The organism is Lysobacter sp. M15 (genome assembly GCF_022662515.1).
GTDB lineage: Bacteria > Pseudomonadota > Gammaproteobacteria > Xanthomonadales > Xanthomonadaceae > JAKPBU01.
Genome location: NZ_JAKPBV010000014.1, coordinates 110,811 through 226,153 on the forward strand (window position 1 = coordinate 110,811; position 115,343 = coordinate 226,153).

Genomic DNA, 115,343 nt, shown 5'->3' on the forward strand with positions numbered 1-115,343 from the left:
CGCATCCAGCGCGGCGCGGGAATCGGCGACAACCTTGCAGTACAGGTCTTCCGGACACATGCGCCAGTAGCGGCCGCTCTGGTCCTTGATCATCAGGTTGCCGAAATCGTTCTCCCCGACGATCTCCTCCGGCTCCAGCCCGGTCCAGCCCCACGCCTCTGCAATGATCGCGATCAGCTCCATGCGCACCTGCCCGACTTGTGGAGAGTTGGAGCGGCTGCGGTTCGATGGATCGTTGGCGGGCGGCCCCAACCGGAGAATACCGGTGACCACGGCTTGCAGCATTGATGGCGCGATGGCGGGTCGAGACGCGCCCTACGTTCGCTTCGCCGATCCAACGGCGGCACTTCATGCCCCAACGGCGGGTCTTGACCCGCCTTACGCGGCTTGCGGGATTCGACCGGGAACCCGCCGCAGCCCGGGCCCGACCCTTGCGCGCAAGCCTGATTGGCCGGAACGCCGCGCTCCGTGGCTTGCGCGCAACCGGATTTCGCTTGCGCGCGAGGCACCGGCATACCAATCGCAAGCCAAATTGGCTTGCGCGCAACCGGAATTGGCTTGCGCGCAAGGCACCGGCATATCAACCGCAAGCCGATTTGGCTTGCGCGCAACCGGATTTCGCTTGCGCGCGAGCGAATTTGGTCCAACCGCAAGTCGTTTTGGCTTGCGCGCGAGCGGATTTAGCTTGCGCGCAAGGCAATTTGGGCGGAAGGCCGGGCTCCGGGGCTTGCGCCTGGTTGCTTAGGGTGGCCGCTGGAGTCCCGTCGGCCGCGTGCGGGGGCTTGTCGTTGGCGGCCGGAGCCCGACCGGCCGCAGGCGGCACGCATTGGGCGGCGCCCGGCACCGGGGCGGCCGCTCTGCAGGCCCACCCGGGGAACAGGGGTAGCCAAAGGCTGTGGCGGCATGGGATCACCGCCGATGGCGGGCCAAGACCCGCCGCATGCGGCTTGAAAGTCATTGCGAAGATCGGCGGCAGGCCACGACCACGCACGGCACCGGTCGAATCGTCTGGCCGCCCCGCGCTCAGCGCAGGATCTTCTCCATCGCCTTGCCCTTGGCAAGCTCGTCGATGAGCTTGTCCATGATCCGGATCTTGCGCATCAGCGGATCCTCCACCTCCTCCACGCGCACGCCGCAGACCACGCCCTTCACCAGCGCGGTATTCGGGTGCATGGCGGGCGCCTGCGCGAAGAAGGTCTCGATGTCGGTGCCCTGCGCGATCTGCTGCTCCAGCCCAGCCTGGGTGTACCCAGTCAGCCAGCGGATGACCTGGTCGACCTCGACCCGGGTGCGGCCCTTGCCTTCCGCCTTCTGCACGTACATCGGATAGACCTTGGCGAACGCGGTGCTGAAGATGCGGTGCTTGGCCATGTTCCCGACTCCCGCGATACCCGTGCCTCGATGCACACGAATACTGCAACAAGAACGAAAGCGCTCGCAATTGACGCATGCCCGTGGTCCGCGAAGCGCGTCCGGCTCGAATCAAGTGATGACCACTGATAGGGACCTAGGCGTTCCCGTGCTCCCACGGAAGCACCCCCCACGACGCGGGTCCGGCGTGAACCGGACGTCAAGTCAGGACTGCGTCGCTCACTCCTGCCCGCCCGCGCGCTTCACGAACAGCACGTCGAACGCCGGCGTCCAGGTCTTGCCGCCGTCTTTAGACTGCATCGCCGACTCGCGCACGCCTTCATCCTGGGCCTTCCAGCTAATGCGTTGCATGATCGACCTGCCGCCCTTGAGATGCGACTCGCCTTCGAGCACCAGCGCGCCGTCCTTGAAGCCGCCCCAGAGCACCATGATCGCGCCGCGATTGGTGACCCAGGTCTGCTGCCACTGTTTGCGCACCGGGTCGTAGCTCAGGATGCTGTCACCAATCAGTCCATCGTTCTGCTCATAGAGCTCATGAATGGCGCAGCCCTGGGCGATGGGCTCGACGCGGGCGCGCGCGATGGATGGCCCCTCGGGGGCATCGGCCTCGAGCGTGTTCCAATCGCCGATCCAGAAATCCAGTTGGCGGTATTCCGCGGCGATGCATTCCGGCGAGGTGGGCGCCGTGGCCCCGGAAGCCGCCACGGCCGGGGCGATGCAAGCCAAACCAAGCGCCGCCAACGCTTTCCGCAGCGGCTTGCGTCGAAGCGTCTCGTTCATGGTCCTGCATTCCGGTGAGCCTGTCGGCGGCGCCCGAGTGATACACGCCGCACGCCACGACTACTCGCCGGATTCGGACACCATCCACCTCACGGCGCGTTTGGCACGAGGACTGATGCATGGCCGGTTCGACCGCGGGACAGGCCTAAGTCAAGCTGCGCGCAGACGGCGCTTCGGCTCAAATGATTGGCAGGCTTTACACCGACGGCCCGCGCGACTCGACTGCGGCGAGCAGTTGCTGTACCCGGTGGGTCGCCTGATCCAAAGGTCCCCCCGTATAGCCAAGCTGCTCGGCGCGTACCAGGAGGCTTGTCGCTTGCTCGGCGCTCCCATCTGCCGCAGCCAGTGCAGCCAGGTTGGCATAAGGCACTGGGTAGAGCGGATCAATGGCGAGCGCGCACTCCCATGCTTGCCTTGCGGATGACGCATTACCCAGGTCTGCGTGAGCCACCCCGAGATTGTTGTAGCCCATCGCTTTCGCGCTTGGCGTATACAGCGTCCACCCCAGCCAAAGTGCCCACCTGCGCCAGGCCTGGCGCTCCAGTAGCGCGATCAAAGCCTCGAACTGGCGCACACTGTCGGCCGCCCTGCCCTGAGCGAGCTCGCGTTGGCCGCGAAACAACGGCCGCAACAACAGGCCCTGAATCCGGCCGGGAATGAGCAGGAGAACGATCGCCGCAGCAAGCGCAATGCGGGCGTTGCCGGCTGCACGAATAGCGAAGTACGTCCCGCCCGCAAGGAGCGCAAGCAGAATGAAATAGCTGATCCTGTAGCGGGCGACTCGCGTCATTGCGTGGCCCAATCGCTCAATCGCGTCGCGAAGTGGCGGCGGCTTGAATGAATCGTCAGGCGCGCGCCCTCGCCCATAGCCATCCAAGCGCCGGGCGCACGAGATAGTGGGCGATTGCAGACACGATGGCAACGAATGCCGCGGCCGCCGTGGGCAGGATGGCGCCGAAGGTAAACGTCATGCCCAGGACGAAGCCGAGCACGTACTCGCCGCGGTACACCGGCAGGAAGAGCCCTGCGAGCAGCATGCCGAGAAAGATCCAGGACGAGACATCTTCCATGCCATGCGTGAAAGCGACCGACAACGCAACGCCGACAAGCAGCGACCCCAAGAATGCGGCAGCGATCCCTTTGGCTGCGCGCCGTGTTTTCGCCCGCCTGAGCACCGGGCCGGACAGGAACCACGCCAGCGCAGGCAGGAAGACCGCACCCCATGCGTTCGAGATCGCGGGCAGGTCCGCCCGGTTCAGCAGGTGGTGGCTGACCACGCCGCCATGGAAGTGCTCCCACGCGAGGTGGCCGAGTTCGGCCAATGCGACCAGCACGGTGATGGTCCAGCGCACGCGGGTTCGTGTCGGGCCTGTCATGGGCTCCCCAAGGTCCCGGGCGTTGGGCCGTGGACTCGCCGCATCCTATGGCGCCCCACGCGATCGCCACGCGTGCCGTTTGTCACCGTGAAACCGGGCACGCGCCCGGCGCGCTGACTGCGCCGGGCGCAGCGTCGTCTTGCCGGGGAAATCGCGCGCTCCCCTCGCCTCGGTGTCAGGCAGGTGCCTGACGAGGCGACGCGATCGGCCTCGCACCGCGGATGCCGGTCGCCGCCAGCAGGACAAGCACGGCGGCGAAGCTGCCCGAAAACGCAAGCAGCGGATTCATCGAACCGACGAATTCTGTCAACGGCTGGATCAGCTCGCGTGCTTCCAGGAAGGACCGGATCAGTTCATTGACGGAAAAGAACGAGCTCGCCAGCAGCAGCGGCCATCCGTTCCTCGGATCCCTGACCAGGAAAAGAAAGCCCACCACCAGGCAGACGTATCGCCCGGTGGTTGCGGCGGTTTCGAACCTGTAGAAGGTCTCCGGGCCTTCGATCCGGAAGGCGGGCACGAACCCGATCAGCGCGAAGAACAGGGCGATGCCCATGAACAGCATGGCGGTGCTCAGGAGAAATGCGCCGTGCAGCTTGCGCCACTTCTTCAGCACGAATGCCAGCAGGATGAGCAAGCCCAGTTCCAGGGTCACCATCACGTTCTGCACGATCAGGAAATCGCCGCGCCCGGACACCAGTCCCTTGTGCGCGGAGTGCACGGACAGCAATGCCGCGCTCGCGACCAGCAGCGGGCCGAAGAACAGGACCGACAGGCCCACCTTCCTGTGCGTGGCGTGCTGGTTGGTCCCGATGAGGCTCAGCTGCCACAGCAGCAACGACAGCCAGATGAAGTTGGTAACCACATGGAGATGGTGGAAACCGTTGGGAGCGGCATCCTCGCCGGCATAGATGTTCCAGAACCCTGCAACGCTCAGCACGAACACCGCTGCCAGGAACACGTATTCGAACAGGTACCTGTTGAAGTTCATCACTTCTGGCTGCTCCCGGAGTTCCGTGGCGGGATGGCTTCGGCTTCCGGGGCGCGTGCTGCCCGGGAAGGTTTCGACAGGGCGCGCAAGGCGGACCTGTTCCATCAGGCAACGAGGTTCCGGCGTTCAAGCGGCCATAAGGCGCATCGGGGGAGACGGCAGGTCGCGGGTGCGTCGGCGGATGAAGCGAGGCGCGCTTGCGGAAAGCGTGCGCCTGCAACCGGAGATCGTGACTGGCGTCAGTCAGCGGCGTGGGTCTGTTCCTGGTGGCGCTTCATCGTTTCCAGGCCCTGCTCGATGATGCCGCCGATGCCGGGCGCGGCCGCATCGGGCAGCAGGTCGGCGATCCAGATCACGCGGCAAGCCTCGCCGCCGGCATCGATCACCTGGGCCGAGGCGTTGTAATGCTCCAGGCCTTCGGCTTCCGCTAGCCAGGCGACGCGCATCCGCGCGACATCGACGTCGAGAATCGTCTCGCGCGCAGTCATCCCCGTAGTGGCGTAGGGCGGGCTCAAGCCCGCCTTCGGGTCAAGCAGTCGCCCGCCATCCCCGCCACGAGAGGCCGGCGTAGAAAAGTTCGATATCCGAATAGCCGGCCGCTGCAATCAATTCTTCCTCGCGGCTGGCGCTGACCATCTTCAGTACCGTGGTCAGGCGCACGCAAGTCGAGTCGACCTGCTCGGGCTCCGCGCCGGATTCGAGCGCGAAGTTCCGGTACCGGGCGAGCTCGCGCGCAGCGTCAGGTGCGGCCAGGTCGATGCAGCAGTCGACAAGCACGAATGGCGAACCCGGCTTCAAACGTTGCCGAATTTCAGCAAGGGTGCGTTCCTTCTCGCCATCGTCCGGAACGAAATGCAGTGTCAGCAGGCACGTCGCCGCATCGAACGGGCCACGTGGGGCATCGAATATGTATCCCTGATGCCACTGCACCCGATTGCTTGCGCCCACCGAAGCGACCCGCTCCCGGGCCGCCTTCAGCATTTCGCCAGCAGGATCGACCCCCATGAAATTCCAGCCCGGGGAGCGCGTGGCAAAGGCTTCGAGCTCCAGGCCACCGCCGGCACCAAGCACCAGGACTTCACCTGTCGCTCCGATGCCCTCGTGCAGTAGCTGGCCGGCCATACGCTGCATGTACTGGTAGGCCGGCACGAAAGCGGACGGGCCTTGCGCGTAACGACGGACGACGTCCGGATCTTCGTAGTGTGTCGATGTCATCCTGGATATCCGACTCGATGTGGGCGGGACTGCAGCCGGTAGTTCTCCAACCCCGATTGCAGTCAGCCAGCGGCGTGGGTCTGTTCCTGGTGGCGCTTCATCGTTTCCAGGCCCTGCTCGATGATGCCGGCGATGCCGGGCGCGGCGGCGTCGGGCAACAGGTCGGCGATCCAGACCACGCGACAGGCGTCGCCGCCGGCATCGATCACCTGGGCCGAGGCGTTGTAATGCTCCAGGCCTTCGGCTTCGGCCAGCCAGGCGATGCGCATCCACGCAGCATCGACGTCGAGAATCGTCTCGCGCGCAGTCATCCCCGTGCCGAAGGATACCGTTCGCACGCGGCCATCGAGCACGCAATCGACGACAAAGCCGGGCACCAGCCGGGTGTGCAGCGCACCGACGTCTGCCAGCGCGGCCCATACCTGCTGGGCCGGCGCCTGGATGATGGTTTCGCGATGGACCGATGCCATGGTGCGTTCCTCGAACCGGATGCAGGTGTTTGCCGGAGGTGGACTGTCCTGCCTGGGATCAGTTGCCGCCGTCCGCATCACGTTCGGCCTCGGGCGCCGGAGGCGTGATCGCGGGGGCGGGTGGCACCGGGTCGGGTGGCGTTTCCGGCTCCGGCGGGAGCACCGGCTGGCCGACGTCTTCCGTGCTGGGCAGGTAGAACTTCACCCGCTGGAAAAAGCGGCTGTAGAAGTCCTTGTTCTGCACGGTGTTGCTGGCCACGCGCACCAGGTTGGCGCCGCTGGTGCCGATCGGGAGCGAGACCGAGCCGAGCACGCTCAGGCCGACGCTGGCCGACTTGGTGGTGGTCTTAAGCGAATAGAGATCCTGCACCGCGTTGACGAACACGATCGACCCACCGCCCGACTTTGGCACGCAGGTGGCGCGCACGTTGAGCTGGGTGTGAACGTCGGACTCGGGCTGGAAGCTCTTGATGGCCTCCAGCGTGTCCACGGTGGCCTTGCCGATCACATAGCCCTGCCCCAGCAGCGCACGCCGCACCGCCTCGCAGGCGGCCGCCGGCGCAACCGGGTAGCTACGCGAGTACGTGTCCTCGGCACCGAACGTCTCGCCCAGGGGCGGCGGCGGCTCCTTGCCACGGTTGAAGCCACAGGCGACCAGCGACGAGGCCAGGACCGCTGCAAGCGCCATGGAGCGGCACGGCAGGTGTACGGAAAACATGCAGGGACAGCCGGTTTGGACTGGCCGGCAAGTGTATCGGCGGCGATGTTCAGTGGCGCTGAACGCCGTATGCCGGGCGTGCGGTGTCCGGCGCCAGGTCGGCGGGGCTGGATCTGGGCGTGTGGGAAGCCGACCGGAGAACAGTGTCAGAGGCGATTCTCGTCAAGGCGGTCGCCCCGTGCGCGGAAAATGTTTCTTACACCATTTGCATCAAGTAAGGCGACCCGCGAAGCGGGCCACAAGATTAGTTCTCTGACCCCGTTTTTTGCCCCGTTTTTGCCCATGTTTCATCCGACTTGCCATGAGCTGCCTGCCGCATCCGCGAATCCTGCGCATGCAACTTGTGCTTGCGTCTGCACTCGCGGCATCGGGTAGCTCTAGTGTACGGATTGCCACGGGCGTTCTCGTACCACCACTTTTGCTGAGTGGCCGTCCAAACCTGGGGTTCGCCACAGTCTCTACATACAAATGGATAGTCGACGTAGAAGCCAAGCGGCGCAAACTCTGGGAATGAGCCGTCTTGGCCCAGGAGAGCAATCCCAACTTTCACGGGCTGTCCTGCCTCTCCTCGGATAGCAAGGTTGGTTCGGCGCTGAGTTCGCTTGCCTTTGATCTCTGCCCGACGCTGACGATTACTCTTGACCATGAAACATAACGCCTGAGTTAAGCCGGGCCGCGAAGCGGCCTCGGCTTGAACGAATTGTTATGCCCCGCCACGGTACACCGAACGTCTAGGCCAGCCGTAACCTGAGCAATATCTTGCTCTGTGTGTGCGATCTGCAAGAACGCGGCAATGGACTGCTGGCGGACGATCGCGACCCTAAGGCCATCGCGCCTCGCAATGAGGAGCCCGGCGTCGTAGCTCACAGACTCTTCCGAGCCCGTCTCAGCTGCACACAGCACATCGATTTTCTCGACGCTTGCAGTTGGGCCCAAATGAAGGCTGAGATGATCAGACTTGTAGTTGGTGCCGCCCGGGCCTGGATTGGGGTTGTAGAAGATGTCTTTCGGCGTGTTAGCAACGCGGGCAGACAAGAAAAAGTAGTTGATCCACTCTTCGGGGGTATCTGCCCAATCATTGTCTAGCACGACGAAGCGCTCCAACCCAATCGGGATTGAGACCGACGGAACGGTGATCAACGTGCTACCGGCATCAACGTCGCAGTCGGGACTAAAGAGTGACTGGATCTTGCTCCCGAGCAGCACGTTGAGCGCATCAAACGATGCTTTGTCTAGGTGCTGACGGAACTCTCTCATAGGGGCATAACGCCTGAATTAATCCGAGCCTCGAAGCGGCTTCGGCTTGAATGAATTGTTAGGCCGCGAGCGCAGAGCAGATGCCTGCCCACTTGCTTGCCAGCCTACGAGTGAGCAATACGGTAACAGCGAGCTGCGCTGGTGGGAGCAGGACCCACCAATAATTGGCCACGAACCGCGTGGCCCGGACTAGGGATTTGCCGTAAGGCTGGCCCATACTCTCGAGCGAGGGTGCGATATAGACCGCATATGCCTCAGCGGGAATTAGCAGCACAAACAAGGCAAGGAAGAGCGCGCCGTACGTGAGCGCAGCTACGGTGCTAACAAACAGCCAGGGGCGAGGCAGAGCAGTTTTTTTGCGGAACGCCCGAACGGCCGGCCAGATGACAGGTGCCAGTGTCAGTGCGAACCAGGCGGCCGCAGCCAGGGTAAGGAGGACGACGAGCTTGGGACCAAACGCTTCGATTAGTTCCATCGCGGCCTAACGCCTGAATTAAGCCGCGCCGCGAAGCGGCGTCGGCTTGAATGAATTGTTAGGCCTCACGCTCGACTCGCAGGCTGCTGAGGATCGTCTCGGCGGCCGTAAGCTCATGCTGCGCGACCTGCGGAATGCCGTTGTAAGTCACGAAGACGATGGTAGATCCATTGCTGAGGAACCAGCGACGCCAGATGAATCCACCTTGCTCGTACGCACAGACCAAGCCCTGGAAGTCGCCGTATGTGACAGGCACGGGAGTCCCCCAATCCTCCTCTTGACCGTCAGCAAACTCGTACAGCTCTTCAGCAGAGACAGCGCCGGAGCTTTTTGTGGCCGAGCTAGCTTGTAGGGCGCCATGCTCGGTGAGCTCTAGAGTCAAGCACTCAGGATCATCGGTGACGGTCCAGATCTCTGGCACGTCCATTGACCAGCCTGACCATCCAAGTCTCATGAAATGTTCCCTGTGAGGCCTAACGCCTGAGTTAAGCCGCGCAGCGTAGTGCAGGCTGCAGGCATGGCAAGCTTTTCCTGCCATGCCTGGTGCCGGAATGAAGCGGCGTCGGCTTGAACGAATTGTTAGGCGCCAACTTGCGCGCCTGCAAGTACAGCAATTGGCAACGACAGTGCTGTTAGAGTCGCAGCAGTGATTAGACACCACAACTTTAGTCCGCGGGCAGCAAAGAATGACAACACGCCCCACGCTATTAGAGAGCTAACGTAGACCCGGGCCCAGGCGACGCTGTATGACACGCGACGTGGGTCTGGGACAAGCAGCCCCTCACGCGGAAAGGTAGCTGCGTCGATGGCGCCAAGCTGGTACCAAACAAACGCAAATGCAGCACCGGCCTGGCTGACACCAAGAAGAATTGCGAGCATAACGGTCGTACGGCGATGGAGATGTGGCATTGGCGCCTAACGCCTAAGTTAAGCCGAACCGCGTAGTGGAGCGCCCCGCATGGCAAGCTCTATCTGCCATGCGGGGCGCGTAACGAAGCGGTTTCGGCTTGAACGCATTGTTAGGCGCCACCAGCCGATGGCCCAAGTATAAAGAGTGTAAATGCAGCAGCGCCCCTGACGGCTATTTGAAGGTAGAACGATACTGAAATGTCCGCAAGCGCGGATAGTCCACGCAGCGCGACTGTGTCTGAGAAGGCGATCAATAGAGAGACGACCAAGGCCAAACACGCATAGACGAACGCACTTGGCTCAAGCAATAAAGCGGCGGAACCACAGATGGCTAGCAGCGAAATATCGGCTAGCAGCAGCATAGTTTTGATACCCCACTGTGCCCGTGGAAGCTCAATACCGGAGCCCTCTTTCAAGGCATTGGTCAGCACCCCGAAGAGCAGCCAACCGTAGATCAAATGCGACGCGCCAAGTACTCGGAAGGCTGTTTCCATGGTGGCGCCTAACTACCTATTCGACCCCTGAAATGTCGGCGTAACGGATTACACCAGCAATGTTGGGGCGTAACGGCTTAAGCCGCAGCGCGCAACGCCTCGCCGATCATGGTTTCCAGGCGGGCCAGGTCGGGGAGCCAGGCGAGGTCTTCGTTGAGGGTGACGCTGGCCTGGACGGCTTCGGGCAGGCCGGATTGTTCCTCGGCGTCGAAGGCGAGGCGGTCGCGGGAAACGGTGACCAGGCGCGGGAAGCCCTGGGTCAATAGCGCGAAGTACGGGAACTTGGGATTGCCGCCCAGGGCCTTGAGGATGATGACCTTGCTGCCCAGGCCGCCGTGCTCTTCGGCGGTGCCGGACAGACGCGAGAACGAGACCAGCGGCACCTGCCAGCCGCGCCAGCGCAGGCGGCCGAGCAGCCAGTCCGGTGCGTTGTCGACCGGCTCGGGCGTGGAATAGGACAGCACTTCCGAGATCGTGGCGTTGGGCAGCAGCAGGTGCGCGCCCTCGACCTGGATCAGGACGCCGCGGATTTCCTGGGTGGTGGTGTCCGTGGTCATGGGGTGCTGCTCCTGGTGGCTCTTGTCCTTCGACTTCGGCGCTCTGCGCCTGCGCTCAGGGCGAACGGGTCTTGTTGCTGCGGGTCATTGCTCGTGGCTGTATTCGGGGCCGGTGCCGAGCAGTTCGAAGACGTTGCGCATGAGTTCGGGCTCCTGGTAGGGCTTGCCCAGGTAGCGCTGCACGCCGATCTCCAGCGCGCGCTGGCGGTGTTTTTCGCCGGTGCGCGAGGTGATCATGATGATCGGCACGCCGCGCAGGCGCGGATCCGAGCGCATCTGGGTGGCCAGTTCGTAGCCGTCCATGCGCGGCATTTCGATGTCGAGCAGCATCAGGTCGGGCACGCGTTCGTCCATGCGTTCGAGCGCGTCGATGCCGTCCTTTGCCGTCATCACCTCGTAGTTGTGGCGCTCGAGCACGCGGCCGGTGACCTTGCGCATGGTGATGGAGTCGTCGACCACCATCACCAGCGGCACGCGGCGCAGCTCGGGTTGCGATGCGGGTTCGGCCTCGCGCGGCAGCGCGGCGCTGCGGCGCACCAGCGGCGCGACGTCCAGGATCACCACCACGCGGCCATCGCCCATGATGGTGGCGCCGAAGATGCCCGGGATCGAGGCGACCTGCGGGCCGACCGGCTTGACCACGATTTCGCGGTTGCCGATCACGTGGTCGATGCTGACTGCGGCGCGCAGGTCGCCCGAGCGGATCAGCAGCAGCGGCATCTGCACCTGGCCTTCGGCGCGGGCCGGGGCCTGGCCGAGCAGCGTGCCCAGGTCGTGCAGTGCGTAGTCCTCGCCGCCGTAGCGGTAACTGGCGTCGGGCTTGGCGAGGTCCTCGCGCGAGATCCGGCCCACGCCGCGCACCGAGGCAATCGGCACGGCGAAGCTGGTTTCGCCGATGCGCACGAACACCGCCTGGGTGACCGCGAGGGTCTGCGGCAGGCGCAGGGTGAAGGTGGTGCCCTCGCCCGCCTTGCTGTGGATGTCGAGCGTGCCGCCGAGCTGGCGCACTTCGCTGGCGACCACGTCCATGCCCACGCCGCGGCCGGCCAGGCGGCTGACCTCGCCGGCGGTGGAGAAGCCGGGTTCCATGATCAGCATGTCCAGGTCGCTGTCGGCCAGCACCGCGTCCGCGCGCACCAGGCCGCGCTCCTCGGCGCGGCGCCGGATCGCGGTGCGGTCCAGGCCGGCGCCGTCGTCGCCGACTTCCAGCACCACTTCCGAGCCTTCGCGGCGCACGGCGATGCGCACCGTGCCTTCTTCGTCCTTCTTCGCCTGCTTGCGCGCGGCCGGGGATTCCAGGCCATGCGCGACGGCGTTGCGCAGCATGTGTTCCAGCGGCGCGGTCATGCGCTCGAGCACGTTGCGGTCGAGTTCGCCCTGGGCGTTGTCGAGCCTGAGCTGCACGGCCTTGCCGGTGTCGGTGGCGGCCTGGCGCAGCACCCGGCGCAGGCGCGGCACCAGCGCGTCGAACGGCACCATGCGCGTGCGCATCAGGCCTTCCTGCAGGTCCGAGCTCACCCGCGACTGCTGCAGCAGCAGGGTTTCGTACTGGCGGGTCAGGTCGTCGAGCGTGCCCTGCAGGCTGGCCATGTCGGCGGCCGATTCGGCCAGGCCGCGCGAGAGCTGCTGCAGGGTGGAGAAGCGGTCGAGCTCGAGCGGGTCGAACGTGGGATCGGCCACGTCCTGTTCGCGCTGGAAGCGGGCGATGATCTGGGCTTCGGTTTCAGCGTCGAGGCGGCGCAGCTGGTCGCGCAGGCGCGCGTTGGTCTGCTCCATTTCGAACATGGCCGCGCGGAACGCGCCCAGCTGCTGTTCCAGGCGCGCGCGGTAGATCGCCACTTCGCCCGCGTAGTTGACCAGGCGGTCGAGCAGGTCGGCGCGGATGCGCACCTGTTCCTGCGGGGCGCGTACCCCGACTTCCTCGTCTTCCAGGTCCATGCCGGTGCCGATCGGTGCCGACAGCGGCTTGAGTTCGAACTTGGGCTTGTCCGCGCCCGCATCCGCGCCGACGGTTTCGCCGCGCACGCGGGCGGCGAACTCGGCGATCAGCCCTTCCGGCATGCCGATCGCGCGGCGCGCGCCGACCCGGGTGACCATGCCGTGCAGGCGGTCGAAGCCGCGTTCGAGCAGCGGGATGTCGCCGCGACCCAGCTCCAGCTTCTGCTCGGCGACCAGCTCGAGCAGCGATTCCATCGCATGGCCCAGCTCGCCCACGGCCATGACCCCGGCCATGCGCGCACCGCCCTTGATGGTGTGCAGGTCGCGCTGCAGACCGATGACGGTGTCGCGCCCTTCGGGCGCGTCGCGCAGCTTGGCCAGCAGGCCGTCGGAATGGTCGAGCAGGTCGCGCGCTTCCTCCACGAACAGGTCGACCAGTTCGGGGTCGAGGTCGGTGAGGTCGAGCGCTTCGTCGGGATCCTCGGCCGATGCCGACGCGGCGGCGCTGGCCAGCAGTTCGGCGACGCGCGCGGCTTCGGCCTGCTCCCTGCGCGCCTGGCGCTCGGCTTCGGCCTGCTCGGCGGCGATGCGCCGGGCCTCGGCCTGCTCGGCCGCAATGCGCTCGGCTTCGATCCTGCGGGCTTCGGCCTGCTCGGCCGCGATGCGCTCGGCTTCGAGACGCTCGGCTTCGAGACGTTCTGCTTCAACGCGTTCGGCTTCGAGACGTTCTGCTTCAACGCGCTCGGCTTCGAGGCGCTCGGCTTCAACGCGCTCTGCTTCAAGACGTTCGGCTTCGAGGCGCTCCGCTTCAAGGCGTTCTGCTTCAAGGCGTTCGGCTTCGATGCGCTCGGCTTCAACACGTTCGGCTTCGAGGCGTTCGGCTTCGAGACGCTCGGCTTCGACGCGCTCGGCCTCGAGACGTTCGGCTTCGAGGCGCTCGGCTCCAAGACGTGCCGCTTCGGCGCGCTCGGCTTCGAGACGTTCGGCTTCCACGCGCTCTGCTTCGATGCGTTCGGCGGTGAGCCGCTCCGCTTCCGCGCGCTCGGCTTCGTTCCTGGCCGCGGCCAGACGCTCGGCTTCGAGGCGTTCCATCTCGGCCCGCTCCGCCGCGAGGCGTTCGGCTTCCAGGCGTGCAGCTTCGAGACGTTCGGCTTCGAGACGTTCGGCTTCGAGACGCTCGGCTTCGACGCGCTCAGCCTCGAGACGTTCGGCTTCGAGACGTTCGGCTTCGAGACGTTCGGCTTCGAGACGTTCGGCTTCGAGACGTTCGGCTTCGAGACGTTCGGCTTCGAGGCGTTCGGCTTCGAGGCGTTCGGCTTCGAGGCGTTCGGCTTCGAGGCGTTCGGCTTCGAGGCGTGCAGCTTCCGCCTGTTCCGCGGCCTGGCGCTTGGCTTCGGCCTGCTCGAAGGCGATGCGTTCGGCTTCCAGCAGCGCGGCCTCGGCTGCCTGCGTGGCGCGCAGTTCCGCTTCGGCACGTTCGCTCGCCAGTCGCTCGGCTTCGGCATGATCCGAGGCCAGGCCGGCGTGGCCCTGCAGCAGCGCGTCCAGCGGACCGGGTTCGAACGGCTCGACCAGGTCCGGCATGGCCAGGTCCTGCGCGCCGAGCGCGTCGAGCGCACGGGTGTCGAACGCGGTGGGATCGGGCAGTGCGTCGCGCAGCGCGGTCAGCCGCGCGGCCAGTTCCGGCGTGCCGGACACGCGCGGGTCGGCCGAGCGCAGCGCGACCAGGGTTTCGCGCACGGTGGCGGCGACCTCGCCGAGCGCGGCCACGCCTTCGGGCAGGGCGGGCCGGTCGCTCAGGAGCAGGCGCTTCACGTACGCCTCGGCCTGGCCGAGGGTGTCGGTGATAGCCGGCACTTCGGTCATCGCGAAGGCGCCGTTGCTGGTGTGCAGGGCGCGCAACAGGGTTTCGTCAGGGCGCGGTGCGGACTTGCTCAGCCAGTGCTCGATCGTCTGCAGGTGGCCGGTGACTTCGGCTTCGAGGATCTCCAGCAGCACCGGATCGACCGTGGCCCGGAAACCTTGGGGTTGTTCTGGTTCTAGTTCTGGCTCTGGTGTTGGCTCTGGCTCGGCCGCCGGCGCCGGTGTGGCGGCCGCCGCAGTGGCGAAACGGACTTCCTCGCCGCTGGCAACGCGATCTGCCACCTGCTGCAGGCCATCCAGATCGGCGCTGACCGCGCCTGCACCGCGCAGGGCCGCGTGCAACTGCGGCAGGCTGGCGTGCGCCTGCTCGACCAGGGCGATGACCGCCGGCGAAGCCGGCCGGCTGCCGTCGAGCACGCGGTTGAGCATGTTCTCGATCTTCCAGCTGAACTCGCCCAGCAGCTTGGCGCCGACCAGACGGCCGCTGCCCTTCAGCGTGTGGAAGACCCGACGGATCGGGCGCAGCAGTTCGGTGTTGTCCGGTTCGCTGCGCCATGCCGGCAGCAGCTGGCCCAGGTTGCCGATCTCTTCCTCGAATTCCTCGAGGAAGACTTCGCGGATCTCGTCGTCGATCTCATCGCCGGTCTGTTCGAAACCGGAGGCGGCGGCGCTGGCCGGCGTGACGGCGGCGACCACTTCCTCGACCACGGCAGCGGCTTCGGACGCGGGCGCGGCAGCGGTGTCGGCGGGCTGGTCTTGCGCGGCGACGGTCTGCGCGGTGGCGACCTGCGCCACTTCGACCTCGGGACGTTCCCCGAACGTGGCCTCGGCCGCGGACTTCGGCAGCGGCCAGTAGCCCAGCGTCGCCAGGCTGGCGCGGGTGATGTCGAGCAGGTCCTCGCGCCGGCCGCCGTCTTCCAGGCCTTCGAGATACATCTCCAGGCTGCTGACCGCGTCGGCGACGCGCTCGAGCGTGTTCGCGTCGGGCGAGGTTTCGCGGCCCAGCAGTTCGGACTGCACATAGCCCTGGATGCCGGTCGCCAGATCCGCCGGATGCGCCTGGTCGAGCATGCGCAGGGCGCCGCCGACCTCGTGCAGCAGGCGCGGCACTTCGGCGAGTTCGGCTGGATGCCAGCCGTCCAGCATCGCGGTGAGCGTGCTTTCACGCACGCGGGCGATGTTGTTGGCGGCCTCCTGCAGCAGTACCGCCGTGACCCGACGCGTTTCACTGGCGAGCGCTTCGTTGCCGGCGCCGTCGTTGTGGCTGCCCATGCGCTCGACCTGTTCGTCGAGCGAGGCGTCCACCTGCAGCAGGGTGCCGGCGATTTCGAGCAGCGCGTCCGCGCTGGCCGGACGCTGGCCGTCGGCGATGGCGGCAAGCGCATCGCGCTGCGCACCGATGCGCGCGCTGGCGCCATCCAGACCGATCATCGCCAGGGTGCCGGCGATACGGCCGAGCGCTTCGGCATGCGGCTTCAAGGTATCGACGCTGCGCTGGCTGCCACGCAGATGCAGGTCGAGCGCATCCTTGACCTGCATCAGGTCTTCTTTCACCGCCGCGGACACGGTGCCCATCAACGCGCGATTGCGTCCGCCCAGGGCGGCGCGCGCGTGCGCCAGTTCGAATTCGGTGGCGGGCTCGGGACCGGCCATGGCGACCAGCTGCGCTTCGTCGAAGCCGGCGGCGCCGCGCGCGGCGCGCAGCTCGTCGAGCAGCGGCAGCAGCACCACGGGCACGTCCCGATGACCGCCCTGCAGGCGTTCGAGGTAATCGGGCAGCTGCACCAGGGCGCGCATCAGCGCGGCATTGGCGGCTTCGGCGTCGGCCACGCCACCCTGTTGTAGGGCCTGCGCCAGCTGGTGCATTTCGTCGGTCAGCAGGATGCCGGCCTGCAGGTCGAGCATCTGCAGGCTGCCGCGCACCTGCTGCAGCAGCTGCACGCAGGTGGCCATGGCGGCCGCATCGCGCGGGGAATCGGCGAAGGCTTCGACCTCGCGCCGCGCCTGCGCGAGCAGCGCGTCGAGCTCGGGCTTGACCCAGCCGAGCGCGGTGCGATCGATCGCGTCGCTCAGCGCGGTCATCGGAACGTTCTCCGGACCGTGCACGCGACGCACCCTACTGCGATGACAGCCATTCCCGACATCCCGTCAAAGTTCCGGTCAGGCCGGCAGCTTGAAGTCGGCGACCGAGCGACGCAGGTCGGCGGCGAGCTGCGCCAGCGTGCCGATCGACTCGGCCGTCTGGTTGGCGCCCTGCGAGGTCTGCGCGGTGATCGACTGGATCGTGTGCATCGCCGAGGTGATGTTCGACGCGGCGGTGGACTGCTGCTGGGCGGCGCTGGAAATGCCCTGAATCAGGTCGGCGAGGTTGGTCGACACGTTTTCGATCTCGCCCAGCGCGGTGCCGGCGTCCTCGGCCAGGCGCGCACCGGCGACCACTTCCGAGGTCGTCTGCTCCATCGAGGTGACCGCCTCGTTGGTGTCGGACTGAATCGTCTGCACCAGCGTCTCGATGCGCTTGGTGGCGTTGGAGGCGCGTTCGGCGAGGCGCTGCACTTCGTCCGCCACCACCGCGAAGCCGCGGCCCGCCTCGCCCGCCGAGGCGGCCTGGATGGCTGCGTTCAACGCGAGGATGTTGGTCTGCTCGGAGATGTCGTTGATCAGTTCCACGATCGAGCCGATTTCCTGCGAGCTTTCGCCCAGTCGCTTGATGCGCTTTGAGGTTTCCTGGATCTGGTCGCGGATCGAGTCCATGCCGGCGATCGTCTCGCGCACCACGCCCGCGCCCTTGGTCGCGATCTGCACCGAGCGCTGGGCCACGCCGGCGGACTCGGCGGAGTTCTTCGACACCTGGTCGATGCTCGCCGCGATTTCGCTGATACGGTCGGAAGCCGAATTGATTTCCTGCGCCTGGTGTTCGGCGGCTTCGGCCAGGTGCATGGCGGTGGCCTGCGTCTCCTGCGCGCTGGATGCGACCTGCACCGAGGTGTCGGTGATCGTCTGCACCAGGCTGCGCAGCTGCTCGACCGCGAAGTTGATCGAGTCGGCGATGGCGCCGGTCATGTCCTCGGTCACCGTGGCCTTCACCGTGAGGTCGCCTTCGGCGAGCGAGCCCATCTCATCCAGCAGGCGCATGATCGCCTCCTGGTTGCGGTTGTTGAGTTCCATGGTGGACTGGAACCGCGCGCGCTCTGCGCGGCGGGTGCTGAAGTACAAGCCGACCAGCGAGACCAGCACCAGCAGGCCCGACAGGATGCTGACCCAGACGCCGCCGACGATGCTGGTGTCGCGCAGCGAACCGAACGCGGTCAGCGAGCGGAACAGGTTTTCGCTGTCGGCGAGCAGCTGGTTGGAGCCGCTGGCCAGCGCGGTGGCGGCGCTCTGTGCATTGAGCAGGTCGGTGGAGGTGGCGAGGATCGCGTCGACGTCCTTCTTCATCTCCAGCCACAGGGTATTGGCCTGGTTGAGCGGCGCCACGGCCGCGCCTCCGACCCGCTGGGCCTCGCCCGTGCCGCCCTGGCGCAGCCCGTCCATGACCTGCTGGAAGAAGCCGATGTCGCGGCCCAGCGCGGTGCCGGCGCCCGCGGCGGCAGGACCGCCCGCACGCAGTTCGGCGACCCGGCGGGCCATGGTGGAGGCCAACACCACCTGGCGCAGCGCGATGTAGATCTGCGAGGACGGCGCGCCGCTGGCGGACATCGCACGCACCACTTCGTCCAGCTGCGCCTGCAGCTGCGGCACGCGCTGGGTGAAGCGGTCGGCGTTGCCGGCCAGGCCGAGCACCGCGCGTTCGCTGGCGATGAGCTGGTTGGCGTTCCTGCCCAGCGTGCCCCAGCGGTCGTTGACCGCCTTGATCGGGCCGCCCACTTCGCTGTTGCCGAAGTTGTCGTTGAGCGTGCGCAGGTCGTCGTCGATCTGCTGCTTGGTGGCCTTGAACGCGGCGAACGCCTCGGCATTACCCTCGACCGCGTCGCGGCCCTGGTTGGCCAGGCGCTGCGAGTTCACCTGCAGACTCGACGCCGCGGTACTGGCACCACCGAAACGCGCCGCCTTGGTGGTTGCGTACAAGGTGTTGGCCGCGAAGACCACCAGCGAGGCCAGCAGCAGCCAGATCCACACGTTGCTGCCGATGCCACGGGCCCGGCCCGCCATGTTGTCGATCGTCGTGCTCATGCTGCGCTCTCTCTTGCGTGCGTGCTATGGGGCGTTGGCGCTAGGCCGCGGCTTGTCTGAATTCGGGGGTGCGCGACAGCCGGTCCAGGCTGAACACGCCCCAGGTATTGGCATCGATGCGGTAGGCGCGTTCGATGAAATGCGCGTAGCGCCCGTCGGCCAGCGGCACTTCGGGCTTGGCTTCGGCGCCGTCCACGTCGATGGATTGCTCGTCGACGAAGCTGCGCTGGCCGTAGAGCTCGTCGACCATCACCGCCACGTCGCCGCCGGGCTGGCGCACGATCAGCATGCGCTGGCCCTCGTGCAGCACGGTGCGCTCGCCTTCCAGGAACTGCTTCAGGTCGACGATCGGCAGCAGGTTGCCGCGCACGTTGGCCACGCCCAGCATCCACGGCTGCGCGCCCGGCACCGGCGTGACCTGCGGCATCGGCAGGATCTCGAGCACTTCGTCGAAGCCCGACGCCAGGTGCCGCGCACCGATCCGGTAGCCCACGCCACGCCACAGGCCCGGCGCGTCGATCTGCTCGGGCAGGCCGACGACATGGGCCAGGCTCTTGCGTTCGTAATCGAGCAGGACCTCGAACGGATCGCGCACGGCCAGCGACGGCGCCGCGGCCGGCATTGCCGGCGCAGGCTGCGTGAAACCGTGGCGGCCGGACTTGCGCGACATATCAGGCGGCGTTGAGCAGGGCGTTGATGCGGCCGATCAGGTCGCTCTCCACCGGCGGCTTGACCACGTAGTCCTTGGCGCCCTGGCGCATGCCCCAGGCACGGTCGGTTTCCATGCCCTTGGTGCTGACGATCAGCACCGGGATCGACTTGGTGGCTTCGTCGCGCGACAGCGCGCGGGTAGCCTGGAAGCCGTTCATGCCCGGAAGGATGATGTCCATCAGCACCAGGTCCGGCAGCTCACGCTTGCAGACTTCGATGCCGTCCTCGGCGCTGCCCGATGCCAGTACCTGGTGCCCGTTGCGCTGGAGCAGCTGGGTCAGGACCGCGGTATCTGTGGGCGAATCCTCGATCAACAGGATGCGTGCCATGTGGTGTGCCTCTCCCCCGAGGCGAATCAGACGTTGACGTGCTTACGGACCGCGTCGAGGAGTTCCTCGCGCGTGAAAGGTTTGGTGACGTACTGCTCGGAGCCGACGATGCGCCCGCGCGCCTTGTCGAACAGCCCGTCCTTGGACGAGAGCATGATCACCGGCGTGTCGCGGAAACGCGGGTTGTTCTTGATCAGCGTGCAGGTCTGGTACCCGTCCAGACGCGGCATCATGATGTCGACGAAGATGATCTGGGGCGCGGTTTCGGCGATCTTCGCCAGCGCCTCGAATCCGTCCACCGCCGTGGTCACCTCCGCACCCTCCTTGGCAAGCAGGGTCTCGGCGGTGCGGCGGATGGTCTTCGAGTCGTCGATCACCATCACCCGGAGACCGTTCAGGCTCCCGGTGCGGTTGTCGTCTTGCATCATCGCGTTCTCCCCCAATGCGCTGCGCTTCATGCATACCGGCGCCGCTGCAGAGCACAGCTTTATTCCAGCACGCCATGATGGTGTCAAGCATTCTGGAGTATCGACGAAAAACGCGGCGCTTGCGCGTCGTTGGGGCGCCTTCGGACGCCTGCTAACATGCGTCACATTCTGCCGCGGATGGTTCTCATGAGCGTCGATGTCATCGTGGTGATGGACCCGATCGAGTCGATCCGGATCGCCAAGGATTCGACGTTCGCCATGCTGTTGGAGGGCCAGCGCCGCGGATACCGCCTGCACTACGTGGTTCCGGGCGGACTGACGCTGCGCGGCGGTTGCGCCGAGGCCACGGTCGCGCCGCTGCGCGTGTTCGACGACCCCAAGCGTTGGTACGAACTGGGACAGCCGTCACAACGTGCGCTGGGCGCAGGGGATCTGGTGCTGATGCGCAGGGATCCGCCGGTCGATGCCGACTACCTGCACGACACCCATCTGCTCGGCGTGGCGCAGCGCCAGGGGGCGCTGGTGGTCAACGACCCGCAGGGGCTGCGGGACATGAACGAGAAGCTGACCGCGCTGGAGTTCCCGCAGTGCTGTCCGCCCACCCTGGTCAGCCGCGATGCCGGCCAGATCAAGGCCTTCATCGCCACCCACGGCGACGCGGTACTGAAGACCCTGGACGGGATGGGCGGGCGCTCGATCTTCCGCGCCCGTGCCGGCGACCCCAATACCAATGTGATCCTCGAGACCCTGACCGGCAGCGGCCGTCACCTGGCCATGGCCCAGCGCTACCTGCCGGAGATCGTCGACGGGGACAAGCGCATCCTGCTGATCGACGGCGAACCGGTCGACTATTGCCTGGCCCGGATCCCGCAGGGCGACGAGTTCCGCGGCAACCTGGCTGCTGGCGGGCGCGGCGAGGGGCGTCCGCTCACCGATCGCGACCGCTGGATCGCGGCCCAGGTCGGGCCCGACATGAAGCGCCGCGGCATGCGCTTCGTCGGCCTGGACGTGATCGGCGACTACCTGACCGAGGTCAACGTGACCAGCCCCACCTGCATCCGCGAACTCGACAAGCAGTTCGGGATCAACATCGCCGGAATGCTGTTCGACGCGATCGAGCGGGACGCCGGAGTAGTCGGAGCCGGCACCGCATTGTCGGCCTAGCCCCGGGCGGGCCATGCGCGCCGCCATGTTGAAGTGACTCCCTGAACGACCCGCTGCCTCCCGCTTGCAAGATCGCTTTCGACCGTCCCCACGCATGACCACGGCCGCTCTCCCCCCTGCCCCCCGCATCGGCGAACCCGAACGGCTCAGCGCGACCTTCGTGCTGTCGCTGCTGGTGCACGGCATGCTGATCCTGGGCCTGGGTTTCGTGCTGGAGGATGCCGCGCCGGTGATGCCGACCCTGGACGTGATCCTGACCGAGACCCAGAGTCCGCTGACCCGCAAGCAGGCCGACTTCCTGGCCCAGGCCAGCAACCAGGGCGGCGGCGAGCACGACCGCAGCGCGCGTCCTCGCGAAGCCCAGGCCGGACGCATTCCCCAGCCCGAACAGGGCATCGCCCCGCAGCCGCTACGCGCGCAATCCCCGGCCCCGCAGCCGCCGCCGCAGGCACGCGTGGTCAGCAACCAGCGCAGCCCCGACGTGCTGCCGGTGCCGCGGGCCAGGCCCAGGGTCGAGCAGAGCATGCTGCCCCCCGGCGCGCAGAAGATCGAACACGACATCGCCATGGCGCGCCTGGCGGCGGAGGTGCACCTGCGCTCGCAGCGCTACGCCAAGCGGCCCAAGCGCAAGTTCATCTCGGCCAGCACGCGCGAATATGCCTACGCCGCCTACCTGCGCGGCTGGGTCGACCGGGTCGAACGCGTGGGCAACCTCAACTATCCCGACGAGGCGCGCCGCCGCCGCATCGGCGGCCTGCTGGTGATCAGCGTGGCGATCCGACGCGACGGCAGCGTGGAGCGTTCGGAAGTGATCCAGTCCAGCCGCATTCCCATGCTCGACGCCGCAGCACTGCGCATCGTCAAGCTGTCCGAGCCATTCGCCCCGCTGCCGGAGACCGCCGAGGACGTCGATATCCTGCATGTCACCCGCACCTGGCAGTTCCTGCCGGGCGGTGAACTGATCGACGAGTGAGATGTCGCGGAGGTCGGCCAGGATCGGGTGAAGTGACGTTTCTGCGCGGCGGACGCGGCCCGCGCGTCGAAACCTTGCGCAGCGTCGGGGACGTAGCCCCGACCTACAGCCGCTGCCAGAGGAAGCCTTCGCCGCTGCGCCAGTACACCGCGACCGCACGTGCGTACACGCTGTCGGCATCGACCAGCCCGAAGTAACGCCCATCGGCGCTGTTGCCGCGATGGTCGCCCAGGACCAGCAGCGTGCCTGTCGGAAGGACGGTCGGCGCGATGTCCGGCCCACCACCCAGCTCCAGGCCGAGTCGGATGCGGCGCTGGCCGAAGACCTCGACATCCGGCGTGCCTTCCGACGACAGCGGCCTGCCGTTGATTGCAAGGCGACCTTGGCGCAATTCGACCGTGTCCCCGGCGACGGCCGCGACGCGCTTGATCAGCCGTGTACCGTCGGCAGGCGACTTGAACACCACCACGTCGCCGCGTTGCGGCCGATCGCGCCGGATCAGCTGGATATCGGTGTACGGCAGGCGCAGGCCATAGGCGCTCATGTCCACCGCCACCTGGTCGCCCGGATACAGCGTCGGTTCCATCGAGCCGCTCGGGACCTGGTAATGGTTGGCGAACGACGTACGCGCCAGCATCAGCAAAGCCAGGGTGAGCAGGATCGGACGCGCTTCGGTCCGGAACCAATGGCGGAAGCGGGCGCTACGAGACGGTGCGGCGGGTTGCATATGCCTCTCCGGAAGGGCCTGGTTCCTGACCGCGAACCGCGGGCAAGGTTCCGGCGCTCAGCGCCCGGCGCGCAGCGCCTGCTGTTCGGCCAGGGTCAGGGCGACGTGGTTGCGCAGGTAGGCCGGCTCCGCCCGTTCGGGCGCCAGCGCCTCGCCGCGCGCATATGCCAACACGGCCAGCCTGGCGACGTCGGCGGCGTGCGGCAGGGCGGCCGCATCGACCGTACCCAGCTGCGCCTGCAGCCGGTTGCGCAGCGCGCCGTCGGCCGCTGCGAAGCCGGTCCCGATGCCGTTCCAGCCGGCGCCTTCCGGAATGCTGGCTTCGGCCGGCTTCACGACCGTTTCCTGAGCGAGGGGCTGCACGTCCTCTCCGACGCGTCGGAACGCACCCAGGTAGACCTCACCCATCCGCGCGTCGATGGCGGCGATCACTTCGCCCTCGGCCTGCATGGCGAGCGTTGCCAACGTGGACACGGGCACCACCGGCCGGTCCAGTGCGAGCGCGATGCCCTGCGCGATCGAGATCGCCAGGCGTACGCCGGTGAACGCGCCCGGGCCGCGCCCGGCGGCGACGACATCGAGCTGCGAACGCGCGATGCCGGCCTCCGCGAGCAGTTCTTCGGCCCATGGCAGCGCGAGCTCGGCATGGCGACGTGGCGCAAGCTCGAAGCGCTCGCGCACCGCGCCATCGACGAACAGGGCCACCGAACAGGCTTCGGTGGCGGTCTCGAAGGCAAGCAGTTTCATGGGCCACACCTTAGCCCGCGCATCCAGAGGTTGTCGAAGGACCACGGACCTCGGCGGCGACGCGGTGGGCTTTCGAAGTGTGCGTGCGCGTCGCTCGCCCTACCCGCCGCGTCGCGAGACGGTGCCGAAGTCGACCCTGCCTTCCGGCGACTGGAAACAGGGCGTGTTGAAGAAGCCGACCACATAGGCATCGGGCGCCGGCTGGAAGCCCGAGTCCAGAGTGAAAGTGTTGCCAGTGGCCGGGTCGGTCGCGGTCAGGTTCACGCCGCCGTTGTCCAGGGTGCGAAACCGGGTGATTTCCCAGCCGGCGGCCTGCCAGCGCGCATGCGCCTGCCCGATCTGGTTCGCGATGTCGTTGCCGCGCGCCGTACCGCGCAGGCCGACCCAGATGTAATACAGATCGTCACGGGTCTCGCCTTGCCTGCCTTCGCAGCGATTGGCGCGCACCTCGAAGGACTCGCGATCGACCGCCAGCGCGCCCAGCGCGCTCTCGACCTGGGGCAGGAATTCGGCGACGGCCTGTTGCGTGTTCTTGGTGTCCATGCTGTCCGTATCGGTTGCGCCGGCGCAGGCGCCGGCGATGAGCATGCAGGCAAGCACGCCCGGGAGCCGGGCGTGCCTGCCGAGTGTCGGGTTGTGGAAGCGCATCGCAGCGAGCATACGCCCTGGCTTGCGCTCAGCCGAAGCGACGGCCGACCGTGGCGACCTGGTCGTAGTTGCCGGTCACGATATAGGCCTGGTTGCGCAGCGCCTCGGTGCCGGTGTCCCAGTATTCGGAATGGCCATCCGCGCCATCGGTCGTGATGCGCTGGCCGCCGAAGCTCCAGTCGACCGGACTGTTGCCGTGGATCTCGGTGTAGCTGACGATGTCGTCGCTGGCCGCACCCGCCCAGAAGTGGTCGGCGCCGATGTGCATGTCGCTGACGTCGTCGACGTAGGCGCTGTCGAACCAGCCGCGACGGTCCGGCGATTCGATGCCCATGCCGGGGCTGCCCAGGGCGATGATGTCGTCGGCTTCCAGGCCATCGTCGGTGCCCTGCCCGCCGAGTGCGTCCGCGGTGCCGACCACCGTGGAGCCGTAGGAATGGCCGATCACGGTGACATGCGACTCCGGCCCCAGATGCGAACTGCGCAGGCCTTCGGTGAAGCTGCGCAGATCGGGCGCGGCGTCTTCGGCGTAGCCCACCAGGGCCGCCGCAGGGATGTTGTCGGGCGCGTCGTAGCCGAGCCAGACGATGGTGGACACGTCGCCGGCACCAGGCACGGCCGTGGATGCAGCGCGCAGATCGTCCATGCGATCGAGCGAGCCGTTCATGCTGCCGAGATTCGTGGTGGTGCCCGGCACGAAGATCGCGGTGTGGTCGGCGGTGTCCGGATTGCCGATGGCAGCGATGACCAGCGCATCCGGAGCTCCGTCCGCACCCGGCGGCGTGTAGCCGAGCAGATAGATGCGCTCGCCCGGAGGCAGATCCTGCGAGCCCTCGACCCGTTCCAGCAGCGCCTGCGCATTGCCCTGGTCATGGCCGCTGGCCGCATCCCGGCGCAGCACCTCCAGGTTGGCCTCGTGGCGCACCTCCGCCGGCACGCCATCGAGTGCACCGACCTGCGATCCATAGGTCGCCAGGAAGTTGGACTGTTCCTGTTGCGAAAGGCCGCTCCACCACTGGGCGTTCTCTTCAGCGGAACCGCCGCTGGGCGGCGCGCCTGCCGGACACGCGTTGGGCGGTGGCAGATCGAGCGCGTTGACCTGGCCAATGGGGGGCGGGCTCATCCTGGACTCCGGCGGCATTGACGACCGTGCCAGCCTAGCGATGCCCGCAGCGCAATCCAGCTAGGGAAAACCCTCGGCCAGGGCTGTGCTAGCAGAGACCGGTTCGTCGGGCGCAGGCGCGAAGAACGCCTGCACGTCAGCCACATCCCGGGTCTTCGGCAGCGGCGGCAGCGAGTCGAGGAAGATGCGCCCGTACGCCTTGCCGACCAGACGCGGATCGCACAGCACCAGCACGCCGCGGTCGGTTTCGCTGCGGATCAGTCGCCCCGCGCCCTGCTTGAGCGCGATCACCGCCTGCGGCAGCTGCTCGTCGCGGAACGGATTGCCGCCGGCGCGACGGATCGCCTCGAGCCGCGCCTCGAACACCGGATCGTCGGGCGCGGCGAAGGGCAGCTTGTCGATCACCACCACGCTCAGCGCGGCGCCGACCACGTCCACGCCTTCGCGGAAGCTCGCCGTGCCCAGCAATACACCGTGACCGGACTCGCGGAAACGCTGCAACAGCAGGTGCCGCGGCGCCTCGCCCTGCACGAACAGCGGCCAGGCGCCACCGCGCAGGATTTCGGCGGCTTCGCGCAGCGCGCGGTGCGAAGCGAACAGCAGGAAGGCGCGGCCATTCGAGGCTTCGAGCACCGGCCGCACCGCATCGAGCAGCGCGTGGGTGTAGTTGCGCGAGGCCGGTTCGGGCATCCGCGGCGGCAGCAGACACAGCGCCTGCGTGTTCCAGTCGAACGGGCTGGGCTGCAGCAGGGTGCGCGGCGCGTCCAGGCCCAGGCGGCGGGCCACGTGTTCGAAGCTGGCATCCACCGACAGCGTGGCGGAGGTGAACACCCACGCCGCCTGCGAGCGTTCGCGATGCGCGCGCAGCGGGCCCGACACGTCGAGCGGCGTGCGCTGCAGGCGGAATCCGCGCGGGGTGAGTTCGTACCAGCGCACGTCGTCGTCGGGCGCTTCCAGCTCGCTGTCCAGATCGCGTTCGACAAGCCAGCGCGCGAGCCGCGAAATGAATTCCCGGGAGCGCGCATGGCAGGCATCGAAGCCGGGCGATGCCTCGCGCAGCGGGCCGAGCGTCTCGTGCAGTTTCAGCAACGTCGCCGACAACGCATCGAAACCTTCGCGTATCGCGCTGTATTCGAGCGCGCGCTGCAGGGTGCCGCGCATGGGCAGTGTGTCCATCGCCGCGCGCAGCGCCCGGGCGGCCTGTTCCAGGTCGCGTGCAGGCTGCTGCACGGCGGCCAGGGCGCCGCTCACGTCCTTGCACTCGGCCAGCGCATCGCGCGCCAGCTCCACCAGCGGGCGCGCGCCGATCCCCTCGCCGAAGAACTGCGCGGCGAGCTCGGGCAACTGGTGCGCTTCGTCGACGATGAACGCCTGCGCACCCGGCAGGATCTCGCCGAATCCCTCCTGCTTGAGCGCCAGGTCGGCCAGCAGCAGGTGGTGGTTCACCACCACGACATCGGCCGCCTGCGCGCGCTGCCTGGCCTGCACCACGAAGCAGTCGGCGTAGAACGGGCATTCACCCCCGAGGCAGTTTTCCGCCGTCGAGGTCACCATCGGGATCAGCGGCGAGTCTTCCGGCAGGTCCTCGAGTTCGGCCAGGTCGCCCATGCGCGTGCGCCCGCTCCAGGCGACGACGCGCTGGAACTGGGCGATCTGCTCGCGGGTAGCAAACCGAGGTTCGCCCTTGGCCTGCTCGGTGCGGTAACGGCACAGGTAATTCGCGCGGCCCTTGAGCAGCGCCGTCTTCAGTCCAGTGCCCAGCGCATCGCGTACGCGCGGAAGATCGCGGTGGTAGAGCTGGTCCTGCAGCGCGCGGGTACCGGTGGAGACGATGGTCTTCATGCCCGACAGGAGCGCAGGCACCAGATATGCGTAGGTCTTTCCGGTGCCGGTGCCCGCTTCGGCCAGCAGGACCTCGCGCTGCTCGAAGGCAGCGACCACCGCCTCGGCCAGACGCTGCTGGGCTGCGCGCGGGCGGAACGCGGGAATGCGTTCGGCGAGCAGCCCGCCTTCGCTCAGGGCGGCAAGGCTGGCGGCTGCGAGATCGGAAGATGACATCCGTGGATTGTATGGGCGCCGCGATCAACTTCCCGGCGCATTCCTACCCAAGCCGCCGCAGCGGCCTTTGGAACCCGCTCGGCGAGGTTTGGCGGAACTTTTCCGCGCGCCCACCGCGCATCCGCATCCGCATCCGCATCCGCATCCGCATCCGCATGTTCAGAATCGCTCGAGCGCCGCCACCTTGCACGCCGCAAGCTGCTTGTTGGCCTCCGCTGCTCCCGCGCCATCATTGGCCGCATAGCGCACGGCACGGACCGTCGCCCAATGGCGGCGACACAACGGCCCGACCTTGGCTCCGATCTCGTAGGCGCGGCGCGCGCGCTGCTCGGCGCCAGCGAAATCCTTGAGCAGCAGCGCGGCTTCGGCGCGTTCCTGCAGCACCGCCGGATCGTCGGGCGTGATCGCCAGCGCCTTGTCCAGCGCCGCTGCCGCGTCTGCGTACTGCTTCTGCTGTTCAAGCTTCACCGCCTGCTGGCGCAAGTCCTCGACCATCGGATCGCGCAGCGGCTGCACCGCCAGTTCGCCTTCGCCGTTGCCGGCCGCAGCGCGGACGGCCGCCACCATCTGCGTGGGATCGGCCTGCGCCGGCTTGGTGGGCTGTGGCGGCGGCGTCGATCCGCAGGCGCACAGCAGCGCCATTACAGCACTCGACACAAACAGAAAGACGGGGCGGATCGGCAACTGCATGACTCACTGCTCCGGGATCGGTTGCGGTTGGGGCGGCGGAGGCGGAGGGGCCGGAGCAGGTGCGGGCTCCGGCTCGCCCTGGCGCGCGGGATCCTGCTCCTGCGGCTCGTCGCGGTCGCCGAAGCCGAACCAGTCGCGCCAGCTGCGGCGTTCCTCGCCCCCGTCCCCGTAGGCGTCTTCGCCATACGGGTCGACCGGTTCCGCATAAACGCAGGGCTGATGCGCCGGCACATAGCCCTTGACGAAGGGGAAGCGTCGCGCGCCCGGACAACCGGCGTCGGTGGAGTAGGACTGCGAAACCCAGGCCCATTCGATGCCGGTGTTGTCGACCTCGAGCGGTGCCGTGGGCAGGCGTGCGAACAGGTTCGACCACACCCGCATGCCGCCGGTGGCGCCGTACAGGCCGGTGGGCTTGTTGTCGTCGTTGCCGACCCATACCACGGCCAGGTGGTCGCCGGTCCAGCCGGCGAACCAGCTGTCGCGGCTGTCGTTGCTGGTCCCGGTCTTGCCCGCCGGCTTGAGCCTGCCACGGCCGTCGCTGATCAACTGGCGTCCGGTGCCACTGGTCACCGCATGCTGGAGCGCCAGCGTGACCAGCCGAGCGGACAGCGAGTCGCGCTCGGTTGCGGCCTGCGGCGCCTTGTCGTAGCGCTTGAGCAGCTTGCCGTTGCGATCGAGCACGCCACGCACCAGGCGCAGGGTCTGGATCTCGCCGCCGGTCGCGAAGAACTGGTACGCCTGGGCCATGGCATACGGGCTCTGGTCCACCGAGCCCAGGATCAGGGCCGGATTGCGCGGCGCGTCGAACCCGGCCAGGGTGCGCAGCAGGTCGGCCAGGCGGTCGGGCGTCACCTGCATGCCCAGGCGCACGGTGGCCTGGTTGTAGCTCTGCGCCAGCGCATCGATCATGCGCACGCTGCCGTGGCTGCGGCCATCGGAATTACCCGGATTCCAGCGCTTGCCGTTGTCCAGGCGGATGTTCACCGGTGAGTCGTCCAGCCAGGTCGCCAGGGTCCAGCGCGCCGGATCGGCGAGCGCCAGCAGGTAGACGAACGGCTTGAGCAGCGAGCCGAGGGGGCGCTTGGCCTCGATCGCGCGGTTGAACCCGTGTTCGGCGAAGGAACGGCTGCCGACCGCGGCGACCACGTCGCCGGTATGCGCATCGGTGACGACCATTCCCGCCTGCAGCGGCACCTTGCGCTTGCCCAACCCATCGAGCGTGCGCGTGACCGCTCCTTCTGCGTAACCCTGCGCCGAGGGCGCCATACCGCTCATCACGCTCAGGCCGGCGCCCTGCAGGGTTTCGGCGGGATAGTCGACCGCCAGCTGGCGGCGGATCAGGTCGACGTAGGCCGGGAACCGGTTGGCGGCGATGCTGCCCGCTTCCTTGGTCACGCCCAACGGCGCCCGCTTCGCACGTTCGAACTCGGCGGCGTCGATCAACCCGGCTTCGTGCATCTTGGCCAGGGCGAAGTTGCGCCGCTCGGTGGCGCGCTCGGGATGGCGGCGCGGATCGTACAGCGATGGCCCGCGCACGATGCCCACCAGCAGCGCGATCTGCTCGGTGCTGAGGTCGCGCTGGTCGCGGCCGAACCAGAATTCCGAGGCCGCGGCCACCCCGTGGATCGCCTGCGCCCCGCGCTGCCCCCAGTACACCTGGTTGAAGTACGCTTCCAGGATCGTGCGCTTGTCGTAGCGCATCTCGATCAGCATCGCGTACAGGATCTCGTTGAACTTGCGCTTGAGCGTCTGTTCGCGGCCGATGCCGAGCAGGCCGCTGCGTGCGAGCTGCTGGGTGAGGGTGCTGGCGCCCTGCCTGGCTTCGCCGGAGCGCATGTTGACGAACATGGCGCGCGCGATGCCCGACAGGTCGATGCCGTGGTGACGGGCGAAATCCCGGTCCTCCACCGCCTGCAGGCCGGTGACCAGCAGCTCCGGCACCTCGTCGATCTGCACCAGGCGCCGTTCTTCCTGCTTCTTCCCGTACAGCGTGGCGATGCGTGCCGGATCCAGGCGCACCGATTTCACCGTGCGCCTGCCGACCAGATCGCGCACCTGCGACACGCGACCGCCCGACAGCGTGACCTCGATGCGGCTGGGCGCCACCGGGCCGGTGATGTCGTTGAAGCCGCGGCTGGCGATCTTCCAGCGGCCGCCATCGCGCAGATAGCTGCCCGGCCGCTCGCCGCCGCCTTCGCGGTAGGACGCGGCGTCCAGCTCGGTCTTGAGCGTCTGCGCGTCCATCGCCAGACCGGGCGACAACTGCAGCGGGCGCCCGTAAACACGCGTGGGCAGCTGCCATTGCAACTGCCCGAACCGGCTGCCGACCTGATGATTCAGGTACAGGGTGTAGGGAATGAGGAAGCCAAGACCGAGGCCAACCGCCGCAAGTCCCCAGGTCAGAAGCCGCCGGCGCCAGTCCGGCGTCTCGCTGTCCAGGTCGGAATCGTCGTCTTCGTCGTAATCGATGCGGGCCAAGGCAGAACCATGGGATGCGACAATGGCGGCTGGTGCCGCGCGCGTACCTGTCGGAGCTGGCGAGTCTAGCGCAGCGTCCCCGGCCGGCCCGAGTGCCCCCCTCTTCTACAGTCAGCCGGAGTTCCGTTGGTATGTCGTGGTCGTTGGCCGATGCGCGATTCCTGCTGCAACGCGCGTCCGGCCTGTCCCGTCGGGGGTTGCTGAGCCTGCGTACCCGGGGCTGGCGCACGACCTGGGAGCGACTCATCGCGCAGTTGGGCGTGCTGCCGCCCAGGCTGCGTGAGCCACTGTGGTTCCCGGAGGGCGAGCCGACCGCTCCCGCAGCCATTTTTTCCGATCCCGCACCGCGCGCGAGCATCGTGATTCCGGTGTTCGGCCAGCTCGCCCATACCCTGCGATGCCTGCAGGCGCTCGCTGCGCATCCCCCGCACGCAGGCTGCGAAGTGATCGTGGTCGACGACGGTTCTGCGGATGACACGCAGCAGGCGCTCGCTGCCATCGCCGGATTGCGTTACCTCCGCCGCGAAGAGAATGGCGGATTCATCGCTGCCTGCAACGACGGGGCCGGAATCGCACGCGGCGAGTACCTGGTGTTCCTCAATAACGACACGATCCCGCAACCGGGCTGGCTGGATGCGCTTCTGGCACCTTTCGCCTCCCAGCCCGATACCGGACTCGTGGGGGCACAGCTGCGGTATCCGGACGGGCGACTGCAGGAAGCCGGAGGCGTGGTGTTCTCCGACGGCAATGCCTGGAATTACGGGCGCTACGGAAACCCGGACGATTGCCGCTTCGCATCCCTGCGCGACGCCGATTACGTCAGCGGGGCTGCCATCGCGATCCCGCGCGAGTTGTTCCGCTCGCTTGGAGGATTCGACGCGCACTACGCCCCCGCGTACTACGAAGACACCGATCTGGCTTTCCGGGTGCGAGCATCCGGCAGACGCGTGCTCTATCAACCGGACGCGGTCGTCGTGCACGAGGAAGGCGCAACGTCCGGCACGGACGTCGCCAGCGGCATCAAGGCCTACCAGACGCGCAATCGCGAGCGTTTCGCGCAACGGCATGCACAGGCGCTGGCTGCTTTCGGCGACGCGTCGGTGGCGCCTTCGCCAGCAAGCGTGCACCGCACGCGACGGCAGATCCTGATCATCGATGCGCTCACGCCAACACCGGATCACGATTCTGGCTCGCTGCGCCTGGTCAATCTGATGCGCCTGCTCATCCACCAAGGCGCACATGTAGTGTTCCTGCCAGCCAAGCGCACGCACGCGGACGAACACACGCACACCCTGCAAAAGCTGGGCGTGGAGGCCTGGTACGCGCCCTACGCCGGTCGCGCCACTGCCTGGCTTCGCGAACATGGTCCGCGCTTCGACACCGTGATGATCTGCCGCCACTACGTAGCGCGCGAGTTCCTTCCGCTCGTGCGCCGGCACGCGCCTCAGGCGCAAGTCGTCTTCGACACGATCGACCTGCATTACTTGAGGGAGCAGCGTGGCGCGGCGCTCGCCGGGGACGGTGCGCTGGCCCGCGCTGCGGCGCGCACGCGCGCGTTGGAACTGGACATTATCGCGCGCAGCGATCTCACCCTCGTGGTCAGCGAAGCCGAGCGCGCGCTCCTGGCCCAGGACGCGCCGCAGGCGCGGGTGGAAGTGCTATCCAACCTGCACCAGCTTGCCGACGATGGCTCGCCCTACGCACAGCGCCAGGACCTGGTGTTCGTCGGCGGCTTCCGCCATCCGCCCAATGTGGACGCGGTGCGCTGGTTCGTCGAAGAAGTCTTCCCACTGATACGTGCCGGCGAGCCCGGGATGCGGTTCCACTGCATCGGCGGCCACGTTCCGGCGGTCGTGCAGGCGCTGGCGGCACACGACGGCGTGCTGGTGCACGGACACGTCCCCGACATCGGGCCCTATATGCGCGGCTGCCGGATCGCACTGGCGCCGCTGCGTTACGGCGCGGGAGTCAAAGGCAAGATCAATCTGAGCATGGCGCACGGCCAGCCAGTGGTGGCGACATCGGTCGCGGTCGAGGGCATGCACCTGCGCGACGGTCACGATGTGCTCGTCGGCGATGACGCAGAAGCCTTTGCCGCTGCGGTGCTGCGGCTATACCGCGACGAATCGCTGTGGCAAAGCCTGGCGACCCATGGCCGGGAGAACGTGCAACGTCATTTTTCGATGGAGGCGGCAGCGGAGACGGTGCGACGGGTGTTTCTCACCGGCGCACGCTGAGCGGAGCTTCAATCCCGCGAGGCCGAAGCCGCGCGCAGGCGGGCGCGGAAATCCTCGATGCCCGGTGTCGCGCGATCGATGGACTCCGCAGACCGCAGCGCGGCGGCCGCAGACGCGACCTCCCCTGCTCCCAGCCGCTCGGCACCGACCGCCAGCCATCGCTGCGCCAACCTGCGCCTGGCCTGCCGGGTGACACTGCCTTCGCCTTCCAGGGCGATCCATGCGTCCAGGCAAATGCGCGCGCGCCCCAGGTCGTTGCGCGGCAATTCGCGTTCGAAGCATTGCTTCGCCGCCGGCACCAGGCGCGCCTGCGCACGTGCGACCCCCGGATGGGCGGGGGCCAGCGCGCGCGCGGCGCGCAGTTTGTCGTAGGCGCTGTCGCCCGGCGGAGTCAGCAGATCGCCGCGCGCCTCGGCCTGCGCCGCTTCGCGCAGCAGGGTGTCGACACGCGAGGCCTGAAGCCGGCTGGCGGCTGGCGGCAGCAACCGTGCGCGGGTTCTTCTGGCGTCCGCGATCCGATTCGCCGCGCGTTCTACCGCCTCGGAGCCGGGTGCGATCGCCCGGGCTTCGCGCAGTGCAGCCTCTGCGCCGCGGAAATCGAAGTCGGCCGCGGCGCGCTCGGCGCGCATGGCATGGGCTGCTGCCACCGCGGCCATCCCGCGGGCCGCGACGGCGTCTTCGGCATCGATCTGCAGCAATTGCCGGTATTTCCCGGCTGCCGCCTGCAGCTCGCCGCGGCGACGGTCGCGATCGGCACGCTGGCGCAGCTGCTCGATCGCGCGCGTCAGTTCGCCCTGACGCTGCGGAAGGTCGACATGTCCGGGGTCGTAGCCGCGCGCCGCGGCGATCATGGTCGCGGCTTGCCCGACCTGGCCCGACTGCAGCGCTCTGCGCGCCTGCTGCAGCAGCTCCGACAGCGCGTCTTCCCGGCCTTCCAGTGCGCGCAGGTTGTCCGGACGCAACGACAGCACGCGCCGATACACAGGCAGGGCCGCATCCCCGGCACCGTCCAGCCGCCCCTGTTCGCGCGCCACCTCGGCCTGGGCGAGCAGCCCTTCGATCCCTGCCACGTCGGCTTCCCGGGCGCGCAGGCGCGCGGCGACGGCCTCGGCGCTGGCACGCGGCACCTGGAGCTCACGCGCCAATGCCAGCTGCCGGTGCGCCAGCGCAAAATCGTCGCGTCGCAACGCCGCATCGGCCTGGGCAAGCGCGGCCTGCGCTACACGCGCAAGACCGGTGCGCGCTTCGTTACGGTCCGGATCGATCGCGATCGCGGCCTCGTACAGTTCGCGTGCGCCGCTACCATCGCCAGCGGTGAGATGTCCACGCTCCAGCGCGAGTGCCGCCTGCTCGCGTAATGCCTGGGCGCGCGTCTCGGGCCATATCCAGTCGGCCAACGGGCGCCGCAGCAGCACCGCCGCCAGAATCAGCATCGCCACCACCACCATCCATGCCAGGCGGCGCGCGCGCGGCATGAGCGGGCGGCGGTCGCGCGCAACTTCGTGGAAATCGAGCTGGTCCACCCGCCCCCAGCCCGGCTCCTGCCGGCGCGGGCCGGGCAGCGCGCGATGGGACTGCGGCTCGGGGTGGATGGGCGGGCTGGGATTCACGCGCGCAGGATAGGCGTATGACGGGCAGCGCGGCGTCACGCCCGCCGCGTCGACTCCACGCCCGAGAGCTGCTCGATCTTCCCCAGCAGGCGCGCCAGCTGCCCGAAATCCCGCACCCGCACCCGCAACCGCAACCGCACGCGATGGCCGCGCTGGGATTCGCTGTGGATGTCCAGCACGTGCGCATCTTCCTGTGCGATCAGGTTGGTCAGGTCCTTGAGCAGGTGCTTGCGGTCGAGCGCCTCGACCAGCACGCCGGTTGCGTGTCCGCCATCGCTGCGTCCCCACTCCACCGGCAGCACCCGTTGCGGCTGCGTCGCCGACAGGCGCAGGAATGCCGCGCAGTCCGCGCGGTGCACGGTCACGCCCCGGGCACGGGTCAGGTAGCCGGCGATGGGCTCGCCCGGCAGCGGCTGGCAACAGCGCGCAATCTGGACCAGTAGATTGCCCATGCCGACGACGGTAAACCCGGGAGTGCCGGCACCGGACGGCTTGCGCGGTTGGCGTGGCGCCGGCTGCGCCGAACCGGAATCCTCGCCCGCGCGCTCGTGCTCGAGCAGGGCGCGCCCGACCTGGTGCGGGCCGACGTCGCCCAGTGCCACCAGCACCAGCAGGTCTTCATAGCTGGCCACGTTGAACTTCGCCAGCACCGGAGTCGGGTCTGCCTGCAGCAGGCCCAGGCGCCGGAGTTCCTTCTCGAGCATCTCGCGCCCGGCCTGCAGGTTGCGCGCGCGGTCGAGCTTGTGGAACCACGCGCGCACCTTGTCGCGCGAGCGGGCGCTGGCCAGGAAGCCATTGGATGCCAGCAGCCAGTCGCGGCGCGGCTCGCCGGTCTTGGCCGTCAGGATCTCCACGCGCTCGCCCGTGTGCAGCCGGTAATCGAGCGGCACGATCCGACCGTCCACCTTCGCACCACGGCAGCGGTGGCCGACCTCGGTGTGCACGTGGTAGGCGAAGTCCAGCGGCGTGGCGCCCGCGGGCAGGTCGATCACCTTGCCCAGCGGCGTGAGCGCGTAGATCCGGTCTTCGACCAGTTCGGTGCCAAAGTTGCCGGACAGCGCCTGCTCGCCCTCGCGCCCTTCGGCGCTGGCTTCCAGCAGGCGACGCATCCATTCGATCTTGCGGTCGTTGGCCGCATTGGCCGCAGCGGACCGCTGCGAGCCGCCGCGGCCCCCATAGGAATGTTCCTTGTAGCGCCAGTGCGCGGCCACGCCGAGTTCGGCCTGCGCATGCATCTCGTGGGTCCGGATCTGCACTTCGAGGGTCTTGCCTTCGGGTCCGATCACCGCCGTGTGCAGCGAGCGGTAGTCGTTGTTCTTGGGCCGGGCGATGTAGTCGTCGAATTCGCCGGGCACCGGCGCCCACAGCGCATGCACCGCGCCCAGCGTCGCGTAGCAGGCCGCGACATCGTCGACCAGCACCCGCACCGCGCGCAGGTCGTAGAGCTCCCCGATCGGCACATTCTTCTTCTGCATCTTCTTCCAGATGCTGTAGATGTGCTTCGGCCGCCCGGCGACGTCGGCGACGATCTGCTGATCGCGCAAGGCGGCGCCCAGTTCACGCTTGACCTGCTCGATGTAATGCTCGCGGCCGGTCCGCTTGTCGTCGAGCAGGCGCGCGATGCGCCTGTAGGTGTCCGGTTCGAGGTAGCGGAAGGCCAGATCCTCCAGCTCCCATTTCAACTGCCAGATGCCCAGGCGGTTGGCGAGCGGCGCATGGATGTCGCGGGTGAGGCGGGCAAGCGCCTGGCGCTCGTCCTCTGGCAGGTCGCGCGACAGCCGCATCCGCGCCAGCTGCTCGGCCAGCAGGATCGGGACCACGCGCAGATCGCGCACGATCGCCAGCAGCAGCCGGCGCAAGCCTTCGGCATTGCCACCGGCCGACTGCCCGGCGTGCAGGCTCCATACCTGCGCTGCAGCGCGCTGGCCCTCGAGCAGCGGGGCGATTTCCGGATGCGTGCGTTCGAACGCCGCCATCTCCTCCACCGGGACGGCATTGAGTGCATGCACGAATGTCGCCGCCAGCGTGTCGGCATCGGCATTGAGGACGGAAAGCAGTTCCAGCGTATCCGCGAGCACGGCGTACCGTCCCGGCTCGGCGGGTCCGGCCCGGCGTGCGCACCCCGCCAATGCATCGCGCAACGCCTCGGGAAGCGCCGACAGCGGCGGCTGCGCAAGCAGGCTTTCGAATTGTTCGTTCCGGAGGTGCACGGCAGCCATCAACGCGATCAGCGTCCTACACTAGCGGTGTCCGTGCCTGCCGGCAAAACCATCGACGTCGCATTCGCAGGTCACGCCGACCGCTGCAGCTGGGCCAGGCGCGCGGCGAGCTTCTTCGGCGAGATGCCGCCCTTCGCGCCCAGCTCCTGCGCGAACATCGACACCCGCAGCTCCTCCAGGTCCCAACGCACTGCCTGCCAGTCCGGGTCGCCCGGGTGTTCGGACAGGGCAGCGGCCACCGCGTCGGCGAAGGGCTTGAGCTCGAGCATGCGCGCCTGGTCCTTCGCCGGATCATGCAAGGCGCGCTCGGCGCGCAGGGCGAGCGCCTTGAGGTAGCGCGGATATTCGGCAAGCGCGGCAGCAGGCACGTCACGGAGGAAGCCAGGAGGCAGCAACGCCGCGAGCTGGGCCTGCATGTCGTCGAGGTTGCCGCGCGCCCAGCCGAGCAACCTGCTGTCGAGCTTGGCGCGCACGGCGGCGACCTGGCCCAGGATGACTTCGGCCTGCTGCAGCCGGCGCATGGCTTCCGGGAACAGCGCCGTGGCGATCGCATCGCGACGCTGCGCGAACGCGCCGGCATCGCGGACCTGCTCCAGGCCGTCGGCGGCGAGCGCCGAGAACGCGCCTTCGACCAGATCCTCGCGCAGACGATCGCCCTTCGATCCGCCCGTTTGCGCCGTGGCCTGCAGCTGGCGCGGGGTCGCGGACTCGATCGCTGCATACAACAGCCCGGTCTTGGCCTGCACCGGCAATTGCTTGCGCGCCTGCTTGAGCCGGTCGGCCAGCGCGATGGCCAGCAGCCGGCGCACGCCCTGCGGATGCAGGCGGTGCGCCACCGCGCGATCGGCGTGCACCACGAGCGAAGCGCTGTCGCCGTCGTCCTGCAGCGAGGGATAGGCTGGCACGCCGCCCGCACCGGGCACCGATTCGGGGATCGGTGTATCGGGAAAGGCGATCAACCCCGGTTGCGCAAGCCCTGCTGCCGCGTGCGACGCGAATGCCTGTGCGGCGCGGGCGCCGAAGCGTTCGCGCAGCGCAGCGAGGTCGCGCGATTCGGCGAGCACGCGACGGTCGCTGGCTCGCTCCCCGGCGATGTCGAGCAGGCGCAGGTTCGCGTGCAGATGCGGATCGATCGCCGCCGGTTCGAAATCGGTCGCGGAAATCTCTACGCCGGCCAGGCGCTTGAGGAACCTGGCGAGCGCGCCCTCGATGCTGTCGGCCTCAGGCGCCGGATGCGCCTCTGCGAAGGCTTTGGCAAAGTCCGGCGCCGGCACGAAATTGCGCCGCAGCGGCTTGGGCAGCGACCGGATCAGCGCCGCCGCCTTGTCCTGGACGAAGCCCGGCGCGAGCCACGACAGCCGCGCCGGATCGAGCGCATTGAGCAAGTGCAGCGGCACGACCACGGTCATGCCATCGTCCGGCGCGCCGGGCTCGAACCGGTAGCGCACCGCCAGCCGGGCATCGCCCAAGGCGATGAACGCCGGGAATCGCGAGGCGTCGCTGCCGTCGCCGACCAGCAGGTCGTCGCGGGCCCATTCGAGCGCCGCTTTCTCGTCCTTCGCCAGTTTGGCGAACCAGGCATCGAGCGCCTGGGCACTGACGATGTGCGCGGGGATGCGCGCGTCGTACCACTGCGCCTGCGCCTCCTCGTCGATCACCAGGCCGGTGCGCCGCAGCTTGGCTTCTTCCTCCCGCGCCGATTCCAGCGTCTTCAGATTGCGCGCGAGAAAGGCGCCGCGCGTGTTGATCTCGCCCGCGACCAGCGCATCGCTCAGGAAAATCGCGCGTGCCTCGACCGGGTACAGCGCGCCGTAGTGCACCGGCCGCTTGGGCGCCAGCACCAGGCCGAACAGGCTGATCTGCTCGCTGCCGATCACCCGGCCCTGCGCGCGCGACCAGCGCGGATCGTGGTGGCGCCGCTGCAGCAGATGCGTCAGTTCGTCGATCGCCCAGTCCGGCTCGATCGCGGCATTGGTCAGAGCCCAGACCTTTTCGGTATCGAGCAGGGTCGCCGACAGCACCCATGGCGGTGGCTTGCGCGCGAGCGGCGAACCAGGAAACAGCTGGAACTTGCGCCCGCGCGGACCATCGTAGAGGCCCCGCTCGACCAGGTGCCCGAGCTGGGTGGGCAGGCCGGCGAGCAGGGCGCGATGCAAAAGTGCATAGGAACGAGGAACGAGGAAGGAGGAACGAATGCCCGATGGATCGGCTTCGCCCACACTTGTTCCTCGTTCCTTTTCACTCGTTTCTCGAATTCCCCATCCCAGTTCCTCGCACTGCAGCTTCAGCTGCCGGTGCAGCTCGCGCCATTCGCGCAGACGCAGGAAACCCAGGAAGTGCTTGTCGGCCCACTTGCGCAGCTGCGACTGAGTCAGCTCCTCGTGCGCCTGGCGATAGGCATCCCAGAGTTTGAGGATGCCGACGAATTCGGATTTCGCGTCCGCGAATTGCGCATGGGCGTTGTCTGCCGCCGCGCGCGCATCGGCGGGGCGCTCGCGCGGGTCCTGGATACCGAGGAAGCTGGCGATGACCAGCATCTGGTGCAGGCAACCATGCCGCTGCGCGGACACCAGCATGCGGGCGAGCTTCACGTCGATGGGCAGCCGCGCCATGCTGCGGCCGATCGCGGTGAGCTTGCGCTCATCGTCGACCGCGCCCAGCTCGGCCAGCTGCTGCCAGCCGTCGGCGATTGCGCGCGCATCGGGTGGTTCGAGAAAAGGAAACGATTCGATGCTGCCCAGCCCCAGCGAGAGCATGCGCAGGATCACCCCGGCGAGCGCAGCGCGCCGGATCTCCGGGTCGGTATAGGCCGGGCGCGAGGCGAAATCAGCTTCGGCATACAGCCGGTAGCAGATGCCCGGCGCGATGCGGCCGCAGCGCCCCTTGCGCTGGTCGGCGCTGGCCTGACTGACCGGCTCGATGTGCAGGCGGTCGAGTTTCTGCCGCGGGCTGTAGCGCTTGACCCGGGCCAGGCCTGGGTCCACCACGTAGTGGATCCGCGGCACGGTGAGCGAGGTCTCGGCCACGTTGGTGGCCAGCACGATCCGTCGCTGCGAGCCTGGGTGGAAGACGCGGTCCTGGTCGCGTGCGGACAGGCGCGCGTACAGCGGCAGCACTTCGGTGTGCCGGTATTTGCGCTGCTCCAGGGCCCGGTGCGCGTCGCGGATCTCGCGCTCGCCGGGGAGGAAGATCAGGGTGTCGCCCATGGAGCGGTCCCGCGCAATCTCGTCGCAGGCGGCGACGATCGCGTCGAGCACGCTGCGTTCGCCTCCTTGCCCCTCGCCTGAGGCGCCGCGCGCGCCGGCGGCAGCGGCCATGTCGCCTTCGCCCTCCAGCGGCCGATACCGCACTTCGACCGGAAACCCGCGTCCCTCCACGTTCACCACCGGCGCGTTGCCGAAGTGCGCGGCGAAGCGCTCGGTGTCGATCGTGGCCGAGGTGACGATCACCTTCAGGTCGGAGCGCCGCTCCAGCAGCTGCTTCAGGTAGCCGAGCAGGAAATCGATGTTGAGGCTGCGTTCGTGCGCCTCGTCAACGATGATCGTGTCGTAGCGTGAGAGCCAGCGGTCGGTCTGGATTTCCGCAAGCAGGATGCCGTCGGTCATGAACTTGACCGCGGTCTGCTCGCTCACGTTGTCGCTGAAGCGCACCTGGAAGCCGACCGCGCCGCCCAGCGGCACCTGCAGTTCCTCCGCCACGCGTCGCGCCACGGCCCGCGCCGCGATCCGACGCGGCTGGGTGCAGCCGATCAACCCGGCCGCGCCGCGCCCGGCCGCCAGGCACAGCTTGGGCAGCTGGGTGGTCTTGCCCGAGCCGGTTTCGCCGGCGATCACCACCACCGGATGCGAGCGGATCAGTTCGACGATCCGCTCGGCTTCGCCGGCGATGGGTAGATCGGGCACGACAGGGGCTTGCGGCAGCGCGGCAGCCCGGGCGGCACGCAACGCGACCGAAGCCTGCAGTGCGGATTCGAACCCGGCCCGCGCACCCGCGTCGCCGGGCTTTGCCTTCCACTTCGACCACAGGCCGAGCAGCCGTCCGCGATCACGCGTGCAGGCGGCGTCCAGACGCCGACGTGCCTGGCTCAATGCCCGCTGGTTCGGCGCGTGATTGTTTTCGGCTTCGATAGGCTGCATGAATTCGTACGAACGATAACTTTCATTTCAACGATGCACGTACCTGGCGTATGGTCAGCGCATCCACGAAAGGAGTGCCCCCATGGCCAAGTCGAAAAGCGGCAAGTCCAACAAGTCGAAGAACCCCCCGGCCGGCGCGGTTCCGAATCCGGCCGCCTCGCCAGGTCCGGCCGACAAGGGACCGGCGATCGATATCGGGATCGGCGCGGGCGATCGCAAGAAGATCGCACAAGGCCTGTCCACTTACCTGTCGGATGCGTTCACGCTTTACCTGAAGACGCACAACTTCCACTGGAACGTGACCGGACCGATGTTCAACGCCCTGCACACCATGTTCGAGGCACAGTACACCGAGCAGTGGAACGCGCTGGACGACGTGGCCGAACGTATCCGCGCCCTGGGATTCAACGCCCCCGGTTCGTATGCCGAGTTCATCCGCCTGTCCTCGATCGGCGAAGAACCAGGCCTGACCCAGGCGCCGGACTGGCGCGAGATGGTGCGCCAGCTGGTGGTGGGCAACGAGGCAGTCTGCCGCACCGCGCGCAAGGTGCTCAAGACCGGCGAAGGCGGCGGCGACGACCCGACGGTGGACCTGATGACCCAGCGTCTGCAGACCCACGAGAAGTACGCCTGGATGCTGCGCTCGCTGTTGCAGTAGGGCCTGCCCCGGACCCGATCCGGGGTCGGGCCTCCGCGCCCGACGATTGGCCGGCCACGGAAGGTGGGGTCAGGCTCCGGGCCCTGATGCCCGAACAAACGCCGAAGCTGTAGGTCGGGCCTACGCGCCCGACGTGCGCACAACTGCACGGCCTCCAGGGCAGCCACCATAAGGCGTGCCACACCCCGACGTCCGCGCAACCCATCATCGCGAAGCGTCGGGGCCGTAGCCCCGACCTACGAGCGGGTCGATAGCGGAAAGCGGAGTTTTCCTGCCCCATCCAGCGGGGTTCCCGTACACCGGGTGAGACGGACGGTTGCTAACCTGCCCGGATGTCCGCCGTCCCTGATCTCCCCGCCCAACCCGCTGCCCTGGATCGGCTGCGCGACGTCTTCGGCTACGACGCCTTCCGCGGGCCGCAGGCCGAGATCGTCGCGCATGTGATGGCCGGCGGCGATGCGCTGGTGCTGATGCCCACCGGCGGCGGCAAGTCGCTGTGCTACCAGCTGCCAGCGCTGCTACGCGCAGGCACGGCCATCGTGGTCTCGCCGCTGATCGCGCTGATGCAGGACCAGGTGGAAGCGCTGCGCCAGCTGGGGGTGCGGGCGGCCTTCCTCAATTCCAGCCTGGACGCGCAGGCGGCGAACGCGGTCGAGCGCCAGCTGGCCGCGGGCGAACTGGACCTGCTGTACGTGGCGCCCGAGCGCCTGCTCACCCCACGCTTCCTCTCGCTGCTCGAACGCGCGCACATCGCCCTGTTCGCGATCGACGAGGCCCACTGCGTCTCGCAGTGGGGCCACGACTTCCGCCCGGAATATCGCGAACTCACCCTGCTGCACGAACGCTGGCCGAACGTGCCACGGATCGCCCTGACCGCCACCGCCGATACTCCCACGCGCAACGAGATCGTCGAGCGCCTGGCGCTGGAGGACGCGCGCCAGTTCGTCAGTTCGTTCGACCGGCCGAACATCCGCTATACCGTGGTGCCCAAGCATGGCGGTCCGCGCCAGCTGCTCGACTTCATCGATGCACGCCGCGGACAGACCGGCATCGTGTACTGCCTGTCGCGGCGCAAAGTGGAGGCCACGGCGCAGATGCTGGCCGACGCCGGCATCACCGCCCTGCCCTACCACGCCGGCCTGGACGCGGCCGTGCGCGCGGATCACCAGCGCCGCTTCCTGCGTGGCGAGGGCGTGGTGATGGTGGCCACGATTGCCTTCGGCATGGGCATCGACAAACCGGATGTGCGCTATGTCGCCCATCTCGATCTGCCCAAGTCGATGGAAGGCTATTACCAGGAGACCGGCCGGGCCGGCCGCGACGGCGAGCCCTCGGAAGCCTGGCTCGCCTACGGCCTGGGCGATGCGACCCTGCTGCAGCGGATGATCGCTGCCTCGGACGCGGCCGAGCAGCGCAAGCTGCTGGAGCGCCGCAAGCTCGATGCACTGCTCGGCTACTGCGAATCCACCGATTGCCGGCGGCGCACTCTTCTCGCCTACTTCGGCGAAGCGCACCCGGGCCGATGCGGCAACTGCGACAACTGCCTCTCGCCGTCGCAGACCTGGGACGGCACGGTGACCGCACAAAAGGCCCTGTCCTGCGTCTACCGCACCGGCCAGCGTTTCGGCGCAGCCCACCTGATCGACGTGCTGCGCGGTGCCGACAGCGCCAAGGTGCAGCAGTTCGGTCACCAGCACCTGAGCACGTTCGGCATCGGCCAGGAACTGGACGCCAGGCAATGGCGCAGCGTGTTCCGCCAGCTGGTGGCCGCGGGTCTGCTCGAGGCGGACGTGGAAGGCTACGGCGCCCTGCGCCTGACCGCGGACAGCGGCGCCGTGTTGCGTGGCGAACGCACGCTGGCGCTGCGCAGCGATCCGCCCGCGACCCGCAGGCGGGGAAGGCGCGACGGGGCTGCCGGCCCGATGGCCCGCTCACCCGTCGACCTGCCGGTCGACGCCGCGCAGCGGTTCGAGGCGCTGCGCAGTTGGCGCGCCGAAGTCGCGCGCGAGCAGAACCTGCCGGCGTATGTGGTGTTCCACGATCGCACCCTGCGTGCGGTCGCACTCGATCCACCGCGCGATCTGGACGCGCTTTCGACGGTGGAAGGCATCGGCGCGGCCAAGCTCGCGCGCTACGGCGCGCAGCTGATGGCGGCGCTCGAGCGCGCCACCGACGCGCGTGAGGCCTGATCCATTTGCGCACGTAACGGACAAGCAATCGTGGTGGTTGGAATGAACATCAGAAACGCCCATGCCGCGGAGATCGATCGTCTGGCCCGCATCTGGTACGACGGCTGGCAGGACGCCCACGCGCAGATACTGCCGGCAGAACTGGCGCGCCTGCGTACCTTCGAGAGCTTCGGCGAGCGGCTGCGGGCCGCGCTCGACCAGGTCCGCGTGGCCGAGCTGTCAGACGAAACCGTCGGTTTCTGCATGGTCCATGGCGACGAGCTCTATCAGCTCTTCGTCACCGCAGCTGCGCGTGGATCCGGCGTGGCCGCGGCGCTCGTGGCCGATGCCGAGGCGCGCCTGGCCGAAGCGGGCGTCGCCACCGCCTGGCTGGCCTGCGCGATCGGCAACGAGCGCGCCGCCCGCTTCTACGAGAAGTGCGGTTGGCAGCGCACCGGCACCGTCGTCAATCCGCTGGACACGCCAGCCGGTGTCTTCAGGCTGGAAGTGTGGCGCTATGAGAAGCGGCTGGTGGGCTGACGGCCATCGCGACCTGCAAGGCTTCGGCTGTCGAGCGAATCCGGCTGCTTCGCCAGCGACCAGGCAAACGTCCGGATGGGCGCTAAGAGTTCGTGCCCTGTGGGACCTTGGCTGCAACCCTTGGGTCGCCGAGCTGTTGGTTCAGCTCGATTGCCGCCTCGACCAGGCTCCTGGCCCGCGCAGGACTCACTTCATCGCCCTCGACCAGCACCATATTGGCCAATTCGTACCTGCCGCTTGGCTTCAGGCGCCTGTCAACGTTCGCCAACCGCTTGCCGCGCCAGAAGCCAAACAGCACGCGCGTTTCCTCGGCTCGGATCAGCAGCACGGGGCCATTAAAGGAATAGACCAGGTGCCCCCACTTGATCCGTTCTTCCAGCTTTCCCGCTGCAAGCGCGGAACGACGCAGGCTCTCGACGAGGACCTTGCGCCAGCCGGTGAGCGCAGCGACGTATGCGGCGGGCGAGTCTGCGGGAACTGATTTCTTCATGAGGGCAGCGTGACGGCAATCTGGCCGAACCCGAAAACGGTCTCGGCTCGAGTGACTTGTCAACCACTCCGTTGAGTATCGGGTGTATGGCATTTTCCCGGATTGGCTCCAGTGAAACACGCACCGCTGGGTCTTCCAAGCATCGCTTTCGAGGCGTTTGATAGGGCCAATCGAGAATTTTCTCCAGCCAACTACCCGAGCAGGCCCGATGCTCAGTCGTCAACGATTTCCGTGCCGTTCACTGCACCTGCAGTCCGGCGCTTGTGCGCGAGCGATTCCCCGAACGGCAATGGCATGCATTCTGCTCGCAACCATGCCCGCATTGGCGACCGGGACCCGGTCTTCGGAGCGGATATTTGCCAGCGCGTTCGCCCAGACATCCGAGGGCGTCACGATCCACTACCTGCACGGTGGCAAGGAAAGCCCGCATCCGACAGTCGTATTCGTGCCTGGCTGGACCTGGTCGGCATCGATCTGGACGGAGCAGATGCGAGCCTTGGCCGATACGCGCCGCGTGGCGGCCATCGATCCGCGTTCGCAGGGCGAATCCTCCCAGGCGCCGAGCGGAAACACTCCGGAGGGCAGGGCCGACGACCTGCACGCGCTGCTTCCGAAATTCAGCGAATCGCCTGTGGTGCTGGTGGGCTGGTCGCAAGGCGTGCAGGACATCGCCGCCTATATCGAGCGCCATGGCACCGGGCGCATCGCCGGGTTGGTACTGGTGGACTCCGCGTTGGCGGCCGGGCCGGCAAGTTTCACTGTTGACCCGGAGGGAACCAACCTGCTGCTGCGCCGGATCTCCCTCTACGCCCACTATCCCAGCGAATATCTCGCCGGAATGATCGATGCGAGCCTGGTCCAGCCGATGAGCGCGGACAGGAAATCCTCGCTGGTGCGTGCGTCCGCGAAAACGCCGACGAATACCGGGATTGCGATGCTGGTATCCGACCTGCTCACCACCGACCGGCGCGGCGTGGTTGGCAAGATCGACAGGCCCACGCTGATCGTCGCTGCGGAGAACTCAGGCGAGATCGAGGCGCTGCGGCAGATGGCGCGCGATATACCAGGCGCGCAGCTGAGCGTGATATCGGGCGCAGGGCACGCGGTCTTCGTCGACCAGCCCGTGCATTTTTCCGAGGCACTCGCCCGGTTCCTGGACGACCTGCCGGGAACGAAGCCCCGATAGGTACGACCCGCGACCGCAACGACGGGCTTGAGACGCCCGGATCCGAGGAGTTGGTTGCGCTGCGATGGTGGGCCGTGATGGATTCGAACCATCGACCAGCGGATTAAAAGTCCGATGCTCTACCGACTGAGCTAACGGCCCACATGAGGCTCCGGCGCGCGGGCCAGACCGGGCATTTTAGCGCAGCGGCGACGGTATGCGGACGCGGGCGCCCACAGGGCTGTCCCCGGCGCGCGCTCACCTCGGTGTGGCGGGTCGGTCGCCTTGCGCCTGCCGCGCGCGTTCGAGCCGGTAGGCTGCGATGCGGACTTCGGCTGCATCGGGAGCCAGCGCGCGGGCGGCGGCGATCTTGTCGAAGGCGCTTTCCCCGGGCGGGTCCATCAGGTCGCCACGCGCCAGGGCGTTGGACGCCTCATCCAGCAGGCTGCGAACGCGGGTTTGCCGCGCGGCATCGACAGACGAGGGAAGCCGCGCGCGCGCCGCACGCGCGCGCGCCAGATCGTCGACGGCCTCGCGCACTGCGACGGCATCCGGATCCAGGTTGCGGGCCATGGCGAGTTCCTGCTCGGCCGCGTCGAAGTCGAAATCCGCCGCCAGCCGTTGCGCGCGCACAGCATGGGCAGCGACGATCTTCGCCAGGCCTTCCTCGGCGGCGGTGTCGTTGCTGGAGCGTTGGAGCACCGCGCGGTATCCGTCGGCCGCCTGCTGCAGGCGCCCGCGACGCAGGTCTTCGTCGGCGCGGCTGCGCAGGGCTTCGGTTTCCCCGGCCGCTCGCGCGGATTCGGTTGCCGCGGCTTTCGGTGCGTCGGTGGCGTCGTTGTCCGCGGCAATGGCGGACGGTTCGACCGGCGGCGCTTCGCGCGCGGGCGGCGCTTGCGCAGGTGCGGACAGGGCGCGAAGCGGAGCGGGCTCCGTCGCATCGGCCGTATCGGTCGTGGCGCGTGGCGGCGGCGTGGCGGCGGGCGGTACCTGCTCCGGCGGGCGCGCGGCAAGGGGGCGGGCGTCGTTCTGCAATCGCTGCCCCTCGGCCTGCCGGCCACCGACATAGGGTTGCCACAACGGCTGCGCGAGCACCGTCAGTACCGCGACGGCGGCCACGCCCGACAGCCAGGCGAGCGCGCGCAGGGGCGTGCGCCAGCGTACGCGCAAGCGTTCCGACTCGCGCTTGCGTTCGGCCGCGCGGCGCGCGATGTGGAGTGGCAGGTCGCGATAGTCGCTCATCGATTCGCCATCATTGCTTCGGTGTGGATCGCGGCGGCTCTCCGTGATTGGTCATTGCCTCGCACGTGAGACCGGGCGGGTTCAGCGGTCCGCATCATCGAGGAACTGGTTGCCGGCCAAGGTGATTCCCGATGTGTCTTCCGCCTGCCGGATGTGCGCGCCCACCGGCAGCTTGGCGCGCTTGGCGTCACCGCGGCGGCGCAACGAATTGCCGCGGAAGCGGTTGCCGCTGACCCTGAAGTCGCGGGTGCGCGTGCGCAGCAGCACGCCGGTGTAGCCGTTGTCGCGGATCTCGTTGTCCTCGATGGTGCCGTCGGCGGCTTCGATGGCAAGCACGCCATAGCCGCGATTGTCCTCGATGGTGCAGCCGCGGATGGTGACGCCGCGCACGCGGTGGTAGATCTGGATGCCGCTGCCGTGATTGCCGTGGATGCGGCAGTTCTCGATATGGGCGCGCTCGACGTTCCAGGGCGGATCGGCTTCCAGGTCGATGCCGCACTGGGGCATCGTCCCGGCGGTGTCGCTGAACTGGCAGTCGTAGACGCGCACGCCCCGCGAATGGCCGATCGTGAGCGCCTGGCGGCGGTTGCCGGTGCTGACCACGTTGACCAGCACGATGTCCTCGCTGGGCTCGGGCACCTTGTCGGTCTTCTTCGCCCTCTTGCCGCCGATGGCGATGCCGTCGCCCCAGCAACCCGACACATGAATGTCGCGCACGGTGACGCGCCTGGCGCCGTACAGCGCGATGCCGTGGCCCCACTCGCCGCTGTCGCCGAGGTGTCCATCACGGTCTCCCTGGATGCGGCCCCCGGAAATCTCCACGTCACTGACGCGGGCGCCTTCCAGCACATAGGCGCGTTCGGCCGCGTTGGGTTTGGCCAGCAGGCGTGCGTCGGGGGCGAGGTCGAGGTGCATCCTGCTGCGCAGGACCACCCGGCGCGTGGGGTCGATCACGTAGCTGCCGGCCGGGACTGCGACCGTGCCGCCATCCTCCGGCAGGGAATCGATGGCGCGCTGGAACGCGGCGGTATCGTCGTTCATCCCGTCGCCGCGCGCGCCGGTGCTGCGCACGTCGATCCGGGTCGCGCCGCGCTGGCGCCGGGGTGCCGTGCGCTGCGCCATCGCGGCCAACGGCCCGGCGGCGAACGCGAGCGGCATCGCCAGCAGCAGCCGCCTGCGCAGCAGATCGATGGGTTGCCGCGGTACGCATCCGATGCGACGACGCAGCCTAGACGTCACCGCGCCCTCCTTGATCGGCATCCTGCGCGCCGTGGCACGCGATCCAGGGCAACACCACCGCCAGCAGATAGAACTTGGAGGCGTGGTACTTGTTGCCGAGGCGTCCGCGGTTGCGTTCCAGCCAGCCGGCAGCGCCGGGCAGCACGTCGCGCGCCTCGGCGGCGAAGGCATGGACCTGGTCGAAGCGCTGTTGCGCCAGCCCGCGCAGATCGAAACGGAAGCAGCCCTTGTGCTCCACGTACGGGAGCCGCTCGAAGCGCGTGGCGATGTGTCGCCGCACCAGGGCCTTGTTGGCACGGGTCACCGGATCGACGTGCTGATCGGACGGCACCTGCCGGTACACCCAGTCGCGCAGGACCCGGTCGCAGAACGGGTACGCCACCTGCAGGCCCAGCGCGCTGGCGGTGTACAGGCCCTTGGCGAATCCACCGGCGGCCTCGGAGATGGTCAGCGTGATCGCCTTCCAGTCGTCGCTGCTGGGTACCGACGCGATCTCCGAACGGAACGATGCCAGACGCGCCTTCGACAGCGTGGCGATCTCGCGGCCGAAAATCTCGTCGACCTCGCTGTTGGTGAAGCGCGAGCCGGGAAACAGCCGCTCGCTCGGATCCATCTGCAGGGTCGAAAGCAGGTAGCAGGCCTTGAAGCTGCGGCCGAGCAACGGCAGTTCGGTCAACCAGCGCGGCAGCCGCAGATCGCGCGCCAGCCAGGACAGCACCCGATGCTGCGAATGCATCGGCGTGCCGAAATAGATATCGGAACCCAGCCCGTCGACCGTGCCATCGCCGTTTTGCGCCGCGATCGTCGTCGCCATGTCGGCATAGGACAGCAGGGCGAAGTCCGCGGTCAGCAACGGCATCTGCGGCAGCATGGCCAGATAGCGGTCGTAGGCGCGGCCCGGATCGCAGGTCAGGACCTCGTGGCGCAGCCCCAGCCTGCTGGCCACGGCATGCGCGGAAGCGATCTCGTTCTCCTCGCGTCCACCCAGGTAGGTGATGCACACCGTGTCCGGGCGCACCTCGGCCGCCGCGATGGCGAGCGTGGTCGAATCCTTGCCGCCGCTCTGCAGCAGCCAGGGCTGGCCGATCTTCGCGCAGGAGCGCTCGAACGCCTCGCACAGCAGGCGGTGGTACTCGGCGACGGTGGCTTCTTCGTTGTCGCCCTCGGCGCGCTTGCCGCTGTCGCGGAAGTTGAAGTGGAACTGCGGCTCGTCGTGCATGTCGTGGCGCGGATCGAAGCCGAAGGTCGCCAGCTTCACGTCCTCGAAGACCGAGTGCGGCGGATAGACGAAGCCGTTGCGCAGCAGGTCGGCCATGGAGACCTCGTCCAGCCGGCTGCGACGGCGGCCGCCGCCGTCGACCGCCGAGAAGTCCGGCCTGCCGTAGTAGGGCGACATGGTGATCTGCACCCGCGCCTGCTGCGACTGCGGCCGGCGCTGGCTGTGCTGCACCAGCCACGGCAGCACCACCGCCAGCAGGTAGAACCTGGAGGCGTGGTACTTGTTGTCCATGCGCTTGCGGTTGCGCTCCAGCCAGGTCACGGCACCGGGCAGCAGGTCGTGCGCCTGCACGGCGAAGTCGTGGACCTGGTCGAAGCGCTGCCGCGCCAGGCCGCACAGGTCGAAGCGGAAACAACCCTTGCGCGCGACGTACGGCAGGTGCGCGAAGCGCGTGGCGATATGCCGGCGCACCAGCACCTTGTTGGCCCGGGTCACCGGATCGATGCGCTGTTCGGACGGCAGCTGCGTGTAGACCCATTCGCGCAAAGCGCGATCGCAGAACGGGTAGGCCATGCGCAACGACAGCGCCGGCGCGGTGTAGAGACCCTTGGCGAAGCCGCCGGCGATGCCGGAGATCGAACTGGTGATCGCCCAGTACTCGTCGAGGTTGGCGGCCGATTCGATCTCGGACAGGAACGGGGCGAGACGCGCCCTGGATTGTTCGGAGATTTCGAGACCGAACAACTCGTCGACCTCGGCATCGGTAAATCTCGAACCCGGAAACACGCGCTCGAGCGGATTCATCTGCAGCGTCGACATCAGATAGCAGAACTCGAAATTGCGCCCCAGCAACGGCAGCTCCGTGGCCCGGCCCGGCAGTCGCAGCCCGCGGGCCAGCCAGGACAGCATGCGCTCGCGCCGCTGCACGGAAGCGCCGAAGTAACCGTCCGCGCCCATGCCATCGATGATGCCGTCTCCGCCTTCGCCAGCGATCGTGGTCGCCAGGTCCACGTACGAGAGCAGCGCGAAATCCGCGGTCGGCAGCGGCATGCGCGGCAGCAGCTCCAGATAGCGGTCGTAGGCGCGCCCCGGGTTGCAGATCAGCGTCTCGTGACGCAGGCCGAGCTTTTCCGCAACCAGCGTGGCGGAAGCGATTTCGTTCTCCTCGCTGCCGCCCAGATAGGTAATGCAATGCGTCTCCGGCCGCACTTCGGCAGCGGCGATCGCGAGCGGCGTGGAATCCTTGCCGCCGCTTTGCAGCAACCATGGTGAACGGATTTCCCGGCACGAGGCTTCGAACGCGTCGCACAACAACTGGTGGTACTTCTCCACCCAGTCGACGTTCGTCCCGTCGTGTCGCTGGCTGCGCCCGCTCTCATGGAACTGATAGCGGAACTCCGGCTGGCCGTGCATGTCGTGCTGCGGATCGAAGCCCGGCGTGGCCAGCTTGAGATCGCGATAGATCGAATGCGGCGTGTACACGAAGGCGTTGCGCAGCAGGTCGGCGACCGACACCAGATCGAGCGGCGCGCCGGCTTTGTACTCGTCGGTCAGCGCGGAGAAGTCCGGCTCGTCGAGGTAGGGCGACATGGCGATCTGCAGACGCCGCGCTTCGCCGTCCGCCGTGATGGCGTCGGCCGGCTCGGACATCGACGGCGGTTGCAGTGGCGGGCGCGCGGCCTGCGACGCGGCGAGGGCGTCGCAGTCGAGTTCGCTGGCGACGATAGACGACGACATGTGCTGGCTCATCGCGCCGCCGCCGCCTCAGCCGGGCTGCGCGCCAAGGTAATCGTCGCCGTAGGCATAGTGGTAGCTGCTCCGTTTGTTCAAGCCGTTGACGATCGCGCCCTTGATCTCGACCCCGCTCTGCTCGAGTCGCTGCTTGGCCAGTGCGATCTCGCGCGCCTGGCTCAGGCCCGAGCGCACCACCAGCAGGGTGGTGCCGACGTGCTGGCCGATCACCGCGGCGTCGGTCACCGCCAGCACCGGCGGGGTGTCGATGATCACCAGGTCGTAGTTGGCGGCGAGCGTGTCCAGCAACTTGCCGAAGTTGGGATGCATCAGCAGTTCCGACGGATTCGGCGGCGGCGCGCCGCGCGAGATGAACGAGAGATTCTCGGCGCCTGCGACGGTGCGCACCGCTGCGTCCAGGGTGATCTGCCGTGAGATCAGTTCGGACAGGCCTTCCGTGGCGCGGACGCCGAGCACTTGATGCAGGGTTCCGCGACGCATGTCGGCGTCGACCAGCACTACCCGCTGACCCGCCTGCGCGACTGCGACCGCCAGATTGGAGCAGACGAAGGTCTTGCCGACGCCCGAGCTCGGTCCGGCGATCATCAGCAGCTTGTTCTCCGGCTCGATCCGGGCGAAATGCAGGCTGGTGCGCAGGAAGCGCAGCGCCTCCATCGCCCCATCGGTTGGCGAGTTCAGCGCCAACAGCTGCGGACGCAAGTGACGGGAACGCCCGCGCCGCTGGCGCAGCGCCAGCGTCCGCTCCTGCGGGCTGTCGAGAATGGCCGCGTAGACCGGCAGGCCAAGCCGCTCGACGTCGGCCGGATCGGTGACGCCGCGGTTGAACATCTGCCGCAGGTAGACGAACGCGATCATCAGCATCGCGCCAAGCGCAGTAGCACCGAGCACGATCGGAACCTTCAGCGGCCACACCAGCATGGCAAGGTCGGCCGACGGGCGATCGATCACGCGCACGCTGCCGATCGCGCTGGCGCGGGCGATGTCGAGTTGCTGCGCCCGGTCGAGCAGCGTCGTGTAGGTGCGGTTGGTAACCTCGACGTCGCGGGTCAGGCGGAACAGGCCCTGCTGGATGTCCGGCAGCTTGTTCATGCGCGCCTGCAGTGCGCCCTTCTCGCTCTGGAGCTGGCCGATCTGCTGGCGCAGCGCCTTGGACGCCGGGTGCGCGGGCGTGAAGCGGCGCGCGATCTCCGGCTGCTGCGTCTGCAGCGTCTGCAGGCTGGCGTTGATGGCGACGGTCTGGTCGAGCAGCGCACGTGTCGACAGCTCGATGTCGACGGTACCGACCTCGCTCTGGAACTTGTTCAGCGCCGCCTGGGCGCGCGAAAGCTCCTTGCGCACCTTGGGCAGCTGCTCGTTGACGAACTGCAGGCTGCGCTCGGCTTCCGCGGAGTTGCGCTGCACGTTGCTGCGCACGTAGGCGCTGGTGATATGGTCCAGCACCTGCGCCGCGACCGCCGGATCGGTGTCGCGGTAGGTGACGGAGATGATGCCCGAATCCCGCCCCTGCTCGGTGGCCTCGATGTTGTCGGCCAGCGCGCTGATCGCCGCCAGCGGGTTCAGCCGGGTCACATTGAAACGGGTGCCGGGATTGGCGCGCAGCGTCTCCACGTCGGCGACCACGGTGCCGGCCCGCGCGACGGTGCCGGTGCGCCCGCGCACCAGCAGCTCCCCGTCCTGGTCGAGCAGGCGATAACGGCCCGATGGCTCGGCGACCAGCACCAACGGCTGGTTCAACAGGCTGTCAGGCACATCGAGCTGCTTGATGTGCAGTTCCTCGCCTCCCCAGCCATAGCGCGACAGGCCGAACAGCGGCGGTGCGACGTCTCCGGGTCGCTTCGGCGCGTAGCGGTGCGCGAGGAAATCCCCCAGGATCGGCAGCCGCTGCGGCTCGATGCGGACGTCCAGGTCCAGCTTGTTCACCGCATCGCTGAACAAGGTGCGCGAGGTCAGTAGCGGAATCTCGGTGACCGCCTGCGAGCGTGCGGGTTCGACCAGGGTCAGGGACGTCTGCGGCGACTGTCCGGGAGCGCCGGCGCTGCCGCGCTCCACCTGCACCAGGGCGCTGGCCTGATAGGTCGGCTTGGCTGCCATGACGTAGATCACACCGGCGAGGAAGAACATCGCGGTGCCGATCAGGATCAGCCACTTGTGGTCGTTCGCCACCCCCACGAGCGCGCCCAGGTCGATATCGTCATCGCGCAGATGCCCCGCGTCACGCGCGATGATGTCCGTGTGTCTGCCGTCCACGGTGAGTTTTTTCATCTGCTCTCTCCTGCCGTTGCCGGCGCCTGCGCGCCTTGCCGGGCATATTCGTTCGCCGCCAAGCGGGGCGGAGGTACCTCTTCCTGCACCTCGGATTGCGTCGCCGGTGCCCCGTGCGGCAGGTGCGCCAGCGCCTCGGCGATGCGCACGCAGGCGTCGGCGGAACGCGCGCGCGCGCGCCGCGACCCGATGCCTGCGTGATCGGTGACCGTAATCCGGTCCTGCGGAATTCCCGCGGCGATCAGTTCGTCGCTGGTGCGCTCGCTCGAGGTGAAATGCAGCGAGGCCAGGGTGTTGATGATCCTGTCGTTGGTCTCGGCATGCGCCTGCACTGCGTCCGCCCCGGGCGACGCTTCGGTTCCCATGCGCGCCACCGGGATCTCCTGGTAGTACGCCACCAGCGCGGTGGCGAGCACGGTCGGCGACTCGCCATGGATCAGGACCACGTCCGGGTCGAACGCCCTGACCATGCGCCCCATCTCATCCATCGTCCGCGAGACCACCGCCGCGGGATCCTGAGGCAGGCCGGGGTCGGGCTCGGGTTCGCCGCGGCTACGGTCGGCGGAGCGGCGGTCCGCATGCAGTTCCTGGTCCTGGAGTCCGGCGACGCAGATCCGGGCGTCGAAGCGCGCGTCCGCCGACAGCTGCTGCATGATCGGCACCATTTCCAGGTCGCCGGGCGTTCCGTCGAGCACGCACAGCGCCCTGACCCGCCCGTCGTGTGCGGAGCCGGATTGCGCGACAGGCTCGTCGCGCTGGTCGAAATCGGAATCCGGTGCCTGCACCGTAAGAGGGACCTGCAGCCGGCCGTCGTCGCTCGTGACGGCCATCGTGGGTGGCGACGTGTGCCGCGACCCGCTTCGTGCGATGGAAAGCGCACTGGCCTGCTTTCCGAACAACAAGTACACCCAGGAACTGCCCAGCAAGCCGGAGATCGCCCCGGAGAGGCGGTCCGGCAAAGCCGTGTGGTGGCCGTTCACCGCCATCCGCAGCCAAGCGACGGCGCGCGGACCGCGCAGCACATACGCCACCAGCACGCTCAGGAATGCGAGCAGGCTCAGGCCTTCGGTCACATCGCGCATCGCATAGCCCAGCGCAGCCATCAGCCCACCGCTGGCGACGACCAGCGCCAGCGTCTTGCGTGGCGACAACCCCGCATCCAGCAGCATGTGATGCAGGTGTCGACGGTCCGCGCGGAACGGCGACCTTCCGCTGCGCACGCGCTGGTACATCACCGCGATGGTGTCCATCACCGGCAACGCCACGCACCACAACACGTCCACCGGTGCCAGCCCGCCGCCGCGCTGGCTCAGGGAAACCAGGCTCCATGCCAGGACGAAGCCGAGCAACATGCTGCCGGCATCGCCCATGAAGATCCTGCGCCCATCCGGCCAGCCCAGATTCACCAGCAGGTACGGCACCAGCGCTACTGCCAGCAGCTGGAGCATCAGCAGCACGCTCGGCACCGGCCATTGGACGCCGCTGAAGGCGAGGATCGCGGCGATGCTGATCATGCTCAGGCTGCCGGCAAGACCATCTATCCCGTCGAGCATGTTGAATGCGTTGACCAGACCGACCACGGCGACGACGGTGAATGGAATGCCGAGCCAGTACAGCCGGATCTCGCCACCACCGAACAGATTGCCGGCACTGTCGACGTAGACGCCGGTAGCGGCCATGACCAACACCACCGTACCGGCCTGGATCAGCAGCCGCGTGCGCGGGCTGAGGTCGTACAGGTCGTCCAGCAGGCCGAGCAGAACGACGATCGCGCCGCTCACGAGCAGGGCGACCACGAAAGGGTCGTAATGATGGAAGTAGATCAGGCCGGCGATGGTGCCGATGAAGAAGCACAGACCACCGATCAGCGGCACCCTCCCGCGATGGCGTTTGCGCTCGCTCGGCGTATCGACCAGGCCGATGCGTCGCGCCAAGGGGCGCAGCCAGAATATGGATGCCAGGGTAACCGCTACTGTAATGGCGCTCGCGGCAACAAACTTCTCATTTTGCATGGGCGTGTCGGGGCGGGCCTTCGAGGAATTGCTTGCGGACGGAGCGCCCCTGTAACGCGCGTCACCAAAACAAGGTACGCACGCCATCCTTACAGGTAGGTGAACTACGCTCACCTGGCTCCATCCTTGTGGGTTTCGAACTTGCTTTCTCGGGAAACGCTTCTTGCTCTGTGGCCAATCCTCACGTACATGGATTGGCTGCCGGCGTCCCTGCCCGCAGACGCGGGCGGCACTACATCATCGTAGCCGCGGCGACACGGCCATTCAGCTGTTCATACCAATCGTCGACTGCGCGTTCGATCAAACTGCAGACACGTGCATACGCATCCGCGGTGTATGGATGCGGATCCGGAATCTCCGCACCGCCCGACCACTTTCCGAGCGTGAACGTGCGTCCGGACGCACATGGCGACAGCGCCTGCACCGCAATGGCCTGTGCGCAATCCATCACCAGCACCATATCCGCCGCTTCCACGAGCGCGCCGGTCACTTGCCTGGCGACGTGCGGCCGTCCGCTCAGGCCACGCGCGGCGAGCGCCGCTTCGGCCCGCGGATCGATGCCGAGCCCGTTCAGCGCGTTCAGCCCAGCGGACTGCACCAGCATCGGCTGCTCGCGGAACCTGTGGCGCCACAACGCCGCTGCCATCGGACTACGGCGCACGTTTCCGGCGCAAACGATCAGCACATGAACCCTCGGCAATGGCGAAACCATGCGCGGCGCGAATACCGCCGGGTCCGGCGGGGTCGCTCGATGCAGCTGCAAGAACGCGTCTGCCATGGTCTGCTCGGGCTCAGTTGCCACCAGGCACCGTGGCAGCGTTGCGGATGATCCCGGACAGCGGCAGCAGCTGGCTCAGGAAGCGGTTCCAGCGCGTTACGCCTGCCTCGCCGACGAACACGACGTCTCCCGCCCGCACCGGGAACCGGTCGGCCAACGCGAACCCGGCCGGCGAACTGGCATCAAGCTGGTACACCGTCGACGGTTGCTTCTCCATGTCGTTCACGTCCATGCCGCGGATGACGTAGACCGCTTCCTCCTTCGCCGTCGTCGGATTCAGGCCTCCGGCGCGACCCAGGGCCTGGGTGAGCGTCATGTCCGACGTCTTGAATGTGAGCGCCTGCGGCTGCAGCACTTCGCCCAGGACGTAGACCTCCTGGCGGTCGTTGAACGGCAGGTACAGGCGGTCGCCTGGCTTCAGGTAGATTTCGGGCGTCGACCCTCTGTTGCGGCTCAGCGCGTCGAGGTCGACGTGATGGTTCTTGCCGTCGCGCGTGAGGATCAATCCGGACAGGTCGGCCTCGTCGGTATTGATGACCGCAGCACCGATCGCCTGCGACAGGGTCAACGGAACGGTGGTGATGTTCTGCGGGCTGGTATTCTGGAAGGCGCCCTGCAACGTCACGCGGCTACCGTATCCAGCCATGTTGACGTCCACCTGCGGACTCTGCAGATAGGTGGACAGCTTGCTGGTGATGACGTTACGCAGCTCTTCGAGCTGCATGCCCGCGACCTTGAGGGTGCCGACGAAGGGGTAATAGAAGGTGCCATCCGGATGTACGAGGCGGCCGTTCGCCTGCGGGTTCTGCCCCCCGCCCTGATTGACCTCCATCAGTTCCGGATGATCCCAGACGGTGACCAGGATCGTGTCGCCCGGGCTGATCCGGTAGGACTCGGGACGATACTGCAGCAGTTCCTGCGGTGCGGCGGGTTGCTGCTTCGCACTGATCTGCGAGACCAGTTCCGGCGTGATCTTCACGAACTTCACGTGACCGCTCTCGACCAGGTTGCCGAGATTGCCTGACTGCGCCTGTGCTGCCAGGCACACACTCAGGGCGACCGCCACGACGATGCCCCTGAGCAGGCGCAGCCGGGTCAGCGCCCGATTGCGGCCGGACTTGCTGAATGGGAGTAAGGGGCGTTCCGTGCCGATGAGGAAGCGCGCACGCGGGGGGGTTGCGGCGCAACTGAATGCGGTCGACGGTTGCACGGGGGAAGGGCTCCTGCTGCGAAATTTTTCACTCGAACGAAACGGGGAGCAGGGAGACTAGCGATGGCCTCATTGCAGAAGCGTGAAACCCATCGCTATCGCGAGCTCCGATTCATCACTCTTTTAGTGCGGTTCATTTTCAGCTGACCATCTGTCGCGCAACGGTTCTTTCACATTTCCGAATCCGTCGGCACGGGTTCTGCATGACCGTCCACAAAATTCTGCGCATGGATGGCGAACAGGGCTGCGTACTCCTTCAATGCCCGTCCGCTGCGCCATAGCGCGTACAGACTCGGCAGCCACCGCTCCCGCCAACTCTTGCCGAGTTGGCCCTCCGGCACCGGCACAGGCACCACGTCGATGCCGGCATCGCGGAACAACAGGCTCGCGCGCGGCATGTGCACCGTCGAGGTCACCAGCAACACCTTCCGCACCCCGTGCTTACGTGCCAGCGCCGCGGTCAGGCGCGCGTTGTCGCTGGTGTTGGCGCTGCCTTCCTCCAACAGCAGCGCCGATGCCGGAATCCCGGCCTTTGCGATCGCTGCGGCCATGATCTCTGCCTCACTGCGCCCACCGCCGCCGTTGCCACCAGAGAGGATGATCAGTGGTGCCCGCCCGGCCAGCCACGCGCGCGCACCGGCCGCCAGCCGGCTGGTCTTGAGCTCGTCGGGATCGACGCTGTCGCGGCTCATCCAATTGCCATAGCGCCCGCCGCCAAGCACCACGATCGCGTCCGCCCTGGGCAGCGCTGCCTCGGCAACGACGGGATTATTGCGGGCGAGGCTTCCGCGCAGCTGCGCGGAAAACCACGGGATCGACCACAGCAGAGACCACGCGAACGCGAAGACCATCAGCCCGCCGCCGATCCTGCGCCGCCGCAACAGCCAAGCCAGGATTCCACATCCCAGCAGACACAGCGACAAGGTAGGCGGAAAAGTGAGTGCAACGGCGAGTTCCTGTACGGCTGAAAGCATGGGTATCCGGGAACAAAAATGGAGGGCTCGCAGCGCGTGCAGGCCGAGTGTTGGCGGAGTCCGCGCCTCTGCTGCCGATCACGCCCCGACTCGCCGAAACATGGCGGCTCAGATCACGATCACGTTGGTCACGTAGTAGTAAAAGACCGGACAAGCGGCGATGAGTCCCATCCGGATCAGCAGCGGATTGCGCAGCAGCGCGATCCGGCTGTGGCACAGGATCGCCGCGATCATCAGCGATACTGCAAGCCACGCCGGCAGCAGATAGCGGTTGGAGTAGTAACCCCAACCGATCGCGAAGAACGGCAGCAGCATCACCAGATAGACCGCGGTGCTCTCCTTGATCCGTTCCCGGTAGGGGGACCGCACCAGCGGCGCCAGCAGCAGCGGCAGCGCATACCAGAAGATGGAGAATACGGCGAAGTCGATGCGCACGCCCGCCCGGTATTCCGGATTGACCGTGTAGGTCATCACCAGGTTGTAGAGCGGCGGAATCAATGTGCGCACCAGGATCAACGTCAGCCCCGTGCAGTACATCAGGAATGCCAACGCAGCCGCGTAATGCAACACGCCCGACCGCACCAGCAGCAAGGGCGCGAATGCCAGGTACAGCAGCGACGACAGATGCAGACTGCTGGCCAGGGCGCCGTACAGCACGAACAGCCACCATTTGCGCTGCTGGAACGAAAGCAGCGCGGCGAACACCAGCAACGAGGCCAGCCCCTGCCGCACGGCGTTGATCGACCCGTTGACGAACATCGGCGACAGATACAGCAGCATCAGCGATGCGCTGAGGAAGGTGAGGTACCCGTGCGTGGCCCCCAGGTAGCGCGAATACCTGCGCGCCGCCACCGCGGCAATCAGCAGCAGCAGCGCGAACAGCGCGGTCTGGTATCCGGTGACACCAAGGCCGAGCCGGTTCAGGACATAGCTGATGAAGACGAAACCGGGCTCCAGCCGGGTAATGAAAGGACGGTTCAGGCTTTCGAAAAAGCCGGCATAGACGCTGGTGTCGGTACCGATATCCAAGCCGCGCGTGCCTACCACCCAGCAGCCGAAACCCGCCGCTGCGATCAGCAGGATCAGGCTCAGGACCAGCCCCGCATGCGTCGCCGGGGTGTTGTGGCGCTCAGGCAGGGCGGTGGCCGGCGCGGTGGCCATGGCTACGCGACCTGGCGCGGACGTGCCCGATCGGCCTGACGACGCACCCGCATCAGCAGGTTCCGGCGCGTCCTGCGCACCACGCTCATCAGCCGGGCGAACGCGTGCTCTGGCGGACTCAGCAGACCCTGGCGCACCAGCTCCAGGCGCACCTTGCGGCCGGCCGCGTGCATCGCGGCGAGATCCTCGGTGAGGCCGCCAGCCCCGTAGTTCGGCTTGTGCCAGGAAGCCAGCACCTGGTTGATCTTCGCGCAGCGGTAACCGGAGAACGCGATCTGCGCCCACAGCAGAAAGTCTTCCACGCGCCGGAAGTTCTCGTCGAAGCGGAACGGCAGGTCGCGGCGCAGCACCACCGAGGCGGTCGGGAATGGATTGTTCAGCAGCAACCTGCGTCGGCCTACGATCCCGACCCGCACCGGCGCACGTACCCCGGGCACCGCCGAGTCCCGATCGCGTACCGTCATCCGATGCGCGATCAGCGCGATGGCGGGATCGGCACGCAGCGCCGTCACCTGCAGTTCCAGCTTGCGCGGATGCCAGGTGTCGTCGGCATCGAGGAACGCGATGTAGGGCTGGCCTGCACGCTCCCATCCCGCATTGCGCGCGCGCGACGGACCACCGTTTTCGGCCAGCGCGATCACCTTGACCCAGCCGGGTTCGTATCCCGACGCGACCTGGTGCAGCGCTTCCAACGTATCGTCGCCGCTGCAGTCGTCCACCAGCAACACCTCGGCGGGCCGCAGGGTTTGCGCCGCCACCGAAGCGATCGCGTCGGCAATCGTGCTTCGGCAGCGGAAGCAGGGAATGACCACGCTCACCGGCGCCCGCGCGGCATCGGCCGCATCCTGACCGTCAACGACCACCCTCGCCTCGCCCACCGCCGCCGCCTGCTCGATCATCGTCCCGTTCGATGAGCGGACGGGCACCGATCCGGCATCATTGCCAATGTCCCGGGCAAGCACGTCCGAAATCCGCGCCGCCGCCTGTCTGCCCTGATGCTGAAGCTGTGGGATTCGCGCAGCCAGGGTCGCCTTGAGCGCCTGCTCCTCCCGAAGCAGCCATTCCAGTCGCCCACGCAACGACTGCAAGGACAGATCCGGAGTCTGCAGCACCGCTTCCTCGTTGCCGAAGAGGTCCCGGTTGATGCCACGGGCCTTCACGCTGTAGGCGATCGACACCGTCGGCACCCCGCTGGAGAGCGCCGCGATGGTCGCGTGCGTGCGTGCGCCCATGAAGAATCGCAGATGGCTGATCACATACTTGATCTGCTCCGCGTTCAACTGGTGCGGCATCATGGTCACCGACGTACCGAGATCGCGCAGCTGCTCCTGCAGCCCCGCCATGTAGGTCGCGTCACCTCCCGCATGCTGTCCTTTGAGCGGGTTGACATGGGGAACCAGCAGCACGCCCAGGCCATGTTCGCGCACCGCATGGCGAATGAACTCCGCGACCTCCGTGCGAATATCCTGTTCCTGCCGCTTGTAACGTTCGATCAGCGCGCTGACGTTCACGCCCAGGATTCCGTTCCCCCCGGTTGGCCAGAATCCGGCCAGGTCGATCGCCTCCTTGCCGAGCGTGAATGCAGGATCCGCCATCTGCACCACGTTGCCCAGGCCGAGCGTCTGCGTGAGATAGGCGTAGCTGACCGACTCCCTGACCGCGATGAACTCCATGCGCGAGAGATGCCTGGCGACGGAGCCCACGAATGCAGGCTCCTTCTCGAATGGCCCGACCGACGCGCCCCACAGGATCACCGGTTTGCCCAGGTCCATCGCGAACTTGTCCAGACCGATGACCGGCGAGGGAATCCGGTAATCGAGCGAGTAATTGTCCCCGCCTATCGCCAGTACCGCGTCCACGCTGGCGATCTGCTCCTCCAGCCAGCCCGGCATCGGAAAAGGCCAGCCCATGCGCTTCAGAAACGGCAGCGGCAGGCGCTGGAGATTGACCCAGTAGTGCGCGTAGCGCGGCAGATACGCCCTGACGAACGTGACCCCCGCCTCCGCCGCCTCCGGCCACTGCGCGCGATCGCGCTCGATATGACGCGAGGGCACCAGCACCCTGACGTCTCCGAACTGCGCCCGGAGCAACCCAACCGTACTGCGAACGATCGCCTCGCATCCGCGGTTACCGAAAGTACGCTGTCCCGATAGATAGAAACTTTTCACGATTGGGCCCGATCATGTCGCATGCGCGTTGGAGTCAACCAGTGCGCCGGCTGCGGCCGACGCAAGCATGGATGCTGCCGACAGCATCTGTGAATGGAATGCATGGATCCCGCCGGATGCTGCCTGGTGGACAGACGCCGTCGGTCACCTTGCGGAGATGGATTCAGCCCGGCCCGGCCGATAGGGCCCTTGCCGTTGCAAACGCAGCACCAGGTCGCGGCGCGCCCAGCGCAGCACGCTGACCACGCGGGTGAACTCGAATTCCGGCCGACTGAGCAGGCCCTGCCGCAGCAGTTTGCGGCGCGCCTCGTGGTTGGTGCGGCGCATCGCGGCGAAATCGTCGCTCAGACCGGTGGCGTCGTCGGCGCGTCTGTTCCAGATCGCCAGCACCTGATTGAGGCGCGCGCAGCGATAGCCGGAAAGCACGATCTGCGCCCACAGCAGGAAGTCCTCGGAACGCCGGAAGCTCTCGTCGAAGCGCAGCGGCAAATCACGGCGCAGCACCACCGAGGCGGTCGGAAATGGGTTGTGGAGTAGCAGCCTGCGTCGGCTCACGATCTCCGTAAGGACGGGAGGCCGCAATCCGGGCAGCTCGGTGCCGCGCATGCGCACGACCATCGGATGCGCGATCAGCGCGATGGTCGGGTCCGCCTCCAGAACCGCCATTTGCAGCTCCAACTTGCGAGGCGCCCAGGTGTCGTCGGCGTCGAGAAAGGCAATGTAGGGTTGCTGCGCCTGCCGCCAGCCCGTATTGCGCGCGCGCGACGGGCCGCCATTCGCTGGCATTGCGATCACCCTGATCCAACCAGGCTGGTAGGCGGCGGCGATTCGATGCAGTGTTTCGAGCGTCTCGTCACCGCTGCAGTCGTCGACCAGCAGGACTTCGGCGGGCCTCACCGTCTGGTCGACGATCGAAGCGATCGCATCACCGATGGTCGCCGCGCAGCGGTAGCAGGGCACGACCACGCTTACCGGCGCGGGCCGGACATCGGCACCACTTCGGCCAGGATCATCCGAACCTGCTTCAGCTATGGCCTTCATCTCATATCGTTCATGCCGATCCGGGTCCCGCAGCGACGCGCAGCAAGCTACGAAGCTTCGCATGCGAAACCTGAATCGGTTGTTGACGCTCGACCGAAGAAGCAGCGCGAACGGCGGGCGTCGAAGATCCGCTGTCGCCTTACGGAATTTGAACGTTACGGACCGAGCCTGAAGCTCCATCCAGGACGTGATGGTGTACGCCACGGAGACTTCGCCCGTTGCCGCCTTAGCACGATTCGACGCTCCCGTGCAGCGAGCCCTTCACGATACGTTGCGCGGCGACATCGACAATTCGAAACCGCAAACGGCCGCACCGGAACAGCGCGCCACCACCGACATCCCAGCGCAGGCAACGAGAGCCGTTGCGGCGCGAGCACCTTCGCTGAGAACACGCCCTTGGCAGCCATGACATTGTGCGAGTGGCAGGATGACTGACGCCCAATCCGCGCCTTGGCGGTCCGAGGCGGCCTGGGAACTCGTGCTGTCCTCATTCTCGATAGACCCATCAGGGAGCTTTCACAAGAGCGTTTACGATCCGACGATCAGGACCTACCTCCAGGGAGATTCCGCGCACAAGATCACGCTAAAGACGGATCTCCCCGATCTTTACCCCAAACTTTCCCCGGGTGCATTCGAAGCCGCCCTGCTCGGGCACTGCAATGGCATTCCCGGCGTGCCCACGGTGCACGACTTCCGTGAAAACACGAACGCTTGCGTACTGTCGATGGACCGGCTCGAAGGCACCGCGTTGCAGGAGGGCGATCTGACGATCGCTCAGGCGTGGCGAATCATCGTGCGCCTGCTGCACACCAGCATCGGAATCTCGTGGCGTGGAGTCGCACACAACGATATCGTTCCTAGAAACATCGTGGTGGGTCGCGCCAACCGGCCTTATCTGGTCGATTTCGATCAAGCCCACCTCACCAGCCGTACCGACGCGCTGCTCCGGAACGTCCTTGGCATAGGAACGAGTGATCCATTGATCTACGGGAGCTGGCTGTTGGTCGCCGCTCGCCTTGCATTCCAGTTCCTGCCCCGCCGCAGGGCCGCCAGCATGCCGACCCTTCGACCCGATGCTCCCCTGATGCAGAGGAAGCTGTGCAGCGCCTGGAAGATCGCGCAGCGCGCAGCCATGAAAGCACGAGGCGAACCTGTCGCCGATTACTCCCTCATCGTCGGAGACATGAAGCTCCCCGGGAAGCAGCCATGGGAGCAGCGCTGGGACTTGCTGCGCAATGCAGCGGATTTCAGTGGCTTGCGCGCGCTCGACCTGGGCTGCCATATGGGCCTGCTGTGCATCTGGCTACTGAAGGAAGGACAGGCGCTCTCGGCCGTGGGCATCGATTCCAACCCATTGATTCTTGCCTCCGCCAAGCAAATCGCCGAAGCGTTCTCGGTAGGCGCCTCCTTCGAGAAGGTGGACCTGGATGCGGCGTATCCGTGGGAAGAGCGCTTCGAGCCAGCGGACTTTGACGTGATCTTTGCGCTTGGCGTGCTCGACATGGTCCGGGACAAGCAACGTCTTATGGACTTCCTGGCAAGGTTTCGCCTCGTCGTGTTCGAAGGTCATGATCAGAACGCAGTCGAGATCGAACGCTTCTCCCGCGCCGGCTTCCCGAACCACAGCGTGCTCGGAACCTCGCACGAAGGACGCTCTGTCATCGTGTTTTCCAAATGAAGGCCGCCAATGCGCAGGCTTCACGCCGATTCCGAACCGCATCGCCATGAAACGCGCGGGCTTTCGCGATGCGCCCCTGAACGTCGACCATACAGAAACCAAGAAGGCCGCCACAAAGAAGATGTTTTCCCGTCTACGTCATAGCTTTGTATCAGGTCACCTATGTATGCTGCTGGCCCGTTATGCAACGCCGAAACGATCATCTCCCGGACCCGGGCAGTCGTCGCGAACTTCCAGACTGCGCGCGGACAAGATTGAAGATGACAAGCGCGAACGTCAGAGGTTTCATGCGAAACCGGATCCCATGAGCGCCGCATGAGCCACGAACTCAAGCAGAACATGATCTCCGGCGGGATGTGGGCAGCGGGCGGCAGGCTCGTCGCCATCGTTGCCGCCTTCGTGTTGAACCTGGTGCTGGCACGGAGCCTGACGCCTGGCGATTACGGCGTCTATTTCGTCGTCATGAGCACCATGATCATCCTTGCCACGGTCGCCACACTCGGCATGGACCGGATCGTGGTGCGGTTTGTGGCTGCGTACAAAGGCGTGGGTGATTGGACTGGCGTGCGTGCGGTGGTCAAGCGCTGTCTGATGACAGTGGTCGCCGCGACCGCGCTGCTGTGCCTGATCTTCTACTTTCTGACCCCATGGTTCTTCACCCACGTGGTGAAGATGCCTGCGGCGATCGGACTCAGTGGTCTGATGGTCCTGTTGCTGTTCGTCTCGACCGTGCAGCGCCAGCTGGCCGAAACCTTTCGCGGACTGAACGATATCCGCGGAGCGACCCTGTTCGGTGGCTTTCGTAACAACGGAATCCTGATCAGCCTGATCACCTGCGGCACCCTGCTGATCCTGTGGGCGTCGGGTGCGATGACGCTGGCCGCAGCCTTTGCAACGACAGTGTGCTCCTCGTTGCTGGTGGTGATTGTGGCGGCATGGACGTTGCAGCGGCGCCTGCGCACGGCCGTCCAACCGCTGCCGGCCGCCCCCTCCTCCGGAAACTGGACAACGGGCAGGGTGCTGCATGAAGGTTGGCCGCTCTGGCTGGCGAGCCTGCTCGGCGTGCTGCGCTTGCAGGTCAACGGCTGGTTCGCGGCCGGCTTCGACAGCTCCGAGAACGTCGCGCTGTTCGCCATCGCGGATCGCTTCGTCCTACTGATGACGGCGCCACTGACCATCGTCAACATGCTTCTGCCCCCGGTCGTGGCCGAACTGTACGCACGCGGGGAAAACAAGCGCATGGAGCGCATCGTCCAGGCCGTCGGCGGCCTGGCCAGCCTGCCGTGTATCGTCATACTCCTGTTGATCGTGCTGATCGGGCGCCCGGTGCTCGGCACGCTCTTCGGCGTCCACTACGAAGCCGCGTATCCGATCCTGGTGATCCTGTCCGTCGGCCAGATCGCGAACATCGTGACCGGATCCTGGCAGGTGGTGCTGCCGATGACCGGGCTGCGTCGCCAGACGCTGCACGTCACCATGTGGGCGGGAGCCGTGCAGATTTTGGCCTGCACCATCGGCGGCTACGTCGCCGGCGTCGTCGGCGTGGCCCTGGGCTCCTGCGTCGGCTCGCTTACTGGCAACGTGCTCGGCCTGGCCGCAGCCCGCAGGCATCTTGGCATCTGGACCTTTATCTCCCTGCGTCGCGCCGTGCTGACGGATGCGGTGACGTTGCTGTCGAAGCGCATCGCAGGATTCATGCCCATGCGCGCTCGCGACGCCTGAGTCGACCGCCATGCGCTTACGACCCACAGACCAAAGCTGAAAAAAGACGGAGTTGCTATGTTCGTTTCCGACAAGATCGTCTTCATGGAACTGCAGAAAACCGGATGCACGCACATCCGCAATCTGCTCAAGGAAATCGTGGGCGGGAAATTCGTCGAAAGACATATCCAGGCCGATCCGAGCCTGTTCACGAACGGAAGATCCTTCCTCGGATCAGTCCGGGATCCGTGGAACTGGCACGTTTCGCTCTGGGCCTACGGCTGCGATGGCAGGGGCGATTTCTACAGCAACGTGACCACGAAGGGCGTCCGCATCCGGGACCGCGGCTGGAAACTGCATCCTTACTCGACATTGATCGAATACCTGGAATGCCGTCCCAACAGGCATTCCGAAGAATGGAAGCGCACGTTCCGCGACGTCAACGACGCCGGAGCGTTCAGGCATTGGCTGCACATGCTGCACGACGAAACATACTGGCCCGACGTCGGCGAGGGCTACTGGCGCAGTGGATTGAGCCGCTTCGCAGGATTGCTGACGTACCGCTACATGAAGATTTTTTCCAGCAAGAAAGGCGAACTCGGCAGACTGCGCGCCGTTTCGACCCCCGAGCAGTTGATGGAGTACGAAAGAAACAATTGTTTCATCGACTACTTCATCAGGAATGAGAATCTGGAGTCCGACCTGCTCGGGGCCCTGGAGTTCACCAAGTTCGAGGTCCCGCCGGCGGTCGCTGCCGGGATGAAGTCCCGACCCAAAACCAATACCTCTTCGAAGAAGCACGGACCCCGGCACTACTACGATGCTGAAACCGAAAAGCTGGTGGGCGACCGGGACAGGCTCATCGTCGAGAAATTTGGCTATCTGCCGCCGAGCTTGCGGAACTAGAACCCTCTCGCAACGTCGATAGCGCGATCGTTGTTCCACGGCGCGCTGCGCAGGCGGAATGCGGCGGAGCGTTCACGCAGGAATGTTCGTGCTGCCGCCACCGAACGAGCGGAAGGCGCGTCCTGCATGGATGACGATTCTGGCGCCGGGCTGCGTTCGTTCCGCGCCTGCACAGGTTCACGGTCTCGCAGGAGTTCTTCCCGCGACGCACAGCGCACTCCCAACGGGCGTCACTGCGCCAGCGCGCGCCCGCTGGAGGACGCGCCCAGCAACTCGGCATAGACCTGGATGGTCTTGCCGATGACCAGGCGCTCATCGAAGTGCGCCAGCGCCTTCTGTCGCGCATTGTCGCCGAGCCTGCGTAGTAGCTCGCGATCATCGTCCAGTTGCGTCAGCAACCCCGCCAACGACGCTGCGTCGCGGGGCTCGGCGTGCAGCCCGTCGACACCGTGTCGGGTAACGACTTCACGGCAGCCCGGAAGATCGGTGGTGACGAGCGCGAGGCCACAGGCGGCGGCCTCGATCAGGCTCCGTGGAACGCCTTCGCGGTAATAACTGGGCAATGCCATCACGTCGACGGTCGGCAGCAGCGCCGGCATATCCTCGACGTGACCCAGCCAGCGGATCAGGCCCCGCTCGTGCCATCGTTCCACGTCCTCGCGTCCGACCGAGTGCGGGTTGCCCGGATCCGGCATGCCGGCGAGCAGGAATTCGATCTGTCGCCCTTGCGCCTTGAGCAGGGCTGCCGCGTCGACAAACTCACGGATGCCTTTCTCCCATACGAGCCGCGCGGCGAGCAGTACGCGCAGTGGGCGGCGATCGGCTGCATTCGCAGCCGGGCGGAACCGGCGGGTATCCACGCCGGAGCTGCGGATCACGCGGATCATCTGCGACGGAACCAGCCGCGACGACATGAATGCTTCGGCATCGTCGGGGTTCTGCAGGATCAGCCGCGTGTGCCCACTGCCGAGCGTTCCGCGCATCAACGTTCTCACGATCGGACGCAGCGCCCGCGCCTTGAACCGGTCGCTGGTGAACACGTAACCCATGCCCGCAACCGCGTTGACCACGGCCGGCACGCCGGCGACCCTGGCGGCGAGCGCGCCATAGATGGCGCACTTGACCGTGAAGTTGTGCAGCAGGTCCGGACGTTCGGCCCTGAGCACGCGCACCAGTGCGCCGAGCGTGAATGCCTCGCGCACGGGATTCAGGCTGCCGCGATCCATCGGCAGCGTGATCCAGCGGATGCCATGAGCGGCGAAGCGCGCTCCGAATTCGCCCGGGGGCGACAGCATCACCACCTCGTCGCCGCGCGATTTGAGCTGCAGCGCGGTCGACAGCCTGAAGTTGTACAGATACCAGTCGGTATTCGCGAAAAACACGAACTTCATCGAGCACTTTTCCTGCGGTGCCGGCGCTGTTTCGGCGCGCGCCATGTGGCGGAAGTCCGCGAACACTAGCGACGACGAAGTGTTCGGGGCGCGAAAGCGGCGGATCACCATGAATCCTGATATCGGGGCCGCGTCAGCCGCTATGGTGCGCCCCCACTCCGGTGGCAGCAACAAAAACCCCGCCTTGCGGCGGGGTTGTATACGAGCGATTCATCGTGAGCAAACCAGCCCCGATCGCGGGGTGGCGTTGTTCACTTGTCGTAGTAGTAGTTGGTGTTGATCCTGATGTTGGTGCTATTGGCCACTTCGGTATGCCTGGGCAGAACATTCCCCGTGCGCGCCACCGCTGGCGAAAGCTTGGGCATGTCGTAGCTACGGTAGCGCCGGGCATTGTTGTAGAAGTAGTTCTGCCCGACCGCATAATCGGAACTGCTGGCGCGGATCCCGACGCCGATCAGGTCATTGTTGCGGATCTCGTTGTAACCGATGTAACCGGTCACGGCGCCGATCGTCAGTACGCCATAGCCCTGGTTGAACTCGATCACGTTGCGCTTGATCGTCGTGCCGTTGGTTCGCCGATAGACCTGAATCCCGTTGCCCTGGTTGTAGCGGATGAGGCAATTCTCGATATGCGTATTCGCTGCACCGGGATTCTCGTAATCCGATTCGATGTCGATACCGCAGCCGGGGGTGATACCCGATGTATAGCTGAACTCGGAGTCGTACACCTTGACGCCGCGCGCCTGACCGATGGACATGCCCTGGCGCCGATTCTGGACGCAGGCCACGTTGGAAACGACGATGTCGACGCTGATGACCTTGGGTACGTCCGTCGTGGCGGCGATGGAAATTCCGTCGCCCCAGCACTTGCGGATGAGCATGTCGCGAATCGTGACCCGCGATGCCCCGCGCACCATGATGCCGTGGCCCCACTGACCGGTGGTGGCGAGATGCCGGTCGCGGTCGCCTTCGATTTCGCCGCCCGAGATTTCCACGTCGCTGACCTTGTGCAGCATCAGTACATAGGCGCGGTCGGCGGCGTTGGCCTTGGCTTTCAGCACGGCGCCATCGGCAAGGCGCAGGTGCATGCTGCTGCGCAGGCGCACCATGACCGTCGGGTCGATCACGTAGGTGCCCGCAGGCACTGCCACCGTGCCGCCGCCGGACGGAAGCGCGTCGATGGCTCTCTGGAATGCGGCGGTATCGTCATGGACGGCGTCGCCGTACGCGCCGAAGGTGCGGACGCTGATCTCGGTGCTGCCGCGGGTCCGGCTCGGCGGGTTGAACAGCGCGGTCGTCGACAGCGAAGCCGGAAGCGGGGAACTCATGGTCGCCGCGAGCGCCGAGGTCGCCATTCCTCCGAACGTCGCGGGCAGGGCCAGCAGCAGCGATTTGCGGAGGAAGTCCCGGCGCGGCATCCGGGCGTCATGCTCGTCGCGCGCGACAATGTCTTTGTTCATCTCTATTTTGGTCTCGTGCCTGGTGGGAATGCGGGCCCGCAATCAAGACAAAACCGCCGGAATGCGGCAGTTCGCTTTGTGAGCAGAGCCCCAGGGCGTTCTTGTTATGGAACCGACGCCTTCACGCTACCTTTACATGGATAAACCAGGGTTCCAAATGCCTGTGCGCGGTTTTGCGGCCTCATGCACATTCATTTATATGAATTCGCGCGCGTTATTCAGGCAACGCGAAATTTGCGCGCATGCACGCAAATTGGAACCAGCGCATGGCGACGCTGCTGAATGAATCGATGTCGGCCGCCCGTTCAGTTCAGGCGGCGCAGCGCCAACAGCACGTGGTTCAAACCGCGTAGCGAGTTGGATCAGGTACCCCGGCGGCGTCGAAACCCTCCGCGCGCAGCCGGCAGGCATCGCAGTGTCCGCAGGCGCGGCCGTCGGCGTCGGCGCGGTAACAGGACACGGTCTGCGCGAAGTCCACCCCCAGTTCGAGGCCGCGCGCGACGATATCGGCCTTGGACATGTGCAACAGCGGCGCGCGCACGCGGATGACCGCGCCTTCCACGCCGGCCTTGGTGGCGAGGTTGGCCAGGCGCTGGAATGCGTCGATGAACTCAGGTCGGCAATCGGGGTAGCCGGAATAGTCGACCGCGTTGACGCCGCAGAAGATGTCGGTCGCGCCGAGCACCTCGGCCCAGCCCAGGGCGATCGACAGCATGATGGTATTGCGCGCGGGCACGTAGGTAGCGGGAATGCCGGCGGCATCGGCGGGACGGTCCAGCGGCACATCGATGGCGTCGTCGGTCAGGGCCGAACCGCCGATGCTGCCGAGGTCGACATGCACGGTCTTGTGCGCCGCCGCGCCGAGCGCCCGCGCCACGCGCGCGGCGGCATCCAGCTCGGACGTGTGGCGCTGTCCGTAACGTACGCTCAGCGCGTGCGCGGCGAAGCCCTGTTCGCGCGCGATCGCCAGCACCACCGCCGAATCCATGCCGCCGGACACGAGCACCACCGCGAGTCGCGCCGCCGCCGTCATCGCCCCGGCTCCTCGCCCCACAGCTGCTTGTGCAGCTGCATCTGGAAGCGCACCGGCAACTTCTCAGCCACGATCCAGTCGGCCAGCTCGCGCGCGGACACCTGGGCATGGCTGGGGGAAAAAAGCACTTCGCAGCACCGGTCCAGCTGATGTTCGGCGACGGTGTCGCGCGCCCATTCGAAATCGGTGCGACTGCAGATGACGAACTTGACCTGATCGCGCGGCGTCAGCAGCGCCAGGTTTTCCCAGCGGTTGCGTGCGGCCTCTCCCGAGCCGGGCGTCTTGATGTCCACCACCCGGGAGACGCGCGGATCGACGTCACCGATGTCGATCGCGCCCGAGGTTTCCAGCGACACCGCGTAACCGGCATCGCACAGCCGCGACAGCAGCGCCAGGCAGCGCTTCTGAGACAACGGTTCGCCGCCGGTGACGCAGACATGACGCACACCATGGCCTTCGACCTCGGCGAGAATCGCCTCGATCCCGCGCCATTCACCACCATGGAAGGCATACGCGGTATCGCAATACTGGCAGCGCAGCGGGCATCCGGTCAGGCGCACGAACACGGTCGGCCAGCCGGCATCGCGCGCTTCGCCCTGCAGCGAAAGGAAGATCTCGGTGATGCGCAGGCGATCGGTCGAGGTCGCCTCGACCGCAGCGGCCCGCGAGGCGACTGCGTTCATGGGTGAATTCTACGGGGAAGACCGGTCAGGTTCGCGGTGGCGCTCGCCCCGCCTGCCGGCCGTGTTGCTTACCCGATCAGCGTGCGCCGAGCTCGATCGAACGCAGGCGATCGTCCGCGGTGCGTGCGGCATCGCTGCCCGGATACTTCTGCGTGACCTGGGTCAGCGTCTCGCGCGCTGCATCCATCTGCTTCAGCCCGTACTGCGACAGCCCGACCTTCAGCAGTGCGCCCGGCGCCTTGTCGTGGGTGGGATAGCGCTCGTACAGGGCCTTGAACTGTTCCAGTGCCAGTTCGTAGTTCTGGGTGACGTAATAGCTTTCGCCGAGCCAATAACGCGCGTTGGGCGCGTAGGCGCCGTCGGGATGCTGCTGCAGGAACTGCTGGAACAGGCGCGCGGATTCGTCGTAACGGCCGGCCTTGAGCACGTCGAAGGCGGCTTCGTAGGACGCACGCTCGTCCGCGCCGACCGCCGCCACGACGGGCGTCGCTGCGCCGGAGGTTGAAGGCGCGGCGGCGACGGCTCCAGGCGTCGCGGATGGCGGCGCGGTGTCAGGCACAGCGGGCAAGCCGGCCCCGGGGGAAACCGGCGCTCCGGCGCCTTCCAGCCGGTTCAGCCGCCCATCCAGATCCAGGTACTGGGCACGCGCGGTGGACTGCGCCTGCTCGTTTGCCTGCTGCAGCTCCTCGATCTGCGAGCGCAGGCTCGAGACCTCGGCCTTGAGCTGGGTGACCTGGTTGAGCAGGTCCACGTTGCCCTGATTGTTCGCGGCGCGCTGTTCCAGCGCGACCACGCGATCGGCCAGGCTCGCGCGTTGTGCAGCCGCCGGGGCGCTTACCGCGAGCGCGGACGCGATCGCGGCGGCCAGGGCGAAGGCCCGGGTAGGGTTCATGCCGGAACTCATGGGTGGCACTCCTGGGGTGATACGGATGGCTCAAAGAAGATCGGCGGCGCCGGCGGAAACCCGCCAGCCACCGCCGATATTCAGACCGCGGCAGGGCGCGGTCGTTCGCAGGCGCTGATCGCCGGCCTTACTTGGCCGTATAGACGATCTCGACGCGGCGGTTCTTGGCCCAGCAATCTTCACCGGACGTGGTGCAGGTCGGGCGCTCTTCGCCATAGCTGACCACGGTGATCTGGCCGGCCGAACCGCCATTGGCCTGCAGCGCGGAGGACACGGCGTTGCCGCGGCGCTCGCCCAGGCCCAGGTTGTACTCGCGGCTGCCGCGCTCGTCGGCGTTGCCTTCCAGGGTCATGCGCGAGGAAGGACGATCGCGCAGGTACTTGGCGTGGCAGGCCATCGCGGCCTGGAATTCCGGACGCAGCGCGTCCTGGTCAAGGTCGAAGTACACCACGCGCTGGCGCAGGCAGGCATCGGTGTCCAGGTCCTCGGGGCCATAGGCGCCCGGAGTCGTGGGGCCGGTATCGGTCACGGTACCGGTGCCGGCGCCGGTGTCGGCGGGAGGCACTTCCTTGACCTTCTTGGAACACGCGACCGCTGCGGTACACAGCAGGGCGGCGATCAGCACGCGGGTAGTCTTGTTCATTGTGTCCTCGTCGATGGCACGTAAGCGTAGGGAACTGCGCTACGGGGGGTGAAACTTAACAGGAGGCCGTGACGACCGCTAGCGGGGGCTGCGAAACGGACCCCAGGACGGTTCGCGCACATCGCCATTGGCCAGGACCAGGCGCTGGCGCACGCGGGCGTCGGCCGAGACCGAGTACAGCACGCCCCGCCCCCCCTCGCGCGCGGCATACAGCAGCATCGCTGCGTTCGGCGCGAAGCTGGGCGATTCGTCCAGGGACCCGGGCGAGAGCGTGCTCCAGCGTGGCGATCCCAGGCTGCGGTCGAGCATGGCGATCCGGTAGGTATTGCCGCTGCCCTGGGCGACGGCGATTTTCTTGCCGTCGAAGGAAACCGTCGGAGTGGCGTTGTAACTGCCCTGGAAGGTGACCCGGGTCGCACCCCCGCCACCGGCCGAGACCTGGTAGATCTGCGGGCGTCCGCCGCGGTCGGAGGTGAAATAAATCGTGCCGCCGTCGGCGCTCCAGGTGGGCTCGGTGTCGATGCCCATCTGATTGGTGACCTGGGTCAGGGCCTTGCTGCCCAGGTTCATCACGTAGATCTCCGGGTTGCCGCTGCGCGAGAGCGTGAGCGCAAGCCGGCTACCGTCGGGCGAGAAGCTCGGCGCGCCGTTGATGCCCCTGAAACTGGCCACCAGTTCGCGTGCACCGGTGGAAATGTCCTGGATGAAGATCGACGAATTGCCACGTTCGAAACTGACGTAGGCCAGCTTGCGCCCATCCGGGCTCCATGAAGGCGAGAGCAGCGGCTCGTTCGAGCGCACCACGGTCTGCGGATTCCAGCCGTCCGCGTCGGCCACCATCAGGGCATAGCGCGATCCCTTGCCCACGCCGCTGGCAGTCACATAGGCGACCCGGGTCCAGAACGCACCGCGCACGCCGGTGATCTTTTCGTACACCGCGTCGGCGATCTGGTGGGCCACGTCGCGCATGGCGCTGCTGCGCGCGGTCAGGGCGAAACCGAGCAGGCGTTCCTGCTTGGCGACGTCGAACAGTTCGTACTCGGTGCGGAAACTTCCGCCGCCGCCGTCGACGATGCGTCCCACTAACAGGTAATCCTGATTGAGCGTGCGCCAGGTGGGGTAATTGACCTCGCTGCCGCGCGTCGGGCGCTCGACGATGTCCCGCTCGGGCAGGCTGCGGAACTGGCCGGAGCGGTCCAGGTCGGCACGGATCACCGCAGCGACGTCGGTTTCCCCGGCGCTGCCGGCGAAGGGCACGACCGCGATCGGGGTGGCCGAGGCGTTGCCGCCGATGATGTCGATCTCCAGCCCCTGTTCCTGGGCCACGGCCGCCAGAGGCAGCAGCAGGAACACGAACGCGGTCAGCCAGCGCAGGGGTCGGGTCATCGGCGATCCTCGAAACGGAACGGAATTGGTGGACGCGGGATTATCGGAACCAGGCCTGTTAAGCCCGGTGAAGTGTTAAAGCTTGGCCGTTAAGCCGGCCTGAAAGATGAACGAACCCCTTTGGCTGAGGCTGGGAGGGTTCAATTGGGCCGGAAGGTGAAATTGAGCCGCCGGTTGAACACCGATTCGAACCCGGCATAGGGCAGCGGCTGGGCCTTGAGCACCGCCGCCTCGACCGAACGCTTGCCGGCCTCGTCGTAGGGACAGCTGGCATCGAATTGCACGCTCATGACCTCGCCGCCGGGCAGCTGCACGATGCGCATCTTGCACGGCAGGCCGGGCATGTTGTCCGGGCGGGTCCACTTGCTGGTGACCGCGGACTGGATGGCCGCCATGTACTGCCGCAGCAGGCCTTCGTCCACGCCGTTGTTGCCCGGTGGCGGGGTGGCGCTGGCTTCGGCGTCGGACTGTGCGGCCGCCTCCGAGGCGGCCATCGCCTGGCGATCGGCGATCTGCTTGAGCTTCTGTTCCGCCATCTGGGTCTGCCGCTGCAACTTCGCGCGCTCGGCGCGGATCTGCCTGAGCTTCTCTTCGCGCTCCTGCTGGCGGGCCAGGCGCTGCCGCTCCTCGGCTTCACGCTGGCGCTCGCGTTCGGTCAGGTCGATCTGCTCCTCGCGGCGCTTTTCTTCCTGCTCACGCTCCCGGGTTTCGGCGGAGATCGCGTCACGGCGCACTTCCTCCTGCTGCTCGGTATCCGGCTCGGGCACGCGTTCCTGGGCCTGGACCTGCTGCTCCACCAGCGATTCGTCGGGCAGCGGCTCCGGGATCGGCTGCGGCGGCGGGACGCTATCCTCCGCGACCGGCTCGGGTTCGGGTTCGGGCTGTGGCGCGATCGGGTCGGGTCGCTGGGCCAGCGCGCGCTTCATGCGCGCCGAAAGGGCGTCCGGATCGATCAGCTCGGCTTCGATCGGCGAGCCGGCCGCGGACTGCGGCGCCGTGGTGCGCGTCCACCACAGGCCCAGGAACATCAGCGCGAACAGCAGCACGTGCAGTGCGATCGCGTAGACGAAAGCCTGGGTGGTGTCGGCGCGGGTTTCCCTCACTGCGCGGGCGCCTCGTTCGGCTGGCTCATCAGGCCGACCTTCTGCACGCCGGCGTTCTGCAGCAGCACCATCGCGCCGTACACGGTTTCGTAGTTGGCCTTGGCATCGCCGGCGACGAATACCGGCACGTCCTTGTTGTTGCGTACGAAGGCGCCGACCTTGGCAGCCAGCGCGTCGGCGGCCAGGGCCTCGTTCTTCGCACCCTGCAGGGTCAGGAAGAAGTTGCCGTCGGCATCCACGCTGACGATCACCGGATCCTTCTTCTCGGTGATCGACTTGGCGTTGGACTGCGGCAGTTCGATGTCCACGCCCAGGTTGAGCAACGGCGCGGTGACCATGAAGATGATCAGCAGCACCAGCATCACGTCGATGTACGGCACGACATTGATGTCGGCCTTGAGCCTGCGCTTGCGGATGCGACGACCGCTGGCGGTGTGTGCCATGGAGTTGCTCCTCGCCTAATCGTCGATGTGCGCTTGCCGCTGCAGGATCGAGGAAAACTCCTCGCTGAACGCGTCATAGCGTGTCGCGATGCGGTCGACCTTGGTGGCGAAGCGGTTGTAGGCCCACACCGCGGGAATCGCCGCGAACAGGCCCATCGCGGTCGCGATCAGCGCCTCGGAGATGCCCGGCGCCACGGTGGCAATGGTCGCCTCCTTGACGTTGGCCAGGCCCTGGAAGGAAATCATGATGCCCCAGACCGTGCCGAACAGACCCACGTAGGGACTGATCGAACCGACGTTGGCGAGAAACTCGAGATTGTGTTCAAGATCGTCGAGCTCGCGCGAGGCGGTCGCCCGCATCGCGCGCTGCGCGCCTTCGAGCTGGACCCGCGAATCCACGCCACGGCGCTGGCGGATCCGGTTGAACTCGCGGAAGCCGCCCTCGAAGATCGCCTCCATGCCGCCGACGTCCCGGTTGCGCTCGGTGGCGCCGGCATACAGCTTGGACAGCTCCGCCCCCGACCAGAAACGCTCCTCGAAGCCGATCGCTTCGCGCTCGGCGCGATCGAGGATCTTCTTCTTGCGGAAGATGATCACCCAGGAAGCGACCGAGGCGAACAGCAGCAGCAGCATCACCAGCTGCACCGGGATCGACGCGTGCAGCAACAGCTGCAGCAGGTCGAGACTGCCCTCGGCGACCGCGGGATGGGTGGCCGCGTCGGCGCCCTGCGCGACCGCATCGGTGGCAGCCGCGGCCTCTTCCGGCAGGGGTTCGACCGCGGCCTGCAGCAGCATCGGCATTGGGATCATCCGGGTTTACTCCGTCGCTTTCAAAAAGGATTCACGATTCGAGGGATTTTAGTTGCAGGTACAACGCATCGGGGATCGCCCGGGGTTTGAAGCCGGCCGGATCGAGCGCTGCCACACGCACTTCTGCTTCCAGCAACAACGTTTCGCCGCGCAGCACTTGCTGCGCCACCACCAGACTCGCCTTGCGGCATTCCACCAGCGCCACGCTGACCTGCAGCTCGTCGTCCAGCCGCGCCGGCAGGCGGAAGTCGATCCGCATCGCGCGCACGGCGAACACCAGACCATGCGCATCGCGCAGCAGTTCCTGGCCATGTCCGCATGCGCGCATCCACTCGGTGCGGGCGCGTTCCATAAACGCCAGATACTGCGCGTGGTAGACCACGCCGCCAGCGTCGGTATCCTCCCAATACACCCGTGTCGGCCAACTGAACCGCGGCTCAACCGCCACTTGCATCCTCCGCGAACATGTCGTTGGGACGCGGCTTGACCGGCAGACCCAGATGGCGGTAGGCCTTGGCCGACGCCATGCGCCCACGAGCCGAGCGCACCAGGTAGCCCTGCTGGATCAGATACGGTTCGATCACGTCCTCGAGTGTGCCGCGCTCCTCGCTGAGCGCGGCGGCCAGCGATTCCACCCCGACCGGCCCGCCGTCGAAGTTGTCGATGATCAGCCGCAGCAGGCGCCGATCGAGATCGTCGAAGCCGACAGGGTCGACCGCCAGCATCTGCATGGCGGCCGACGCGACCTCGCGATCGATGTGCCCGGCGGCGCGCACCTGGGCGAAATCGCGCGCGCGCCGCAGCAGGCGGTTGGCGATACGCGGGGTGCCGCGCGAGCGCTTGGCGATCTCGTCGGCGCCTTCGGCATCGCAGTCGATGCCCAGGATCCGCGCCGAGCGGCGCACGATGCTGGTGAGCTCGCCGGGCGAATAGAACTCCAGGCGCTGCACGATACCGAACCGGTCGCGCAGCGGCGCGGTCAGCAGTCCGGCGCGGGTGGTGGCGCCGATCAGGGTAAACGGGGGCAGATCCAGCTTGATCGACCGGGCGGCGGGGCCCTCGCCGATCATGATGTCGATCTGGTAATCCTCCATCGCCGGATACAGCACTTCCTCGACCACCGGCGAAAGGCGATGGATCTCGTCCACGAACAGCACGTCGTGCGGCTGCAGGTTGGTCAGCAGCGCCGCCAGGTCGCCGGCCTTCTCGATCACCGGGCCGGAGGTGACCCGCAGGTTGACGCCCAGCTCGTTGGCGATCACATGGCTGAGCGTGGTCTTGCCCAGACCGGGCGGCCCGAAGATCAGCACATGGTCGAGCGCCTCGCCACGCCGCCTGGCGGCTTCGATGTAGATGCCCAGCTGCTCGCGCACGGGCCGCTGGCCGAGATATTCGTCCAGGGTCCTGGGCCGGATGCTGGCCTCGACCGCCTCGTCCTCGCGGGTGGGTGCGGCGGCGATGATGCGGTCTTCGGTCATGCGCGCAATGTTCTCACGACGGAAGGACGCCCCACGATCTTTCGTCAGATCTCCACCTGCGCGCCCAGTTCCACCAGCCTGTTTCCGGGAATCCGGAAGAAGCCCGTGGCCGGTGCGGCATTGCGGTGCATGATCGCGAACAGCCTGTCGCGCCATACCGGCATCCCGCGGTGCGCGCCGGCGACGATGGTTTCGCGGCTGGCGAAGTAAGTGGTGTCCATCGGGTCGAAGTACATGCCGCCCTTGTCGCAGCTGCGCATCAACGCCAGCGGGATATCCGGGGTTTCCATGAAGCCGTAGCGCACCAGCACCCGGTAGAAGTCGTCGCCGATCCCCTCCATCTTGAGCCGCTTGTCCGCCGGCGCGTAGGGGACGTTCAGCGTCTCGACGGTCAGGAATACATTGCGCTCGTGCAGAACCTTGTTGTGCTTGAGGTTGTGCAGCAACGCGTGCGGCACCACGCCCTTGTCGGCGGTGAGGAAGATCGCCGTGCCGGGTACCCGCGCTGGCGGCGCGAGCATCAGCCCGGGCAGGAAGGTGTCGAGCTGGATGCCTTCCTTGCGCACTTCGTCGTGCAACAGCTCGCGCCCACGGCGCCAGGTGCGCAGGATGGTGAAGACCACCAAGCCCAGCGCGATCGGGAACCAGGCGCCGTGGAAGAACTTGGCACCGTTGGCCACCACAAAGCCCAGATCGACGATGAAGAACACGACGCACAGCGGCAGCACCCACTTGCGCCAGCGCGGCCACAGAGACCACGCCACCAACGCCAGCAGCAAGGTATCGATCAGCATCGTCGCCGACACCGAGATGCCGTACGCCGTGGCGAGCGCCGTGGAGCTGCGGAATGCCAGCACCACCCCGATGACCAGCAGCATCAGCAGCCAGTTGATGTAGGGGATGTATATCTGGCCAATCGTGTCGCGTGAGGTGTGCTTGATCTGCATGCGCGGGATGTAGCCCAGCTGCATGGCCTGACGCGCCACGGAGAACGCACCGGTGATCACCGCCTGGGAAGCGATGATCGCGGCCATGGTGGCCAGGACGATCATCGGATACAGCGCCCAGGTCGGCACCGACTCGTAGAACGGGTTGCTTACGGCGTCCGGGTGCTCGAGCACCAGCGCGCCCTGGCCGAGATAGTTCAGCATCAGGCTGGGCAGCACTACCGTGCCCCACGCGATCCGGATCGGCTTCGGGCCGAAATGACCCATGTCCGCGTACAACGCCTCGCCGCCGGTCACCGCCAGCACCACGGCCCCCAGGATGAAAAGCGAATGCCAGCCGTGGGTGATGAAGAATTTTGCGCCCCACCACGGATTGAAGGCCGCGAGCACCTCGGGAGCATCCACCACGTTGTAGACGCCCACGGCGGCGATCGAGAGGAACCACAGCAGCGTGATCGGACCGAACACGCGGCCGACCTTCTCGGTTCCGTAGCGCTGCGCGACAAACACCGCGACCAGAATCGCGACCGTGATGGGTACGATGTAGGCATGCAGTCGCGGCGCAGCGACCTCCAGCCCTTCGACCGCGCCCAGCACCGAAATTGCCGGGGTGATGACCCCATCGCCGAAGAACAGCGAAGCGCCGAAGATGCCGAGGATGCCCACGACATAGGCCGACCGCCCACCCTTGGCGAGCGTACGCTGCGCCAGCGCCATGAGCGCCATGATGCCGCCCTCGCCCTCGTTGTCGGCACGCATGATGATCGTGACGTACTTGAGCGTGACCACGATCATCAATGCCCAGAACACCAGCGACAGGATGCCCAACACCGTGTCGTGGTCCCCGGTAAGCCCGAAATGCGGCGAGAACGCCTCTTTCAGGGTGTACAGGGGGCTGGTGCCGATGTCGCCAAAGACGACGCCGATCGCGCCCATTACGAGGCCGCGCAACCCGGTCTTGCCGTGCCCGTGCTGGGCCTTCGCGTATTTGGATGAGGGAGATGGCATTGGTGCTTCGGGCCCGCCTCAGCGGAGCGCGGACTGTAGCGCCTTTCGGATGATGGTTTCGGCGGTGTCGCCGTCGATGAAGGCGAACTTGGCCATGCGCTGCGCCTCGGCCGGCTTGTAGCCGAGCTGCTGCAGGGCGATGGTGGCCTCGGACAGCGGATCGTAGCTGCGCTCGCCTGGCCCCGATGTGGGGGCGGTCCCGACCAGGTCAACCGCACGATCGCGCAGCTCCACCACCATCCGCTCGGCGGTCTTCTTGCCGATGCCGGGAATGCGGGTGAGCGCGGTCACGTCTCCGGCCTGCACCAGCTGCGCGAACGCGTCGACGCTGACGCCGGACAACACCGCGAGCGCGATCTTCGCGCCGATGCCGCTGACCTTCTGCACGTCGCGGAACAGGCGGCGCTCGGGCAGGGTGAGAAAGCCGTACAGGGCCACGCTGTCCTCCCGCTGCGCATAATGGGTGTGCAGCAGGACTTCGCGCCCGACCTCCGGCAGGTCGTAGAACGTGCTCATCGGCGCCTCCAGCTCGTAGCCGACGCCGTGCACGTCCACCACCAGCCACGGCGGCTGTTTGTGGGTAAGGATGCCCTTGAGGGTGCCGATCATGGACGCCTTGCCCCGGTTTGGAAGCGGCTAGCCGCGAGCGGCTGCGGATTCATCGTTCTCATCGCTTCCTGCTCCACGCCTGGCGCACGTCGACGCCGAGCCGGGCCGCGCTCGCGCGCACGTGCGCGTGGGTGATGGCCACGGCCAGCGCATCGGCGGCATCGGCCTGCAGCTTGCCCTTGAGGCCCAGCATCAGGCCGACCATGTGCTGGATCTGCTGCTTGTCGGCGGCGCCGGTTCCGACCACGGCCAGCTTGATCTCCTTGGCCGCGTACTCGTGCACCGGCAAGTCGCGCAGCACCACCGCACAGATCGCCGCGCCGCGAGCATGCCCGAGTTTGAGCGCCGAATCGGCGTTGCGCGCCAGGAACACGCGCTCGATCGCGACCTCGTCGGGCCGGTGCGCCTCGATGATTTCGGTCAGCCCCTGCAGCAGCCGCTTGAGCCGGGCAGCGAAGTCGCCTTCGCCCAACAGCACCAGGGGCGCGTGGAAGACGTGACTCGACCGGCCCGCGGTATCCACATCGATGATGCCCACGCCCGTGCATTGCGAACCCGGGTCGATTCCGAGGATGCGGGTCAACGGCGGAAGACCTCGTCGCCCGCCGTGCGCGGGACGTGCGTGGCGGGTAATCGAAGGAGGCGGCGGAGGCGCTGCATCCGGCCAGCTTACGCGTAAGCGCCTTCGGGAAGCTCGGCATTGCTGTAGACGTTCTGCACGTCGTCCATGTCTTCCAGCCAGCGCAGCAGCCTGACGACCTGCTGCGCGGTCTCGCCTTCCACGGCGATGTCGTTGTCGGCGCGCAGGGTGACCTCGGCCAGATCGGGCTTGAGCCCGGCGGCTTCCATCACCGCCTTCACGTCCTGGAAGGCCTCCGGCGCGGTGACGACGTCGATCGCGCCATCTTCGGGATACACCACCACGTCGTCGGCACCGGCTTCGATCGCGGCTTCGGTGACCTTGTCTTCATTCGCGCCGGGCGCGAACGACAGCACGCCCAGCTTCCTGAACATGAAGGCGACCGAACCTTCGGTGCCCAGGTTGCCGCCGAACTTGCCGAAGGCGTGGCGCACGTCGGCGACGGTGCGTACCCGGTTGTCGGTGAGACAGTCGACGATCACGGCCACGCCGCCGGGCGCATAGCCTTCGTAGCGGATCTCCTCGTACTCGACGCCTTCCAGCTCGCCGGTGGCCTTCTTGATCGCGCGTTCGATCACGTCCTTGGACATGTTCACCGCCAGGCCCTTGTCGATGGCGCTGCGCAGGCGCGGATTGCCGGCCGGATCGCCGCCGCCGGCGCGGGCCGCGACCGAGATTTCCCGGATCACCTTGGTGAAGATCTTGCCGCGCTGGGCGTCGACGGCGTTCTTGCGCGCCTCGATGGATGGACCGCGTCCCATGAATCCTGCTGCTGGTGCCTGCGAAGCGGCGGATTATAGGGTGCATTCCGCATGGGGGCGGGGTAGCCGGGTCGTGGGAGCGCGCTTGCACGCGATTGCCTTTGGCGACCGCATTAGACGAGGCCCAAAGTCGAAAGTGATCGCGCGCGAGCGCGCTCCCACAGGATTCCAGGCGGTCTACCGCCGGACGAACCGGCCGTGCTCGAGGAATTCGGCGACCTGCTCGGCCGCCTCGTCGGAAAACATCAGTCCGCTGTGGCTGGCACCCACCACGACATGATCGGCCAGCCCCGGCACGCGGGTCTCGCTGACCGAAACGGTGCCGTCGTGGATCTCGTCGAACCCTGCCACCAGCGCGCCGAGGCCGCGCGGGATGCGCCCGGCGACCATTCCCACCTCCAGCGTCCCGGGCCAGGTCGCGCAGCCGCGGCGCAGCAGCTCGGCACTACGACCCATCCACAGGGACGCCAGCGGCCAGCGGGCCAGCCCGCTGGCGGCGCCGCTGCCGGCCAGCGGCGTGCCCAGGCACACCAGGCGTCGTACCGGCAAATCGGGATGGCGGATCAGCGTCTCCAGCGCGACCAGCCCGCCCAGGCTATGCGCGACCACATCGCACGGAGCGCGGCGCAGGAACGCGGCCAGCCGCGGCGCGGCGGCGTCCGGTCCGCCGACGATGCTGTGATAACCGCAGGTCTGCGCGGCGAAACCGTGCGCCTTCAGCCGCGCGGCCAGCCACAGCATCGCCACGCCCGGCATCCACAGGCCATGCAGCAGGACGACGCGACGGGTCACGTCACTGCCTTTGCAGGATCGGGCGTAGAAGCGACTGCACAAGCGCCTGTAGGAGCGACGTCAGTCACGTGCTCCGTGCGGCAAGACACGGAACGCACGCAAGACACAGGCTCTCGACAGAAAAGCTCGCGACTGACGTCGCTCCTACGCAAACGCGGGTGCATCAGTCCAGCAGCCCCTTGCGCAGCGCGTAGCGGACCAGTTCGGCCGTGTTGCGCACGTCGAGCTTGTCGAGCACGCGGCCGCGGTGGTTCTCGGCGGTCTTGACGCTGATGTCGAGCTTGCGCGCGATTTCCTTGGTGGTCAGGCCTTCGGCGATCAGGTGCAGCACCTCGCGCTCGCGCGCGGTCAGGCTTCCATAGGGATCGGCTCCGCCGCGCTCGGGATGCTGCACCTGCTCGGCCAGGGCCCGGGACGCCTGTGGGCCGAAGTGGCTGCGACCAGCGTGCAGGCTGCGCACCGCCGCCAGCAGCTCGGCGGCCGCGCTGTCCTTGACCAGATATCCCGACGCACCGGCGCGGACCGCCTGCAGGACGTACTCGTCTTCCTGGTGCATGGTCAGCACCAGCACGCGGGTACCGGGCAGTTTCTCGCGCAGGCGCCGCACGACCTCGACGCCGCCAAGCCGCGGCATGGACAGATCGGCCACCACCACGTCGGGGCGGGTGAGTTCGGCTTTCTCGATCGCCTCGATGCCGTCGGCAGCCTGCGCCACCACCTGGACGTCGCCATCGGCCTGCAGCACGCTGACCAGGCTCTCGCGCACCATGGTGTGGTCGTCGGCAATCAACACGCGCACGATCCCCTTCATGCGCGACACGTTGCGCGCCGTGCGACAGGGCGTCAAGCCACGGCGTCGCCTGCAGGCAAGGGCACGACGGCGCGCAGGCGTGTGCCCTGCCCGGCCGCCGAACGCAGTTCCAGCCGCCCGCCGTACAGACGCAGGCGTTCGCGCATGCCCGGCAGTCCGCTGCCGCCCGCGCGCAGCGCCTGATCGACATCGCAGCCGATTCCATCGTCGATCACCTGCAGCTGCAGCTCGCCGCCGCGCGCGACCAGGCGCAGCAGTACGCTCTGGGCCCGGGCATGCTTGCTTGCATTGTTCAGCGCTTCCTGGGCGACGCGGAACAGCAGCGTCTGCAACTCGCCGTCGAGCGGCGGCAGCGGTTCGAGCTCGGTCACCACCCGCATCGGACCGCTCGCATCGATGCTGCGCGCCAGCCATTGCAGCGCCGGCGCCAGACCCAGGTCGTCGAGGATCGGCGGCCGCAGCAGGCGCGAGAGCTGGCGGGTGTCCTCGAGCGCATCGCCGCACAGGTCGACTGCAGCGCCCAGGCGTTCGCGCAGCGGTGCGGCCTCGGCCGGCAGGTCCGCGAGCAACTGCGCGAGGCGATGCTTGAGCGCGGTGAGATTCTGGCCGAGCCCGTCGTGCAACTCGCGGGCCAGGCGCCGGCGCTCATCCTCCTGCACGTTCCAGACGGCGCGCCCCAGGCGCCGGAACTCGCGCTCGTTGGCTTCCAGCCGTTGCAGCAGACGCTGATACTGCGCGCGCAGTGCATCCAGTGGCAATTCCTCGGATCGGGGCGAACCGCTCATCGCGAAGGCTCCGTCGGCGCGGGGTTCGCGGCGATCGCCTGATCGAAGCCGGCACGCAGCGACTGCGGAAGCTGCGCCTGGAATCGCGCAAGCGCTTCCTGCGCCCGCGCGTTCGCCGCCGCCGCGCCGGCGGCATCGCCGCTAGTGGCGCGGGCGCTGGCGCCGAGCGTGTGCAGGGCATACGCGGGCTGTGCATCGCCGGCGCGCAGCAAGGCGGCGGCTTCGTTGTACGCGGTCGTCGCGCCACGCGCATCCTTGTCCGCCAGTGTCTGACGCATGCGCAGGCGCAGCCATTCCAGACGCAGGCCGGCGTGTCCAAGCTCGGACGTGGGGCGATCGAGCGCCGCCAGCTTCGCCCGGTCTTCGCGCGCGTCCGCCAGCGCGATGCGCAGCTGCAATTGGCGCACGCCCGAGGCGCTGGCCAGGCGCCGCGCTTCGCGCAGGCTGCGTTCGGCCTGGTCGCGTTCGCCGCGATCGATCGCGATCCGCGCCGCCAGCCATTGCGCGATCGCTTTCTGCTCGCCCGAGGCGGCCTCGATGTCGTCCGCCAGCGCGGCCAGCACCGTACGCGCCTGCGCGTGGGCGTGCGCGGCCAGCAGCGCTTCGGCGTGCAGCAGGCCGGCATCGCTGCTGCCGCGCACATCCCCGCGCTGGCGGAAGCTGGCTTCCGCCTTGCCGGCCTGTTCGACCGCCGCCTGCAGGTGCCCCTGGTACAGCTCCAGTTCGGCCAGGTTGCGGCGGCTGACCGCGGCTTCCTCGAGCATCTGCTGGCGTTCCGAGAGGGACAGCGACTGCTGCAGCAACTGCCGGGCCTCGGTCCAGCGCCCGCGCGCGGTGGCGAGCAGGCCCAGGTTCTGCATGGTACGTACCCGCCCGGTCTGCTCGCCCAGGGCGGCGTAGGCATCGGCGGCCTGCTGCCAGTACACCTGCGCATCGCCGTAGTCGCCCAGCTGGTAGTGGGCGAAGCCGATGTTGTTCAGCGCCTCGGCGGCGCCGTGCGCATCGCCCACCTGATGCCAGGTCTGCAACGCGCGACGGAAGGCGGCCAGCGCGCTGGGGTAATCGCCGCGCTCCTCGGCGAGCAGGCCCAGTTCGTTGTCCACCGCGGCATGGCCTTCGCGATCGCCGAGCGCGATGTTGAGGGTGCGGGCTTCCTGCAGCGCCTGGTCTGCGCCCGCGAAATCGCCGGTGAGCGACAGCGTGTTGGCCAGGTTGCGCAGGCTGGTCGCCACCCCGCGACGGTTGCCAAGCCTGCGCCGCAGTTCGATCGCCTTGCGGTACTGCTCGGCGGCGTCGGCGGTCTGGCCGAGCCGGCCATAGCCGACCCCGAGCGCGTTGACGGTTTCCGCTTCGCCGAACAGGTTGCGGCTGCGCTTGAATCCGACCAGGGCGCGGGTGAGATGGTCGTCCACAGCAACGCGCGCGTTGCCCTGCAGGATCGAAAGCTTGCCCAGTTCGAACCAGGCGCGCGGATCCTCGGGGTCGCGGCGGGTGAGTGCGTGCAAGGCCTGGACCGCGCCGTCGAAATCGCCGCCGTTGCCGAGTGCCCGCGCGAGCTGGAGCTCGGCCTCGGTGTCGTTGGGCGTGGCCTGCAGCAACGTGCGCCACTGCGCGGCAGCTGCCGGCGCGTCGCCTTCGACCAGCGCGCGCTGCGCCGCCAGCCTGCGCTGCAGGCTCTGCGGCGCGTTGGCGGCCGCGTTCTGGCCGCGGATCGCCGCGTCGGCGGCGCGGTCCTGTTCACCGGCCTGCAATGCCGTCTGCGACTGCGCCAGCCACGCCAGGGCGTACGACGGATCTGCCGCCGTGGCCGATTCGAACGCATCCAGCGCGCTGTCGAGGCGTCCCGACTCCAGCGCAAGCAGGCCCGCCCCATAGGCGTCGAGCGCCGGGGACCGTGCCGGCACAGCCAGTGCGATCCGCCTGCCTTTCAGGCCCAGCGCCGTCGCGGTTGCAGGCGCCGCGGCCCAGGCACGCAGCGCGGCCTCCGGCGCGTTCGCAGGCGGCCCATCGAGTTGCGTGGTTGCGCCCTGATCGCCGACCAAACGCGCCTGGAGCATCCAGCGCCCATCCTGACGTACGAGGCGCGGCTGCAGCACTCGCTGCGCGGCGGCGGCGCGGCGCAGTGCAGCGAAGTCCGGCGCGGCATTGCCCGACGGATCGAGCTGGCGCACCGCCTGCAGACTGCGTTCGCCATCGACCACAGCCATCCCCGGCAGCGCGGCCAGGGCGTCGCGCAGGTGCGCGCCCAGCGCGGCGTCGCGCGCAGGATCGCCGCTGCCGTCCAGCGGCAGGACGAGCAGGCGCTCGAGCGGCCGCGCCGCGACCACGCTCGCTGCAGACGGCACATGCACCCGCCACTGCCACCATCCGATCGCACCCGCTGCAAGCACCAGCACCGCCGCCAGCGCGATCCAGCCGCGCCTGCCCGGATGGAAATCGCGTGCGAGTTCGCGCCGGTCGATCGCCGTCACGACCTCGGTCGCGCTCTGCAGCCGATGCGCGGGCTGCGGACGCAGCAGACGATCGACCAGGCGCGACAGCCAGCGCGGCAGCCCCGGGCGTGCGGTATCGATGGAAGCAGGTGCACGCAGCATGCGCTGCGCCAGCACTTCGGCCACGGTGCCGCCCTCGAACGGCAGCTTGCCGGTGAGCATCTCGTAGAGGATCAGGCCGAGCGCGTACAGGTCGCTGCGCGCATCGGCGGCGTCGCCGCGCGCCTGCTCGGGTGACAGGTAGTCGGGGGTACCGACCACCGCGCCGCCCTGAGTCATGCCGCCGCGCGATGCACCGCTGGTCGCGAGCGAGCGCGCCACGCCGAAGTCGCTGATGTAGGCGTCGCCCTGCGCGTCGAGCAGGATGTTGGCGGGCTTGAGGTCGCGATGCACGACGCCCTTCGCATGCGCCGCCGCCAGGCCTTCTGCGATCTGGCGCGCGAGCTTCAACGCGGCCTCGACCTCCAGCGGTGCCTCGCGGTCGAGGCGCCGGTCCAGCGACTCGCCTTCCACGAAGTCCATGCTGAGCAGCCAGCGGCCGTCGTGCTGCGCGAGATCGTGGATGCGCACCACGCGCGGACTGGACACCTGGCGCGCCAGCAACAGCTCCTGCCGGAACCGCTCGAGCACGTCTCCGCGGTGCGCGAGTTCTGGACGCAGCAGCTTCAGCGCCACCGGCACGTTCAGCGAAAGATCGAACGCGCGGTACACCACGCCCATGCCGCCGATGCCCAGGATCGATTCGATCCGGTAACGGCCACCCAGCACAGTCCCTTGCGGGAAGTCCGACGCGAGGTGCACACCGGTCGCAGTCGCGTCGTGCTCGCTCATCGCGCCCCGGCGTCGTGCGCGGCGACGATGCTGTTCCAGTCGGCCGCCGCGCCGGGCGGCGGCACGTGCGCGGCGAGCAGATCGCTGGTGCGGCGTGCGGCGATCCACAGGGCGGCGCGCTCCGCGAAGGCTTCGAGCAGTTCCTGGTCCAGCGTGGTGACGGGCGGGCCCGGGCGGATGCGATCGGCGTAGATGGCGCCAAGCGGCTGCGCGCCGTCGAACAGCGGAATGCAGACCAGTGCGCTGAGCCCGGCCGCCGCCACGGAGGCGCGCGAGGACAGCCAGGCTTCGCCCTCGATATCGTTGGCGATCACGCTGATACCGGTGGCGAGCGCACGCCGGACCGCGCCGACGCTGCCGGAGAATTCCGGCGAGGCCAGCCGCTGCGTATCCAGCGCCAGGCTGGCGCGCACGGCAAAGCCCTCACCCGCCTGCAGCAGCACGAAGCCGCGCTCGCACTGGGCCAGCTCAAGCACGCCCCGCAAGCTGGCATCGAGCAGTTCGTCGAGCCCATGCACGCCGTCCAGGCGCGCCGTATGCGCCGTGGCCGCCGCACGACGCGCGGCGCGCCCGGCTTCGGCGCGGGCCGCGCTGGCATCGTCAAGCGGCGCGAACTCGCAGTACACATCGCCCAGGCGGATCCAGCCCGCATGCGAAAGCAGGTGATCCGCACCCGCCGCAATCCGGTGACCGCCGACGAAGCTGCCATTCTTGCTGCCCAGTTCGCTCAGCTCCCAGGCGCCATCGCGGTACTGCAGCTGCGCGTGGGCGCGCGAGATCGAGGGGTGATCGATCCGCAGGCCACAGTCCACGCCCCGCCCGATGCGCAGGGTCTCGCCGGGCGCGAGCATGCGCACGATCGCGGCGCGGTCGGGCAGGTGGATCGTCAGGCAGGCGTGCATCGGCGCATCTTAGGGCCGCCCCGGCGGTCGTGCGGGGCTGCGCCACCGCAATGCGCCCGGGTGTTCGGAACGAACCGGGCTTCGGCTACCTGAGCCGCGCGGAAAGCGGCGCCTCTCAGTCGCCGAAATCGCGCAAGTAGGCGATCGAGAACTTCAGCGTGGCAGCGCCGGCGACCAGGTCGCCGGCCTGGTTGTCGGCATCGCGGGTGGCACGCCATTCGTCGGCCAGCTGGTTGCCCGCGCGGGCGAGCGCCCGGCTGGAGACCTGATCGACCGCCGCGATCGCAGCGGCGAAGTCGCCTACCGCGATCGCTGATTCGGCGTCGTTGATCCGCGCAATGAACGGCTGTTGTTCCGTGGTCGGCAGGGTCGCGACGCGGGTGCGCAATGCGGCGATCTTGTCGGCGACGATCGCCCCGGTCTCGCGCAGGTCGGTCAGCACCAGGAACTGCGAGAATCCGCCGGTGGTGCCACGGGCGCGGACGCTGCCGGGCGCGATCTCGTCGGTGATGTCCTGGAATGCGCCGGCCAGCGGCGCCTTGAACAGGCGGTACGAACTGCCCACGCCGTAGGCCAGCGCATGCGTATGCACCTCCACGCGCACGGTGCGGAAGCGCAATCCACCTGCCGCCGGCGGCTCGATGGTCAGCAGGAGTGGGAACGCCGGGTCGATCTGATTGAGCTGCAGGTCCGGCAGGCGCGCAAGCAAGGCGGTGTCGTTCAGGCTCACCAGCTTCGCCTCGAGCCCCAGGCTCGCCGCGCTCAGGCCGGCCACTTCGTCGAAGCTCAGGGTGACATCCGCCAGCGGATTGGCCGGATTGCCCACCACCGCCGTCGCCACATCGCCGGACACGCTGACCTGCACCGGCAGGGTCTGCGCAGCTGCGAACAGCGGGCATAGCGCGAACAGCAACGCCAACGCGCCCGTGAGCATGCGGAACTTGTGCATGGGACCCCCTTCCTGCCCGCGCCGCGGACGCCGTCCTGCGCCGTGCGAGGGAAGTCGAATAACGCCGGCGCCGAAGCAACGGCACCGGGGCCGACCCGTGCAGCGGGGCGGCATGACGTGAACGCTATCTCATTTAACGCGGGCAGTCTGTAGGGGAAATTGCCCAGCCGGCGTGAAGGCTTCCCCGGATACCGGCCTCGGGGACGGGCACCGACGATGGCCCTGCGCTCCGGGGCCGGCCCAGCCGGCGGCGGGGCGCAGGGGCCTGGAAGCCCTTGCCGCGGGACCCCCTCCCGCGGGCGCCAGGGAACGCGCGCCCGGGCGGCGGCGCCCGGGAGCGGCGCCGCCCCCCCCGGGTGATGTCGCTGGGGGTTTTCCCGCGACCGGCCTGATGGTCATCCCCGATGTGCCCGCCAGGCCATGTGTCGAACATGCCCGGGTCCCCGCTGCCTGCGGGTTTTCACACTGGAGAGATGCGCAATGTCCGTTGCCGGTACTTCCATGGCCTCGCGCCGCACGATCCGAATTTCCGCCCTCGCCGCCGGCCTGCTGGCCAGCGGCGTGGCCCTGGCCGACGCCCAGCTCGACCCCCAGCTGGTCTCGAAGATGGCCGCCGCGCTGCCCACCGACGAACTGCAGATCGTGGTCAGCTACGAACAGTCGGTGCCGGTGTCGGCATCGCAGGTCAACGTGCTCAGGTCGCTGGGCATCGAGAAGGGCGTGACCATGCGCACCCTGCCGATCGCCGGCGCCCTGGCCACGCCGGCCGAGATCCGCGCCCTGGCGCAGCGCGATGATGTGGCCTCGATCTACTGGAACGCGCCGCTGCGCTACATGAACAAGGAGGCGCGTGAGATCTCCGGCGCCGCCCGCACGGTGCAGAATCCGGGCGATTTCGGCCAGGCGATTCCCTACAGCGGCCGCGGCATCACCGTGCTGGTCAACGACTCCGGCGTGGACGGTACCCACGAGGACCTGAAGTTCGGCGAGAACCTGGTGCAGAACGTGCTGGGTGCGCAGAACATCCTGGCCGAGCTGGCTGCGGAATTCGCACCGGGGATCGTGCCGGTGACCTACGCCGAGGGCATTCCCAATACCGACCTGGGCTCCGGTCACGGCACCCATTGCGCCGGCACCATCGGCGGCACCGGCGAGCGCTCCAACGGCCTGTATCGCGGCGTGGCGCCGGGCGCGGACCTGGTCGGCTACGGCTCCGGCGCGGTGATCCTGGTGCTCGACGCGGTCGGCGGGCTGGATTACGCGGCCACCCACCAGTTCACCTACGACAGCCCGATCCGCGTCACCAGCAATTCCTGGGGCAGCAGCGGCAAGTTCGACCCGCTCAACCCGGTCAACATCGCCACCTACGAGCTGTACAAGCGCGGCATCGTGAGCGTGTTCGCCGCCGGCAACGACGGCCCGGGCGAGGACACCCACAACCCGTACGCGCAGGCGCCTTGGGTGATCTCGGTCGGCGCCGGCGAAAAGGACGGCGTGCTGACCAGCTTCTCCTCGCGCGGCAAGCGCGGCGAGAGCGGCAGCTTCACCATGCCCGACGGCCGCAGCTGGACCTACTTCAACGAGCCGACCATCGTCGCCGCAGGTGTGGACATCATCTCCGCCCGCGACAGCACCGGCTCGCTGGGCGCGCTGGCGTTGCAGCAGGACGTGGACGGCATCGCACCCGAGCACGTGCCCTTCTACAGCTTCATGAGCGGCACCTCGATGGCCACTCCGCACGTGGCCGGCATCGTGGCCCTGATGCTGGAAGCCAACCCGCACCTGAGTCCGGCGCAGGTCAAGGACATCATCGAGCGCACCGCCACCAACATGACCTCGCGCCTGAGCTGGGAAGCCGGGGCCGGCCATATCAATGCCTATGCGGCGGTGGCCGAAGCGGCCAACGTGCGCAAGGGCTGGGGCGCCACCGTCAACGCGCTGCGCGAGTTCAACGCCAACGCGCTCCTGCTGCCCGGCAGCACCCAGCCGTTCTCGTTCGACTTCTCACCGGTCGGTGCCACCGGCGAGCAGAGCTTCACTGTGGGCAGCGACATCGCCTGGGTCGCGGTGCGCGCGGTAATCGGCGAGAACACGCTGGCCCTGACCCTGACCGATCCGGATGGGATCACCTACGGTTCGGCGATCGCGCTGCCGGTGCTCGGCGACACCGTCACCACCGGCGCCCCGGGCAAGCCGGGCGTGTGGAAGGTGAGCGCGCGCGGCATCGGCTCGGTGTCCGGCACCGACGTCGACCCGCTCAATGCCACCAATGGCTACGGTCTGCCCGGTACGGTCAGCGGCGAGATCAGCATGCTGCGCAGCGGCGGCTATACCGGCATGGACGACGTGGCCAATCACCCGGCGCGCCAGGCGATCGAATTCGCCGTCTCCAACCGCCTGGTCGATGGCTACAGCGACAAGAAGTTCCGTCCCGACCAGGTGCTCAAGCGCAGCGAGCTGGCGCAGTATCTGGTGATGGGTGGCAGCGTGCGCCAGTCCCTGCCCTTCAGCGGACAGGCCAGCTTCGCCGACCTGGCGACCACCAGCCCGGCCTATGCGTATGCCGAATCCGCCATCGCCGCCGGTGCGCCGCTGCGTAACCTGGGCCAGAACCACGCCGGCGTGATGGGCCTGCTCAACGGGCAGTTCCGGCCGCTGGACAGCGTGACGCGGGTCAGCCTGGCGTATTCGTTGGTCCAGGCGATGGGCCTGCAGGACCAGGCCGTGGCCTTCGACGGCGAGCTGACCGCGTTCTACGACGGCAAGCGGATCCCGGTGGAAGATGCCGGTTCGATCGCCCCAGCGCTGCGCGGCTACGTGCAGCAGGCGCTGGACCAGGGCGTGCTCAACGCGCGCTTCACCGTCACCCAGGGGCCGTTCGACCTGCAGCCGACCCTGCACGCCTGGTTCGATCCCGGCAAGACCGTAACCCGTGCGGCCTTCGCGGTGGCGGCCGGTCGCTTCGATTCGGCCTACCGGAGCGCGGAAGACTAGACAGGCGACCCACCCCGTCCGTCTGGCGGCCCGGCGCAAGCCGGGCCGTTTGCCATTGTGGGAGCGGCCTTGGCCGCGAATGCTGTTGCTTGCATGCAGGAACGCCGAAAAGGCATTCGCGGCCAAGGCCGCTCCAACGGGCGGTTTGCCGGCAATCGATCAGAAGGCCACGCGTGGATCGCACACGTTACGCTGGCCGGCGATACATGAACTCGCGATCGCGTTGATTGCCGACCGGGAATTCGTATTCGGCCACGAACTCGAAACCATGCCGCGCGTAGAAGCGCTGTGCGCCGAAGTTCTCCGACCAGACGCTGATCCACAGCGTGCGCGGGCCATCGCGTTCCAGCCAGCGCAACGCTTCGGCGAACAGCTGCCCGCCGACGCCGCCATTCTGTTCGGATGCGCGCAGGTACAGGCGCTTGAGCTCGCCATCGCCTGGCTGCACGTCCGGATGCGGTAGGCCGCAGGGGCCGGCCTGTGCATAGCCGATCGCGACACCGTGGCGCTCGGCGATCCACAGCGCGTACGCGGGATTGGCCAACGTCCGCGCGTAGGCGTCCTCGGAGTGGCTTTCGTCCAGGAAGGTCTGCAGATCCTCCAGCGCATACAGATGGCCGAAGGTCTCGATGAACGTCTGCGCACCGAGTTCGGCGAGCGCGGGTGCATCGGCGGGTACGGCGCGGCGGATGGCGGTCGTCATTCCACGTTCCCAGAGTTTATTGGGCCTGAGCGCAGGGCCGAAAGGCCCGGAGTCGAAAGGCAATGCATGCACCCTCGACTTCGACGCTATGCGCGTACGCTCGGGGCGAACGGGTTCATTTCGCTTCCTTTGCCCGCACCTGCACGTGCACTTCCGCCAGCTGCGCGTCCGGAATCGGCGATGGCGCGCCGGTCATCAGGCACTGTGCGCCGGTGGTCTTGGGGAAGGCGATCACGTCGCGGATCGACTCGGTGCCGGCCATCAGCGCGGCGATGCGGTCGATGCCGAAGGCGATGCCACCGTGCGGCGGCGCGCCGTACTTGAGCGCGTCGAGCAGGAAGCCGAACTTCAGCTCCGCCTCCTCCGCGCCGATGCCGAGCAGCTCGAACACCGCCGACTGCATCGAGGAGCGGTGGATGCGGATCGAACCACCGCCGATCTCGTTGCCATTGAGCACCATGTCGTAGCCGCGCGACACCGCCGTCTTCGCGTTGGCGCGCAGATCGGCCTCGTCGTCGACCGCCGGCGCGGTGAAGGGGTGGTGCAAGGCCACGTAGCGGCCCGCTTCCTCGTCCCACTCGAACATCGGGAAGTCGGTGACCCACAGCGGCGCCCAGCCCTCGGCCACCAGCTTGAATTCGCGCCCGGCCTTGAGCCGCAGCGCGCCCATGAAGTCGCTCACGGTCGCGTACTTGCCGGCGCCGAAGAACACGACATCGCCGTTGCCGGCGCCGACATGGGCGAGCAATGCCTTGAACGCGTCTTCGGCAAAGAACTTTGCGATCGGCGAGCTGACCTCGCCGGTGTCCGACAGCTTGACGTAGGCCAGGCCCTTCGCGCCGTACTTGGCCGCGTGCGCGGCGTAGTCGTCGATCTGCTTGCGCGACAGCGCAGCGCCGCCGGGGATACGCAGCGCGCAGACGCGGCCGCCTTCGACGCCGGCCCAGTCGGTGAACACTTTGAATTCGCTGCCCTGCACCTGCGCGTCGACGTCGACCAGTTCCAGCGCGATGCGCAGGTCCGGCTTGTCCGAGCCGTAGCGGCGCAACGCTTCGGCATAGGTCAGGCGCGGGAACGTGTCGCCAAGCTCGACCTGCATCACCTCGCGGAACACGTCGCGGATCATGGCTTCCACCGTGTCCTGCACGATCTTCTCGTCGACCCATGCGAACTCCATGTCCAGCTGGGTGAACTCGAGCTGGCGGTCGGCACGCAGGGCCTCGTCGCGGAAGCAGCGCGCGATTTGATAATAGCGGTCGAAGCCGGCCATCATCAGGATCTGCTTGAACAGCTGCGGGCTCTGCGGCAGCGCGTAGAACTCGCCCGGATGCATGCGCGCCGGCACCAGGAAGTCGCGCGCGCCCTCGGGCGTGGCCTTGGTCAGGATCGGGGTCTCGATGTCCTGGAAGCCGCGCGCGTCCAGCCAGCGCCGCAGTGCCTGCACCAGCTGGATGCGGGTGCGCATCATCTTCTGCATCTGCGGGGTGCGCAGGTCGAGATAGCGGTATTTGAGGCGGATGTCCTCGCCCGGATTCTCGTGGGCGTGGAACGGCAGCGGTTCGGCCTTGTTGAGCACCTCGATGCGTGCGGCGACGACCTCGACCTGGCCGGTACGGATCTTGTTGTTGACCGATTGCCGGCGGCGCACGGTGCCGGTGACGCGCAGACAGTCCTCGTAGCCGAGCCTGGCCGCGGTCGCGATCACCTCGGCATTGCCCGCGATGTCCGACGGCTCGGCCACGACCTGGACGATGCCCTCGTGGTCGCGCAGGTCGATGAAGCACAGGCCGCCGAGGTCGCGGGCGACATCGGTCCAGCCGCAAAGGGTGACGGTCTGGCCGACCAGGGTCTCATCGACCAGGCCGCAGTAATGGGTACGCATGGGGGCTCCGGGATCGCATGGAGGTCGGCCACCGGCCGATCACCACGCCATTTTAACGTCTCGCAGCTCCAACTCGCGGTTGCCGCCGGCAGGGGCAGTCCGCGCGGCCCACGCCACCCGGGGAATCACGCCATGAATCGCCTGCTCGCACTCGTTCTGCTTGCGCTGTGCCTGACCATGCCGCTCGCCGCACCGGCCCAGACCGGCACGCGCGCGTACGCGCCGGAGAATCTGCGCACGCTCTCCTACGCCGACCAGAGACGTGTGATCAGTCTGGAATATGCAGAACAGTCGAATGGCCGGCGGATCCCGGACGACCAGCTGCGCTTCTACATCGATCAGGTCAACCGCTCCAACTGGGGGTTCAGCCGGATCAAGCAGGACATCGCGCGGTCGCTGGCCGGCAGCGGGCCGCGCCCGCCGGTTCCGCCCGTCGGGCCGCAGCAGGTGCGCTGCGAGAGCACCAATAACCGCCCCCGCACCTGTCCGACGCGCTGGAGCGGGCCGTCGCGGCTGGTTCGCCAGCTCTCCAGCACCCGTTGCATCGAAGGTCGCACCTGGCGCTCGCAACCAGGATCGGTCTATGTCACCGCCGGCTGTCGCGGCGAATTCGCGCCCGGACGTGGGCGCCCCCCGATCGCAGACAACTACCAGGTGACGTGTTCCAGCAACGACAGGCGCTACGCCACCTGCGCATGGGATCGCAGCCGTGGCCGCCCGCGCCTGCTGCAGCAACTCTCCGGCACGGCCTGCATCGAGGGTCGAACCTGGGGCTACGACGCCGCGCGCGGGCTATGGGTAGACGATGGCTGCCGCGGGCGCTTCGGCAATCGCTGAGGGGACAGCCATCGGCATCGCGAGCGTCGCCCCGCCGTGGAATTCGCGGTCGGGGTCGGCGGCGGTCGATAATGGTCGCCCCAGGGACGGCCAGACGACCTTGAACGGAACCGCGACTGCTTACCAGCAGGATTATTTCCAGCGCGTGCGCCGGCGCACGCTCCCGATCCAGGGGATGGCGCCGCTGGCCCTGCTCGTGGCCGCCTGGGTGGACGCCGGGCTCACCGGAACTCCGGTGCTGTCGGGAGTGCGGGCGCTGGCCTTGCCGATCGGCATCGCCGTGCTCGTGGTGCTCATGGCGGTCCAGTCGCGCGCCGACACGATCCACGCCCACGGCTGGTGGACCATCGCACTGCTGTGCAGCGCGGAGCTGGCGCTGGCGTTCATCGTCACGCCCGACCCGGACACCCTGTACTGGATCCTGCCGGTCCTGATGGTGGTTCCGGTGGCGGCGGCGCCGTTCTGGGTCTGGCCCAGCCGCGCGATCGTGTCCAGCCTGTTGTGCTACGCATGCGCCGTGACGGCGCTGCTGCGTGCAGGCCCGGATGCCAGAAGCCTGTGGGTGTTCGCCGGCTATGCGGCCCTGTTCTCCTGCACCAGTCTGGCCATCTTCCGCTCCATCGACCGGCTGCGGCGCAGCGCCTACGAGTTCCAGGTCAACCTGGACCACGAAGCCAAGCACGACGCATTGACCGGGCTGCTGTCGCGCCGCCGGTTCCTGCAGCTGGGCGAAGCCGCGCATCGCGAAGCGACTGGCGCCGACGCACCGTTCTCGCTGTGCTTCATGGACCTGGACCACTTCAAGATCATCAACGATGTGCACGGCCATGCCGCGGGCGATCGCGCGCTGTCGCGCACGGCGGCGCTGATGCTCGCGCGCAGGCCCCCCGACGCGCTGGTGGCGCGCATGGGCGGCGAGGAGTTCGTGATGCTGCTGCCGCGCGCCGACGCGTCCGCTGCGGCGCGCTTTGCCGATGGCCTGCGCGAGGCCCTGGCCCAGACCGAAATGGGCGGATTCACCGTGTCGATGTCCGCCGGCATCGCCGAACACCTCCCCGGCGAAGCCCTGGGCGAAACCCTGCACCGCGCCGACACGGCGCTGCTCGAGGCCAAGCAGCGCGGCCGCAACCGGGTGGAAGTGGCCCCCGGCTGAAAGCCGGCGGTCAGTCGGCCCCGGAGGTGGTGGATTTCGGCGCGGGCTTGGCCGGAGCGGATGTGGCCGGGGCAGTGTCGGGCTTCGCCGGCGCGGGCTTGGCCTCGGCCGAAGGCTTGGCGCCTTCCCCGCCCTCGCCGGCCAGATTGCGCTTCTTGTCGCCTTCCTTCTTGAAATCGGTCTCGTACCAGCCGCTGCCGGAGAGCCGGAACGATGGCGCGGTCAGCTGGCGCCTGATCTGGCCGCTCGCGCCGCAAGCCGGGCAAACCTCCGGATCAGGATCCGACAGCTTCTGCAGTTTGTCGAAATGATGGCCACAGGCGTTACAGGCGAAAGCGTAGATCGGCATGGTCGAACCGGGGCGACGGACAACAGGTTCCGCATTCTGGGGGCTGCGCCGAAGGGATCAAGCCCAAGCGGTCCCCGATCGCCTCAGCGGGTCCCCCAGGGCGCAGGCGGCGCGGGCACGGGCTTGCGCAGGTCGAATTCGACCCGGAACAGGCGCCCGCCCGGACGGCTGAGCTCGTAGGCGAAACGCTGGCCCGGGATCATTTCCATCGCCCAGGTATTGGTGACGGAGGCCTGCGAGCCTTCGTGCTCGAACAGTGCGATCGATTCCGCGTCGACCGGAAACTCCTGCCGCGACGCGCTGCCCGGTACGCGCGAATCGCCGCCGTACAGGGTCAGCACGTCGGGCGAACCGTCCTGATGGCGATGGTCGTGCTTCAGCCGCAAGCCCGTGCCGGTCCGGCTCACGACCCATGTGCGGGAGCGGTCGTCGCCGACGTGGAACGGAATGCGCAGGACGTCGCTGCCGCACTCGCGCACGTGCATGACCAGCGGCTTGCCCTCGAACGGATCCGGCGCCGTCGGCGCGGGAACATTGGCCACCACGCGCCCGGCATAGGCCTTGCCGCAGGCGGACGACAGCGCCGCGAAGAACGCATCGGCGGGTGTGCCGCCTGCAGCATCGGGCGGCGGTGCCGATGCGCACGCAACGAGTACCAGTGACAGGACGGAAGCGGCGAAGGTCGGGCGCATCGCACGACCCTAACCGCAGCCCATTGCGCCGACAAGCATGAATCGCTGCATTCGACCGATGTGCGCATCGGCCGTGATCGCCAACGCCTAGAATCGGCAGCTTTCCCAAGGCGAATAGCGCATGGACGTTCTGCGGGTTTACCAGATCGATGCCTTCACCACCCAGCGTTACCAGGGCAATCCCGCCGGCGTGGTCGCCAATGCCGCGGGGCTGGACGACGCGCAGATGCAGTTGATTGCGCGCGAACTCAACAATTCCGAAACCGCCTTCCTCCTGCCGCCGCGCGACGACAGCCACGACGTGCATGTGCGCTTCTTCACGCCCACCGTCGAGGTGCCGGTCTGCGGCCATGCCACCGTCGCCGCGCATTACGTGCTCGCCCTGGAAGGTGGAGCGACGGGCTGGCGACGCCAGCTCACCGGCGCCGGCGTGCAGCGCATCGAAACGCTCGACCACGATGGCGAAGTCCGGATCGCGATCGAACAGGGCGCGCCGAGTTTCCACGCTACGCTGGAACCGGCCCTGGTGGCGGAACTGGCCGCGGCCCTGGGCGTGGACGAGGACGCGCTGGATCCGCGCTGCCCGCCGCAGTTCGTGTCGACCGGCCACGGCAAGCTGCTGGTCTGCCTGCGCCAGCGCGCGACGCTGCAGGCCCTGGCGCCGGACCCCGCGCATCTGGTCGCACTGGGCCCGCGCGTCGGCAGCCTGGGCTATTTCGCCTTTACCCTGGACACGCCCGCGGACGACGACGCGTTCACCTGGGGGCGCATGTTCGCACCGGCCATCGGCATCGCCGAAGATCCGGTCACCGGCAACGCCAATGGCCCGCTCGGCGCCTATCTGGTCAGGCACGGCCTGCTCGACGGCGACGATGGCGAGCGCCGCTATCGCGCGCGCCAGACCACAGCGCAGGGGCGCGGTGGCTGGATGGACGTGGTCGTGCGCGTCGAAGGCGGCGACCCGGCAGGCGTGCGCATCGAAGGCCGCGCGGTGGAATGTTTCCGCACGACGCTGCCGCGCGAGTGATCGGTCGGGGGTTGCCGTAGGAGCTGCGCTCGCGGCTTACGCCGCTCCTGCAAATCAGGTGGAGGTCAGGCTGCGTCGGCCTCGTAGAGCGCCAGCAGGGCCGCCTCGGCGATTTCGAGCTGGCCTCGCAGTTCGACCTGCCGCTTGCCCAGTTCACCGGCGCGCGTGCCACCGTCTGCATAGGCCGACGCATCCGACAGCTCGGCTTCGATCCCGGCGAGTGCCGTCTCCAGTTCGACGACGCGCTGTTCCGCCTGCTGCAGCTTCTGCGGATTGGCCTTGCCGCCCTTCTTAGCCGCCGACGGGGCGGGCTGCACCGCTGTCGACGCAGGCGGCGTGGCTTTCACCGCTTTCGCCTCGCCCGCCGCCGGGCGCGAACGCAGCCATGCGGCGTATTCGTCTAGGTCGCCGTCGAACGGTTCGACCACGCCGTCGTGCACGCGCCAGAAGGTATCGCTGACCAAGCCGATCAGGTGGCGGTCGTGCGAGACCATGACGATCGCACCGTCGAAATCGCTCAGGGCTTCGGCCAGCGCCTCGCGCATTTCCAGGTCGAGGTGGTTGGTGGGCTCGTCGAGCAGCAGCACGTTGGGCTGTTTCCACGCGATCAGCGACAGGGCCAGACGCGCCTTTTCGCCGCCGGAGAAGCCATCGATGCTCTCGAATGCGCGGTCGCCGGGAAACTGCCACTTGCCGAGGAAATCGCGGAACGCCTGGGTCGACGAATTCGGCGACAGTTTGCGCAGGTGGTCGATCGGCGACTGCCCCGCCATCAGCGACTCGACCGTGTGCTGGGCGAAGTAGCCGATCCGCAGGTCTGGATGCGCATTGCGCTCGCCGGCCAGCAGCGGCAACTCGCCCACCAATGTCTTCACCAGCGTCGACTTGCCCGCGCCGTTGGGCCCAAGCAGGCCGATGCGGTCGCCCGCTTCCAGGCCGAAGCCGACGTTGTGCAGGATCGCCGCGACGCTGCCATCGGGCTGGCGATATCCGCAGTCGGCATGGTTCAGCCGGATCAGCGAGTTGGGCAGTTTCAGCGGCGCGGGGAACTCGATCCGGATCGAGCGCTCGGCGCGCACCGCCTCGGTGCCGGCCAGCTTGGCCAGGCGCTTCATCCGCGACTGCGCCTGTTTTGCCTTGCTCGCCTTGGCCTTGAAGCGGTCGATGAAGCTCTGCAGGTGCGCGCGCTCGGTCTGTTCTTTCTCGAAGGCGATCTGCTGCTGGCGCAGCTGCTCGGCGCGCTGGCGCTCGAAGTCGGTGTAGCCGCCCACGTACAGCCGGGCCTTGCCCTCGTGCAGATGCAGGGTATGGGTGACCACGTTGTCCAGAAACTCGCGATCGTGCGAGATCACCAGCAAGGTGCCGGGGTATTTGCGCAGCCAGTCCTCCAGCCAGACCACCGCATCCAGATCGAGGTGGTTGGTGGGTTCGTCCAGCAGCAGCAGGTCACTGGGCGTCATCAGTGCGCGCGCCACGTTCAGACGCACGCGCCAGCCACCGGAGAAATCCGAAACCGGCTTGGCATGGGTTTCGGCCGGGAAACCCAGGCCATGCAGCAGCTTTCCGGCGCGCGCGGTCGCGTCGTAGCCGTTGAGTTCCTCCAGGCGGTGGTGCGCCTCGGCGACCGCTTCCCAGTCCTCGTTGGCGAAGGCGTTGGCTTCCATCTGGATCGCGGCATGCACCGCCTGGTCGCCGGAGAGGACGAAATCGATCGCGCTGTCGGGCAGCGAGGGAGTTTCCTGCGCCACCGAGGCGATGCGCGCCTTTCCGGGCAGGTCGATGTCGCCGCGGTCGGCCTCCACCTCGCCCATCATCGCCGCGAACAGACTGGACTTGCCGGTGCCGTTGCGCCCGACCACGCCCACCCGGTAGCCGGCATGCAGGGCCAGGTCGACATCGGACAGCAGCAGGCGTTCGCCCCGGCGCAGGGCGAAATTGCGAAAGGAAATCATGCGCAGATTCTATCAATCGTCGATCCGTCGGGCCCGCGCCTCCCGGGGGAATGGATCGGAAGTGATCGGGCCCGACGCGCATCGAACCGGGGACGACGTTCACCGGGCCGCACGCGACGGCCGGCTAGCGTGGCTCAATGGACCTGAAAAGCGGCTACCCCTGGTGGGCGATCCGGAACGGCCTGCTGCACGCCTTTCCGCCGCTGCATCAAGACCTGCACTGCGATGTGGCGGTGCTCGGCGCCGGCATCACCGGCGCCTTGATCGCAGACGAACTCGCCGGTCACGGCCATGACGTGATCGTGATCGACCAGCGCGATGTCGGTTGGGGCAGCACCGCCGCCAGCACCGCGCTGCTGCAGTACGAGATCGACACGCCCATGCTCGATCTTGCCCATCGCTACGGCGAAGACGACGCGCTGCTGGCCTATCGCGCCTGTGCGGATGCGGTGGGTTTGCTGCGCGACAAGGCGAAGGCGCTGGGAGCGGTCGATTTCGCCATGGCCGACAGCCTCTACTACGCCAGCAAGCCGCGGCACCTCAAGCCGATGCTGGAGGAATACGCCCTGCGGCGGCGTCATGGATTCCCGGTGCGGTGGCTGGACGCCGCAGACGTCTCGGAACGTTTCGGCTTCGCCGCGCCGGGCGCGATCCTGAGCGGACTCGCCGCAACGGTCGATCCCTATCGCTTCTGCTACCGGCTGCTGCAACGCCTGGAACGCGCGGGCACGCGCGTATTCGATCGCACCACGGTGGCGCGTGTCCTGGCCGACAGGCGCGGAGTCGCGCTGCACACCACCGACGGCTGCGTGGTCCGCGCGCGCCATCTGGTGGTCGCGGCCGGTTACGAAAGCCAGGGCCTGCTCGGCGAGCGGGTGGCACGCAACCGCAGCAGCTACGCCTTCGTCACCGATCCGATCCGGGGCGACGCCCTGCATCGGCTGCGGCGGACGATGCTGTGGGAAAGCGCACGGCCCTACCTGTACCTGCGCACGACCCGCGACGGCCGGATCATCGCCGGCGGCGAGGACGATGCCATCGACGTTCCTGACAAACGCGACGCGCGGCTGGGCAGGAAGACAGACGCATTGATGAAGAAGGTGCGGGCGCTGCTTCCCGGCGTGGAGATGCAACCGGTCTTCAGCTGGGCCGGCACCTTCGCCGAAACCGAAGACGGCCTGCCGTTCTTCGGCCCGCACCGCAAGCATGGGCCGCGCGTGCACTTCGCCATGGCCTACGGCGGCAATGGCATCACCTATTCGATGCTCGGTGCGGGCCTGCTGCGCGCGCTGATCGAGCGCCGCAAGCACCCGCTGGCGGATCTGTTCTCGTTCGCGCGGCTGGACCGCTGACTTCGCTGCGGCCGCAGCCGCGACATGCCAGCGTCGCGACCATGTCCGAAGCCGGCGCTGCCCGATCCCGACAGCGCCGACCCTTGGGTTACTCGGCGGGGCGATAGCGAACCGTCAGGGTGTAGCTGCGGCCAGGCTGCCTGTAGAACGCGGCCGTTTCGTAATCGCGGTCGCCGACGTTGGCCACGCTGGCCTGCACGCTCCAGTCGCGGTCGATCGCATACGCCGCGCGCAGGTCGACCAGGGAATAGCCACCCATGCGCACGCTGTTGGCCGGATCGTCGTAGCGCGCGCTCGCGGCGTACACGCCGGCGCCGATGCTGAAGGCGCCGAAGTCGCGATCCACGTCGATGCGCCCGCTGCGGCGTGCGCGGCGCGCCAGCACGTTGCCGTGGTTGAAGTCGTGGCTGTCGTTGCGCGGATCGAGCCAGGTCAGCGCGCCCTGCAGGCTCCATCCGGCGACCTGCACATCGCCGGTCGCCTCGAGCCCGCGGATCCGGGCGGCCTCGATATTGTTGGGCTGGCCGAACGGATGCGCCGCGTCCACCAGGGTCGGATCGTAGGCGATCAGGTCGTCCACCCGGGTCTGGAACGCATTGAGCGCCCAGCCGCCACGGCGGTGCTTCCCGCGCAGGCCGAGCTCTACGCTGCGCGAGTTTTCAGGGTCGAGTCCGGCATTGCCGAAACCGGGGTAATACAGCTCGTTGAAGCTCGGCGCCTTGTAGGCGGTGCCGTAGCTCGCCGTCAGCCGCAGCGCCCGGGTGAAGTTCCAGCCCCACAGCGCACTGCCGGTGGTCTTGCCGCCGAACTGGTCATCGTCGTCGCGGCGCAGTCCGGCCTGCAGCGAATGTACTCCGAAGCTGCCCTGCCACTGGCCGAACAGCCCGCGATTGACGCGACGCTCCACCTCGTAAGGCGTGTCGCTGTCGACCGCATCGCGCAACCAGTCGAAGCCGAAGGTCAGCAGCTGCGCCTTGCCCGCGACCACGTCGGCCTGCAGAGAACCCTGGTTGCGGCGGGTTTCGAAGCGGCTTGCGTGCACCCCATCCATGCTGTCGTCGCTGCGGTCGTAGGCCTGGCCGATCTTCGCCGTGAACGAGAGCGCGTCGGTCGGCGCATAGCCCACGCGTGCGGAGGCCGCCTGCTGCACCACCTTGGAGAGATTGGCGAAGCTGCCGTCGTATTCGTTGCGCCCTTCCGCGCGCAGCACGCGCGCGTCGGCATCCCAGGCATCACTGAAGCGGTAGCCGCCCTGCAGCGTCAGCGAATCGTTGCGGTAGCCGTCGCGGTCCGGATCCAGCCCGGCATCGTCGAACGGCGAGTCCGGATTGTCGCGCAGCACGTCGATGCCATCGGTGTGCTCGTGCGCCGCGGTCATCGAATACCAACCTGCGCCGGACTTGCCGCCGACGCCGGCGCTCGCACGCAGCGTGCCGAAGCTTCCGGCCGCCAGGCTGGCGTGCGGCGCGAACCCGCCCGCGGGCCGCCGGGTGAAGATCTGGACCACGCCGCCCAGGGCTTCGGATCCGTACAGGCTGGAGAACGGGCCGCGCACGATCTCGATGCGCTCGATCTGCTCCACCGGGATGTCCTGGAACGAAGCGATGCCGGCCGTCGCCGAGCCGATCCGGATGCCGTCGACCATCACCAGCACGTGATCGGATTCGGTGCCGCGCAGGAACAGCGAGGTCAGCTTGCCCGCGCCGCCGCTGTTGCTCATGGTGATCCCGGCCTGACCGCGCAGCAGCTCCGGCAGCGATGCCGGCTGCAGCCGTTCGATGTCGGCGCGGTCGATCACCGAAACCGCGGCCAGGGTTTCGTCCTGGGTGCGCGCAGTGCGCGTGGCGGTGACCACGACGCTATCGAGTTCCTGCGGGCCCTCGCCGGCTGCTGCGGCAAACGTGATGCACGAGGCGATGCCTGCAGCGACCGATGCGCACAGGATGGAACGACGTTGGAACTTCATTGGGAAACTCCTTGCACCGCGCCTGCCCGCGCGGTCGAGCGTGAGGAAGGACAGGCGGCAAGGAGGCTTGGGGGAATCTGCACGCGCACGGCGGCAAGACAGCCCATGACATCGCCCGCCGCATGTCAAGACATGCCTTGGGCCGGTCTCCGGGCTCGCGAGCGGAAGCCATGCTTCCCGGATCGGCGCCTTCCCGTGCAGATGCACAGTGGCCGTTGCCGATCCTTGTCTCGCCTACCGTTGCGGGGGCAGCTCCGGAATTGCTGGTCGTGGGCGTGCTGCGGACAGCACGGCGCCGGCGCACCGGATTCCCGTTTCAACCCTTGGCCGGCCGGCCGCGGGTCACCTCAGGCGGCGCGAAGTCTAGCAGGTTGGGGCAGCGGGGTTTCGACCCACTGCCTGCTGGTGAGCTTGTATAGACCGGTTTCCGGGATGGAATAGCTGCGTGCCCTTGACCTACCCGCACTCCCAGACGCAAGAAAGGTCCGGACACCCGGAGGGCGGCGGCCATGGATGGCCGCCGTTTTCGGATCGAGCCATGGATGGCGAGTCCGAAAATAGCGACGGCACCTCAGGCATCTTGAGCGCTTTGGACGTCACGAGAAGGTGCTTTCTTTGCCTACTTTCTTTGCACCAGCAAAGAAAGTAGGTCGCCGCAAGGCGAAAGCCTTATGCCCTTTGAGAAGCTCTACGCCCTTTAGGGCGAATGATTCTGACTTTGTTTTCGCTCACACCTCCAATGCGAACAACTTTCGCGCTAAAGCGAAATAGCTTTCGCCTGAAGGCGAGTTACTTTCTTTGCTGGTGCAAAGAAAGTAACCAAAGAAAGCACCTACTCGTGAAGTCAAACCCGCTCATGGCGCGTGGAGTGTCACGGAAATTTTCGGACTCGCCATCCTGGCTCGGTCCGAAAACGCCGGCCATCCATGGCCGGCGCCCTCCGGGTTTGCCCATGGCGCCGCTGCCGGGAGGCTGGAATCAAGATCAAAAGCGGGTTACGAGTTGGGTAAGGGCAAAACCGATCAATCGTGCCGGAACACCAATTTCCCGCCCTCACCTTCCACGCGCACCACATCGCCGCTGGCGTAGGCGCCCGACAGGATCTGCTGCGCCAGCGGGTTCTCCAGCTGCTGCTGGATCGCGCGCTTGAGCGGGCGCGCGCCGTAGACCGGATCGAAGCCGACATCGGCCAGCAGCTCGAGCGCCTGGTCCGACAGCTCGATGCGGATGCCGCGTTCGGCCAGGCGCTTGTCCAGGCCACGCAGCTGGATCCGCGCGATCTGCTTGATCTGCGCCTTGTCGAGCGGATGGAACACGACGATGTCGTCGAGGCGGTTGATGAATTCCGGGCGGAAATGCGCCTGCACCACCGCCATCACCGCGGCCTTCATCTGGGTATAGCCCTCGGCGCTGTCGGCGTGGCTGCCGCGTTCGGACATTTCCTGGATCTGGTGCGAGCCCAGGTTGGAGGTCATCACGATGACCGCATTGCGGAAATCCACCGTGCGACCCTGGCCGTCGGTGAGGCGGCCGTCGTCGAGCACCTGCAGCAGGATGTTGAATACGTCCGAATGCGCCTTCTCGACCTCGTCGAGCAGGATCACGCTGTACGGACGGCGGCGAACCGCCTCGGTCAGGTAGCCGCCTTCCTCGTAGCCGACGTAGCCCGGAGGCGCGCCGATCAGGCGTGCCACCGAATGCTTCTCCATGAACTCGCTCATGTCGATGCGCACCATCGCATCGGGCGAATCGAACAGGAACTCCGCCAGCGCCTTGCACAGCTCGGTCTTGCCCACGCCGGTGGGGCCAAGGAACAGGAACGATCCGGTCGGACGGCCCGGGTCGGACAGGCCGGCGCGCGAGCGGCGGATGGAGTCGGAGACGACCTTGATCGCCTCCTCCTGGCCGACCACGCGCGTGTGCAGGGCGTCCTCCATCTTCAACAGCTTCTCGCGCTCGCCTTCGAGCATCTTGCTCACCGGGATGCCGGTCCAGCGCGCCACAACCTCGGCGATTTCCTCGGCGGTGACCTTGTCCTGCAGCAGGGTGAAGCCGCGCGATTCGGCCTCCTGCGCGACACTGAGCTGCTTTTCCAGCTCGGGCAAGGTGCCGTACTGGATCTCGCTCATGCGCGCGTAGTCCTGCTTGCGCTGCGCCGCCTCCAGCTCCAGGCGCGCGGCCTCGATCTGCTCCTTGATCCGGGTTGCGCCCTGCAGCGTCGCCTTCTCGGCCTTCCAGACTTCTTCCAGATCGTTGTATTCACGCCCCAGCGCGTCGATCTCGGTTTCCAGATTGGCAAGGCGCTGCTTGGATTCGGCGTCCTTTTCCTTCTTCAGCGCCTCGCGCTGGATCTTGAGCTGGATCAGGCGGCGTTCCTTGCGGTCCATCTCCTCGGGCTTGGAATCGATCTCCATGCGGATGCGGCTGGCGGCCTCGTCCATCAGGTCGATGGCCTTGTCCGGCAGCTGGCGGTCGGCGATGTAACGGTGCGAGAGCGTGGCCGCGGCGACGATCGCCGGATCGGTGATCTCGACGCCATGGTGTACGGCGTAGCGTTCCTTCAGGCCGCGCAGGATCGCGATCGTGTCCTCGACGCTGGGTTCGCCAACGAACACTTTCTGGAAACGGCGCTCGAGCGCAGCGTCCTTCTCGACGTACTTGCGGTACTCGTCCAGGGTGGTGGCGCCGATGCAGTGCAGCTCGCCGCGCGCCAGCGCCGGCTTGAGCATATTGCCGGCGTCCATCGAGCCTTCGGCCTTGCCGGCGCCGACCATGGTGTGCAGCTCGTCGATGAACAGGACGATCTGGCCCTCGTTCTTGGACAGATCGTTGAGCACGGCCTTCAGCCGCTCCTCGAACTCGCCGCGGAACTTGGCACCGGCGATCAGCGCGCCCATGTCCAGGCTCAGTACGCGTTTGCCGCGCAGGCCTTCGGGCACCTCGTTGTTGACGATGCGCTGGGCCAGGCCCTCGACGATCGCGGTCTTGCCCACGCCGGGTTCGCCGATCAGCACCGGGTTGTTCTTGGTGCGCCGCTGCAGCACCTGGATGGTGCGGCGGATTTCCTCGTCGCGACCCACGACAGGGTCGAGCTTGCCGGACTCGGCGCGCGCGGTGAGATCGATGGTGTATTTCTCCAGCGCCTGGCGCGCCTCTTCCGCGTTCGCATCCTGCACTTTCTCGCCTCCGCGCAGCTTTTCGATCGCCGCTTCGAGTTTCGCCTTGTCGCCGCCGGCGGCCTTGAGCGCCTTGCCGGCATCCCCGCCGTCGTCCAGGGCGGCCAGCAGGAACAGTTCACTGGCGATGTAGGCATCGCCCCTTTGCTGCGCCAGCTTGTCGGTGACGTTGAGCAGGCGGGAGAGATCGTTGCCGACCGACATCGAGCCGGCCTGGCCGGAGACTTTCGGCAACCGGTCCAGGGCCTCGGTCAGGCGCTCGCGCAGCACCGGCACGTTGACCCCGGCCTGGGCGAGCAACGGACGGGTGCCGCCGCCGGACTGGTCGATCAGGGCCAGCAGCAGGTGCGCAGGTTCGATCAGGTTGTGGTCGCGGCCCACGGCCAGCGATTGCGCGTCGGCCAGCGCCTGCTGGAAACGCGAGGTGAGTTTGTCCATTCGCATGGCGAATCGCTCCGGGAGGGGGCCGCTGCCGCGGCAATGTCGGGGAAGTGGCGGCAATGCCGCGTCAAATCAACGCTACGGTTGCCGCGCGAGCAGCCGTGGGAGCGGCCTTGGCCGCGATTGCTCTTCTTTCTGCAGCCACCGTCGAATGACCAGCCGCCATACAGAAGCGGCGTCTGCAGCGGCTTTCGGCTGGCGTTCTCCAGCCTTGCCAGAAGGCCATTGCGGCCAAGGCCGCCCCCGCAGCAGTTCCCACACACCCGCCCCCGATCCCGCAAGGGCGGCGTTCATACCCTCGCGGTGCGGCGCCGCTAGCATCCCTGCTTCCCCCGAGCCACCGTGGAGCCGTCATGTTCGATTCGCTGGTCAACGAGTTGTCGGAACGCTACGGCCTGGGCGACCGAGGACGCGACCTGTTCGGCCTGCTGGTGGCCTATATCCACAACGACCGGCGCGGCGGCTTCGGCGGCTTCATCGAAGGCTTCCGCGAGCAGGGCCATGGCGAGCTGCTGTCGTCATGGCTGGGCAACCCTGAAGCCGGCGGCCTGACCGCCAGCGACGTGGGCACCGTGTTCGGACAGGGCCTGCTCAACGACTGGGGCACGCGCCTGGGCGCCAGCCGGGCCACGATCGCGGCCGCGATCGCAGGCGTGTTGCCGCGGCTGGTGGCGGAACTGACCCCGGGCGGACGCATCCCCGGCGGGTTCGGCGCCGCCACGCCGCTTGCCGCGGTCGCCCGCGAGGCCGACGCATCGGGCGTCGGCACACGCCCGCGCGCCGATGGCCTGATCGCAGGCGCAGGCGGCCTCTCGGGCAACGAATCGGCCTACGACCCTGGCTACATCGTGCCCGGCGAGGAACGCCGTCCCTTCGACGGCCCTGCCCGCTTCGAGCCGCCGCAGATCGACCCCCGCCCGTCCGCGGTCACCTCGCAGCCGCTGCGGCGCGAGCCGTCCTTCGCGCCGGAATCGCCGGCGGTGCGCTCGCCGGTGGATGTGCGGCGCGAGCACGAAAGCACCGCGCGCACTCCGCTGGATCCTGCCGAACAGCGCCTGGCCGACATGGCCGCGGCGTTCGGTCGTCCTGCGCATACGAACCCCCCGGATCCGGACGCCGTGTTCGACGCGCGTGGCCGGCCGGACACCTGGCGGCCGGCCGTGCATCCGCCGCGCAAGGATCGCCGCGGTGCGGGCTGGCTGTTCTGGCTGATCGTGTTGCTGGCGCTGATCGCCGGCGCGGGCTGGTACGTGTGGGCGCAGGGCCTGCTCGATCCTTATATCCAGCGATACCAGTTGCCGATCCGCACATCGCCGTCGACGACGTGATCGCGCGCGCATCGCCTGCGGCGCCATCGGCGCCGCGGATCGCGCTCGCGCACGGTTTCACGGTGGTTGCACGGGCTCAGGGCAGATGATGCATCGCACCCTTCCGCAGTCCGGACCCGTGCATCGCCGTCACTGGGCACACCGAAGGGAGGCAGGGCATGTTCGAGTCGCTGATCCGCGAAGCGGATAGCCGCTTCCACCTGGGCGACGACAGCGCGCGTTTCGTGCGCATGCTGGTGGATGCCGTTTTCAACAGCGGCAGCGGCGGCTTCTCCGGCATGCGCAGCCGCTTTGCCGACGTCGGGCTCGGCGCCCTGTTCTCCTCCTGGATCGGCACTTCGCCCGGCGATAACGTGCTCCAGCCCGACCAGTTCAGCGCCGGCTTCGGAGAATCGCCGGCGCGCAACATCGCTACGCGGCTGGGGATGCCGCCCGTCGCAGTAAACCTGGCAGGCGCGTGGCTGCTGCCCAAGATCGTCGGACTGGTCACGCGTGGTGGAGCGATTCCCGAGGCGCGGCCTGCCGACTACGACCGCTGGTTTGCCGCACCGGCCGCGGAAACCACCGCCACCAACGATCACGGCGCGCTCGCGAACACCGGAGTGTGGTGGATGTGGCCGCTCGGCCTGGTGGTGCTGCTGGTGCTGACGTTCTCCGTCGTGCGCGGCTGCAGCCAGGAAACGGCGACGCCAGAACCGTCCCCTGCGACACCGGGCGCCGCTGCCTAGCACACGGCGCGTTGTACCGGCTGCGCCTGCGGGCGTTTGCGTACGCTCTCAGCAATGCCCTTACGTGCGCCAGACCACGGTCGCCATGCGTCCAGTGCGCTGGTCGCGACGGTGCGAATAGAAGGCGGCCCGATCGGAAATCGTGCACAGCCCGCCGCCGTGGATGTCGTGCACGCCGGCGGCGAGCAGACGCTGTCTGGCCAGCGCATACAGGTCGACGTGCCAGTGATCGCGACGGGTTGCGATGAAGGCGTGGGCCGCAGCAGGATGAGGCGCGACGAACGCCTCGAAGACCTCTTCCCCGACTTCATAGGCCTGCGGGCCGGCAGCCGGCCCGAGCCAAGCGGTCACGGCAGCTGGGGGCGTATGCATGGCGGCAACGGTGGCTTCCAGCACGCCCTTCGCAAGCCCGCGCCAGCCCGCGTGCGCAGCCGCGATCTCGCTGCCATCGGCGGCGGCGAACACCACCGGCAGGCAGTCGGCGGTGAGGATCGCCAGCACCACGCCCGGCGTGGAGGTGACGGCTGCGTCGGCCTCGGGTTCGGCGTCCGTCTCGCTCAGTTCCAGGCCCGGCAGGAGCGACGTCAGTCGCGAGCTTTCGCCGGCCTCTTCCGGAAGGTCTCCTCCGGCAGAGGTCTGTGTGGTTCGGGGTGGAGGGCTCGCGACTGATGTCGCTCCTGCATGGGGCGCTCCTGCAAGGGTCGTCAGCCGCACCACACCGGTGCCATGCACCTGGCGCAGCCAGCACGGCGCGGCGGGCAGGCCGTAGGCTTCGACCAGGGCGCGGCGGTTGGCTTCCACGGTGAGCGGATCGTCGCCGCAGCGCGAGCCGAGGTTGAAACGGTCGAATGGCGGCGCCGAGACCCCCGGGCCGGAGCGCAACGTGGTGAATGCATGCACGCCCGGCGGAGTCGGCCAGTTCGCTTGGAGCACGCCCGAGCCGCGTTCGCTCACCGCCGCTCCGCGTGATCGGCCGCGTCCTGGCGCAAGGCCCGCATCAGCTGCTGCATGTCTTCGGGCACCGGCGCAGTGCACCGCACCGGCGCGCCGCTGACCGGATGCGCGAACTCCAGGGTCTCGGCATGCAACGCCTGGCGGCGGAAACCGCGCAGTACGCCGACCAGTTCGTCCGAGGCGCCCTTGGGCAGCTTCAGCGCGCCGCCGTACAGCGGATCGCCGAGGATCGGATGCTTCAGGTGCTGCATATGCACCCGGATCTGGTGGGTGCGGCCCGTTTCCAGCCGGCATTCGAGCGCAGTGTGGGCGCGATAGCGCTCGCGCAGGCGATAGTGGGTGGTCGCATCGCGTCCGTCCTCGCGCACCGCCATGCGCACGCGATCGCGCGGGTGGCGGTCGATCGGCGCGCTGATGCTGCCGCCGGAAACCAACGCACCCATGACGATCGCAAGGTACTGGCGGTGCACGTCACGCTCGGACAGCTGCGCCACCAGCGAGGTGTGCGCAGGCAGCGTACGCGCCACCACCATCACGCCGGAGGTGTCCTTGTCCAGGCGGTGCACGATGCCCGCGCGCGGCAGCGCGGCCAGGGCCGGATCGAAGTGCAGCAGCGCATTGACCAGAGTGCCGCCGGGGTTGCCGGCACCCGGATGCACGACCAGGCCGGCGGGCTTGTCGAGCACGATCACATCGGCGTCCTGGTAGAGCACCGACAGCGGGATGTCCTCGGGCGCGTCGTGGCTCTGGGTTTCGAGCACCACCTGCAGGCTGACCAGCTCGCCGCCGCGCACCGGATCGCGGGGACGCGCCTGATGGCCATCGAGCAGGGCCGCGCCGGATTTGATCCATTCCGACAGCCGCGAGCGCGAATACTCGGGGAACAGCTCGGCCAGGACCGCGTCGAAACGGCGACCGGCGGCGCTGTCCGGGACCTGCTGGGTGCGCGCCGGCTGCGCAGGGAGTTCGGGTGTGCTCATCGTTTCCGGTTCAGGGCGCGGCAGGTGGCCCGCGCAAGGGGACTGCTATTATCCGGCCTTCGTGCCCCCGGCGCCCTCGCCTTCGAGCCCATGACCCCACGCTTCCGCTTTGACCGTCAGCTGCTGCCCCGCTTTGTGCTGATGGCAGTGCTGGTTTCCGTTTTCGCGGTATCCGGCTGCTCGCGGATCAAGGGAATGTTCAAGGACGAGGACGCGAACGAGGGCCTGCCCGTCGAAACCCTCTACAACAAGGGCCACGAGTCGATGATCGACGGCAACTGGAGCCGCGCGGTCGAGACCTACAAACGCCTGGTGGCGCAGTACCCCTACGGCTCCTACACCGAACAGGCGCTGGTGGAAACCGCCTATGCCCAGTTCAAGATGGGCAGCAACGACGAGGCCATCTCGTCGATCGACCGTTTCCTCCGCACCTATCCCACCCACCGCAACACCGCCTACATGTACTACCTGCGCGGACTGGTGAATTCCAGCCGCGACACGGTGTTCCTGCAGAAGGTCTGGAAGCTCGACGCGAGCCGTCGCGACCTGGCCACGCCGATGCAGGCCCACAACGACTTCAGCATCGTCACCTCGCGCTATCCCAACAGCCGGTATGCGACCGATGCGCGTGAGCGCATGCAGGCGCTGCGGAATATGTTCGCGCGCCACGAGATGGAAGCCTCGCTCTACTACCTGCGCCGCGGCGCCTATGTCGCCGCCGCGAATCGGGCTAAGTATCTGGTCGAAACCTATCCGCAGACCCAGTTCCAGAATGATGCGGTCGCCGTCATGGGCGAGGCCTATACCCAGCTCGGCAACAAGACCCTGGCCGACGACGCGCGCCGCGTGCTGCAGCTGAACGAGCCCAGCCACCCGTGGCTGAGCGGCGACTGGCCGGACTACCCCTCGAAGTTCCGCAAGCTCAATCCATTCGCGGGCGAGAAGTCGGCGTTGGACAACAACTGAGCCGGGGCGTAATGCTCCGCGTGACGCTCAACGCCGCCTCCAGGCGGCGTTCGCGTTTGTAGGGGAACAGCGTAGGTCGGCCCTACGTGGCCGACGCACGCATGAAACCGACCGTCGGGGACGTAGCCCCGACCTACGCAGGATATTTGTTGGTGATGGGGTAACGCCGCTCACGCCCGAAGGCACGGCGTGAGACCTTCGGTCCCGGTGCGGCCTGGTGCCGTTTCCACTCGCTGATCCGCACGAGGCGCAGCACCTTATCCACCGTGCCTGGGTCGAATCCGGCGGCGACGATGTCGTCGCGCGACTGCTCCTGGTCCACGTGCCGCAGCAGGATCGCATCGAGCACATCGTAGGGCGGCAGCGAGTCCTGGTCGGTCTGGTTCTCGCGCAGTTCTGCCGACGGCGGTCGCGAAATCACCGCCTCGGGAATGACCGGTGACCCGGCAATCGCATTGCGCCACCTGGCCAGCGCGAACACCTCGGTCTTGTACAGGTCCTTGATCGGCGCATAACCGCCGCACATATCGCCGTAGATGGTGGCGTAGCCGACCGCGTATTCGCTCTTGTTGCCGGTGGTCAGCAGCAGGCCGCCGAACTTGTTGGACAGCGCCATCAGCAGCGCGCCGCGGGTGCGCGACTGCAGGTTTTCCTCGGTGGTGTCCGGCGCATGGCCCTCGAAGGTCTGTGAGAGCGCGTCCAGAAAGCCCTGGAACGGCCGCTCGATGGGCAATGCCATGAGCCGCACACCCAGCGCGTCGCACTGCTCCTGGGCCAGGTCGTTGGACATCCCCGCGGTATAGCGCGAGGGCATGCGCACGGCAGTGACGTTGTCCGCGCCCAGGGCATCGACGGCGACCGCCAGCACCAGCGACGAGTCGATCCCACCCGACAGGCCCAGCCAGACCTTGCCGAAGCCGTTCTTGGCGCAATAGTCGCGGGTGCCGCGCACGATCGCGCGCCAGGCCAGGGACTCGCGACCCTCGTCCTTTTCGGCCGGCCAGGCCACGGGCGTGAACTTGCGCGTAGCCGGATCGTAGTCGGCCACCAACCAGTGGTCCTCGAACGCGCACGCGGCGGCATGCACCAGGCCGTCGCCATCGGCCAGCACCGAGGCGCCGTCGAACACCAGCGCATCCTGCCCGCCGACCGCGTTGAGGTAGGCGATGGCCACCTTCGTCTCGGCCACCCGCTGCGCCAGCAGCGCGTCGCGCTGGGCATGTTTGTCGCGCTCGAACGGCGAGGCATTGGGCACCAGCACCAGCTGCGCGCCGGCGGCCACGGTTTTCGCCAGCGGTTCGGCGAACCACAGGTCTTCGCAGATCACCAGGCCGACCGTCACGCTCCCATTAGAAGCGCGGCTGGCGACATCGAACACGCACGATTCGTCGTCCGGATCGACATCGAAGTAGCGACGCTCGTCGAACACCGCGTAATTGGGCAGTTCGCGCTTGCGATAGGTCGCCGCGATGGCCCCGTCGCGCAGAACGCTGGCGGCGTTGTAGGTCACCGCGCCGGCGGACTGTGGCCAACCGACCACCGCCACGATGCCCGTGACACCAGCGGCGATGCCCTGCAGCGCGGCCTCGCAGTCGCGCAGGAACGAAGGGCGAATCAGCAAGTCCTCGGGCGGATATCCCGACAGCGCCAGTTCGGGGAACAGCACCAGATCGGCGCCGTGCACATCGCGCGCCTGGACGATGAAATCCGCGATCCGTCGCGCGTTGCCGGCGATATCGCCGACCGGGAAGTCGAACTGGGCCAGGGCGATGCGAA

General features: G+C 67.5%; 91 protein-coding genes, 1 tRNA gene, 1 pseudogene and 1 riboswitch (2 of these 94 cut by a window edge). Of the genes and pseudogenes, 18 read left to right on the forward strand and 75 right to left on the reverse strand.

All coding sequences use genetic code 11. The features are described from left to right. From MC380_RS14700 to pilG, 20 genes are all read right to left on the reverse strand, one after another. Positions 1–285 carry the 5' portion of a T6SS immunity protein Tdi1 domain-containing protein gene (locus MC380_RS14700; RefSeq protein WP_242165618.1) on the reverse strand. 255 nt of this gene lie to the left of the window's left edge, so 285 of the gene's 540 nt are visible here — the first part of the coding sequence; its start codon is at positions 283–285; its stop codon lies beyond the left edge, outside the window. Positions 286–1,023: 738 nt separating this feature from the next. Next, complete coding sequence (locus MC380_RS14705) at positions 1,024–1,371, reverse strand: DUF2200 domain-containing protein (RefSeq protein WP_242165620.1); 348 nt, start codon at positions 1,369–1,371, stop codon at positions 1,024–1,026. Between the two features lie 219 nt (positions 1,372–1,590). Continuing rightward, positions 1,591–2,151 (reverse strand): DUF1579 domain-containing protein, encoded by a 561-nt coding sequence (locus MC380_RS14710; protein WP_242165622.1) that lies wholly within the window; start codon positions 2,149–2,151, stop codon positions 1,591–1,593. Between the two features lie 196 nt (positions 2,152–2,347). Then, positions 2,348–2,941, reverse strand: coding sequence for a hypothetical protein (locus MC380_RS14715; RefSeq protein WP_242165624.1), 594 nt, complete (start codon positions 2,939–2,941; stop codon positions 2,348–2,350). Between the two features lie 55 nt (positions 2,942–2,996). After that, positions 2,997–3,503, reverse strand: a complete 507-nt coding sequence (locus tag MC380_RS14720; protein WP_242165625.1) for a hypothetical protein — start codon at positions 3,501–3,503, stop codon at positions 2,997–2,999. 199 nt (positions 3,504–3,702) lie between these two features. Then, on the reverse strand, positions 3,703–4,515 hold the full coding sequence (locus tag MC380_RS14725; RefSeq protein WP_242165627.1) for a hypothetical protein: 813 nt from the start codon (positions 4,513–4,515) through the stop codon (positions 3,703–3,705). Between the two features lie 239 nt (positions 4,516–4,754). Beyond that, on the reverse strand, positions 4,755–5,030 hold the full coding sequence (locus MC380_RS14730) for an SRPBCC family protein (RefSeq protein WP_242165629.1): 276 nt from the start codon (positions 5,028–5,030) through the stop codon (positions 4,755–4,757). 13 nt (positions 5,031–5,043) lie between these two features. Continuing rightward, positions 5,044–5,664 carry a class I SAM-dependent methyltransferase gene (locus MC380_RS14735; RefSeq protein WP_242165631.1) on the reverse strand — a complete coding sequence of 207 codons (621 nt, stop codon included), beginning with the start codon at positions 5,662–5,664 and terminating at the stop codon, positions 5,044–5,046. A gap of 128 nt (positions 5,665–5,792) precedes the next feature. Beyond that, the gene (locus tag MC380_RS14740) at positions 5,793–6,200 is read right to left on the reverse strand and encodes an SRPBCC family protein (RefSeq protein WP_242165633.1); all 408 of its coding nucleotides are present in this window, start codon (positions 6,198–6,200) and stop codon (positions 5,793–5,795) included. 58 nt (positions 6,201–6,258) lie between these two features. Continuing rightward, positions 6,259–6,918, reverse strand: coding sequence for a DUF2242 domain-containing protein (locus tag MC380_RS14745; RefSeq protein ID WP_242165635.1), 660 nt, complete (start codon positions 6,916–6,918; stop codon positions 6,259–6,261). A gap of 663 nt (positions 6,919–7,581) precedes the next feature. Then, positions 7,582–8,175 carry a hypothetical protein gene (locus MC380_RS14750; RefSeq protein WP_242165637.1) on the reverse strand — a complete coding sequence of 198 codons (594 nt, stop codon included), beginning with the start codon at positions 8,173–8,175 and terminating at the stop codon, positions 7,582–7,584. Between the two features lie 58 nt (positions 8,176–8,233). Further along, a complete protein-coding gene (locus tag MC380_RS14755) occupies positions 8,234–8,650 on the reverse strand; it encodes a hypothetical protein (RefSeq protein WP_242165639.1) in 417 nt (138 codons plus the stop codon). Between the two features lie 58 nt (positions 8,651–8,708). Beyond that, the gene (locus MC380_RS14760; protein ID WP_242165641.1) at positions 8,709–9,104 is read right to left on the reverse strand and encodes a hypothetical protein; all 396 of its coding nucleotides are present in this window, start codon (positions 9,102–9,104) and stop codon (positions 8,709–8,711) included. A 565-nt stretch (positions 9,105–9,669) separates the two neighbouring features. Continuing rightward, positions 9,670–10,053 (reverse strand): hypothetical protein, encoded by a 384-nt coding sequence (locus MC380_RS14765; RefSeq protein WP_242165643.1) that lies wholly within the window; start codon positions 10,051–10,053, stop codon positions 9,670–9,672. 77 nt (positions 10,054–10,130) lie between these two features. Further along, the gene (locus MC380_RS14770) at positions 10,131–10,610 is read right to left on the reverse strand and encodes a chemotaxis protein CheW (RefSeq protein WP_242102883.1); all 480 of its coding nucleotides are present in this window, start codon (positions 10,608–10,610) and stop codon (positions 10,131–10,133) included. 84 nt (positions 10,611–10,694) lie between these two features. Continuing rightward, complete coding sequence (locus MC380_RS14775) at positions 10,695–16,493, reverse strand: response regulator (RefSeq protein ID WP_242165645.1); 5,799 nt, start codon at positions 16,491–16,493, stop codon at positions 10,695–10,697. A 78-nt stretch (positions 16,494–16,571) separates the two neighbouring features. After that, complete coding sequence (locus MC380_RS14780) at positions 16,572–18,584, reverse strand: methyl-accepting chemotaxis protein (protein ID WP_242102881.1); 2,013 nt, start codon at positions 18,582–18,584, stop codon at positions 16,572–16,574. 40 nt (positions 18,585–18,624) lie between these two features. Next, positions 18,625–19,179, reverse strand: coding sequence for a chemotaxis protein CheW (locus tag MC380_RS14785; protein WP_242102994.1), 555 nt, complete (start codon positions 19,177–19,179; stop codon positions 18,625–18,627). 76 nt (positions 19,180–19,255) lie between these two features. Continuing rightward, positions 19,256–19,624 (reverse strand): response regulator, encoded by a 369-nt coding sequence (locus MC380_RS14790; RefSeq protein ID WP_242102880.1) that lies wholly within the window; start codon positions 19,622–19,624, stop codon positions 19,256–19,258. 26 nt (positions 19,625–19,650) lie between these two features. Continuing rightward, positions 19,651–20,052, reverse strand: a complete 402-nt coding sequence (pilG, locus tag MC380_RS14795; RefSeq protein ID WP_242102879.1) for a twitching motility response regulator PilG — start codon at positions 20,050–20,052, stop codon at positions 19,651–19,653. A gap of 186 nt (positions 20,053–20,238) precedes the next feature. Between pilG and gshB the strand changes: the two genes are divergently transcribed. Together gshB and MC380_RS14805 are read left to right on the forward strand one after the other, a co-directional pair. Next, positions 20,239–21,216, forward strand: a complete 978-nt coding sequence (gshB, locus tag MC380_RS14800; protein WP_242102878.1) for a glutathione synthase — start codon at positions 20,239–20,241, stop codon at positions 21,214–21,216. A 94-nt stretch (positions 21,217–21,310) separates the two neighbouring features. Next, positions 21,311–22,189: a TonB family protein gene (locus MC380_RS14805; RefSeq protein WP_242102877.1), complete on the forward strand. Its 879-nt coding sequence runs from the start codon at positions 21,311–21,313 to the stop codon at positions 22,187–22,189. A gap of 103 nt (positions 22,190–22,292) precedes the next feature. On the opposite strand, the gene lepB is transcribed toward MC380_RS14805, so the two are convergent. The 7 genes from lepB to mrcB form a co-directional block, all read right to left on the reverse strand. After that, positions 22,293–22,916 carry a signal peptidase I gene (gene lepB / locus MC380_RS14810; RefSeq protein ID WP_242165647.1) on the reverse strand — a complete coding sequence of 208 codons (624 nt, stop codon included), beginning with the start codon at positions 22,914–22,916 and terminating at the stop codon, positions 22,293–22,295. 57 nt (positions 22,917–22,973) lie between these two features. Next, a complete protein-coding gene (gene tsaB, locus MC380_RS14815; protein WP_242165649.1) occupies positions 22,974–23,663 on the reverse strand; it encodes a tRNA (adenosine(37)-N6)-threonylcarbamoyltransferase complex dimerization subunit type 1 TsaB in 690 nt (229 codons plus the stop codon). A gap of 99 nt (positions 23,664–23,762) precedes the next feature. Beyond that, positions 23,763–24,311 (reverse strand): hypothetical protein, encoded by a 549-nt coding sequence (locus MC380_RS14820; RefSeq protein ID WP_242165651.1) that lies wholly within the window; start codon positions 24,309–24,311, stop codon positions 23,763–23,765. A gap of 28 nt (positions 24,312–24,339) precedes the next feature. Beyond that, positions 24,340–25,434, reverse strand: coding sequence for an alpha/beta hydrolase (locus tag MC380_RS14825; protein WP_242165653.1), 1,095 nt, complete (start codon positions 25,432–25,434; stop codon positions 24,340–24,342). A 60-nt stretch (positions 25,435–25,494) separates the two neighbouring features. Beyond that, a complete protein-coding gene (locus MC380_RS14830) occupies positions 25,495–27,492 on the reverse strand; it encodes an ATP-dependent DNA helicase (RefSeq protein ID WP_242165654.1) in 1,998 nt (665 codons plus the stop codon). Positions 27,493–27,651: 159 nt separating this feature from the next. Next, a complete protein-coding gene (locus MC380_RS14835; RefSeq protein WP_242165656.1) occupies positions 27,652–28,134 on the reverse strand; it encodes a hypothetical protein in 483 nt (160 codons plus the stop codon). Between the two features lie 51 nt (positions 28,135–28,185). Next, on the reverse strand, positions 28,186–30,660 hold the full coding sequence (mrcB, locus tag MC380_RS14840) for a penicillin-binding protein 1B (RefSeq protein WP_242165658.1): 2,475 nt from the start codon (positions 30,658–30,660) through the stop codon (positions 28,186–28,188). 131 nt (positions 30,661–30,791) lie between these two features. Between mrcB and MC380_RS14845 the strand changes: the two genes are divergently transcribed. Continuing rightward, positions 30,792–32,897, forward strand: coding sequence for a glycosyltransferase (locus tag MC380_RS14845; RefSeq protein WP_242165660.1), 2,106 nt, complete (start codon positions 30,792–30,794; stop codon positions 32,895–32,897). 8 nt (positions 32,898–32,905) lie between these two features. On the opposite strand, the gene MC380_RS14850 is transcribed toward MC380_RS14845, so the two are convergent. From MC380_RS14850 to hrpA, 3 genes are all read right to left on the reverse strand, one after another. Next, a complete protein-coding gene (locus tag MC380_RS14850; RefSeq protein WP_242165662.1) occupies positions 32,906–34,507 on the reverse strand; it encodes a hypothetical protein in 1,602 nt (533 codons plus the stop codon). A gap of 35 nt (positions 34,508–34,542) precedes the next feature. Then, positions 34,543–36,726: a bifunctional (p)ppGpp synthetase/guanosine-3',5'-bis(diphosphate) 3'-pyrophosphohydrolase gene (locus tag MC380_RS14855; RefSeq protein ID WP_242102867.1), complete on the reverse strand. Its 2,184-nt coding sequence runs from the start codon at positions 36,724–36,726 to the stop codon at positions 34,543–34,545. 71 nt (positions 36,727–36,797) lie between these two features. After that, entirely contained in the window at positions 36,798–40,814 is a 4,017-nt protein-coding gene (gene hrpA / locus MC380_RS14860; protein WP_242165663.1) for an ATP-dependent RNA helicase HrpA, read from the reverse strand. 229 nt (positions 40,815–41,043) lie between these two features. Here hrpA and MC380_RS14865 point away from each other — a divergent pair. The 3 genes and pseudogenes from MC380_RS14865 to MC380_RS14875 all read left to right on the forward strand — a co-directional run. Next, positions 41,044–41,520: pseudogene (locus MC380_RS14865) on the forward strand (Dps family protein); the annotation flags it as partial. Between the two features lie 332 nt (positions 41,521–41,852). Beyond that, positions 41,853–43,709 carry a DNA helicase RecQ gene (recQ, locus tag MC380_RS14870; RefSeq protein WP_242102864.1) on the forward strand — a complete coding sequence of 619 codons (1,857 nt, stop codon included), beginning with the start codon at positions 41,853–41,855 and terminating at the stop codon, positions 43,707–43,709. A gap of 42 nt (positions 43,710–43,751) precedes the next feature. Beyond that, a complete protein-coding gene (locus MC380_RS14875) occupies positions 43,752–44,228 on the forward strand; it encodes a GNAT family N-acetyltransferase (RefSeq protein ID WP_242165665.1) in 477 nt (158 codons plus the stop codon). Positions 44,229–44,310: 82 nt separating this feature from the next. Here the strand turns inward: MC380_RS14875 and MC380_RS14880 are convergent, their stop codons facing one another. Then, on the reverse strand, positions 44,311–44,718 hold the full coding sequence (locus tag MC380_RS14880; protein WP_242165667.1) for a DUF1801 domain-containing protein: 408 nt from the start codon (positions 44,716–44,718) through the stop codon (positions 44,311–44,313). A 289-nt stretch (positions 44,719–45,007) separates the two neighbouring features. On the opposite strand from MC380_RS14880, the gene MC380_RS14885 reads away from it, so the two are divergent. Then, the gene (locus MC380_RS14885; protein WP_242165669.1) at positions 45,008–45,904 is read left to right on the forward strand and encodes an alpha/beta hydrolase; all 897 of its coding nucleotides are present in this window, start codon (positions 45,008–45,010) and stop codon (positions 45,902–45,904) included. Between the two features lie 65 nt (positions 45,905–45,969). On the opposite strand, the gene MC380_RS14890 is transcribed toward MC380_RS14885, so the two are convergent. The 12 genes from MC380_RS14890 to MC380_RS14945 all read right to left on the reverse strand — a co-directional run bounded on the left by MC380_RS14890 (position 45,970) and on the right by MC380_RS14945 (position 63,145). Then, a tRNA-Lys gene (locus MC380_RS14890) sits at positions 45,970–46,045 on the reverse strand. Positions 46,046–46,141: 96 nt separating this feature from the next. Beyond that, complete coding sequence (locus tag MC380_RS14895; protein WP_242165671.1) at positions 46,142–47,125, reverse strand: hypothetical protein; 984 nt, start codon at positions 47,123–47,125, stop codon at positions 46,142–46,144. 81 nt (positions 47,126–47,206) lie between these two features. After that, entirely contained in the window at positions 47,207–48,364 is a 1,158-nt protein-coding gene (locus tag MC380_RS14900) for a right-handed parallel beta-helix repeat-containing protein (RefSeq protein ID WP_242102859.1), read from the reverse strand. Beyond that, positions 48,354–51,320 (reverse strand): asparagine synthase-related protein, encoded by a 2,967-nt coding sequence (locus tag MC380_RS14905; protein ID WP_242102858.1) that lies wholly within the window; start codon positions 51,318–51,320, stop codon positions 48,354–48,356. The genes MC380_RS14900 and MC380_RS14905 overlap by 11 nt, the downstream gene beginning before the upstream one ends. A 27-nt stretch (positions 51,321–51,347) precedes the next feature. Beyond that, the gene (locus MC380_RS14910) at positions 51,348–53,597 is read right to left on the reverse strand and encodes a polysaccharide biosynthesis tyrosine autokinase (RefSeq protein ID WP_242102857.1); all 2,250 of its coding nucleotides are present in this window, start codon (positions 53,595–53,597) and stop codon (positions 51,348–51,350) included. After that, positions 53,594–55,531 (reverse strand): UDP-N-acetylglucosamine 2-epimerase, encoded by a 1,938-nt coding sequence (locus MC380_RS14915; RefSeq protein WP_242102856.1) that lies wholly within the window; start codon positions 55,529–55,531, stop codon positions 53,594–53,596. Before MC380_RS14915 ends, MC380_RS14910 begins: the two co-directional genes overlap by 4 nt. Positions 55,532–55,841: 310 nt before the next feature. After that, positions 55,842–56,387 carry a low molecular weight phosphotyrosine protein phosphatase gene (locus MC380_RS14920; RefSeq protein WP_242165673.1) on the reverse strand — a complete coding sequence of 182 codons (546 nt, stop codon included), beginning with the start codon at positions 56,385–56,387 and terminating at the stop codon, positions 55,842–55,844. Positions 56,388–56,400: 13 nt separating this feature from the next. Then, a complete protein-coding gene (locus MC380_RS14925; protein WP_242102854.1) occupies positions 56,401–57,597 on the reverse strand; it encodes a polysaccharide biosynthesis/export family protein in 1,197 nt (398 codons plus the stop codon). 170 nt (positions 57,598–57,767) lie between these two features. Further along, positions 57,768–58,571: a YdcF family protein gene (locus MC380_RS14930; protein WP_242165674.1), complete on the reverse strand. Its 804-nt coding sequence runs from the start codon at positions 58,569–58,571 to the stop codon at positions 57,768–57,770. Between the two features lie 108 nt (positions 58,572–58,679). Then, a complete protein-coding gene (locus MC380_RS14935) occupies positions 58,680–59,732 on the reverse strand; it encodes an EpsG family protein (RefSeq protein WP_242102852.1) in 1,053 nt (350 codons plus the stop codon). 2 nt (positions 59,733–59,734) lie between these two features. Continuing rightward, positions 59,735–61,900 carry a polysaccharide pyruvyl transferase family protein gene (locus tag MC380_RS18035; RefSeq protein ID WP_242165676.1) on the reverse strand — a complete coding sequence of 722 codons (2,166 nt, stop codon included), beginning with the start codon at positions 61,898–61,900 and terminating at the stop codon, positions 59,735–59,737. A gap of 144 nt (positions 61,901–62,044) precedes the next feature. Continuing rightward, positions 62,045–63,145, reverse strand: coding sequence for a glycosyltransferase family 2 protein (locus MC380_RS14945; protein ID WP_242165678.1), 1,101 nt, complete (start codon positions 63,143–63,145; stop codon positions 62,045–62,047). 223 nt (positions 63,146–63,368) lie between these two features. Between MC380_RS14945 and MC380_RS14950 the strand changes: the two genes are divergently transcribed. The 3 genes from MC380_RS14950 to MC380_RS14960 all read left to right on the forward strand — a co-directional run bounded on the left by MC380_RS14950 (position 63,369) and on the right by MC380_RS14960 (position 67,226). Next, positions 63,369–64,619, forward strand: coding sequence for a methyltransferase domain-containing protein (locus MC380_RS14950; RefSeq protein WP_242165680.1), 1,251 nt, complete (start codon positions 63,369–63,371; stop codon positions 64,617–64,619). Positions 64,620–64,934: 315 nt separating this feature from the next. After that, the gene (locus MC380_RS14955) at positions 64,935–66,341 is read left to right on the forward strand and encodes an oligosaccharide flippase family protein (RefSeq protein WP_242165682.1); all 1,407 of its coding nucleotides are present in this window, start codon (positions 64,935–64,937) and stop codon (positions 66,339–66,341) included. A gap of 57 nt (positions 66,342–66,398) precedes the next feature. After that, complete coding sequence (locus MC380_RS14960; protein ID WP_242165683.1) at positions 66,399–67,226, forward strand: hypothetical protein; 828 nt, start codon at positions 66,399–66,401, stop codon at positions 67,224–67,226. Positions 67,227–67,456: 230 nt separating this feature from the next. On the opposite strand, the gene MC380_RS14965 is transcribed toward MC380_RS14960, so the two are convergent. The 22 genes from MC380_RS14965 to MC380_RS15070 form a co-directional block, all read right to left on the reverse strand. Then, positions 67,457–68,617: a glycosyltransferase family 4 protein gene (locus MC380_RS14965; RefSeq protein WP_242165685.1), complete on the reverse strand. Its 1,161-nt coding sequence runs from the start codon at positions 68,615–68,617 to the stop codon at positions 67,457–67,459. A gap of 251 nt (positions 68,618–68,868) precedes the next feature. Beyond that, a complete protein-coding gene (locus MC380_RS14970) occupies positions 68,869–70,119 on the reverse strand; it encodes a right-handed parallel beta-helix repeat-containing protein (RefSeq protein WP_242165686.1) in 1,251 nt (416 codons plus the stop codon). A gap of 298 nt (positions 70,120–70,417) precedes the next feature. Then, positions 70,418–71,110, reverse strand: coding sequence for a 7-cyano-7-deazaguanine synthase QueC (gene queC / locus MC380_RS14975; RefSeq protein ID WP_242165688.1), 693 nt, complete (start codon positions 71,108–71,110; stop codon positions 70,418–70,420). Beyond that, positions 71,107–71,793, reverse strand: coding sequence for a 7-carboxy-7-deazaguanine synthase QueE (gene queE / locus MC380_RS14980; RefSeq protein ID WP_242165690.1), 687 nt, complete (start codon positions 71,791–71,793; stop codon positions 71,107–71,109). The genes queC and queE overlap by 4 nt, the downstream gene beginning before the upstream one ends. A gap of 76 nt (positions 71,794–71,869) precedes the next feature. Continuing rightward, positions 71,870–72,697, reverse strand: coding sequence for a tol-pal system protein YbgF (ybgF, locus tag MC380_RS14985; RefSeq protein WP_242165692.1), 828 nt, complete (start codon positions 72,695–72,697; stop codon positions 71,870–71,872). A 127-nt stretch (positions 72,698–72,824) separates the two neighbouring features. After that, entirely contained in the window at positions 72,825–73,340 is a 516-nt protein-coding gene (gene pal, locus MC380_RS14990; RefSeq protein WP_242102841.1) for a peptidoglycan-associated lipoprotein Pal, read from the reverse strand. A gap of 78 nt (positions 73,341–73,418) precedes the next feature. Further along, complete coding sequence (gene tolB / locus MC380_RS14995; RefSeq protein ID WP_242102840.1) at positions 73,419–74,726, reverse strand: Tol-Pal system beta propeller repeat protein TolB; 1,308 nt, start codon at positions 74,724–74,726, stop codon at positions 73,419–73,421. 140 nt (positions 74,727–74,866) lie between these two features. After that, complete coding sequence (gene tolA, locus MC380_RS15000) at positions 74,867–75,829, reverse strand: cell envelope integrity protein TolA (protein WP_343223588.1); 963 nt, start codon at positions 75,827–75,829, stop codon at positions 74,867–74,869. Beyond that, entirely contained in the window at positions 75,826–76,272 is a 447-nt protein-coding gene (gene tolR / locus MC380_RS15005; protein ID WP_242102839.1) for a protein TolR, read from the reverse strand. Before tolR ends, tolA begins: the two co-directional genes overlap by 4 nt. Positions 76,273–76,287: 15 nt before the next feature. Further along, positions 76,288–77,082 (reverse strand): protein TolQ, encoded by a 795-nt coding sequence (gene tolQ, locus MC380_RS15010; RefSeq protein ID WP_242102838.1) that lies wholly within the window; start codon positions 77,080–77,082, stop codon positions 76,288–76,290. A 31-nt stretch (positions 77,083–77,113) separates the two neighbouring features. Beyond that, positions 77,114–77,530, reverse strand: a complete 417-nt coding sequence (gene ybgC / locus MC380_RS15015; RefSeq protein WP_242102837.1) for a tol-pal system-associated acyl-CoA thioesterase — start codon at positions 77,528–77,530, stop codon at positions 77,114–77,116. Then, complete coding sequence (ruvB, locus tag MC380_RS15020; RefSeq protein ID WP_242165694.1) at positions 77,520–78,560, reverse strand: Holliday junction branch migration DNA helicase RuvB; 1,041 nt, start codon at positions 78,558–78,560, stop codon at positions 77,520–77,522. Before ruvB ends, ybgC begins: the two co-directional genes overlap by 11 nt. A gap of 44 nt (positions 78,561–78,604) precedes the next feature. Then, positions 78,605–80,443, reverse strand: a complete 1,839-nt coding sequence (locus MC380_RS15025) for a potassium transporter Kup (RefSeq protein ID WP_242102992.1) — start codon at positions 80,441–80,443, stop codon at positions 78,605–78,607. Positions 80,444–80,533: 90 nt separating this feature from the next. Next, on the reverse strand, positions 80,534–81,124 hold the full coding sequence (gene ruvA / locus MC380_RS15030) for a Holliday junction branch migration protein RuvA (protein ID WP_242102835.1): 591 nt from the start codon (positions 81,122–81,124) through the stop codon (positions 80,534–80,536). Between the two features lie 58 nt (positions 81,125–81,182). Beyond that, the gene (gene ruvC, locus MC380_RS15035; RefSeq protein WP_242102834.1) at positions 81,183–81,707 is read right to left on the reverse strand and encodes a crossover junction endodeoxyribonuclease RuvC; all 525 of its coding nucleotides are present in this window, start codon (positions 81,705–81,707) and stop codon (positions 81,183–81,185) included. A gap of 86 nt (positions 81,708–81,793) precedes the next feature. Next, on the reverse strand, positions 81,794–82,525 hold the full coding sequence (locus MC380_RS15040; protein WP_242102833.1) for a YebC/PmpR family DNA-binding transcriptional regulator: 732 nt from the start codon (positions 82,523–82,525) through the stop codon (positions 81,794–81,796). A 177-nt stretch (positions 82,526–82,702) separates the two neighbouring features. Beyond that, positions 82,703–83,317, reverse strand: a complete 615-nt coding sequence (locus MC380_RS15045; protein ID WP_242102832.1) for an alpha/beta hydrolase — start codon at positions 83,315–83,317, stop codon at positions 82,703–82,705. A gap of 163 nt (positions 83,318–83,480) precedes the next feature. After that, a complete protein-coding gene (locus MC380_RS15050; protein ID WP_242102831.1) occupies positions 83,481–84,128 on the reverse strand; it encodes a response regulator transcription factor in 648 nt (215 codons plus the stop codon). Positions 84,129–84,160: 32 nt separating this feature from the next. Then, positions 84,161–84,913, reverse strand: coding sequence for a sensor histidine kinase (locus MC380_RS15055; protein ID WP_242165696.1), 753 nt, complete (start codon positions 84,911–84,913; stop codon positions 84,161–84,163). Beyond that, entirely contained in the window at positions 84,910–88,236 is a 3,327-nt protein-coding gene (locus MC380_RS15060) for a serine/threonine-protein kinase (protein WP_242102829.1), read from the reverse strand. The genes MC380_RS15055 and MC380_RS15060 overlap by 4 nt, the downstream gene beginning before the upstream one ends. Next, positions 88,233–89,138: an FHA domain-containing protein gene (locus MC380_RS15065; RefSeq protein ID WP_242165697.1), complete on the reverse strand. Its 906-nt coding sequence runs from the start codon at positions 89,136–89,138 to the stop codon at positions 88,233–88,235. The genes MC380_RS15060 and MC380_RS15065 overlap by 4 nt, the downstream gene beginning before the upstream one ends. 115 nt (positions 89,139–89,253) lie before the next feature. After that, entirely contained in the window at positions 89,254–90,087 is an 834-nt protein-coding gene (locus MC380_RS15070) for a DUF6689 family protein (RefSeq protein WP_242165700.1), read from the reverse strand. A 480-nt stretch (positions 90,088–90,567) separates the two neighbouring features. On the opposite strand from MC380_RS15070, the gene MC380_RS15075 reads away from it, so the two are divergent. Then, the gene (locus tag MC380_RS15075; protein ID WP_242165702.1) at positions 90,568–93,081 is read left to right on the forward strand and encodes a S8 family serine peptidase; all 2,514 of its coding nucleotides are present in this window, start codon (positions 90,568–90,570) and stop codon (positions 93,079–93,081) included. 187 nt (positions 93,082–93,268) lie between these two features. Here the strand turns inward: MC380_RS15075 and MC380_RS15080 are convergent, their stop codons facing one another. Then, positions 93,269–93,784, reverse strand: coding sequence for a GNAT family N-acetyltransferase (locus MC380_RS15080; protein ID WP_242165704.1), 516 nt, complete (start codon positions 93,782–93,784; stop codon positions 93,269–93,271). Positions 93,785–93,899: 115 nt separating this feature from the next. Next, entirely contained in the window at positions 93,900–95,666 is a 1,767-nt protein-coding gene (gene aspS, locus MC380_RS15085; RefSeq protein ID WP_242165706.1) for an aspartate--tRNA ligase, read from the reverse strand. A 132-nt stretch (positions 95,667–95,798) separates the two neighbouring features. On the opposite strand from aspS, the gene MC380_RS15090 reads away from it, so the two are divergent. Together MC380_RS15090 and MC380_RS15095 are read left to right on the forward strand one after the other, a co-directional pair. Continuing rightward, positions 95,799–96,503: a DUF3011 domain-containing protein gene (locus MC380_RS15090; protein ID WP_242102823.1), complete on the forward strand. Its 705-nt coding sequence runs from the start codon at positions 95,799–95,801 to the stop codon at positions 96,501–96,503. A gap of 100 nt (positions 96,504–96,603) precedes the next feature. Next, positions 96,604–97,656, forward strand: a complete 1,053-nt coding sequence (locus MC380_RS15095; protein WP_242165708.1) for a GGDEF domain-containing protein — start codon at positions 96,604–96,606, stop codon at positions 97,654–97,656. 10 nt (positions 97,657–97,666) lie between these two features. Here the strand turns inward: MC380_RS15095 and MC380_RS15100 are convergent, their stop codons facing one another. Next, positions 97,667–98,005, reverse strand: a complete 339-nt coding sequence (locus MC380_RS15100; RefSeq protein ID WP_242165710.1) for a zinc ribbon domain-containing protein — start codon at positions 98,003–98,005, stop codon at positions 97,667–97,669. Between the two features lie 83 nt (positions 98,006–98,088). Next, positions 98,089–98,697 carry a hypothetical protein gene (locus tag MC380_RS15105; RefSeq protein WP_242165713.1) on the reverse strand — a complete coding sequence of 203 codons (609 nt, stop codon included), beginning with the start codon at positions 98,695–98,697 and terminating at the stop codon, positions 98,089–98,091. Positions 98,698–98,818: 121 nt separating this feature from the next. Between MC380_RS15105 and MC380_RS15110 the strand changes: the two genes are divergently transcribed. Then, positions 98,819–99,724 (forward strand): PhzF family phenazine biosynthesis isomerase, encoded by a 906-nt coding sequence (locus MC380_RS15110; protein ID WP_242165715.1) that lies wholly within the window; start codon positions 98,819–98,821, stop codon positions 99,722–99,724. 65 nt (positions 99,725–99,789) lie between these two features. Here the strand turns inward: MC380_RS15110 and MC380_RS15115 are convergent, their stop codons facing one another. Further along, positions 99,790–101,676 carry an ABC-F family ATP-binding cassette domain-containing protein gene (locus tag MC380_RS15115; protein ID WP_242102818.1) on the reverse strand — a complete coding sequence of 629 codons (1,887 nt, stop codon included), beginning with the start codon at positions 101,674–101,676 and terminating at the stop codon, positions 99,790–99,792. Between the two features lie 137 nt (positions 101,677–101,813). Here MC380_RS15115 and MC380_RS15120 point away from each other — a divergent pair, with 137 nt between their 5' ends. Beyond that, entirely contained in the window at positions 101,814–103,028 is a 1,215-nt protein-coding gene (locus tag MC380_RS15120; RefSeq protein WP_242165717.1) for an FAD-dependent oxidoreductase, read from the forward strand. An 88-nt stretch (positions 103,029–103,116) separates the two neighbouring features. Here the strand turns inward: MC380_RS15120 and btuB are convergent, their stop codons facing one another. After that, on the reverse strand, positions 103,117–104,994 hold the full coding sequence (gene btuB, locus MC380_RS15125) for a TonB-dependent vitamin B12 receptor (protein WP_242165718.1): 1,878 nt from the start codon (positions 104,992–104,994) through the stop codon (positions 103,117–103,119). 122 nt (positions 104,995–105,116) lie between these two features. Further along, positions 105,117–105,359: riboswitch (cobalamin riboswitch) on the reverse strand. 657 nt (positions 105,360–106,016) lie between these two features. Next, the gene (clpB, locus tag MC380_RS15130; RefSeq protein ID WP_242165720.1) at positions 106,017–108,614 is read right to left on the reverse strand and encodes an ATP-dependent chaperone ClpB; all 2,598 of its coding nucleotides are present in this window, start codon (positions 108,612–108,614) and stop codon (positions 106,017–106,019) included. A 350-nt stretch (positions 108,615–108,964) separates the two neighbouring features. Here clpB and MC380_RS15135 point away from each other — a divergent pair, with 350 nt between their 5' ends. Together MC380_RS15135 and MC380_RS15140 are read left to right on the forward strand one after the other, a co-directional pair. Beyond that, on the forward strand, positions 108,965–109,939 hold the full coding sequence (locus MC380_RS15135) for a YidB family protein (RefSeq protein WP_242165722.1): 975 nt from the start codon (positions 108,965–108,967) through the stop codon (positions 109,937–109,939). Positions 109,940–110,097: 158 nt separating this feature from the next. Next, positions 110,098–110,667: a YidB family protein gene (locus tag MC380_RS15140; RefSeq protein ID WP_242102813.1), complete on the forward strand. Its 570-nt coding sequence runs from the start codon at positions 110,098–110,100 to the stop codon at positions 110,665–110,667. 60 nt (positions 110,668–110,727) lie between these two features. Here MC380_RS15140 and pgeF read toward each other — a convergent pair whose 3' ends face one another. Both pgeF and rluD read right to left on the reverse strand, forming a co-directional pair. Next, positions 110,728–111,621 (reverse strand): peptidoglycan editing factor PgeF, encoded by an 894-nt coding sequence (pgeF, locus tag MC380_RS15145; RefSeq protein ID WP_242165725.1) that lies wholly within the window; start codon positions 111,619–111,621, stop codon positions 110,728–110,730. Next, positions 111,618–112,601: a 23S rRNA pseudouridine(1911/1915/1917) synthase RluD gene (gene rluD, locus MC380_RS15150; RefSeq protein ID WP_242165726.1), complete on the reverse strand. Its 984-nt coding sequence runs from the start codon at positions 112,599–112,601 to the stop codon at positions 111,618–111,620. The genes pgeF and rluD overlap by 4 nt, the downstream gene beginning before the upstream one ends. Before the next feature lie 90 nt (positions 112,602–112,691). Between rluD and MC380_RS15155 the strand changes: the two genes are divergently transcribed. Then, positions 112,692–113,567 carry an outer membrane protein assembly factor BamD gene (locus MC380_RS15155; protein ID WP_242165728.1) on the forward strand — a complete coding sequence of 292 codons (876 nt, stop codon included), beginning with the start codon at positions 112,692–112,694 and terminating at the stop codon, positions 113,565–113,567. A 133-nt stretch (positions 113,568–113,700) separates the two neighbouring features. On the opposite strand, the gene MC380_RS15160 is transcribed toward MC380_RS15155, so the two are convergent. After that, positions 113,701–115,343 carry the 3' portion of an NAD+ synthase gene (locus MC380_RS15160; RefSeq protein ID WP_242165730.1) on the reverse strand. It continues 13 nt past the right edge of the window, so only the last 1,643 of its 1,656 coding nucleotides appear in the window; its start codon lies beyond the right edge, outside the window; it ends in the stop codon at positions 113,701–113,703.

What these genes read in the sequence shown, in the direction of transcription:
- gshB (WP_242102878.1), top strand. Translation starts at nt 20,239, where the DNA reads ATGAGCGTCGATGTCATCGTGGTGATGGACCCGATCGAGTCGATCCGG.
- MC380_RS14845 (WP_242165660.1), top strand. Translation starts at nt 30,792, where the DNA reads ATGTCGTGGTCGTTGGCCGATGCGCGATTCCTGCTGCAACGCGCGTCC.
- MC380_RS14750 (WP_242165637.1), bottom strand. Translation starts at nt 8,175, where the DNA reads ATGAGAGAGTTCCGTCAGCACCTAGACAAAGCATCGTTTGATGCGCTC.
- MC380_RS14875 (WP_242165665.1), top strand. Translation starts at nt 43,752, where the DNA reads ATGAACATCAGAAACGCCCATGCCGCGGAGATCGATCGTCTGGCCCGC.
- MC380_RS14790 (WP_242102880.1), bottom strand. Translation starts at nt 19,624, where the DNA reads ATGGCACGCATCCTGTTGATCGAGGATTCGCCCACAGATACCGCGGTC.
- recQ (WP_242102864.1), top strand. Translation starts at nt 41,853, where the DNA reads ATGTCCGCCGTCCCTGATCTCCCCGCCCAACCCGCTGCCCTGGATCGG.
- tolB (WP_242102840.1), bottom strand. Translation starts at nt 74,726, where the DNA reads ATGACCCGACCCCTGCGCTGGCTGACCGCGTTCGTGTTCCTGCTGCTG.
- MC380_RS14935 (WP_242102852.1), bottom strand. Translation starts at nt 59,732, where the DNA reads ATGGCCACCGCGCCGGCCACCGCCCTGCCTGAGCGCCACAACACCCCG.
- MC380_RS15075 (WP_242165702.1), top strand. Translation starts at nt 90,568, where the DNA reads ATGTCCGTTGCCGGTACTTCCATGGCCTCGCGCCGCACGATCCGAATT.
- rluD (WP_242165726.1), bottom strand. Translation starts at nt 112,601, where the DNA reads ATGAGCACACCCGAACTCCCTGCGCAGCCGGCGCGCACCCAGCAGGTC.
- MC380_RS14930 (WP_242165674.1), bottom strand. Translation starts at nt 58,571, where the DNA reads ATGCTTTCAGCCGTACAGGAACTCGCCGTTGCACTCACTTTTCCGCCT.
- pal (WP_242102841.1), bottom strand. Translation starts at nt 73,340, where the DNA reads ATGAACAAGACTACCCGCGTGCTGATCGCCGCCCTGCTGTGTACCGCA.
- MC380_RS14715 (WP_242165624.1), bottom strand. Translation starts at nt 2,941, where the DNA reads ATGACGCGAGTCGCCCGCTACAGGATCAGCTATTTCATTCTGCTTGCG.
- lepB (WP_242165647.1), bottom strand. Translation starts at nt 22,916, where the DNA reads ATGCAACCCGCCGCACCGTCTCGTAGCGCCCGCTTCCGCCATTGGTTC.
- MC380_RS14825 (WP_242165653.1), bottom strand. Translation starts at nt 25,434, where the DNA reads ATGAGCCCGCCCCCCATTGGCCAGGTCAACGCGCTCGATCTGCCACCG.
- MC380_RS14760 (WP_242165641.1), bottom strand. Translation starts at nt 9,104, where the DNA reads ATGAGACTTGGATGGTCAGGCTGGTCAATGGACGTGCCAGAGATCTGG.
- MC380_RS14910 (WP_242102857.1), bottom strand. Translation starts at nt 53,597, where the DNA reads ATGAAAAAACTCACCGTGGACGGCAGACACACGGACATCATCGCGCGT.
- MC380_RS15070 (WP_242165700.1), bottom strand. Translation starts at nt 90,087, where the DNA reads ATGCACAAGTTCCGCATGCTCACGGGCGCGTTGGCGTTGCTGTTCGCG.
- MC380_RS15100 (WP_242165710.1), bottom strand. Translation starts at nt 98,005, where the DNA reads ATGCCGATCTACGCTTTCGCCTGTAACGCCTGTGGCCATCATTTCGAC.
- MC380_RS15105 (WP_242165713.1), bottom strand. Translation starts at nt 98,697, where the DNA reads ATGCGCCCGACCTTCGCCGCTTCCGTCCTGTCACTGGTACTCGTTGCG.
- ruvA (WP_242102835.1), bottom strand. Translation starts at nt 81,124, where the DNA reads ATGATCGGCACCCTCAAGGGCATCCTTACCCACAAACAGCCGCCGTGG.
- MC380_RS15135 (WP_242165722.1), top strand. Translation starts at nt 108,965, where the DNA reads ATGTTCGATTCGCTGGTCAACGAGTTGTCGGAACGCTACGGCCTGGGC.
- MC380_RS14885 (WP_242165669.1), top strand. Translation starts at nt 45,008, where the DNA reads ATGGCATGCATTCTGCTCGCAACCATGCCCGCATTGGCGACCGGGACC.
- MC380_RS14820 (WP_242165651.1), bottom strand. Translation starts at nt 24,311, where the DNA reads ATGCGCTTCCACAACCCGACACTCGGCAGGCACGCCCGGCTCCCGGGC.
- MC380_RS14905 (WP_242102858.1), bottom strand. Translation starts at nt 51,320, where the DNA reads ATGTCGTCGTCTATCGTCGCCAGCGAACTCGACTGCGACGCCCTCGCC.
- MC380_RS14770 (WP_242102883.1), bottom strand. Translation starts at nt 10,610, where the DNA reads ATGACCACGGACACCACCACCCAGGAAATCCGCGGCGTCCTGATCCAG.
- MC380_RS15115 (WP_242102818.1), bottom strand. Translation starts at nt 101,676, where the DNA reads ATGATTTCCTTTCGCAATTTCGCCCTGCGCCGGGGCGAACGCCTGCTG.
- MC380_RS14765 (WP_242165643.1), bottom strand. Translation starts at nt 10,053, where the DNA reads ATGGAAACAGCCTTCCGAGTACTTGGCGCGTCGCATTTGATCTACGGT.
- MC380_RS15110 (WP_242165715.1), top strand. Translation starts at nt 98,819, where the DNA reads ATGGACGTTCTGCGGGTTTACCAGATCGATGCCTTCACCACCCAGCGT.
- MC380_RS14880 (WP_242165667.1), bottom strand. Translation starts at nt 44,718, where the DNA reads ATGAAGAAATCAGTTCCCGCAGACTCGCCCGCCGCATACGTCGCTGCG.
- MC380_RS14895 (WP_242165671.1), bottom strand. Translation starts at nt 47,125, where the DNA reads ATGAGCGACTATCGCGACCTGCCACTCCACATCGCGCGCCGCGCGGCC.
- MC380_RS14725 (WP_242165627.1), bottom strand. Translation starts at nt 4,515, where the DNA reads ATGAACTTCAACAGGTACCTGTTCGAATACGTGTTCCTGGCAGCGGTG.
- MC380_RS15155 (WP_242165728.1), top strand. Translation starts at nt 112,692, where the DNA reads ATGACCCCACGCTTCCGCTTTGACCGTCAGCTGCTGCCCCGCTTTGTG.
- ybgF (WP_242165692.1), bottom strand. Translation starts at nt 72,697, where the DNA reads ATGAGTTCCGGCATGAACCCTACCCGGGCCTTCGCCCTGGCCGCCGCG.
- queC (WP_242165688.1), bottom strand. Translation starts at nt 71,110, where the DNA reads ATGACGGCGGCGGCGCGACTCGCGGTGGTGCTCGTGTCCGGCGGCATG.
- MC380_RS14920 (WP_242165673.1), bottom strand. Translation starts at nt 56,387, where the DNA reads ATGGCAGACGCGTTCTTGCAGCTGCATCGAGCGACCCCGCCGGACCCG.
- MC380_RS15120 (WP_242165717.1), top strand. Translation starts at nt 101,814, where the DNA reads ATGGACCTGAAAAGCGGCTACCCCTGGTGGGCGATCCGGAACGGCCTG.
- MC380_RS14740 (WP_242165633.1), bottom strand. Translation starts at nt 6,200, where the DNA reads ATGGCATCGGTCCATCGCGAAACCATCATCCAGGCGCCGGCCCAGCAG.
- MC380_RS14965 (WP_242165685.1), bottom strand. Translation starts at nt 68,617, where the DNA reads ATGAAGTTCGTGTTTTTCGCGAATACCGACTGGTATCTGTACAACTTC.
- MC380_RS14950 (WP_242165680.1), top strand. Translation starts at nt 63,369, where the DNA reads ATGACTGACGCCCAATCCGCGCCTTGGCGGTCCGAGGCGGCCTGGGAA.
- MC380_RS14710 (WP_242165622.1), bottom strand. Translation starts at nt 2,151, where the DNA reads ATGAACGAGACGCTTCGACGCAAGCCGCTGCGGAAAGCGTTGGCGGCG.
- MC380_RS14705 (WP_242165620.1), bottom strand. Translation starts at nt 1,371, where the DNA reads ATGGCCAAGCACCGCATCTTCAGCACCGCGTTCGCCAAGGTCTATCCG.
- MC380_RS14855 (WP_242102867.1), bottom strand. Translation starts at nt 36,726, where the DNA reads ATGGCTGCCGTGCACCTCCGGAACGAACAATTCGAAAGCCTGCTTGCG.
- queE (WP_242165690.1), bottom strand. Translation starts at nt 71,793, where the DNA reads ATGAACGCAGTCGCCTCGCGGGCCGCTGCGGTCGAGGCGACCTCGACC.
- clpB (WP_242165720.1), bottom strand. Translation starts at nt 108,614, where the DNA reads ATGCGAATGGACAAACTCACCTCGCGTTTCCAGCAGGCGCTGGCCGAC.
- MC380_RS15025 (WP_242102992.1), bottom strand. Translation starts at nt 80,443, where the DNA reads ATGGGCGCGATCGGCGTCGTCTTTGGCGACATCGGCACCAGCCCCCTG.
- MC380_RS14955 (WP_242165682.1), top strand. Translation starts at nt 64,935, where the DNA reads ATGAGCCACGAACTCAAGCAGAACATGATCTCCGGCGGGATGTGGGCA.
- aspS (WP_242165706.1), bottom strand. Translation starts at nt 95,666, where the DNA reads ATGCGTACCCATTACTGCGGCCTGGTCGATGAGACCCTGGTCGGCCAG.
- MC380_RS15050 (WP_242102831.1), bottom strand. Translation starts at nt 84,128, where the DNA reads ATGAAGGGGATCGTGCGCGTGTTGATTGCCGACGACCACACCATGGTG.
- MC380_RS15055 (WP_242165696.1), bottom strand. Translation starts at nt 84,913, where the DNA reads ATGAGCGGTTCGCCCCGATCCGAGGAATTGCCACTGGATGCACTGCGC.
- pilG (WP_242102879.1), bottom strand. Translation starts at nt 20,052, where the DNA reads ATGATGCAAGACGACAACCGCACCGGGAGCCTGAACGGTCTCCGGGTG.
- btuB (WP_242165718.1), bottom strand. Translation starts at nt 104,994, where the DNA reads ATGAAGTTCCAACGTCGTTCCATCCTGTGCGCATCGGTCGCTGCAGGC.
- MC380_RS14780 (WP_242102881.1), bottom strand. Translation starts at nt 18,584, where the DNA reads ATGAGCACGACGATCGACAACATGGCGGGCCGGGCCCGTGGCATCGGC.
- MC380_RS15140 (WP_242102813.1), top strand. Translation starts at nt 110,098, where the DNA reads ATGTTCGAGTCGCTGATCCGCGAAGCGGATAGCCGCTTCCACCTGGGC.
- tolQ (WP_242102838.1), bottom strand. Translation starts at nt 77,082, where the DNA reads ATGATCCCAATGCCGATGCTGCTGCAGGCCGCGGTCGAACCCCTGCCG.
- ruvB (WP_242165694.1), bottom strand. Translation starts at nt 78,560, where the DNA reads ATGACCGAAGACCGCATCATCGCCGCCGCACCCACCCGCGAGGACGAG.
- MC380_RS14805 (WP_242102877.1), top strand. Translation starts at nt 21,311, where the DNA reads ATGACCACGGCCGCTCTCCCCCCTGCCCCCCGCATCGGCGAACCCGAA.
- MC380_RS14775 (WP_242165645.1), bottom strand. Translation starts at nt 16,493, where the DNA reads ATGACCGCGCTGAGCGACGCGATCGATCGCACCGCGCTCGGCTGGGTC.
- MC380_RS15080 (WP_242165704.1), bottom strand. Translation starts at nt 93,784, where the DNA reads ATGACGACCGCCATCCGCCGCGCCGTACCCGCCGATGCACCCGCGCTC.
- MC380_RS14745 (WP_242165635.1), bottom strand. Translation starts at nt 6,918, where the DNA reads ATGTTTTCCGTACACCTGCCGTGCCGCTCCATGGCGCTTGCAGCGGTC.
- MC380_RS15065 (WP_242165697.1), bottom strand. Translation starts at nt 89,138, where the DNA reads ATGCACGCCTGCCTGACGATCCACCTGCCCGACCGCGCCGCGATCGTG.
- MC380_RS14830 (WP_242165654.1), bottom strand. Translation starts at nt 27,492, where the DNA reads ATGTCATCTTCCGATCTCGCAGCCGCCAGCCTTGCCGCCCTGAGCGAA.
- MC380_RS15040 (WP_242102833.1), bottom strand. Translation starts at nt 82,525, where the DNA reads ATGGGACGCGGTCCATCCATCGAGGCGCGCAAGAACGCCGTCGACGCC.
- tolR (WP_242102839.1), bottom strand. Translation starts at nt 76,272, where the DNA reads ATGGCACACACCGCCAGCGGTCGTCGCATCCGCAAGCGCAGGCTCAAG.
- MC380_RS15060 (WP_242102829.1), bottom strand. Translation starts at nt 88,236, where the DNA reads ATGAGCGAGCACGACGCGACTGCGACCGGTGTGCACCTCGCGTCGGAC.
- tsaB (WP_242165649.1), bottom strand. Translation starts at nt 23,663, where the DNA reads ATGAAACTGCTTGCCTTCGAGACCGCCACCGAAGCCTGTTCGGTGGCC.
- MC380_RS15090 (WP_242102823.1), top strand. Translation starts at nt 95,799, where the DNA reads ATGAATCGCCTGCTCGCACTCGTTCTGCTTGCGCTGTGCCTGACCATG.
- MC380_RS14960 (WP_242165683.1), top strand. Translation starts at nt 66,399, where the DNA reads ATGTTCGTTTCCGACAAGATCGTCTTCATGGAACTGCAGAAAACCGGA.
- MC380_RS14835 (WP_242165656.1), bottom strand. Translation starts at nt 28,134, where the DNA reads ATGGCGCTGCTGTGCGCCTGCGGATCGACGCCGCCGCCACAGCCCACC.
- MC380_RS14755 (WP_242165639.1), bottom strand. Translation starts at nt 8,650, where the DNA reads ATGGAACTAATCGAAGCGTTTGGTCCCAAGCTCGTCGTCCTCCTTACC.